Source organism: Pseudomonas sp. MWU12-3103b (assembly GCF_023100615.1).
Lineage (GTDB): Bacteria > Pseudomonadota > Gammaproteobacteria > Pseudomonadales > Pseudomonadaceae > Aquipseudomonas > Aquipseudomonas putida_A.
Genome location: NZ_JALMEY010000013.1, coordinates 1 through 115,343, shown reverse-complemented (window position 1 = coordinate 115,343; position 115,343 = coordinate 1). Strand labels below are relative to the sequence as shown.

The 115,343-nt window shown below is 60.6% G+C and carries 92 protein-coding genes, 3 tRNA genes, 3 pseudogenes and 2 riboswitches (1 of these 100 running past the window's edge); of the genes and pseudogenes, 50 read left to right on the top strand and 48 right to left on the bottom strand.

Going from position 1 to position 115,343, the window contains the following annotated elements; all coding sequences use genetic code 11:
- Nucleotides 1-61: the beginning of a hypothetical protein gene (locus M0808_RS19990; RefSeq protein ID WP_027612690.1), read on the bottom strand. The gene continues 296 nt to the left of window position 1, outside the view; only the first 61 of its 357 coding nucleotides appear in the window; the start codon lies at nucleotides 59-61; the stop codon falls past the left edge of the window.
- A gap of 212 nt (nucleotides 62-273) precedes the next feature.
- Here M0808_RS19990 and M0808_RS19985 point away from each other — a divergent pair, with 212 nt between their 5' ends.
- From M0808_RS19985 to ada, 5 genes are all read left to right on the top strand, one after another.
- Nucleotides 274-576 carry a DUF1883 domain-containing protein gene (locus tag M0808_RS19985; protein WP_024164475.1) on the top strand — a complete coding sequence of 101 codons (303 nt, stop codon included), beginning with the start codon at nucleotides 274-276 and terminating at the stop codon, nucleotides 574-576.
- Between the two features lie 30 nt (nucleotides 577-606).
- Nucleotides 607-777: a hypothetical protein gene (locus M0808_RS19980; RefSeq protein WP_096796544.1), complete on the top strand. Its 171-nt coding sequence runs from the start codon at nucleotides 607-609 to the stop codon at nucleotides 775-777.
- A gap of 94 nt (nucleotides 778-871) precedes the next feature.
- Nucleotides 872-1,582: a 2OG-Fe(II) oxygenase gene (locus tag M0808_RS19975; RefSeq protein WP_098964151.1), complete on the top strand. Its 711-nt coding sequence runs from the start codon at nucleotides 872-874 to the stop codon at nucleotides 1,580-1,582.
- A gap of 5 nt (nucleotides 1,583-1,587) precedes the next feature.
- Nucleotides 1,588-2,253 (top strand): DNA oxidative demethylase AlkB, encoded by a 666-nt coding sequence (alkB, locus tag M0808_RS19970; RefSeq protein WP_247842295.1) that lies wholly within the window; start codon nucleotides 1,588-1,590, stop codon nucleotides 2,251-2,253.
- Between the two features lie 86 nt (nucleotides 2,254-2,339).
- Nucleotides 2,340-3,407 carry a bifunctional DNA-binding transcriptional regulator/O6-methylguanine-DNA methyltransferase Ada gene (gene ada / locus M0808_RS19965; RefSeq protein ID WP_247842218.1) on the top strand — a complete coding sequence of 356 codons (1,068 nt, stop codon included), beginning with the start codon at nucleotides 2,340-2,342 and terminating at the stop codon, nucleotides 3,405-3,407.
- Here ada and M0808_RS19960 read toward each other — a convergent pair.
- Nucleotides 3,404-3,862 carry a GyrI-like domain-containing protein gene (locus M0808_RS19960; protein WP_247842217.1) on the bottom strand — a complete coding sequence of 153 codons (459 nt, stop codon included), beginning with the start codon at nucleotides 3,860-3,862 and terminating at the stop codon, nucleotides 3,404-3,406. The genes ada and M0808_RS19960 overlap by 4 nt on opposite strands.
- A 61-nt stretch (nucleotides 3,863-3,923) precedes the next feature.
- Complete coding sequence (locus M0808_RS19955; RefSeq protein ID WP_247842216.1) at nucleotides 3,924-4,907, bottom strand: MDR family oxidoreductase; 984 nt, start codon at nucleotides 4,905-4,907, stop codon at nucleotides 3,924-3,926.
- A 188-nt stretch (nucleotides 4,908-5,095) separates the two neighbouring features.
- On the opposite strand from M0808_RS19955, the gene M0808_RS19950 reads away from it, so the two are divergent.
- The 14 genes from M0808_RS19950 (at nucleotide 5,096) to M0808_RS19885 (ending at nucleotide 17,738) form a co-directional block, all read left to right on the top strand.
- The gene (locus M0808_RS19950; RefSeq protein ID WP_247842215.1) at nucleotides 5,096-7,558 is read left to right on the top strand and encodes an autotransporter; all 2,463 of its coding nucleotides are present in this window, start codon (nucleotides 5,096-5,098) and stop codon (nucleotides 7,556-7,558) included.
- Nucleotides 7,559-7,659: 101 nt separating this feature from the next.
- On the top strand, nucleotides 7,660-8,724 hold the full coding sequence (locus M0808_RS19945; RefSeq protein WP_247842214.1) for a nitronate monooxygenase: 1,065 nt from the start codon (nucleotides 7,660-7,662) through the stop codon (nucleotides 8,722-8,724).
- 168 nt (nucleotides 8,725-8,892) lie between these two features.
- A complete protein-coding gene (gene modA, locus M0808_RS19940) occupies nucleotides 8,893-9,660 on the top strand; it encodes a molybdate ABC transporter substrate-binding protein (RefSeq protein WP_027612682.1) in 768 nt (255 codons plus the stop codon).
- Nucleotides 9,661-10,341 carry a molybdate ABC transporter permease subunit gene (gene modB, locus M0808_RS19935; protein ID WP_003225407.1) on the top strand — a complete coding sequence of 227 codons (681 nt, stop codon included), beginning with the start codon at nucleotides 9,661-9,663 and terminating at the stop codon, nucleotides 10,339-10,341.
- A 3-nt stretch (nucleotides 10,342-10,344) separates the two neighbouring features.
- Complete coding sequence (gene modC, locus M0808_RS19930; RefSeq protein ID WP_247842213.1) at nucleotides 10,345-11,424, top strand: molybdenum ABC transporter ATP-binding protein; 1,080 nt, start codon at nucleotides 10,345-10,347, stop codon at nucleotides 11,422-11,424.
- Nucleotides 11,425-11,493: 69 nt separating this feature from the next.
- Nucleotides 11,494-12,522 (top strand): DNA topoisomerase IB, encoded by a 1,029-nt coding sequence (locus M0808_RS19925; protein ID WP_096796534.1) that lies wholly within the window; start codon nucleotides 11,494-11,496, stop codon nucleotides 12,520-12,522.
- 145 nt (nucleotides 12,523-12,667) lie between these two features.
- Nucleotides 12,668-14,293: an ABC-F family ATP-binding cassette domain-containing protein gene (locus M0808_RS19920; protein WP_247842212.1), complete on the top strand. Its 1,626-nt coding sequence runs from the start codon at nucleotides 12,668-12,670 to the stop codon at nucleotides 14,291-14,293.
- Between the two features lie 70 nt (nucleotides 14,294-14,363).
- Nucleotides 14,364-14,594: a hypothetical protein gene (locus M0808_RS19915; RefSeq protein ID WP_007964938.1), complete on the top strand. Its 231-nt coding sequence runs from the start codon at nucleotides 14,364-14,366 to the stop codon at nucleotides 14,592-14,594.
- Nucleotides 14,595-14,716: 122 nt separating this feature from the next.
- On the top strand, nucleotides 14,717-14,947 hold the full coding sequence (locus M0808_RS19910) for a hypothetical protein (protein ID WP_007964939.1): 231 nt from the start codon (nucleotides 14,717-14,719) through the stop codon (nucleotides 14,945-14,947).
- A 107-nt stretch (nucleotides 14,948-15,054) separates the two neighbouring features.
- A complete protein-coding gene (locus M0808_RS19905; protein ID WP_098964161.1) occupies nucleotides 15,055-15,339 on the top strand; it encodes a hypothetical protein in 285 nt (94 codons plus the stop codon).
- Between the two features lie 207 nt (nucleotides 15,340-15,546).
- Entirely contained in the window at nucleotides 15,547-16,053 is a 507-nt protein-coding gene (gene msrA / locus M0808_RS19900; RefSeq protein WP_247842211.1) for a peptide-methionine (S)-S-oxide reductase MsrA, read from the top strand.
- Between the two features lie 201 nt (nucleotides 16,054-16,254).
- Nucleotides 16,255-16,416, top strand: coding sequence for a hypothetical protein (locus M0808_RS19895; protein ID WP_247842210.1), 162 nt, complete (start codon nucleotides 16,255-16,257; stop codon nucleotides 16,414-16,416).
- Between the two features lie 286 nt (nucleotides 16,417-16,702).
- The gene (locus M0808_RS19890; protein WP_247842209.1) at nucleotides 16,703-17,053 is read left to right on the top strand and encodes a hypothetical protein; all 351 of its coding nucleotides are present in this window, start codon (nucleotides 16,703-16,705) and stop codon (nucleotides 17,051-17,053) included.
- 223 nt (nucleotides 17,054-17,276) lie between these two features.
- Nucleotides 17,277-17,738, top strand: a complete 462-nt coding sequence (locus M0808_RS19885; protein WP_316851778.1) for a YceK/YidQ family lipoprotein — start codon at nucleotides 17,277-17,279, stop codon at nucleotides 17,736-17,738.
- 38 nt (nucleotides 17,739-17,776) lie between these two features.
- Here the strand turns inward: M0808_RS19885 and M0808_RS19880 are convergent, their stop codons facing one another.
- Nucleotides 17,777-18,124, bottom strand: a complete 348-nt coding sequence (locus M0808_RS19880) for a hypothetical protein (RefSeq protein WP_247842208.1) — start codon at nucleotides 18,122-18,124, stop codon at nucleotides 17,777-17,779.
- Nucleotides 18,121-18,456 (bottom strand): annotated as a pseudogene (locus tag M0808_RS19875) (MFS transporter). The gene M0808_RS19880 and the pseudogene M0808_RS19875 overlap by 4 nt, the downstream one beginning before the upstream one ends.
- A 28-nt stretch (nucleotides 18,457-18,484) precedes the next feature.
- On the opposite strand from M0808_RS19875, the pseudogene M0808_RS19870 reads away from it, so the two are divergent.
- A pseudogene (locus M0808_RS19870) lies at nucleotides 18,485-18,670 on the top strand (IS4 family transposase); the annotation flags it as partial.
- Between the two features lie 43 nt (nucleotides 18,671-18,713).
- On the opposite strand, the gene M0808_RS19865 reads toward M0808_RS19870, so the two are convergent.
- Nucleotides 18,714-19,127, bottom strand: a complete 414-nt coding sequence (locus M0808_RS19865; protein WP_247842207.1) for a hypothetical protein — start codon at nucleotides 19,125-19,127, stop codon at nucleotides 18,714-18,716.
- 246 nt (nucleotides 19,128-19,373) lie between these two features.
- Nucleotides 19,374-19,721 (bottom strand): hypothetical protein, encoded by a 348-nt coding sequence (locus M0808_RS19860; protein ID WP_247842206.1) that lies wholly within the window; start codon nucleotides 19,719-19,721, stop codon nucleotides 19,374-19,376.
- 218 nt (nucleotides 19,722-19,939) lie between these two features.
- On the opposite strand from M0808_RS19860, the pseudogene M0808_RS19855 reads away from it, so the two are divergent.
- Nucleotides 19,940-20,415, top strand: a pseudogene (locus tag M0808_RS19855) (tyrosine-type recombinase/integrase); the annotation flags it as partial.
- Between the two features lie 82 nt (nucleotides 20,416-20,497).
- On the opposite strand, the gene M0808_RS19850 reads toward M0808_RS19855, so the two are convergent.
- The 8 genes from M0808_RS19850 to M0808_RS19815 all read right to left on the bottom strand — a co-directional run bounded on the left by M0808_RS19850 (nucleotide 20,498) and on the right by M0808_RS19815 (nucleotide 25,424).
- Nucleotides 20,498-20,584, bottom strand: a tRNA-Leu gene (locus M0808_RS19850).
- A gap of 194 nt (nucleotides 20,585-20,778) precedes the next feature.
- Nucleotides 20,779-20,852, bottom strand: a tRNA-Cys gene (locus tag M0808_RS19845).
- 46 nt (nucleotides 20,853-20,898) lie between these two features.
- Nucleotides 20,899-20,974: transfer RNA gene (locus M0808_RS19840), tRNA-Gly, on the bottom strand.
- Between the two features lie 60 nt (nucleotides 20,975-21,034).
- Nucleotides 21,035-21,595, bottom strand: a complete 561-nt coding sequence (gene pgsA / locus M0808_RS19835) for a CDP-diacylglycerol--glycerol-3-phosphate 3-phosphatidyltransferase (RefSeq protein ID WP_003225417.1) — start codon at nucleotides 21,593-21,595, stop codon at nucleotides 21,035-21,037.
- Nucleotides 21,596-21,627: 32 nt separating this feature from the next.
- Entirely contained in the window at nucleotides 21,628-23,451 is a 1,824-nt protein-coding gene (gene uvrC, locus M0808_RS19830; RefSeq protein ID WP_027612674.1) for an excinuclease ABC subunit UvrC, read from the bottom strand.
- 2 nt (nucleotides 23,452-23,453) lie between these two features.
- On the bottom strand, nucleotides 23,454-24,095 hold the full coding sequence (uvrY, locus tag M0808_RS19825) for a UvrY/SirA/GacA family response regulator transcription factor (RefSeq protein WP_024012761.1): 642 nt from the start codon (nucleotides 24,093-24,095) through the stop codon (nucleotides 23,454-23,456).
- A gap of 127 nt (nucleotides 24,096-24,222) precedes the next feature.
- Complete coding sequence (locus M0808_RS19820) at nucleotides 24,223-24,666, bottom strand: GNAT family N-acetyltransferase (RefSeq protein WP_027612673.1); 444 nt, start codon at nucleotides 24,664-24,666, stop codon at nucleotides 24,223-24,225.
- A complete protein-coding gene (locus tag M0808_RS19815; RefSeq protein WP_247842205.1) occupies nucleotides 24,663-25,424 on the bottom strand; it encodes a carbon-nitrogen hydrolase family protein in 762 nt (253 codons plus the stop codon). The genes M0808_RS19820 and M0808_RS19815 overlap by 4 nt, the downstream gene beginning before the upstream one ends.
- A gap of 615 nt (nucleotides 25,425-26,039) precedes the next feature.
- Between M0808_RS19815 and M0808_RS19810 the strand changes: the two genes are divergently transcribed.
- Nucleotides 26,040-27,104 (top strand): 3-deoxy-7-phosphoheptulonate synthase, encoded by a 1,065-nt coding sequence (locus tag M0808_RS19810; protein ID WP_247842204.1) that lies wholly within the window; start codon nucleotides 26,040-26,042, stop codon nucleotides 27,102-27,104.
- A 73-nt stretch (nucleotides 27,105-27,177) separates the two neighbouring features.
- Here the strand turns inward: M0808_RS19810 and M0808_RS19805 are convergent, their stop codons facing one another.
- Nucleotides 27,178-28,356 (bottom strand): hypothetical protein, encoded by a 1,179-nt coding sequence (locus tag M0808_RS19805; protein ID WP_247842203.1) that lies wholly within the window; start codon nucleotides 28,354-28,356, stop codon nucleotides 27,178-27,180.
- Between the two features lie 337 nt (nucleotides 28,357-28,693).
- On the opposite strand from M0808_RS19805, the gene M0808_RS19800 reads away from it, so the two are divergent.
- The 10 genes from M0808_RS19800 (at nucleotide 28,694) to M0808_RS19755 (ending at nucleotide 41,769) form a co-directional block, all read left to right on the top strand.
- On the top strand, nucleotides 28,694-29,563 hold the full coding sequence (locus tag M0808_RS19800) for a triacylglycerol lipase (RefSeq protein WP_247842202.1): 870 nt from the start codon (nucleotides 28,694-28,696) through the stop codon (nucleotides 29,561-29,563).
- Nucleotides 29,564-29,659: 96 nt separating this feature from the next.
- Nucleotides 29,660-29,941, top strand: a complete 282-nt coding sequence (locus M0808_RS19795) for a peptidylprolyl isomerase (protein WP_016774509.1) — start codon at nucleotides 29,660-29,662, stop codon at nucleotides 29,939-29,941.
- 135 nt (nucleotides 29,942-30,076) lie between these two features.
- The gene (locus M0808_RS19790; protein WP_247842201.1) at nucleotides 30,077-31,945 is read left to right on the top strand and encodes an extracellular solute-binding protein; all 1,869 of its coding nucleotides are present in this window, start codon (nucleotides 30,077-30,079) and stop codon (nucleotides 31,943-31,945) included.
- Nucleotides 31,945-33,006 (top strand): microcin C ABC transporter permease YejB, encoded by a 1,062-nt coding sequence (locus M0808_RS19785; RefSeq protein WP_027612667.1) that lies wholly within the window; start codon nucleotides 31,945-31,947, stop codon nucleotides 33,004-33,006. Before M0808_RS19790 ends, M0808_RS19785 begins: the two co-directional genes overlap by 1 nt.
- Nucleotides 33,006-34,028, top strand: coding sequence for an ABC transporter permease (locus tag M0808_RS19780; RefSeq protein WP_247842200.1), 1,023 nt, complete (start codon nucleotides 33,006-33,008; stop codon nucleotides 34,026-34,028). The genes M0808_RS19785 and M0808_RS19780 overlap by 1 nt, the downstream gene beginning before the upstream one ends.
- Nucleotides 34,029-34,037: 9 nt before the next feature.
- Complete coding sequence (locus tag M0808_RS19775) at nucleotides 34,038-35,612, top strand: ABC transporter ATP-binding protein (RefSeq protein ID WP_247842199.1); 1,575 nt, start codon at nucleotides 34,038-34,040, stop codon at nucleotides 35,610-35,612.
- Between the two features lie 169 nt (nucleotides 35,613-35,781).
- Nucleotides 35,782-37,197, top strand: coding sequence for a sigma 54-interacting transcriptional regulator (locus tag M0808_RS19770; protein ID WP_247842198.1), 1,416 nt, complete (start codon nucleotides 35,782-35,784; stop codon nucleotides 37,195-37,197).
- Nucleotides 37,198-37,474: 277 nt separating this feature from the next.
- Nucleotides 37,475-38,866, top strand: a complete 1,392-nt coding sequence (locus M0808_RS19765; protein ID WP_027612663.1) for a GntP family permease — start codon at nucleotides 37,475-37,477, stop codon at nucleotides 38,864-38,866.
- Between the two features lie 7 nt (nucleotides 38,867-38,873).
- Nucleotides 38,874-39,647 (top strand): 3-hydroxybutyrate dehydrogenase, encoded by a 774-nt coding sequence (hbdH, locus tag M0808_RS19760; protein ID WP_247842197.1) that lies wholly within the window; start codon nucleotides 38,874-38,876, stop codon nucleotides 39,645-39,647.
- Nucleotides 39,648-39,813: 166 nt separating this feature from the next.
- A complete protein-coding gene (locus M0808_RS19755) occupies nucleotides 39,814-41,769 on the top strand; it encodes an acetoacetate--CoA ligase (protein WP_247842196.1) in 1,956 nt (651 codons plus the stop codon).
- Between the two features lie 495 nt (nucleotides 41,770-42,264).
- On the opposite strand, the gene M0808_RS19750 is transcribed toward M0808_RS19755, so the two are convergent.
- Nucleotides 42,265-43,377, bottom strand: coding sequence for a PilT/PilU family type 4a pilus ATPase (locus M0808_RS19750; protein WP_247842294.1), 1,113 nt, complete (start codon nucleotides 43,375-43,377; stop codon nucleotides 42,265-42,267).
- A 133-nt stretch (nucleotides 43,378-43,510) separates the two neighbouring features.
- Between M0808_RS19750 and M0808_RS19745 the strand changes: the two genes are divergently transcribed.
- On the top strand, nucleotides 43,511-46,060 hold the full coding sequence (locus M0808_RS19745; protein ID WP_247842195.1) for a PAS domain-containing sensor histidine kinase: 2,550 nt from the start codon (nucleotides 43,511-43,513) through the stop codon (nucleotides 46,058-46,060).
- 39 nt (nucleotides 46,061-46,099) lie between these two features.
- A complete protein-coding gene (locus M0808_RS19740) occupies nucleotides 46,100-46,375 on the top strand; it encodes a peptidylprolyl isomerase (RefSeq protein WP_003225447.1) in 276 nt (91 codons plus the stop codon).
- Between the two features lie 116 nt (nucleotides 46,376-46,491).
- On the opposite strand, the gene M0808_RS19735 is transcribed toward M0808_RS19740, so the two are convergent.
- The 8 genes from M0808_RS19735 to M0808_RS19700 all read right to left on the bottom strand — a co-directional run bounded on the left by M0808_RS19735 (nucleotide 46,492) and on the right by M0808_RS19700 (nucleotide 53,234).
- Nucleotides 46,492-47,424, bottom strand: coding sequence for a sugar kinase (locus M0808_RS19735; RefSeq protein WP_247842194.1), 933 nt, complete (start codon nucleotides 47,422-47,424; stop codon nucleotides 46,492-46,494).
- Between the two features lie 130 nt (nucleotides 47,425-47,554).
- Entirely contained in the window at nucleotides 47,555-48,769 is a 1,215-nt protein-coding gene (locus tag M0808_RS19730) for an amino acid deaminase (protein WP_247842193.1), read from the bottom strand.
- A 39-nt stretch (nucleotides 48,770-48,808) separates the two neighbouring features.
- The gene (locus M0808_RS19725; RefSeq protein WP_027612656.1) at nucleotides 48,809-49,573 is read right to left on the bottom strand and encodes an IclR family transcriptional regulator; all 765 of its coding nucleotides are present in this window, start codon (nucleotides 49,571-49,573) and stop codon (nucleotides 48,809-48,811) included.
- A 212-nt stretch (nucleotides 49,574-49,785) separates the two neighbouring features.
- On the bottom strand, nucleotides 49,786-50,175 hold the full coding sequence (locus M0808_RS19720) for a RidA family protein (RefSeq protein ID WP_016984340.1): 390 nt from the start codon (nucleotides 50,173-50,175) through the stop codon (nucleotides 49,786-49,788).
- A gap of 30 nt (nucleotides 50,176-50,205) precedes the next feature.
- Nucleotides 50,206-51,003 (bottom strand): amino acid ABC transporter ATP-binding protein, encoded by a 798-nt coding sequence (locus tag M0808_RS19715; RefSeq protein ID WP_097087296.1) that lies wholly within the window; start codon nucleotides 51,001-51,003, stop codon nucleotides 50,206-50,208.
- The gene (locus tag M0808_RS19710) at nucleotides 51,000-51,662 is read right to left on the bottom strand and encodes an amino acid ABC transporter permease (RefSeq protein ID WP_007965124.1); all 663 of its coding nucleotides are present in this window, start codon (nucleotides 51,660-51,662) and stop codon (nucleotides 51,000-51,002) included. The genes M0808_RS19715 and M0808_RS19710 overlap by 4 nt, the downstream gene beginning before the upstream one ends.
- A 9-nt stretch (nucleotides 51,663-51,671) precedes the next feature.
- Nucleotides 51,672-52,334: an amino acid ABC transporter permease gene (locus M0808_RS19705; RefSeq protein WP_003225455.1), complete on the bottom strand. Its 663-nt coding sequence runs from the start codon at nucleotides 52,332-52,334 to the stop codon at nucleotides 51,672-51,674.
- Nucleotides 52,335-52,385: 51 nt separating this feature from the next.
- Entirely contained in the window at nucleotides 52,386-53,234 is an 849-nt protein-coding gene (locus M0808_RS19700) for a transporter substrate-binding domain-containing protein (RefSeq protein WP_098964184.1), read from the bottom strand.
- Between the two features lie 337 nt (nucleotides 53,235-53,571).
- On the opposite strand from M0808_RS19700, the gene M0808_RS19695 reads away from it, so the two are divergent.
- Nucleotides 53,572-54,000 carry a thioredoxin family protein gene (locus tag M0808_RS19695; RefSeq protein WP_247842192.1) on the top strand — a complete coding sequence of 143 codons (429 nt, stop codon included), beginning with the start codon at nucleotides 53,572-53,574 and terminating at the stop codon, nucleotides 53,998-54,000.
- A 166-nt stretch (nucleotides 54,001-54,166) separates the two neighbouring features.
- Here the strand turns inward: M0808_RS19695 and M0808_RS19690 are convergent, their stop codons facing one another.
- From M0808_RS19690 to cobW, 6 genes are all read right to left on the bottom strand, one after another.
- Nucleotides 54,167-55,726 carry a TerC family protein gene (locus M0808_RS19690; RefSeq protein WP_247842191.1) on the bottom strand — a complete coding sequence of 520 codons (1,560 nt, stop codon included), beginning with the start codon at nucleotides 55,724-55,726 and terminating at the stop codon, nucleotides 54,167-54,169.
- A 414-nt stretch (nucleotides 55,727-56,140) separates the two neighbouring features.
- Complete coding sequence (locus M0808_RS19685) at nucleotides 56,141-57,787, bottom strand: phospholipase D-like domain-containing protein (RefSeq protein ID WP_247842190.1); 1,647 nt, start codon at nucleotides 57,785-57,787, stop codon at nucleotides 56,141-56,143.
- A 172-nt stretch (nucleotides 57,788-57,959) separates the two neighbouring features.
- Nucleotides 57,960-58,691 carry a VWA domain-containing protein gene (locus M0808_RS19680; protein WP_247842189.1) on the bottom strand — a complete coding sequence of 244 codons (732 nt, stop codon included), beginning with the start codon at nucleotides 58,689-58,691 and terminating at the stop codon, nucleotides 57,960-57,962.
- Nucleotides 58,619-59,617, bottom strand: coding sequence for an AAA family ATPase (locus M0808_RS19675; protein ID WP_247842188.1), 999 nt, complete (start codon nucleotides 59,615-59,617; stop codon nucleotides 58,619-58,621). The genes M0808_RS19680 and M0808_RS19675 overlap by 73 nt, the downstream gene beginning before the upstream one ends.
- A gap of 143 nt (nucleotides 59,618-59,760) precedes the next feature.
- A complete protein-coding gene (cobN, locus tag M0808_RS19670) occupies nucleotides 59,761-63,609 on the bottom strand; it encodes a cobaltochelatase subunit CobN (protein WP_247842187.1) in 3,849 nt (1,282 codons plus the stop codon).
- Nucleotides 63,610-63,612: 3 nt separating this feature from the next.
- The gene (gene cobW / locus M0808_RS19665) at nucleotides 63,613-64,683 is read right to left on the bottom strand and encodes a cobalamin biosynthesis protein CobW (protein ID WP_123586526.1); all 1,071 of its coding nucleotides are present in this window, start codon (nucleotides 64,681-64,683) and stop codon (nucleotides 63,613-63,615) included.
- A 97-nt stretch (nucleotides 64,684-64,780) separates the two neighbouring features.
- A riboswitch (cobalamin riboswitch) is annotated at nucleotides 64,781-64,994 on the bottom strand.
- 934 nt (nucleotides 64,995-65,928) lie between these two features.
- Nucleotides 65,929-66,151, top strand: a riboswitch (cobalamin riboswitch).
- A 122-nt stretch (nucleotides 66,152-66,273) separates the two neighbouring features.
- Here cobW and M0808_RS19660 point away from each other — a divergent pair.
- From M0808_RS19660 to cobM, 4 genes are all read left to right on the top strand, one after another.
- Nucleotides 66,274-66,471 (top strand): CbtB domain-containing protein, encoded by a 198-nt coding sequence (locus M0808_RS19660; protein ID WP_003225486.1) that lies wholly within the window; start codon nucleotides 66,274-66,276, stop codon nucleotides 66,469-66,471.
- An 11-nt stretch (nucleotides 66,472-66,482) separates the two neighbouring features.
- Nucleotides 66,483-67,181, top strand: coding sequence for a CbtA family protein (locus tag M0808_RS19655; RefSeq protein ID WP_027613714.1), 699 nt, complete (start codon nucleotides 66,483-66,485; stop codon nucleotides 67,179-67,181).
- Complete coding sequence (locus M0808_RS19650) at nucleotides 67,178-67,591, top strand: cobalamin biosynthesis protein (RefSeq protein WP_047598597.1); 414 nt, start codon at nucleotides 67,178-67,180, stop codon at nucleotides 67,589-67,591. Before M0808_RS19655 ends, M0808_RS19650 begins: the two co-directional genes overlap by 4 nt.
- Before the next feature lie 81 nt (nucleotides 67,592-67,672).
- A complete protein-coding gene (gene cobM / locus M0808_RS19645) occupies nucleotides 67,673-68,419 on the top strand; it encodes a precorrin-4 C(11)-methyltransferase (RefSeq protein WP_247842186.1) in 747 nt (248 codons plus the stop codon).
- A 201-nt stretch (nucleotides 68,420-68,620) separates the two neighbouring features.
- Here cobM and nfuA read toward each other — a convergent pair whose 3' ends face one another.
- The 3 genes from nfuA to M0808_RS19630 all read right to left on the bottom strand — a co-directional run bounded on the left by nfuA (nucleotide 68,621) and on the right by M0808_RS19630 (nucleotide 72,769).
- On the bottom strand, nucleotides 68,621-69,205 hold the full coding sequence (gene nfuA, locus M0808_RS19640) for a Fe-S biogenesis protein NfuA (protein ID WP_003225494.1): 585 nt from the start codon (nucleotides 69,203-69,205) through the stop codon (nucleotides 68,621-68,623).
- 57 nt (nucleotides 69,206-69,262) lie between these two features.
- On the bottom strand, nucleotides 69,263-70,288 hold the full coding sequence (locus M0808_RS19635) for an acyltransferase (protein ID WP_097087279.1): 1,026 nt from the start codon (nucleotides 70,286-70,288) through the stop codon (nucleotides 69,263-69,265).
- Nucleotides 70,289-70,474: 186 nt separating this feature from the next.
- Nucleotides 70,475-72,769, bottom strand: a complete 2,295-nt coding sequence (locus tag M0808_RS19630) for a fatty acid cis/trans isomerase (protein ID WP_247842185.1) — start codon at nucleotides 72,767-72,769, stop codon at nucleotides 70,475-70,477.
- Between M0808_RS19630 and M0808_RS19625 the strand changes: the two genes are divergently transcribed.
- Nucleotides 72,669-72,920 carry a hypothetical protein gene (locus M0808_RS19625; RefSeq protein ID WP_177325655.1) on the top strand — a complete coding sequence of 84 codons (252 nt, stop codon included), beginning with the start codon at nucleotides 72,669-72,671 and terminating at the stop codon, nucleotides 72,918-72,920. The two genes, M0808_RS19630 and M0808_RS19625, sit on opposite strands and share 101 nt — an antisense overlap.
- A gap of 5 nt (nucleotides 72,921-72,925) precedes the next feature.
- Complete coding sequence (metH, locus tag M0808_RS19620; RefSeq protein WP_247842184.1) at nucleotides 72,926-76,636, top strand: methionine synthase; 3,711 nt, start codon at nucleotides 72,926-72,928, stop codon at nucleotides 76,634-76,636.
- Nucleotides 76,637-76,686: 50 nt separating this feature from the next.
- On the opposite strand, the gene M0808_RS19615 is transcribed toward metH, so the two are convergent.
- Nucleotides 76,687-83,703, bottom strand: coding sequence for an NEL-type E3 ubiquitin ligase domain-containing protein (locus tag M0808_RS19615; protein WP_247842183.1), 7,017 nt, complete (start codon nucleotides 83,701-83,703; stop codon nucleotides 76,687-76,689).
- Between the two features lie 177 nt (nucleotides 83,704-83,880).
- On the opposite strand from M0808_RS19615, the gene M0808_RS19610 reads away from it, so the two are divergent.
- Complete coding sequence (locus tag M0808_RS19610; protein ID WP_007967863.1) at nucleotides 83,881-84,099, top strand: DUF2970 domain-containing protein; 219 nt, start codon at nucleotides 83,881-83,883, stop codon at nucleotides 84,097-84,099.
- A gap of 6 nt (nucleotides 84,100-84,105) precedes the next feature.
- Here M0808_RS19610 and M0808_RS19605 read toward each other — a convergent pair whose 3' ends face one another.
- Entirely contained in the window at nucleotides 84,106-85,179 is a 1,074-nt protein-coding gene (locus tag M0808_RS19605) for an ABC transporter substrate-binding protein (protein WP_247842182.1), read from the bottom strand.
- A 524-nt stretch (nucleotides 85,180-85,703) separates the two neighbouring features.
- Between M0808_RS19605 and M0808_RS19600 the strand changes: the two genes are divergently transcribed.
- Both M0808_RS19600 and M0808_RS19595 read left to right on the top strand, forming a co-directional pair.
- On the top strand, nucleotides 85,704-87,362 hold the full coding sequence (locus M0808_RS19600) for a nitrite/sulfite reductase (protein WP_166495906.1): 1,659 nt from the start codon (nucleotides 85,704-85,706) through the stop codon (nucleotides 87,360-87,362).
- Nucleotides 87,346-87,840, top strand: a complete 495-nt coding sequence (locus tag M0808_RS19595) for a DUF934 domain-containing protein (RefSeq protein WP_098964198.1) — start codon at nucleotides 87,346-87,348, stop codon at nucleotides 87,838-87,840. Before M0808_RS19600 ends, M0808_RS19595 begins: the two co-directional genes overlap by 17 nt.
- Before the next feature lie 24 nt (nucleotides 87,841-87,864).
- On the opposite strand, the gene M0808_RS19590 is transcribed toward M0808_RS19595, so the two are convergent.
- Nucleotides 87,865-92,688, bottom strand: a complete 4,824-nt coding sequence (locus M0808_RS19590) for a DUF6543 domain-containing protein (protein WP_247842181.1) — start codon at nucleotides 92,686-92,688, stop codon at nucleotides 87,865-87,867.
- 187 nt (nucleotides 92,689-92,875) lie between these two features.
- The gene (gene sohB, locus M0808_RS19585) at nucleotides 92,876-93,907 is read right to left on the bottom strand and encodes a protease SohB (protein ID WP_247842180.1); all 1,032 of its coding nucleotides are present in this window, start codon (nucleotides 93,905-93,907) and stop codon (nucleotides 92,876-92,878) included.
- Between the two features lie 204 nt (nucleotides 93,908-94,111).
- Here sohB and M0808_RS19580 point away from each other — a divergent pair, with 204 nt between their 5' ends.
- Both M0808_RS19580 and M0808_RS19575 read left to right on the top strand, forming a co-directional pair.
- Nucleotides 94,112-94,822: a histidine phosphatase family protein gene (locus M0808_RS19580; RefSeq protein ID WP_027613702.1), complete on the top strand. Its 711-nt coding sequence runs from the start codon at nucleotides 94,112-94,114 to the stop codon at nucleotides 94,820-94,822.
- Between the two features lie 62 nt (nucleotides 94,823-94,884).
- Complete coding sequence (locus M0808_RS19575; protein ID WP_027613701.1) at nucleotides 94,885-95,202, top strand: SCP2 sterol-binding domain-containing protein; 318 nt, start codon at nucleotides 94,885-94,887, stop codon at nucleotides 95,200-95,202.
- A gap of 231 nt (nucleotides 95,203-95,433) precedes the next feature.
- On the opposite strand, the gene M0808_RS19570 is transcribed toward M0808_RS19575, so the two are convergent.
- The 10 genes from M0808_RS19570 to M0808_RS19525 all read right to left on the bottom strand — a co-directional run bounded on the left by M0808_RS19570 (nucleotide 95,434) and on the right by M0808_RS19525 (nucleotide 109,630).
- Nucleotides 95,434-97,008, bottom strand: coding sequence for an ABC transporter ATP-binding protein (locus M0808_RS19570; protein ID WP_247842179.1), 1,575 nt, complete (start codon nucleotides 97,006-97,008; stop codon nucleotides 95,434-95,436).
- Nucleotide 97,009: 1 nt separating this feature from the next.
- Nucleotides 97,010-98,032, bottom strand: coding sequence for an ABC transporter permease (locus tag M0808_RS19565; protein ID WP_247842178.1), 1,023 nt, complete (start codon nucleotides 98,030-98,032; stop codon nucleotides 97,010-97,012).
- Nucleotides 98,032-99,096, bottom strand: coding sequence for a microcin C ABC transporter permease YejB (gene yejB, locus M0808_RS19560; RefSeq protein WP_027613698.1), 1,065 nt, complete (start codon nucleotides 99,094-99,096; stop codon nucleotides 98,032-98,034). The genes M0808_RS19565 and yejB overlap by 1 nt, the downstream gene beginning before the upstream one ends.
- Nucleotides 99,083-100,933 (bottom strand): extracellular solute-binding protein, encoded by a 1,851-nt coding sequence (locus M0808_RS19555; protein WP_247842177.1) that lies wholly within the window; start codon nucleotides 100,931-100,933, stop codon nucleotides 99,083-99,085. The genes yejB and M0808_RS19555 overlap by 14 nt, the downstream gene beginning before the upstream one ends.
- 226 nt (nucleotides 100,934-101,159) lie before the next feature.
- A complete protein-coding gene (locus tag M0808_RS19550) occupies nucleotides 101,160-103,802 on the bottom strand; it encodes a TonB-dependent receptor (RefSeq protein WP_247842176.1) in 2,643 nt (880 codons plus the stop codon).
- A 116-nt stretch (nucleotides 103,803-103,918) separates the two neighbouring features.
- Complete coding sequence (locus M0808_RS19545) at nucleotides 103,919-104,422, bottom strand: RES family NAD+ phosphorylase (protein WP_027613695.1); 504 nt, start codon at nucleotides 104,420-104,422, stop codon at nucleotides 103,919-103,921.
- Entirely contained in the window at nucleotides 104,419-104,895 is a 477-nt protein-coding gene (locus tag M0808_RS19540; protein WP_178083210.1) for an MbcA/ParS/Xre antitoxin family protein, read from the bottom strand. Before M0808_RS19540 ends, M0808_RS19545 begins: the two co-directional genes overlap by 4 nt.
- Nucleotides 104,896-105,164: 269 nt before the next feature.
- Entirely contained in the window at nucleotides 105,165-108,086 is a 2,922-nt protein-coding gene (locus M0808_RS19535; protein ID WP_247842175.1) for a TonB-dependent receptor, read from the bottom strand.
- Nucleotides 108,087-108,176: 90 nt separating this feature from the next.
- Entirely contained in the window at nucleotides 108,177-109,124 is a 948-nt protein-coding gene (locus M0808_RS19530; RefSeq protein ID WP_247842174.1) for a FecR family protein, read from the bottom strand.
- Entirely contained in the window at nucleotides 109,121-109,630 is a 510-nt protein-coding gene (locus tag M0808_RS19525; protein ID WP_027613691.1) for a sigma-70 family RNA polymerase sigma factor, read from the bottom strand. Before M0808_RS19525 ends, M0808_RS19530 begins: the two co-directional genes overlap by 4 nt.
- A 295-nt stretch (nucleotides 109,631-109,925) precedes the next feature.
- Here M0808_RS19525 and M0808_RS19520 point away from each other — a divergent pair, with 295 nt between their 5' ends.
- The 4 genes from M0808_RS19520 (at nucleotide 109,926) to M0808_RS19505 (ending at nucleotide 115,073) form a co-directional block, all read left to right on the top strand.
- Complete coding sequence (locus M0808_RS19520) at nucleotides 109,926-111,644, top strand: hydrogenase maturation protein (protein WP_247842173.1); 1,719 nt, start codon at nucleotides 109,926-109,928, stop codon at nucleotides 111,642-111,644.
- 240 nt (nucleotides 111,645-111,884) lie between these two features.
- Complete coding sequence (locus M0808_RS19515; RefSeq protein ID WP_045122483.1) at nucleotides 111,885-112,748, top strand: LysR family transcriptional regulator; 864 nt, start codon at nucleotides 111,885-111,887, stop codon at nucleotides 112,746-112,748.
- A 112-nt stretch (nucleotides 112,749-112,860) separates the two neighbouring features.
- Nucleotides 112,861-114,006, top strand: a complete 1,146-nt coding sequence (locus M0808_RS19510) for an SRPBCC family protein (protein WP_247842172.1) — start codon at nucleotides 112,861-112,863, stop codon at nucleotides 114,004-114,006.
- Entirely contained in the window at nucleotides 114,003-115,073 is a 1,071-nt protein-coding gene (locus M0808_RS19505; protein WP_247842171.1) for an SMP-30/gluconolactonase/LRE family protein, read from the top strand. Before M0808_RS19510 ends, M0808_RS19505 begins: the two co-directional genes overlap by 4 nt.
- The last annotated feature ends 270 nt before the right edge of the window (nucleotides 115,074-115,343 follow it).

Genomic DNA, 115,343 nt, shown 5'->3' with positions numbered 1-115,343 from the left:
AAACACTCGCGCAACCACCCACGACCAACATCAACGGCAGACACACCACACCCCACTTCATACAAATACCTCCCATAAAGACCCTCGGACAGCAGTAATGCCATTTTTCTCCGAGGCTTACTCCATTAAACCCGCATGGAATCGCGAATAACTGTTTTTAATTGTCAAAGCAGCGCTCGACGGCGGGATAATAACCCGTTCGGGCTGATAAACTGCGCCAATCGCACATGCTATCGTTTTGATTTTGTAGAAAAAGCCCTTCTGGAGGCGCCCATGAAATTCATTCACCAGCGCGAGCACCTCAACGAAGACGACATCGTCGTCATCCAATGCTCGCAAACCTGCAACATCCGCTTGATGAACGACGCCAACTTCCGCGCGTTCAAGAACGGCGGCCGCCACACCTACCACGGCGGCGCTTTCGACACGTTTCCTGCGCGCATCACCGCGCCGAGCACCGGTTTCTGGAACATCACCATCGACACCGTCAACCGTCGCGCCATCAGCGTCACGCGCAAGCCGACCCTGACCCACTCGATCAAGATCATCCGCCGCTCCAGCTCCAAACTGAGCTGAGTCGCCCCTAACGCAAAGGTAAGCACGACCGTGGCCCAAACGACCAAATACGTCATCAAATACAAGCTCAACGGTGAACGCCGTTTCGAGTTCGCGCAACTGGAAAACGGCACCGTCGAAGAGGCCAAGGCCGCACTGGACGCCATCCATGGCACCACCGAAGACGTGATCAGCGACATCGCCGTGAGCAAAGCCCTGTAACGCAACACTCGGGATTCGACCGCAAGCGGCGGAGTGTTCTGCCGCCGGTATTTGCCCAGACTGACAGCCTCGACCAAAGGGTTCAGGAGTCAGAATGTCAATGTCCCCGTCTCGGCTGGATGCGCTCGATTGGGCAAGCCTCGAACAGCATCTGGATCAATATGGCTATGCCATCGTCCGCTCGTTGCTGTCGGCGCAAACCTGTGAACGCTTGAGCGCCCTGTATTCGCAGACCGAACCGTTTCGTTCGCAGGTCATCATGGCCCGCCACGGTTTCGGTCGCGGGGAATACAAGTACTTCAGCTATCCCCTGCCGACAGCCATCGAACGTCTGCGCACTGCGTTTTACCCGCGCCTGGTGCCACTGGCCAACCGCTGGTACGAACGCATGAATGTGCCTGTACGCTTTCCCGCAACCCATTCCGAGTTTGTGCAGCGCTGTCAGGCTGCCGGCCAGCTGCGGCCGACACCCTTGCTGTTGCAATACGGCCCGCAGGACTACAACTGCCTGCATCAGGATCTGTACGGAGAACTGGTTTTCCCACTGCAAGTGGCGATTCTTCTGTCGCAGCCCGGAGAGGATTTTGCCGGTGGTGAGTTCGTCCTGACCGAGCAGCGTCCACGCATGCAGTCGCGCCCGCACGTTGTGGCTCTGCACAAGGGTGACGCGGTTATATTCGCGGTCAACCAGCGCCCGGTCAGCGGCACACGCGGCGATTATCGAGTGACCATGCGTCACGGCGTCAGTCGCCTGCACAGCGGAAATCGGCATACTCTGGGCATCATCTTCCACGACGCATCATGAACGCCATGCACCCGACCACCTTCGACCTGTTCGCCGACCACGAACCCGAGCAACAACCCCGCGCCGAGCAGATCGGCGAACAATCGTGGGTGTTGCGCGGCTTCGCCCTGCCGGTGATCGATCAACTGTTGCCAGCGCTGGAAGCCATTCTCGCCGTAGCACCGTTGCGCCACATGATGACCCCGGGCGGTTTCAGCATGTCGGTGGGCACCAGCAGTTGCGGAACCCTGGGCTGGATCACCGACCGTAGCGGTTATCGCTACAGCACCGTCGACCCGCTGAGTGGCCAGCCCTGGCCGGCGATGCCAGAAGTGTTGTCGGAACTGGCGCGCAAAGCAGCACAGCGCGCTGGATTTGCCGACTTTCATCCAGACTCCTGCCTGATCAACCAATATGTCCCCGGCGCGAAAATGTCTTTGCATCAGGACAAAGACGAAAAAGCCTACGCGGCGCCGATCGTTTCGCTGTCATTGGGGTTGCCGGCGATGTTCCTGTTCGGTGGTTTTGCCCGTAGCGACAAAAGCCAGCGCATCCCTCTGCTACATGGCGACATGGTGGTCTGGGGCGGGGTTGATCGCTTGCGCTTTCACGGCGTGCTGCCGATCAAACCCGGGCGGCATCCGCAGTTGGGCGAACGCCGGATCAACCTGACCTTGCGTGTCGCCGGGTGAACTGAAAAGTTTGACCGCAAGGCCCGGAGTGTTACCAACATCGCCGCTGGTTAACCTGAATCAAACAGGTCAACGGACTACTCGCCATGAAAAAGCTTTCACCCCTCATCGACGTTGAAACCGATCCACGCTGGGCCGCCGTCGTTGCACGGGACCCGCGGGCCGACGGACAGTTTGTCTATGCGGTGAAAACCACCGGCATCTATTGCCGCCCCAGCAGCCTTTCGCGTTTGCCCAAGCCGCAGAACGTCGAGTTCTTCGAAAGTGCTCAAGCTGCCGAGGCGGCGGGTTACCGCCCAAGCAAGCGCACCCGCAAGGATCAGACTGAAGTCGCCAGCCAGCACACCGCGACCGTGGCGATGGCCTGTCGGCAGATCGAGTCGAGTGAAACAGTGCCCGCACTCAATGAACTCGCCGAAACCGCCGGCCTCAGCCCTTTCCATTTTCATCGGGTGTTCAAGGCCGCAACCGGCCTGACACCAAAGGGTTACGCGGCGGCGCATCGTTCGCGCCGGGTGCGTGAACGGCTCGCGGATGGCGGCACGGTGACCGATGCGCTGTACGACGCGGGTTTCAATTCCAACAGCCGCTTTTATGAGTCAGCCGACAAGGTGCTGGGGATGAAACCCGGTGACTACCGCGCTGCAGGTCGCAACAACGACATTCATTTTGCCGTTGGCCAATGTTCGCTCGGGGCGATTCTGGTGGCACAGAGTGAGCGCGGCGTGTGCGCGATTCTGTTGGGCGACGATCCGCACCAACTGGTGTGCGATCTGCAGGATCAGTTCCGCAACGCAAACCTGATTGGCGCCGACGCCGGATTCGAGCAATTGATCGCCAAAGTGGTGGGTTTCATCGAAGCGCCAGCGCTGGGCCTCGACTTGCCACTGGATGTGCGTGGCACAGCGTTCCAGGAACGGGTGTGGCAGGCGTTGCGGGAGATTCCAGTGGGTCGCACCGCCAGTTACGCCGAAATCGCCCAACGCATTGGCGCGCCAACCTCCATGCGCGCCGTGGCGCAAGCCTGCGGCGCCAACCGTCTGGCCGTGGCAATCCCCTGCCATCGCGTGGTGCGTAGCGATGGCAATCTGTCGGGGTATCGCTGGGGCGTAGAGCGTAAGCGCCAGTTGCTGGAACGCGAAACCCAGTCTTAGCGCACGCCGATGTAGACCGACACGGACTCGGGGCCGGTGTAGGCCTCGAAGTCGGTAGCGTAACGGCGCTGAATCTGCGGATTGGCTGCAAAGAAGTCCCAGATCTTTCCCCAGGTCGAGATGACCGCGTCTGGCAACGGCCCCTGCGCTTCGAACACCAGATACTCGCCCGCTTCGATCCGCACGGACTCAAAGTCTTTGACTGAAGCATTCATGGCAACGCCAGCGGTAACGTCAAACGCACCCGAAGCATCCGACTCGTAAGCCGAATACACGCCATAAATCGGCGAATGGGCTGACTTGCCGGGAATGGATTCGGCCAACTCCTCGCCGAAAAACCGGCCCCACATCGGGCCGATTTTCGCGGTTTCGGGTTGGTGCTCTGCGGCGTTGGTGGTGCGAACCTGCAGGCCAGCAACGGTGAAGGCGTCGATTTGCTGTCGTTTCAAATCCATCGAAATTGCGGCTCCCTGTATAGAAGTGCGGCCACACAGGGCCGCAATGACGCCTACTCTGTCAGCGATTGACGTCGACCACAACCCTGCCGCGAAGCTGTCCGGCTAGCAACTTCGGCGCCGCGTCGATGGCTTCGCCGAGGGCGATTTCATGGCTGATCAAAGGCAACAGAGCGAAATCCAGATCCTTGGCCAGACGCTCCCAGGCCTCGATCCGCCGCGCCTTGGGCTGAGTCACGCTGTTTATTCCGGCCAGGGTCACACCGCGCAGAATGAACGGTGCCACCGACGCCGGAAAATCCATGCCTTGAGCCAAGCCGCAGGCCGCCACCGTACCTTCGGCGCGGGTGCTGGCACAGGCGTTGGCCAAGGTGTGACTGCCGACCGAATCGATCACTGCGGCCCAGCGTTCCTTAGCCAAGGGCTTGCCCGGCTCAGACAAAGTTGCGCGATCGATGATCTCGCTGGCACCCAGTTGCTTCAGGTACTCATGCTCGGAAACCCGGCCGGTGGACGCCACCACGCGATAACCGAGCTTGCTGAGCAAGGCGATGGCGAAACTGCCCACCCCGCCATTGGCGCCGGTCACCAGCACTTCGCCCTGATCCGGGGACACGCCGTTACGCTCCAGCGCCAGAATGCACAGCATCGCCGTGTAGCCGGCGGTACCAATGGCCATGGCTTGCGCGGCGGTAAAGGCTTTGGGCAACGGAATCAGCCAGTCGCCATTGAGCCGCGCCTTTTGCGCCAGCCCGCCCCAGTGACTCTCGCCCACGCCCCAGCCGTTGAGCAGCACCTGATCACCGACCTGGTAATCGGGATGCGAACTGACCTCGACCGTGCCCGCCAAGTCGATCCCCGGCACCATCGGAAACTTGCGCACCACAGGGCTGCTGCCAGTAATCGCCAGTCCGTCCTTGAAGTTCAGCGTGCTGTACGCGACCTTCACCGTCACGTCGCCTTCAGGCAACTGCGCTTCGCTGATCTGCTGCAGGCTGGCGCGGTAACCGCTGTCGTCTTTGTCGATCAAAATGCCGTTGAACATGGCTGCCTCTCAATCAATGGGTTCAGATCCTCGTGCCCTGAAATAACACAAAGCAACACATTGCCCCACCCGACTTTGCGCCAATTCGCGAATCCGCCCGGTAATTGTGAAGCGGGCGGCTATGCTTTTTCGACGGTCGTGCTTTCGCTGCCATCCTGCTGAAAGCGGCCCTGTCGATGGAGCTGACAATGTCTTACCCGCGCTCGTTGCTTGCGATACTGATGCTGTGCCTGCTGACGGTTGGCAACACTTGGGCTACCCCGGCTACCGCCAGCAAACCTGTCGCTGCCGACACTGCCCCGAGCGCGCCGACGTGGCCGCAAGTGATCAGCAGCGGCAAGGCCAAACTGACTGTTTACCAGCCGCAACTCGACAGTTGGGATGGCTACACCCTCAATGCCCGGGCTGCCGTCGAAGCCACCGGCGCCGACGGCAAACCCACCTTCGGCATCGTCCAGTTCAGCGCGCACACGCTGGTCGACAAGGCCACGCGCTGGGTCGCACTGGATCAGTACAAGATCATCAAGGCCGACTTCCCTGCCGACGCCAGTCAGGCCGACGTCTGGCTCGGCGCGCTGCAGAAAGATGCCGAAAGTCGCAAGAAAACCATCTCCCTCGATCAACTTGAAGCCGCCGTCGGCGTGCTGTCGGCCGAGCAGAAAGCCGACAGCGCGCCGCTGGAAAACACCCCGCCGACGATCATCAGTTCAGACGTCCCGGCGCTGCTCGTCTACATCGATGGCGACGCCGTGTACCGGTCGATCGATGGCACCGCGCTGCAACGGGTGATCAACACCCGCCCGCTATTGCTCAAGGACGCCGAGGGCAAGCACTACCTGCATGTGTTCGATGGCTGGATGGTCGCTGACAGCCTCAGCGGCGAATACACTCGTCTGACCTCGCCGCCAGCCGATCTGGAGAAGGCCAAACAGGCGGCGATCCAGAGCCGTCAGGTCGATCTGCTGACCGGGCAGAGTGATCCGAAAGACAAGGTGCCAAATCTGGCCAGACCGCCGCAGCCGAAAATCTTCATCGCCACCACGCCCACAGAGCTGATCGTCACCGACGGCGCAGCGCAGTGGCTACCGATTCAGGGCACCAGCCTGCTCTACGTGAGCAACACCACCGGGCACATCTTCAAGGAAATCGGCGACCAGAACAGTTACGTGCTGATCTCCGGGCGCTGGTTTCGCGCTGCCGACATGCGCGGCCCATGGACGTTTACCCCGGCGGACAAACTGCCGGCAGATTTCGCCAACATCCCGGACGACAGCCCGAAAGAGAACGTCAAGGCCTCGGTCGCCGGCACGCCACAGGCCAAGGAAGCCGCGATCGCGGCGACCATCCCGCAAACCTCGGCGATCAAGAAAAGCGCAGTGAAAATGACCGCACCGCAGTTCGATGGCGAGCCACAGTTGAAGGCAATCAACAGCACATCCCTGCAGTACGTGGTCAACAGCGCGACGCCGATTATTCGTGTCGACAACGACAACTGGTATGCGGTGGAAAACGGTATCTGGTTCAGCGCCACTTCGGTGAACGGGCCATGGAGCGTCGCCAGTTCGGTGCCGGCGGTGATCTATTCGATCCCGCCGAGTTCGCCGATGCATTACCTCACCTACGTCAAAGTCTATGAGTCCAGCGGCGACACCGTGGTGGTCGGCTATACCCCGGGTTATCAAGGGTCGAATCTGGATCCGGCCACCGGCGTGGTGGTCTACGGCACCGGTTATCCGTACACGCCGTGGGTCGGCAGCGTCTGGTATGGGCCACCGGTGACCTACGGTTTCGGCGTCGCCATGCGCTATACGCCGTGGACAGGCTGGACCTTCGGTTTCGGCTTCGGCTGGAGCTGGGGCGGCAACACCGTGGCGATGGGTTGGGGCTGGGGCGCTTATCCATGGTGGGGCAATTATGGCTGGGGTTACGCCTGGGGCCCGCGCCTGTACCCCGCGCCACTGGCCTGGGGCGGCGCCGCTTATGGCTATCGTGGCGGTGCTGTGGCCTGGGGGCCCGGTGGCTGGGCAGGCACCACCGGCAACATTTATCGTCAGTGGGGGGATCGCGCGACGGTGAGTCGCTATGGCGCAGGCTACAACGCCTGGACCGGCAATCGCTGGGCCGGTCAGGTTGGCTCGTCCTATAACTCGCGCACCGGCATTGCGGCGGCAGGCCAACGCGGCGCGGTGCACAACGCCTACACCGGCAACTACGCGGCTGGACGCAGCGGTGAAGTGGTCGGGCCGAATGGTGGCGCCATCGCCGCTGGCCGGGTCACCGCAGGTAATGCTCGCACCGGCACCCAGGTCACCGCCAATCGTGGCGCGGTGTACAACCCCAACACCGACAAGACCACGCAGTATGCCGGCGTGAAAGGCCGCAACGGCGGCGCCGCACGGGTTGGCGACAACGTCTATGCCGGGCGCGACGGCAACGTCTACAAGAAAACCGACAACGGCTGGCAATCGATGGTCAAGGGCAGCCCGGCCCGCACGGCGCCGGTCAACAACAATGCGCAACTGCAGAACCTCAATCGCGAGTCTGCTGCGCGCAACTTCGGCAACCAGCGCACCAACAACTTTCACAACTCCTCGCAAGTCATGAACCGCTCATTTGGGGGCGGCGGGGGCGGCGGTTTTCATCGCCGCTGATGGCTGCATTGAAAATTCAGACTGGCCCCGAGTCCGGTTTTGCTGTTAAAAAACCGGCTCTGCCGTCCCTGCCCCGTTTCATCGTTCGGAGAACCGCTTTCATGAGCCAATGGCCTGACACTCGCATTCTTGACCTGCTCGGCATCGAGCTGCCGATCATTCAGGCCCCGATGGCCGGCGCCACGACTTCGGCAATGGTGATCGCCGTGTGCAACGCCGGCGGCTTGGGTTCGATGCCTGCCGCAATGCTGAGCATCGAGCAGTTGCGCGAAGAGCTGAAGACCATTCGCGAGCACACCCGCAAACCGTTCAACGTCAATTTCTTCTGCCACCAGCCACCGGCCGCCGATGAACAGCGCGCGCAAGACTGGAAAAACCTGCTGGAGCCTTACTACCGCGAATTGGACGTCGATTTCGACGCACCGACACCGGTTTCCAACCGCGCGCCATTCGATGCGGCAGCGTGCGCCGTGCTCGAAGAGTTTCGTCCTGAGGTGGTGAGCTTTCACTTTGGTCTGCCGGAAAAATCCCTGCTGGATCGGGTCAAGGCCACTGGCGCGAAAATCTTCTCGTCCGCCACCACTGTCGATGAAGCGATATGGCTTGAGCAAAACGGTTGCGACGCGATCATCGCCATGGGTTACGAGGCTGGCGGGCATCGCGGGATATTTCTCAGCGATGACTTGAGCAGTCAGGTCGGCACCTTTGCGCTGGTGCCGCAGATCGTCGATGCGGTCAAGGTGCCGGTGATCGCTGCCGGCGCCATTGCCGATGCACGCGGTGTCGCCGCAGCATTGGTACTCGGTGCGTCAGCGGTGCAGGTCGGCACCGCGTATCTGTTCACCCCGGAAGCGAAAGTCAGCGCCTCGCATCACCAGGCGCTGCGCAGCGCCAAGGAAAGCGAAACCGCGATTACCAACCTGTTCACCGGCCGCCCGGCTCGCGGCATTCTCAATCGGGTGATGCGCGAAATCGGCCCGATGTCACCGAAAGCTCCGGCCTTCCCGCTGGCCGGCGGGGCGCTGATACCGTTGCGTGCCAAAAGTGAAGCGCAGTTCAGCAACCTCTGGGCCGGTCAGGCATTCCCGCTGGGCCGAGAGCTGAGCAGCGCCGTACTGACCAAGGAACTGGCGCAAGGCGCGCTGGCAAAACTGGGCTATCACTGATCCGATTGAGGATGAGGCGTGACACAGCCTCATCCTGTATACAACAGCACTTCCTGTTTAGCGGCATTTCGCTATATATTTCTCTATATAGCGTTCCACCCTTCGCATCGGTGCAGTCCACCTCCAACAATAACTGCCCTCTGCACTCGCCCATAACGGAGCTGTTACATGACCATTCGTGCCCCACGTTTTGCCCCAACCTGCCTGGCCACCCTGCTTTCGGTATTCGCCTTCGGTACCGCTCAGGCTGATGAAGTGCAGGTGGCCGTTGCCGCCAACTTCACCGCGCCGATCCAGGCAATTGCTGCCGATTTCGAAAAAGACACCGGGCACAAACTGGTCGCCGCGTACGGTGCCACCGGTCAGTTCTATACCCAGATCAAAAACGGCGCGCCGTTCGAAGTGTTCCTCTCGGCGGACGACACCACGCCGGAAAAACTGGAAAAAGAAGGCGACACCGTCAAGGGTTCGCGCTTCACCTACGCCATCGGCACCCTGGCCCTGTGGTCGGCGAAAGATGGTTATGTCGACGCCAAAGGTGAAGTCCTGAAGAAGAATGAATACCAGCACCTGTCCATCGCCAATCCGAAAGCCGCGCCATACGGTCTGGCCGCTACTCAGGTGCTGGAAAAACTCAATCTGACTGAGGCGACCAAGGCGAAGATCGTCGAAGGCCAGAACATCACCCAGGCCTACCAGTTCGTGTCCACCGGCAACGCCGAACTGGGTTTTGTCGCACTGTCGCAGATCTACAAGGACGGCAAGGTCACCAGCGGTTCGGCGTGGATCGTTCCAGCGAGCATGCACGACCCGATCAAACAGGACGCGGTGATTCTCAACAAAGGCAAGGACAGCGCCGCCGCCAAAGCGCTGGTTGAATACCTCAAGGGTCCGAAAGCCGCTGCGGTGATCAAGTCCTACGGTTACCAGCTCTAAATGTCGCTGACGAGTGCCGACTTCGCGGCGATCTGGCTGACCCTGAAACTGGCGTCCCTGACCACCGCTATCCTGCTGGTCGTCGGCACGCCGATTGCCCTGTGGTTGTCGCGCAGCCGTTCCTGGCTGCGTGGCCCCATCGGCGCAATCGTCGCCCTGCCCCTCGTACTGCCACCGACCGTGATCGGCTTTTATCTGTTGCTGGCGATGGGACCTAACGGCTTTCTCGGCCACTTCACGCAATGGCTGGGCCTGGGCACTCTGACCTTCAGCTTTACCGGGCTGGTAATCGGTTCGGTGATCTATTCCATGCCGTTTGTGGTGCAACCGTTGCAGAACGCGTTCTCCGCCATCGGCACCCGCCCACTGGAAGTGGCCGCAACCTTGCGCGCCAATCCCTGGGACACTTTTTTCAGCGTGATCCTGCCGTTGGCCCGCCCCGGTTTCGTGACGGCGGCGATCCTCGGTTTCGCGCATACCGTTGGTGAATTCGGCGTGGTGCTGATGATCGGCGGCAACATTCCCGACAAGACCCGCGTGGTCTCGGTGCAGATCTACGACCATGTCGAGGCGATGGAATATGCCCAGGCCCATTGGCTGGCCGGGGCGATGCTGGTGTTTTCGTTTCTGGTGTTGCTGGCGCTCTACTCCAGCCGCAAGACCCGCGCGGGCTGGAGCTGATCGATGATTGATGCACGTCTGAAAATCACTTATCCGGGTTTCAGCCTTGATGTCGATCTGCATTTGCCGGGGCGTGGCGTGACTGCGCTGTATGGTCATTCCGGGTCGGGCAAAACCACTTGCCTGCGCTGTATCGCCGGGCTTGAGCGAGCCGAGCAGGGTTTCATCCAGATCAACGACGAAATCTGGCAGGACAGCGAACGGCGGATTTTCGTCCCGCCGCACAAACGTGCGCTGGGTTACGTGTTCCAGGAAGCCAGTTTGTTTCCGCACCTGTCAGTGCTGGCCAACCTGCAATTTGGCCTTAAACGCATTGCCAAGGCCCAGCGCCGGGTCGACATGGCGCAAGCCACCGAGCTGCTAGGCATCGGCCATCTGCTGGAGCGCCATCCGCAACACCTGTCCGGGGGTGAACGTCAGCGTGTCGGCATCGCCCGCGCGCTGTTGACCAGCCCGAAACTGTTGCTGATGGATGAGCCATTGGCCGCCCTCGACAGTCAGCGTAAAAACGAAATCCTGCCGTACCTGCAACGTCTGCACGACGAGCTGGACATCCCGGTGCTTTACGTCAGCCATGCGCAGGATGAGGTCGCTCGCCTGGCCGATCATCTGGTGCTGCTCAGCGACGGCAAGGCCCTGGCCAGCGGCCCGATTGGCGAAACCCTCGCGCGCCTTGACCTGCCAATGGCGTTGGGCGATGACGCTGGTGTAATCATCGAAGGCCAGGTCAGCGCCTACGATGCCGAGTACCAGTTGCTGAGTCTGCAATTGCCGGCGACTGCCATGAACATCCGGGTGACTCACGCGCCGATGGCGGTCGGTCAGGCCCTGCGCTGCAAGGTGCACGCCCGCGACATCAGTCTGGCCCTGCACAACAGCGAGGCCAGCAGCATCCTCAATCGCTTGCCGGTGACCGTGGTCAGCGAGCTGGCGGCGGACAATGCCGCGCATGTGCTGATTCGTCTGGATGCCGGCGGCACACCGCTGTTGGCGCGGATCACGCGGTTTTCCCGGGATCAGCTCGGCATCCACCCGGGCCAGCATTTATGGGCGCAGATCAAGGCCGTCGCCGTGCTGGCCTGAATTGGTTGGCACGACGGCCACGGCGCGCGGTCAATCGCTGTAACAGAGCGATTCGCCAAGGACACCGCCATGCCCGACACCGCACTAGCCGACGTCTTACCGCCCGACCTGCATTACGTCGACGATACCCAACCCGGCCTCACCCGTAAAAAGCTGCGTGGCAAGTTCGCCTATTTCGATCCGGCCGGGCAGCGCATCACCGACCCTGATGAGATCAAACGGATCAATTCGCTGGCAGTGCCGCCGGCCTACACCGACGTGTGGATCTGCGCCGATCCGCGTGGCCATTTGCAGGCCACCGGACGCGATGCCCGGGGCCGCAAGCAATATCGCTATCACCCGCGCTGGCGCGAGGTGCGCGATGCCGACAAGTACTCGCGCTTGCGTGAGTTCGGCATGGCATTGCCGAAGTTGCGCAAACAGCTTGAAACCCTGCTGGACGCCCCCGGTTTCAGCCGCGACAAAGTCATGGCCACGGTCATCACGCTGCTCGACGCCACGCTGATTCGTGTCGGCAATACCCAATACGCGCGGGACAACCGCTCCTATGGCCTGACCACCCTGCGCAGCCGACATGTCGAGGTCAACGGCAGCGCGATCCTGTTCCAGTTTCGCGGCAAAAGCGGCATCGAACACCAGATCACCGTCAAGGATCGTCGCCTGGCGCGCATCATCAAACGCTGCCTGGAAATCCCCGGACAAAATCTGTTTCAGTATCTGGACGAAAACGGCGAGCGGCACACCGTCAGTTCCCACGACGTCAACAGCTACCTGCAAACCCTCACCGGTGCCGACTTCACCGCCAAGGATTACCGCACCTGGGCCGGCAGCGCACTGGCTCTGGCGGTATTACGCGAACTGCAATGGGAGTCGGAAGCCGAGGCGAAACGGCATGTGGTGGAGATGGTCAAGAGCGTGTCCAAACAGCTGGGCAACACCCCGGCGGTGTGCCGCAAGTGCTACATCCATCCAGCCGTGGTCGAGCGCTTCCTGCTCGGTGCGCTGGCCGAACTGCCACGCCCGAGGGTGCGCAAGGGCTTGCGCTCCGAGGAAGTGGCGCTGGCGATGTTTCTCGAGCAAATGATGGACGCGTCTTGATCGCGGCGGATGGGTGATCTAGGCTAGCCACCTTTCCCCCGTCCGGACGACCGCAGACAGTGAACAATCAAGCCTTCTGAAAATGTAATCGCGATAAGCGCTGAATGGCGCCTGTCAGTCTTCACGACATTTTTCGGAGGTGCCGATGACTCACGTCTCGCGTACGCCTGCCCTCGTCTCCCTGAATCAAATCAGTTTTCAGTTCGCTAATGGCGAGACGATTTTCAACGACCTGAATCTGCAATTCGATCACACCCACACCGCGATCGTCGGGCGCAACGGCGTCGGTAAGAGCGTGCTGGCCAAGCTGATTGCCGGACATTTGCAACCGACTGCCGGTAGCCTGACGTGCTCGGTTCCATTGGCCTATGTAGCGCAAACATTCACCACCGAAGCGGGACAGACCGTGGCCGATGCCACCGGCACCGCCGCCGCCCTTCGCGCATTGCAACGGCTGCAGTCTGGCGAGGCGGCAGCAGAAGATTTCGACATTCTCGGCGAGCGCTGGGATCTGCCCGAACGTCTGCGCCAATCGCTGGATAACGCCGGTCTGCCGGACATTGCTCCCACGGAGCTGACCCAACCGCTGAGCGGCGGCCAGCAAGCGCGGCTGGCGTTGATCGGGGCGTTTCTGAGTCCGGCGCGCCTGTTGGTGCTGGATGAGCCGACCAATCATCTCGACGGCCCGGGCCGCGACTGGTTGATGAGCGAACTGGAACGCTGGCGCGGCGGATTGATCGTCATCAGCCACGACCGGCAATTGCTTGAACGCATGCAGCGTATCGTCGAGCTGACGCCGCTGGGTGTTACGGTGTACGGCGGCAATTTTTCCGTTTACAAGCAGCAACGACAGATCCATCAGGCGGCGGCGCAAGCGACGCTGGATCAAAGCCGAACCGAGCGCCGGCGCGAGCAGCAGCGCTTGCAAAACGAGCACGACACCATCCAGCGGCATGCCGCCCGCTCACTGCGCAATGCCAAAACCGCCAACGTCTCGGGCTTCGAACGCGCCGGCCTCAAAGGTGCGGCGAGGCAGATCATGGGCCAGGTGCGTCATGGTCATCAGCAGCGCAAATCGGAGCTTGATGCACGGGTGCGCGATGCCTATGCCAAAGTGCTCGCGGATGATGCGGTGCTGATGAACCTGCCCGGCAGCGCAGTGCCTGCTGCGCGCAGAGTCTGCTCGTTGATTGATACGTGCCTGCCATGGCTGCCGGCGCAACCGTTCAATCTCACGCTGAGCGGTCCTGTGCGCGTCGCCGTCATTGGTCCGAATGGCTGCGGCAAATCGACGTTGCTCAGAGTGCTCGCAGGTCAACTGCATCCCGCCAGCGGCGAATGCATCACCCATGTTCCCGTGGCTTATCTGGACCAGCATCTGAAGCTGCTGGATGACCGTCTCAGCGTCATCGAGCAACTGCTCGCGCTGCAGAGTCCGTTGAGTGAGAGCGAATTGCGCAGCCATCTGGCGCATCTGCAACTGGACGCGCAACGGGTCACTCGAGCGAGCGCTTCACTGAGCGGTGGAGAACGTTTGAAAGCCGCGCTGGCGGTGGCCTTGTGGGGCAAGACACCTGCGCAATTGTTGCTGCTCGATGAGCCGAGCAATCATCTGGATCTGGCATCGGTTCAGGCTTTCGAGCAGGCATTGCAGACGTTTCCCGGCGCAATTGTTGCGGTTTCCCACGACACTGAGTTTCTACAGGCGTTAAAACCGACGCACCACCTGGCTTGGCATGCCACAGAGTGGCGGCTGCAACCGACGAACTGACTGGCTATTTTTTGCACGATTGGCCAAGGCTTCTATAGTTGATCTGACACCTATTTGCTGTGGTGACGCCATGGAAGACATCTTTGTCGTAAAACGCTGCAACAAGATCATCATTCACGGCCGCCGCGCCGGGGAAAGCCAACATGAACCCGCTGAGGCCAGCAGCTGGTTTCGGATCAACGACACCCGCACCGGCGGCTTCATCGGCGACGGCTACGATCTTGAGGAAGATGCCCGACGCGAATGCCGACGGCTCAATGCGGCCAGCTCGCCGCTGCCGGCGCGACAATCGGCCGGCTGATGCAATTGACAGGCGGCGTCTATACTCAAAGCAGCTGACGGACCAGCGCCCCAACGGCAGAGAGCTCGCAGCCCGCGGGCTTTTTGCTGCCTCTCAACGGTTTGTCTGAACGGAGGTGTTCCATGTCCGAAAAAGAGTCCATCACCACCCTCCTCACCTTGCTCGACTCTCGTCAGGCGCGACTTGCCGCGGCCTGCAAGGAAATCGCCGACTGGGTCGATCATCAAGGCGGCCATCCGACTGCCCTGCGCATCCGCGATCGACTGAACGACATCGAAAAAGACACACCGCTGATCCGCAGCACCCTGTCGTCGCTACAACCGGTCGAACGGCCACTGCCACGTTTCAGATGACTGCACAGCGATAATCGACAGCTAACCGGCGTACCGTCTGGCCGATGTACCGAACACCCCGAGGTGTGGGCGGTCAAAACCTGTACACGTCATCCAGGAGACGGTTCATGGTTATCCATTTCAAAACAGAAGGACATCTGGCTTGTGGTCACAAGGGCGACAACCTTGCCTCAAGCCTGGAACTCAATCGCGTCAAATGCCGCAGCTGCCGCAACACAGACGCCTACAAAGAAGCACGCAAGACCCAACGCAATGCCGCACGCCGCGCAGCGCGCCACACCAAAGCTGATCATGGTGCGTCGAACTGGCGTTCGGAGTGGATCGAACGCCTGACCGCGCTGGCCGGGCCGCAGCGCCTGCCAAGGGGCTTTTTCGGGCAAGCGTTCGTATAACCGATTGATGTCGTGTTTTTAGTCCATCACTCGACGTGAATTGTCCCGAATTCACCGCTCGAACCCATCAATGCCCTGGCCTTATCGTCAGGGCTTTTTGTTGAAAACACCGGTTCGAGCAGCCCGTAGCCCTGAGGCAAGCTTGCAAATAGCCAACGCGCCCTCATAACCAGAACCATATCCACCGTCACCTATAGGCAAAAAATCATGACCGGACAAACCGAAACCGCGATTCTCGCCGGGGGCTGCTTCTGGGGCATGCAGGACCTGCTGCGGCGTTATCCCGGTGTGCTGGAAACCCGCGTCGGTTACAGCGGCGGCGATGTACCGAACGCCACCTACCGCAACCACGGCAACCACGCTGAAGCCATCGAAATCATCTTCGACCCGGCGGTGATCAGCTACCGGCAGATCCTCGAGTTCTTCTTCCAGATCCACGATCCGAGTACGCCCAACCGCCAAGGCAACGATCTCGGCCCCAGCTATCGTTCGGCGATTTATTATCTCAACGAACAACAGCGTGACATCGCCGAAGACACTGCTGCGGATGTCGACGCTTCCGGGCTGTGGCCGGGAAGCGTGGTCACCGAAATCGCACCGGCGGGTCCCTTCTGGGAAGCTGAACCTGAGCACCAGGACTACTTGGAGCGGATCCCGAACGGTTACACCTGCCATTTCATCCGCCCAAACTGGAAGCTGCCGAAACGCAGCTGAAAACACACCTGCGTAATCACTCAACGCACGGCGCTGGCCTCAACTGAAGGCCGGCACTTGCGCACCTCTGGAATTGATCATTTTGGTGAGCCCTCCGTAGCACAGTTCAAGCGCCCAAGGATGAACATACGTTCATCGCAAGCATGGCTCAAAGCGTCTAGCCTGCGGGTTCCAACATAGTGCCTACAGGAGTGCCCCACCATGTTTTCGCACGAAAGCCTCCCGCTGATTGCCATTTTCACCATCATGCTACTGTGCGTACTGGCTGCGTTTTTACACCCGGTACATGCATTCTTCAGCTGGCTGCGCAGGCGCAAGGAACAATCAAACGCCCAGGCTGCAAAAGAGGTTGATTCGCGCTGAATGTGTTCCCTCAACTGGCCCGGGTATGCCTGGGCTTTTTGTTTTCTGGCCGAACAGCAGGTACAAAAAAGCCCAGCGCGGGGCTGGGCCTGATTTTTCGTCAAGGTTAAAAACATCGCCGCCATCTTGCCGACGTTGAAGTCCATGCCGATAAACAGCGGCTCACCGGGCAGCACAGTGTCGAAGCAATGGTTGAGCTTGCGGTCGTAAGCGTGGTAGATCGACCCGGACTGCTGCCGCAACTCTCTTCGGATGCGTCGCGATTCCAGAAGAGACCTGGACCAACTTGGGTCCGTCTAATCTCGTCACCGAGGCTGGAAAAATTGTTTGCTACACAGATGCCAACATTATTGATGGCAAGCGGATTGTAGGGACTCTGTGCGCCACTCCGCGCTCGGGCTTTCTGAGCGATGGCGAGCCACAAGTTCTCGCAGGCGTGAACTACCGTCAACCGTTCCGAATAGACCTCAGTAAAGCCACAAAGGGCGAACAACTGCCATTCGGTGACGAGACGGGCCTTCTTGAATGCGAGCCAGATGAGGCCGACGGGGCAAAATCCACCCCCGTGAAATTCTGCAAGGTAACAATCAACGGACAGGCTCTAGTCAGCGCTAAGATTACCTTCGCATACAAGTAACCAAGTCAAAGCCGCAGTATCCCTGCGGCACGCCTACCGCACCATCACCATTCCGAACCACTCTTCAATGATCCGGCGCATGACTGGCTCTGTCAGGATTGCGGATGGTTTTTCGCCGGCGATCACTGAACGCACAAGGTCACAGGGCAGCACGTGGACACCGTCTTCAGCCGTTACCGTCAGGTGTGATCGCTGATCCGCAATGTCATGAATTTATGCGGTCATGCGCTGCTCCCGTGTCGCGACACAATTTGCTGATTCGCGAAACGTGTCGCGACCTGGAAAATTGGAATTCTTCACTCCAGATAAACAGCTACCATTCATTTCTTTCGAACGGAATCGACCAATGACCTTCAGATACATTGTTTTGATGCTCGCGGCCGCTTCAGTGACCGGGTGCGGAACGATAAACACGACCTTCAGGGACGATGCCGTGGCTAGCAATAAACTGGCTCGTTGGCATTCCCATTGTGACTCGGTTCCGCGAATCTACAGCGGTACAGTCTTTAATTACTGCACGCTAGACGCGGAACCACGGCGAAGCACTGGTTTCGATGGATATCCTGCGCCCGCACTTATTGTTCTCGACATGGGGCTCTCAGCGGTTACAGACACTGTCGTGCTGCCCTATTCCATCTACCTGCAGAACAAGCACGGCGATATCAAGAAGGCTCGTTTCGAGTAGCAACTGTACTGACCACTTCGATGAGATGGTGGCGCGACCTACTTGCCGCGCCGCTCGATCCCGCCCGGCGTCTTTTCACAACGCATGCAGTGCTCACAGTTCAGCGTTCGGCACAGGCAGGCCTTCACCCGCCGCCACCAGATGACCATGAAGATGTGACGCATACCGGCAAGGGCCAGCGAGACGTGAAGCGTGATCCCGGCGGTGGTCGGGCCGATGATGAAGATGTTCTGGTTGCGGCTCATCACCACAAACCCGCTGATGGCGATCGCTGAATAGATCAGCTTGCCGAGGATTCCGTCCCGCACTCGACCGCTCAGAACACACCAAGTCGCCCACAAGGCAATAAAGCCGCAGGCGATAGAGTTGATCAGTTCAAAACTCATGGTGGATTGCCTCCCCCGAACCGCTGGCGAATGAGCACCCGGAGGTCAGCGGCTCTGATGGCTCGGTTGATGGCCGCAAGAGCGATCCGCCGAAGGTGCCCAGCAGGAAGCCAATGCCGCGACAATCTTCGGCTCAGTCACACCCAGATAGGTGCTGACATGCTCGTCAGGTACAGCGAGCAAGCGATGCCGGTGATCAGGAAGATCAGCCAGGCGCGCCATTCGGCCAGATCGTCTTTGTACCACCAGCTTGCGACGACAGCGCCGACCAGCCCTGCGATCAGCAATTCAAACCTGTCGATCTTGTCGAGCAGGCGCTGCAATAACTCCATGCACTCGACTCCTTAAATGCGAATGGCTATCCCTGCGGAAAAACTGGCTCAGCGCTTGTTGGAACTAGCCAGAAACATCCAGCCAAAACAAGTTGTGAAAAGCCCCCGAGGCTCCAAGGTGCCAAAGCCTAAGACGTGGGTCCAAGGCACAGCGGTGCATGCTCATGTTTCAACGGACAGGGTAATCAAGGCCGCCAAAACGAGAAGACCTTGAAAGGGATGGTTCTAAGAGCGGGCTTTGGGATGTAGACCAGGTGCTACCAACTTTTCCGAGAGCTGATTATCTGTTGGCATCTATCAGCCATCTCCGGGAGTGATACAGCCACATCAGACAGCACTCGATCCATCTCGCGCTCATCCAGAAACGGATAGACGTCGAGATTGAGAGCGATCTGAACCTTGCGCAAATTGGTGCCTTCTACCAGCCAACGCTCAATAGCGCGAGTCATCGCTGACCCGTTGTCCTCCGTCTGCCAGGCAAGAAAATCGAAGAGCCGGGCCACCAGCATGAAAGAGATTGAATCGGGAATATCGGCAAAAAGCCGGTCAGCCAGATTTTCCTCCCCAAACTCAAGGACGACTGCCCGCGCAGCGCTGAACGCTTCAGTGTATTCGGGCTCGCTGCTCTCTGCTGCGATCACGTTCAACGCCCTTTCAACAACCTGATGCATAGTAATTGCGCGCTCCGAAAAGGAGTTCGATGCTACCAGCCTTCAGCGCTACGGGCTAAACAACCAGCGCCACGACAGCCTGTCGTTAACTACCCGATCCTCTCTATGAGAGCGCATCGGGGTGTGATCTGAGGCCAAGCCTCAGGCGGCGGATGTGCCAACAGGAAGTCTTCAGGACTGCCCCATCCGCTTAATGCCGGTTGAGCCCCGGCCAGATCACACCCCGATGCGAAAGAAAACTGTGGCCTACTCCCGCCCCTTTGCATCTCGGTAATAGCTATCACATATCACTTCAAGTAATTCTTGGGTGGCCTCGGCCCGCATGCGTACAACCATTTGCTCAAGCTCCGCTTTGTGTTTTGGCTGCGAGGAGAATTCCCGAATGTCGTTTGCTAATTGAGTCGACATGTGTGGATGTAGCGATATGAATTGCTCTAAAGAAAGCTCCTTTTCTGGATGCTTCTCTCCGCAGACTTGGTAGAGAGCTGCACCACCGACGGCCATCTCATGTTCGCTGGCAGCATGTGCGGTCGATGCAAGAGTGCAGCCAATAAGTGCGGCGAACACGCCAATACGCGATCTTTCCAACGGCATTTCATACTCCAGCGTTCATGTTTGGCATCAATGCCGACGCAAGCCTATCGGCTTAGCCCCTTCATTTCTTTAACCCCTCCCCGCTGCCGACACCACTCGAATGCACTCCCCCTCGCCTGCACTATGTATGTACCGGAGACATGGTGGACACTTTTTAATAGACACATTGCTCATCGCCAAGGAGATGACCTGTGCCTTGGGAAGAGGCGCACGACAAGGCTGACGCCGGACTGCGCGATGCCATGGACTTGGCCTATTTGACTGGCCAGCGAGTAACAGACACGCGGCTTATGGATGAACGAGACGTGCGCGACGGCCAAATCTGGGTGCTCCAGGGAAAACGAAGGCCAAACGACGGATTGAGGTAACCGGTGAGCTGAAAGTTTTGATTGATCGAATCATGGCTCGGAAGTCCGGACACAAAGTCCGCTCGACGCGGCTGATCGTGGCAGAAAACGGCACTCCGATGACGGAGGCAATGTTGCGCAGGAGATTTGATGTGGCCAGGGAGGCAGCTGGTGTTGAAAAGGCCGAGTTTCAAATGCGTGATTTACGCGCCAAGGCTGGTACTGATAAGGCTGAATCGAGCGGCGACATCATGCGGGCCAAGGATCAACTTGGGCATACCACCGTAGGGATGACAGAGCAGTACATTCGCAATCGAAAGGGTAAAAAGGTCATGCCCACAAAGTGAATTGCGAACCAATGTCAGAATTGCGACCCGGAAACAAACAAGGGTTTGCCTCAGCTTTCGCCCGCAAACCCTTGATTTAAGATGGTGCCCGAAGCCGGAATCGAACCGGCACGCCCTTACGAGCGGGGGATTTTAAGTCCCATGCGTCTACCAGTTTCGCCATTCGGGCGGTAGCGCTGTTGTAGTGCTCAAATCAGTCGGCCAGAGAATCTGACTTTGTTGAGCCTTTGAAGCAGAGCGGGAAATATATACATCACGTCCCGGTGAAGCAAGTTCACAGTGGCTGATTTCAAGACTAAATCTTGCAGTGCACTGAAAATAAAAAAGCTCCGTAAATCATGGATCTACGGAGCTTGTTTATAGTGGAGGCCGAGGTCGGAATCGAACCGGCGTAGGCGGATTTGCAATCCGCTGCATAACCATTTTGCTACTCGGCCTCAAACGATCGCTGTTTAGTAGCACAACAACAACCGCGTACAAACTTGGAGCGGGAAACGAGACTCGAACTCGCGACCCCGACCTTGGCAAGGTCGTGCTCTACCAACTGAGCTATTCCCGCTTGGTGTGGCGCATTCTATAGATTTCAGATGCCCCGTCAACCCTTTGATTCAAAAAAGTTTTATTTCTTTTCAACGTCGGTTTTCAGATGCGGCCAGGCGGCCCGCAGGTATTGAACCATCGACCACAACGTCAGGCCCGCCGAGATCATCAGCAAGGCGTAACCCAGCAGCACCCAGAAGCTGAAATCGCGGGGATTGGCCAGCAGGATCACCAGCGCCAGCATCTGCGCCGCGGTTTTCCACTTGCCGAGATTGGACACTGCTACATGAGCGCGGGCACCGAGTTCGGCCATCCATTCACGCAAGGCCGATACGACAATCTCGCGGCCGATGATGACGGCTGCGGGAAGTGTCAGCCACAAATTGCCGTGTTCCTGAACCAGCAGTACCAAAGCGACTGCCACCATCAGTTTGTCGGCAACCGGATCGAGAAACGCGCCGAACGGCGTGCTTTGTTCAAGGCGGCGGGCCAGATAGCCATCCAGCCAATCAGTTGCCGCCGCAAAGGCGAATACCGAAGCGGAGGCCATATAGCTCCACTGGTAAGGCAGGTAAAACAGCAAAATGAAGATCGGGATGAGCAGGACGCGGAGAACGGTAATCAGATTAGGGATATTCATCGGCACAACTGGCTACGAGGTGAGTTGGCATTCTACTCGCTATGCAGGTTTGCATAAATCGACTCTGCGAGCTTTTTACTGATCCCCGGTGCTTTGGCGATCTCTTCGATGCTTGCACGAGACAGCTCCTGCAATCCACCAAAATGTTTCAACAAGTCCCGACGTCGGGTCGGCCCGACACCTGCAACGCCTTCCAGCGTCGAGGTGCGGCGGGTCTTGCCGCGCCGCGCACGGTGGCCGGTGATTGCGAAGCGATGCGCCTCGTCACGAATCTGCTGGATCAGGTGCAACGCCGGGGAATCGCCACGCAGCGTGAACTCATGCGCGGCATCATTGAGATACAAAGTTTCGAAGCCTGCCTTGCGTGTTGCGCCCTTGGCCACACCCAGCAGGATCAGATCCGGCACCGCCAATTCATTGAGCACGTCACGGGCCATCGACAACTGACCTTTGCCGCCGTCCACCAACAGAATGTCCGGCAGCTTGCCCTCGCCATCCTTCAGTTTGCTGAAGCGCCGGGTCAACGCCTGGTGCATGGCTGCATAGTCATCACCCGCCGTGACGCCTTCAATGTTGTAACGACGATAGTCGGATTTGATCGCGCCTTCCGGGCCGAACACGACACAGGAAGCGACGGTGGCCTCACCACTGGAGTGACTGATGTCATAGCACTCAAGACGCTGCGGCGGCTCATCCAGGTTCAGCACTTCTGCCAGCGCATCGAAGCGCGCAGCCGTGTGTTGCCGGTTGGCCAGGCGTGCACCCAGCGCTTGCTCGGCATTGGTGACCGCCAACTGCTGCCATCGAGCCCGCGTGCCGCGTACCCGGTGGCTGATGCTCAGCTCCCGGCCGCGCAGCTCGTGGATGGCGTCGATCAGAGCCGTGGCGTCTTCGGGAACCACGTTGACGATCAGTTCGCCTGGCAGGTCGCGCTCTGGACTGCTGATGTAGTACTGACCGAGGAACGCCGCCATGACTTCGGCGACCTCCTCCTCGATACCCACCTGCGGAAAGAAGTTCTTGCTGCCCAACACCCGACCGCCGCGCACACTGATCAAGTGAACGCAAGCGCCGCCCGGGTTGACGAAAGCTGCGATAACATCGATGTCGCCCGTGCCACCTTCCATGCTTTGCTGATCCTGAACACGGCGCAGCAAGGCAATCTGGTCACGCAACTCGGCGGCGCGCTCGAATTCGAGATTGATTGCCGCCTCTTCCATTGCCGTGGACAGCTCATTGGTCAGGGCATGACTGCGCCCCTCGAGAAACATCACCGAATGGCGTACATCCTCGGCGTAGACCTCAGGTTCGACCAGACCGACACAAGGCGCCTTGCAACGCTTGATCTGATATTGAAGACACGGGCGCGTGCGATTTTTGTAATAGCTGTCTTCGCACTGACGGACGAAAAAGGTCTTTTGCAAGAGGCTGAGGCTTTCGCGAATGGCCCCGGCGCTCGGGTACGGGCCGAAATACTTGCCCTTGGCCTTCTTCGCGCCACGGTGGATGCTCAGACGTGGGAATTGGCCGTCAGACAGAAAGACATAGGGATAGGACTTATCGTCGCGCAGCAGAATGTTGTACGGCGGCCGCCACTCTTTGATCAGCGTCTGCTCAAGCAGCAACGCCTCGGTTTCGTTGGCGGTGATGGTCGTTTCGACCTGCGCGATACGCCCGACCAGCGCAGCGGTTTTTGGCGCCAGCCCGGTCTTGCGAAAATAGCTGGCAAGGCGCTTCTTGAGGTTCTTGGCCTTGCCGACATACAGCAGGCGCGCATCGCTGTCGAACATGCGATAGACGCCGGGGCGCCCACTGACAGTCGCCAGGAAGGCGCCGGAATCGAATACTTCAGTCATGATCAGGCGCTGGCATCCACCATGCCGTGGCGCACAGCCAGCAACGTCAGCTCGACGTCACTGCTGATCGACAGCTTTTCGAAAATCCGGTAGCGATATGTGTTCACCGTTTTCGGCGACAAGCAGAGTTTGTCGGAGATGATCTGCACCTTCTGGCAGCCGACAATCATCAAAGCGATCTGGATTTCCCGCTCGGACAAGGCGTCGAAAGGTGAATCGTTGGTTGGCTGGAACGATTTGATCGCCAGTTGCTGAGCAATCTGCGGGCTGATGTATCGCTGCCCGGCAAACACCAGACGGATCGCCTGAACCATTTCCGGCAAACCAGCGCCCTTGGTCAGGTAGCCGGCGGCACCAGCCTGTAACAAGCGCGTAGGAAATGGATCTTCCTCGCACACGGTCACCGCGACGACCTTGATGTCCGGGTGGCTGCGCAACAGCTTGCGCGTGGCCTCGAGGCCACCAATACCGGGCATCTTTACGTCCATCAGGACCACATCGGGTTTCAACTCACGGGCCTTGATCAGGGATTCTTCCCCGGACTCGGCCTGTCCAACCACCTGCAAGCCATCGATATCGGCCAGCATACGTGTAATGCCTGTACGAACGAGATCATGGTCGTCGACCACTAGCACCCTAATCAAGCAGACACCTCGCGATATGGTCTTATTGGGATGCCGGACACCTTAGCAAAAAGTGCCAGACAGACCTAGCGGCAAGCATCATTTAAAAAGTTTCAATTCATCATCGAAGGCTTGCCGGCCGTGGGTTTCAGAGCACAAGTGTACCGAAATCGAGCTCCATCCTCAGGAAACACTCGTCCTCACCGCACACCTTGAAGCCTTTTCTCTTATACAGACTTTGCGCCGGATTATTTTTGAATACTGTCAAACGCAGTGCTGACAGTTTTTCGCCGCGAGCCAAAGCGACAACCTGATCAATCGCCCAGGATCCTGCACCTTGCCTGCGAGAGACCTCGGCTATTTGCAGCTCGCGGATGTACAAGGCCCGGCGATCATGACTGAGACTGAAAAATCCCACAGGAACTTCACCAAGAAGGACCAGCCAGTTGTCCCGCCCATCCCAGGCAACGTCGAACGCTTCGTCCTGCCACAGCAGATCGTGGTCAATGTAATAGCGCAGCATGTTCTGGCACGTCAGCTCTCGGGCAAACGCCCGATCTGCCGATTCGGCACGACGCAATGCCCAGGTCACAGGTCTACCGCCACGGGTACTACCCGCCCCTGCCATGCGCCGGCATCACGCCGGGCAATAACCAACACTTCACCCGGCCCTCGCGCCGCCACCACCAGCGTCCCGCTTTCAGACCAGAACGCGCTGCGACCCGCCGATTGCCATCCACCCGTGAGCCCGGCGTGATTGGCCATCAGCACCGCCATTGAGTGGTTTTGGGCATAGCCCTGCAATATCGCGCTATCCACGTCATAGCCGTTCTCCCCGATCAGCACGCCTGCTGCGTACAGGTCGGCACCAAGATTGGCGGCCGCTGCCGTGTGACTGGCGTGGGAAAAGTCAGCGCAGACCGCCAGCGCTACGGTATCGCCGCCTATGCTCAAGGACGAACCACCAGCACCTGGGGCATAGAAAAGCTCTTCTCCACTGTGCAGATGTTGTTTGCTGTAAACCTCAAGAGAACCATCCCCTCCTAATGTCAGCGCGCCGATCAATACCTTCGAACTGTCCCTATCGCGAATCGGCATACCGACGACAGCGGTGAGGCCCAGCTCGCGAGCGCAATCGCGCAAGGGTTGCAGCACAGCATCCTGCGGATCGATTGCCAGGTCTGCGGCGATCTGGCCTTCGTAGCCTGTCAGCGACAGCTCCGGGAACACCAGCAGCTCGACGCCCTGCTCCGCCGCCACGGCCATGAAGCGCAAATGACGGGCGAGGTTCGCCGCCAGATCACCGGCAATGGAGATCGACTGGGCTGCAGCGACCGTGAACATCGACATGAATCATCCTTGGTGTTTGTGCAAAGCAACCAGTGTGTCACAACGCCTGCAGCACTCAAGCGATAGGTAACCTCCGCAATGGCGATAGCAATTTCTGATTGCTCAGCCGTACGGGCCTCTAGTAAGCTCGGCGCATTCATCGGAGACAAACCATGTTCAACGCCCTCTCACAGCTTCGTTCCGCCAGCGCCCTGCGCTCGGTTGCGGCTGCCCGGGCGAATGACGTTTGCGCTCCTGTCAGCTTTTATTTTGGGTATTGGTTTAGCCACTGGCGCGCCTGATACCCACCGGCGCCCATAAAAACGGGTCGCCTACCAGAGAATTCTCAACCCCCGGTCGGCCTCCCGACCGGGGGTTTTGTTTTTTCAGGCCCCAAATTTTTCAGCAACACACCAGAACTTTGAGGAATCACGACATGAACTACGCCACTTATTACCGTTACGACACTTTTACCGCCTGGCGATTTAGCAACCTCCGCTCGGGACAGCCTGCCGCCTCCGATCGGTCACCCACAGGTGGCAAGCACACACACGCAGCCAATCCGGCCAATTGTCGAACACCCCAGTAGGGCCGAGTGAGCGGGAAACACCCGCCGCCAGCCCAGGAATCCCGAATATGAACTCGTCTGTTTCTGCTCTGCCACTGACCACCCCTGATTCTGCCAACGAAGCACTGACCCTGCGTCTGCCCAGCGCATTGCAGCTCAAACAGCAATTGCCCCTAAGCAATGCCCTCGCCCAGCAAGTCGCAGCCCACCGCCAGGCGGTCCGCGCGATCCTCAATGGCGAAGACCATCGCCTGCTGGTCGTCGTCGGCCCTTGCTCGATTCATGACCCGCGATCCGCACTCGAATACGCCGAAAAACTTTCCCGCCTGGCCCATGAAGTCAGAGACGAGATGCTGTTGGTGATGCGCGCCTACATCGAAAAACCCCGCACCACCGTCGGCTGGAAAGGTCTGGCTTACGACCCGCACCTGGATGGCAGCGACGACATGGCTGGCGGCCTGACCCTGTCGCGTGAATTAATGCTTGAGATGATCCGCCTGGGCCTGCCCATCGCTACCGAGTTGCTGCAACCAATGGCGGCCGGCTACTTCGACGACCTGCTCAGTTGGGTTGCTATCGGTGCACGCACCACCGAATCGCAGATTCACCGGGAAATGGCCAGCGGCCTGAACATGCCCGTAGGTTTCAAGAACGGCACCGACGGTGGCGTAGGTGCAGCCGTCGACGCCATGCGCTCAGCAGCACATCCGCACCGACACTTCGGCGTCGACAGCCAAGGACACCCGGCGATCATCCAGACCCCGGGCAACCCCGACACTCATATAGTGCTGCGCGGCGGTCATCACGGTCCTAACTACGATCGCGAAAGCGTCGCCCGGGTACATGCCGACCTGAGCCGACTGAAAATTCCGAGCCGGATCATGGTCGACTGCAGCCACGCCAACAGCGGCAAGGACCCATTGCGCCAGCCCGACGTGTTCAAGGCGGTTCTCGAACAACGCCTGCTGGGCGATCGTTCCTTGATCGGCATGATGATTGAATCCCACCTGTTCGAAGGCTGCCAGCCCTTGAGCCCCACACTGCGTTACGGGGTGTCGGTTACCGATGGTTGCCTTGGGTTCAGTGCGACGGAACAGTTGCTGTCGAGCGCTGCCGAACGTCTTCGAGACTGATGATCCGAGCAGCCTTTGCGGGCTTATCAAAATCCCGCAAAGGCTGAGTCATCGCTCCGACTTCACCACCGGGTTATGCCCGCACCCGGATGCGTGTTATCTCGGAAGCCTGGCTGACATCATCCAGCCGCTCCACTGAATACGACACCTGCACCACAGTTTCCCGATGCTCTCGCCAGAAACGATAAGGCACGATGAATACCAAGGGCTCGCCTGCAGTTTCCCGGGTGATGTCCCGATCATCGCGGTGACTGAAATACTCACCATCGCATTTCAAGTAAACCAGCTCCCCCTCCTCGGCCTGGGCATTGCCGATCACCACGGTAATGCCATCCTCGGCATCTACTGCCTCCAGTTCGCCATCTTGCGCTTCCAGTACCTGCGGAGCTGCGAGCTCGCCTCGCATCAATGGCGCGATCAGAATTCGCGAGGTTGCAGAGTTCCTCACCTGCGCCGACCTTGATTCCACCCGGTAGCTGACGCTCACCTCCTGCATACGATGAGGGGCGATGCGATCTGCGGGTATCCAGAAAAACAGCGCTTCGCCGACAGCAAACGGCTCCACGAGCAACACATCACTGATCACCGGCAGTCCTTCGACACCTTGCCACGACAGGGTGACCCGGTCCCCGACAGCCATGCGGGCGTAAGGTCGCACGATAACGCTAGTGCCCTGCGGGACACGGGCCGGATCGAGCGTCCCGCCCACCGTTTCTTCAAGGATCGGAGCCAGCAAATCGGGTTCCGGATCACCCACATTCAGCTGCAAACGCCTGGATGACACGGGCTTCTGAAGCGCAACGCTGTACAGCGTCCAGTAAACCTCCAGCGAGCCGCGCTCCAGCGCTGCGATGTGCAAACCCTTTATGACAAAGACGAGTTCCTGACCCACCTGGTTTTCACTGACCGCACGAGTGGTTTCGTGAATATAGGGCAATCCTTCGTCATCCAGTCCTTGCCAGCTCAGCACAAGTTTGTCGCCGCACAACATGTTCGGGTAAGGCGCCACCCTGACGAATGCATGGTCCAGTGAAGGATCAAGCATTCCGCCCTCCATAACCTCAAGCATCGGTGCAGGCAGCCACGAGTCTGGAGAGTCTGCCGCTGCAGACGCGTGTCGATAGCAGAATTCGAAGTGGTCGCCGTCCACCTTCAAACTCAGAAGACGGTGTTCACCGGATTCATCCGCTACAGGGGACATATTTGACGCTGGTACCACAGAAGAATCGCCGGTGGCTTCGTATATAGACATTCGTAGCTCCATTCCTTGGATAAAACGCCGCCGTTAAGGCCGCGTCGAACGAAATCCATTGAACACCATCCAGCGACCGGCGGAAGTCAGCACAAAGCCTTCCGTCGGCAGGGTAAATACACCGCATGACGTAGGCTTACGAAGCAGAATCCAGCGATACCGGGCAAAAGATTGCCAAATGTTCCGACTACCCTCTCAAGCAGAAGCGAAAATTCGTACCGCTTTTAGTCCAATTTCCTTTCAGTACAGAGGATTTTTCAGACATCGCCGACCCGCAGGCCTGTTTTACAGTGGCACGCACCAACCACTGACAAGCATCTGCAAAAGAGGCAGGAACATGCAACGGAATGCGACAACCCGCTACCCCATCCTTTTGGTCCATGGCCTGTTCGGGTTTGACCGTATCGGCCATTTCGAGCTTTTTCATGATGTCAAGCAAGCGCTGAGGGAGGCAGGCGGGCAAGTGTTTGTGCCGCAGCTGTCCGCAACCCATGACAACGAAGTTCGCGGCCAGCAATTGATGTTCCAGATCGAACGCGTTCTGCGAGGCACCGGCGCCGTTAAAGTCAACCTGATCGGACATAGCCAGGGCGCGCTGGCATGCCGTTATGCCGCTGCGCTCGCGCCGGAGAAAGTCGCCTCGGTGACATCGGTCAGCGGCCCCAATCACGGCTCGGAACTGGCTGACGCCTTACGCCTGGCGCTGGTTCCGGGAGGCCTGCCGGAGCAGGTGGCGGAGCACGCTGCGACACAGTTTGCGCGATTCCTCTCGCTGCTCAGCGGTCAACCAGGTCTGCCGCAGAACGCCGTAGCCGCACTCAATGCCCTGACGACTGCGGACGTCGGTCAATTCAACAAAAAATACCCTCAAGGCCTGCCTTCGACGTGGGGCGGCCAGGGGGCGGAACGGGTCAATGACGTCCACTACTACTCCTGGAGCGGCACGCTGCAGGACAATTTGTTGCAGGCTCTGGATCCAGTGCATTCCGTCTGCCACGCATTATCCAGCCATTTCGTCACGGAGGCCGGACAGAACGATGGTTTCGTGGGCCGTTACAGTTCTCACCTGGGCCGGGTCATCCGCTCCGACTATCCCCTCAATCACCTTGGCAGCTTGCGCCATCCGGGCGGGTCGCGAATACCCGGCGCGGATCCCGTCGACCTCTATGTCGAACACGCGATGCGCCTGAAAGCCGCGCAACTGTAGATGTACGTCAATGTACCGAGTGGAACTTTGCAGAGAAATCGCTTACTGAATCCGGTAGGCTCCACACTTTACTGAAATAGATTGGAGAATTTCCCCATGGCTAAAGCCACTGCCCGCCACATCCTGGTTTCCAGCGAAGACAAGTGCAACGAACTCAAGGCCCAGATCGAAGCCGGTGCTGATTTCGCCGAGGTCGCCAAGGCCAACTCCAGCTGCCCCTCCAGCCGTCAGGGCGGCGATCTGGGTTCATTCGGTCCTGGCCAGATGGTCAAGGAATTCGACACCGTAGTCTTCAGCGCGCCAATCAACGTCGTGCAAGGCCCGGTGAAGACCCAGTTCGGTTATCACCTGCTCGAAGTCACCAGCCGCCAGGACTAATCCGTCGCCTGACTGCTGTCCCAACGGCCCGCCTTTTGGTGGGCCGTTGTGTTTTGGTTACAGGATACGGCTGGCGACTGACGCGCCGCTCGCGTACAAATTGCGCTTATCGATCACCCGGCTTTAAGGCTGACAATGCGACTGGCTTTCCCGACTTTACTGTTCACTGCCGTGGCCCTGCTATTGGGCGCCGTCGGTGTGAACGCCACCCCGCAACATGCGTTGACCGTCTATGGCGAACCTGCCAAATACCCGGCCGGTTTCAGCCATTTCGACTACACCAATCCGCGGGCGCCCAAGGGCGGCACCATGCGCCGCTCGGCGATAGAGATCGGGCATTTCGATCACATCCTGCCCTATATAGATAAAGGCATCGGCGTCACCCAGATCGACGGCATGCTCTATTCGCCGCTGGCCCAACGCTCGATGGACGAGCCCTACACGGTCTATGGCCTGGTGGCGCAAAAGATGGAGCGCTCCGAGGATGGTCTGTCGCTGCGCTTCTTCATCGATCCCAAGGCGCGTTTTGCCGACGGCAAGCCGATCACTGCCGAGGATGTGCGCTACACCTATGACCTGTTGATGACCCAGGGCAGCCTGCGCTATCGCACGCAGTTCGCCGACGTCAAAGGCGTGGAAGTGGAAGCGCCGCTGACCGTGCGCTTCGATTTCAAGAGTAACGAGAACCGCACCCTGCCGCTGGACATTGCCACCCTGCCGGTGTTTCCCGAGCACTGGTGGAAAACCCGCGACTTCGCCGGTGGCGGTGGCTATGAACCACCACTGGGCAGCGGCCCGTATCGGGTCGGCAAGGTCGACTCCGGGCGCAGCATCACCTTTGAACGCAACCCCGACTGGTGGGGCAAGGACCTGCCGGTCAGTCGCGGCCTGTATAACTTCGATCACTTCAGCATCGAATATTTCGGCGACACCGATGTCGCCCGCCAGGTATTGCGCGGCGGTGCCTATGACTACAACCGCGAGTTTTCCGCCACCGGCTATTCGATCGGTTACGACAGCCCTGCGCTGAGTGACGGACGTTTGCAGAAAGCCCACCTGGCCACCGAGGCCCCGCAATCTGCGCAGGGCTTCGTGTTCAACCTGCAGAAAACGATGTTCCAGGATCGTCGGGTGCGCCAGGCGCTGGCGATGCTCTGGGATTTCGAGTGGAGCAACCGGCAGATGATGCGCAACATGTACATCCGCCAGCAGAGCTATTTCTCCAATACCGCACTGGCAGCCCGCGAGTTGCCGGACGCCGCCGAGCTGAAAATCCTCGAGCCGTTGCGCGGGCAGGTTCCCGACGAAGTGTTCACCCAGGTCTTCGAGGCGCCGAAAACCGATGGCAGCGGGCTGATCCGCGACAAGCAACTGCAAGCCCTGGAACTGCTCGAACAGGCTGGCTGGAAACCCGAGGGCGACCAACTGGTCAACGCCGAAGGCAAACCTTTGAGTTTCACCTTTCTGGTCAGCCAGAACGGTATGGATCGCCTGCTTCTGCCATACAAGCGCACGCTGAAGCAGATCGGCATTGAGCTGAATATCCGTCGCATCGACTCCTCGCAATACGTCAATCGCCTGATGAGCCGTGATTACGACATGATCGTCACCGGCTACCCGGTCAGCACATCTCCGGGGGGCGAGTTGCTCAACTACTTCGGTTCGATATCGGCCAACGACCCCGGCGCCAACAACTACATGGTGCTGAAGAATCCGGCGGTCGACACCCTGATCAACGGCCTGATCCGCGCCTCGACCCAAAGCGACATGTTGCACTACGCCCACGCTCTGGACCGGGTGCTGCAATGGAACTACTACTGGATTCCCAACTATTACCCGCCGGGCACCTCCACCGTCTGGTGGAACCGCTTCGGCATGCCGGCGATCCAGGCCAGCAATGACGAAGCGATCGAGAGCTGGTGGGAAATCAGCAGTACGCCGCTGACCAACCAGCAGATGACCGCCGAAAAAATCGGCCGTGGCAGACCCGGAGGACCGCACTGATGTGGGCATACATTCTGCGGCGCCTGCTGCTGATCATTCCGACGCTGGTGATCATCCTGCTGGTCAATTTCGTGATCATTCAGGCGGCACCCGGCGGCCCGGTCGAACAGGCCATCGCCCATCTGCAAGGGATCGGCGGTGCGAGTGTCGGCGGCAGTTCCAGCGAAACCATGAGCAACACTTCGCGCGCCAGCCGTGGCCTCGATCCGCAACTGATCAAGGACATCGAAAAGCAGTACGGTTTTGACAAACCGGCGCATGAGCGGCTGTGGCTGATGCTCAAGAACTACGCGCAGCTGGACTTCGGCAAAAGCTTTTTCCGCGGTGCGACGGTCACCGATCTGATTCTGGAAAAAATGCCGGTGACCATTTCCCTCGGCTTGTGGGCGACGCTGATCACCTATCTGGTGTCGATCCCGCTGGGCATCCGCAAAGCGGTGCATCACGGCAGCCATTTCGACATCTGGAGCAGCACCGCGATCATCATCGGCTACGCGATGCCGGCGTTTCTGTTCGCAATGTTTCTGATCGTGGTGTTTGCCGGTGGCACCTCATTGAACTGGTTTCCAGTGCGCGGTCTGGTCTCGGACAACTTCGAATCGCTGTCGACCCTGGGCAAGATTGCCGATTACTTCTGGCACCTGGTGTTGCCGGTGACGGCGCTGGTGATTGGCGGCTTCGCCACGCTGACGATTCTCACCAAGAATTCGTTCCTCAATGAGATCACCCGCCAGTACGTAGTCACCGCCCGCGCCAAAGGCTTGAGCGAGCGCCGCGTGCTTTACGGCCATGTGTTCCGCAATGCGATGCTGCTGGTGGTCTCGGGGATTCCGCAGGCGTTCATCAGTGTGTTCTTTGCCGGTTCGCTGTTGATCGAAGTGATCTTCTCTCTCGACGGCCTCGGCCGCATGAGTTACGAAGCGGCGGTTTCTCGCGACTATCCGGTGGTGTTCGGCTCGCTGTTCATCTTCACCCTGTTCGGCCTCCTGATAAAACTGATCGGCGACTTGTGCTACACCCTGGTCGACCCACGTATCGACTTCGCCGCGAGGAACGCCTGATGTTCAAGTTCTCGCCTCTGGGCCGTCGCCGTTTCGCGCGATTCAAGAAAAACCGCCGTGGCTGGTGGTCGTTGTGGCTGTTTATTGGACTGTTTGTGGTGACGCTAGGCGGTGAACTGATCGCCAATGACAAACCACTGGTGGTCAGCTATCAGAACCAGCTCTACTTCCCGGTCTTCAAGCGCTACACCGAACAGGAGTTTGGCGGGCAATTGCCGTTCCAGGCCGATTATCGCAGTGACTATGTGCAGAACCTGATCCGCAAGGACGGTGGCTGGCTGCTGTTCCCGCCGATCCCGTTCAGCGACGACACGCCCAACTACGACCTCAATCAACCTGCGCCAAGCCCGCCATCAAAGGTCAACTGGCTCGGCACCGACGATCAGGCGCGCGATGTGTTGGCGCGGGTGATTTTCGGTGCCCGGGTATCGATCCTGTTTGCCCTGATGCTGACCGCCGTCAGCGCGCTGATCGGCATCGCGGCCGGCGCCCTGCAAGGCTATTACGGCGGCTGGGTCGATCTGCTCGGGCAGCGTTTGCTGGAGGTCTGGAGCGGATTGCCGGTGCTGTACCTGCTGATCATTTTGTCCGGTTTCGTCGAGCCGAATTTCTGGTGGCTGCTGGGGATCATGGCGCTGTTTTCATGGCTGGCACTGGTGGATGTGGTGCGCGCCGAGTTCCTGCGCGGGCGTAATCTGGAATACGTCAAAGCGGCGCGCGCGTTGGGCCTGAGCGACCGCAAGGTGATTTTCCGGCACATCCTGCCCAATGCGATGAACGCGACGCTGAGTTACTTGCCGTTCATTCTCACCGGCGCAATTTCCACCCTTACCGCTCTCGACTTCCTCGGTTTCGGCATGCCCGCCGGCAGCGCTTCGCTGGGCGAACTGATTGGCCAGGGCAAACAGAATCTGCAAGCGCCTTGGCTCGGACTGACGGCGTTCTTCACCCTGGCGCTGATTCTTTCTTTACTGGTGTTCATCGGCGAAGCGTTACGTGACGCGTTCGACCCTCGATCCTGAAGTGTGACCATGACTGATAACCTGATCGAAATCCGTGACCTGAACGTCGCCTTCCATGGCCAGCCGGCAGTGCGCAACCTGTGCCTGGACATCCGCCCCGGCGAGTGCCTGGCGCTGGTCGGCGAGTCGGGCTCGGGCAAATCGGTAACCGCGCATTCGATCCTGCAGTTACTCCCCGAAGGCGATGCGCAAACCAGCGGCAGCATTCGCTATCGCGGTCAGGAGCTGCTCGGCGCCGATCCGAAGGTCCTGCGTGAACTGCGCGGCAACCGGATCGCGATGATCTTTCAGGAGCCGATGACCTCGCTCAATCCGCTGCACACCATCGAAAAGCAAATCGGTGAAACGCTGCTGGTGCATCGCGGTCTGGGCGGTAAAGCGGCGCAACAGCGCATCCTTGAACTGCTGGAACTGGTGGGTATTCAAAAGCCCAAAGAGCGCCTCAAGGCCTATCCGCATCAACTGTCCGGCGGCCAGCGGCAACGAGTAATGATCGCCATGGCGCTGGCTTGTGAGCCGGAACTGCTGATCGCTGACGAGCCGACCACCGCGCTGGATGTGACAGTGCAACGCAAGATCCTGCTGCTGCTCAAATCCCTGCAACAACGCCTGGGCATGTCGCTGCTGCTGATCAGTCACGACCTCAATCTGGTGCGCAGCATTGCGCAACGGGTGTGCGTGATGAAGGCTGGCGAAATCGTCGAGCAAGCCCCGTGCGAAACCCTGTTTACCGAGCCAAAGCATCCTTACAGCTGCGTGCTGCTCAACGCCGAGCCGGAAGGCGAAGCCCTGCCCCGGGACGAACGCGAGAACGTGCTGGAAGTGGATGATCTGCGGGTCGAGTTCGTCGTCGGTGGCGGGCTGTTCCAGCGCAAACAATATTTACGCGCGGTGGACGGCATCAGCCTGAATATCCAGCGCGGCAAAACCCTGGGCATTGTCGGTGAGTCCGGTTCGGGCAAGTCGACCCTGGGTCAGGCGATTCTGCGGTTGCTCGATTCCGAGGGCAGTATCCGTTTTCAGGGCACCGCCCTCGATGGCCTCGATCAGAAGCAATTGCGGCCGTGGCGTCGGCAGATGCAGGTGGTGTTTCAGGACCCGTTCGGCAGCCTCAGTCCACGTATGTCCGTGGCGCAGATCATCAGTGAAGGGCTGGAGGTGCATTGTCAGTCCAGCGCCGATGAGTGCGATGCACAGGTGATCCGTGTACTCAAGGAAGTCGGCCTGGACCCGGAAAGCCGTCATCGCTACCCGCACGAATTTTCCGGTGGTCAGCGCCAGCGTATCGCCATCGCCCGGGCGCTGGTGCTGAAACCGGCACTGATCCTGCTCGACGAACCGACGTCAGCCCTCGATCGTACCGTGCAGAAACAAGTGGTCGCCCTGCTCCGCGACCTTCAGGAAAAACACGGTTTGACCTACCTGTTCATCAGCCACGACCTGGCGGTGGTGCGGGCGCTGGCGCATGACATGATCGTGATCAAGGACGGCAAAGTGGTTGAGCGCGGTGCCAGCCATGATGTGTTCGACTCACCGCAGCATCCTTACACCAAAGAGCTGTTGGCAGCGGCGCATCCGGGGTAGGCATAATCGGCGCTTGCCTTGATACCGAGTCGCGGCCTTCGCGAGCAAGCCCGCTCCCACAGGGATTCGGGTTGTACCCAAATATGGGGTACCCCAGAGAAACCTGTGGGAGCTGGCTTGCCAGCGAAGAGGCCCGAACAGACAACTCAAACTCCGGATCCGCCAACCCATGAACACCACCGAAAGCCTCAAGGACTGCCAACGCGTGCGCACGCTGGCGATCCGCTCGCTGTTCGAGATCATCGAGCAGTCCAGCGAAGGCACGGTGATTGTCGATCGTGATGCAAACATCGTCTGGATGAACGAGCGCTATGCGCGGCGTTTTGGTCTTGAGTCGGCGAAAAAAGCCATCGGCAAACCCTGCGAAAGCGTGATCCCCGGCAGCCTGCTGCGTGAAGTGGTGCGCACCGGCCGGCCGATCCTGCTGGACATGCAGGACACACCGAAAGAGCCGCTGGTGGTGATGCGTCTGCCGATCCACGACGATGCCGGGGCGGTGATCGGCGCCATCGGGTTTGCTCTGTTCGATGAATTACGCAGCCTGTCGCCGATGCTCAAGCGCTACCTGAGCATGCAGGAAGAACTGGCCTCGACCCGCTCGTTGCTGCGGGCGCGGCAGACCAAATATAACTTTGTCCATTTCATCGGTACCAGCAGCGCCAGCCTCGAAGTCAAACGCCGTGCCCGCCGCAGCGCCAGCGCCGAATCCCCGGTATTGCTGCTCGGCGAAACCGGCACCGGCAAGGAGTTGCTGGCCCAGGCGATTCACAGCGCTTCGCCCCGGGCGCACAAAGCCTTCGTCAGCATCAACAGTGCGGCGATTCCCGAAGCGCTGCTGGAAGCGGAATTCTTCGGCACCGCGCCTGGCGCGTTTACCGGCGCTGACCGCAAGGGTCGAACCGGCAAGTTGCAGATCGCGCAGGGCGGCACGCTGTTTCTCGATGAGATCGGTGACATGCCGTTGCCGCTGCAGAGCAAACTGCTGCGGGTGCTGCAGGAAAAGGAGTTCGAACCGGTTGGCTCCAACGACGTGATTCAGAGCGATGTGCGAGTGATCGCGGCGACTTCGACCGATCTGCAAGGCGCGATCAAGCGCGGTGAGTTCCGCGCCGACCTGTATTACCGACTTAACGTGCTGCCGATCCAGGTTCCGCCGCTGCGCGAACGTCTCGACGATCTGCCGGCACTCAGCGAGGCGATTCTTGAAGAACTGCGCAGTCAGCATGAGCTGAGTCGCGCAGCGCTGGATCTGCTCGGGCAACATGCGTGGCCGGGCAACATCCGCGAATTGCGCAACGTGCTGGAGCGCGCGGCGCTGCTCAGCGATGACCTGATCCTCACCGAAGAGGATATTCGCGCGGCCATCGGCACCTTTACCCCGGTTGAACGTCCGTCGGTGTCGACGCTGGCACCGTTGGCGGAAGAGACTTTTGCCCAGGCGCGCCAGCGGTTTGACCGACAACTGATCCAGTCTGCCCTCGCGCAATGTGCGGGCAAAGTGCCGGAGGCGGCGGCTCGACTGGGACTGGGACGCTCGACGCTGTACAAGAAGATGCTGGCCTTGGGCATCACCGAGTCTCAATAAAGAGACTTAAGTCTCCACAAAAAGACAACAACAAAAGCTTCGCGAGCAAGCCCGCTCCCACAGTGGATACGCGTTCCAAATGTGGGAGCGGGCTTGCTCGCGAAGGCGTCAGCCCTCTCAACAAAAATCTCCAGAAGGAGACAACCCTTCAACTCTCAACACGCTTAAACCTATAAAACCCTTACATTTCAATGATTTGAATATCTGGCACAGATCTCGCTAAAGCCTCTCCTGCACCCGCTTCACCCACAAAAATAACAATCTTTGGAGACACTCCATGAGTGTGATCATCGCCTTGGCAGCCCTCGCGCTGCTGATGCTCGCCGCCTACCGTGGCTACAGCGTCATCCTCTTCGCCCCGATTGCCGCCCTCGGCGCTGTCCTGCTCACTGACCCCTCTGCCGTCGCCCCTGCCTTCACCGGGGTGTTCATGGAGAAAATGGTCGGTTTCATCAAACTGTATTTCCCGGTGTTCCTGCTCGGTGCCGTGTTCGGCAAGTTGATCGAATTGTCGGGGTTCTCCCGTTCGATCGTGGCCGCAGCGATTCGCTTGCTCGGCACCCGTCAGGCGATGCTGGTGATCGTGCTGGTCTGCGCCTTGCTCACTTACGGCGGCGTGTCGTTGTTCGTGGTGGTGTTTGCGGTGTATCCATTTGCCGCGGAAATGTTCCGCCAGAGCAATATCCCCAAGCGGCTGATTCCGGCGACCATCGCCCTCGGCGCGTTCTCCTTCACCATGGACGCCCTGCCCGGCACGCCGCAGATTCAGAACATCATCCCCAGCACCTTTTTCAACACCACCGCGTGGGCCGCGCCGTGGCTGGGGGTGATCGGCACGATTTTCGTGTTCTGCGCCGGCATGTTGTTCCTGCAGCGCCAACGCAACAAGGCCCAGCGTGCTGGCGAAGGTTATGGCACCGAGCTGCGTAACGAGCCGGAAACCGCCGAAGACCTGAAACTGCCGAACCCATGGATCGCCCTGTCGCCGCTGCTGGCGGTGGGCATCATGAACCTGCTGTTCACCCAGTGGATTCCGCAGTGGTACGGCAAGACCCACAGCCTCGCGTTGCCGGGGATGGCCACTCCGGTGACCACGGAAATCGCCAAGCTCACCGCAATCTGGGCGGTGCAGGCGGCATTGCTGATCGGCATCCTGATGGTGTTGGTGTTCGGCTTCAAGGCGATCCGCAGCAAACTCGCCGAAGGCAGCAAAAGCGCGGTCAGCGGCGCACTGCTGGCGGCGATGAACACCGCCTCGGAATACGGTTTCGGTGCGGTAATCGCTTCGTTGCCGGGCTTTCTGGTACTGGCCGACTGGCTCAAGCAAATCCCCAATCCGCTGGTCAACGAAGCGATCACCGTGACCCTGCTGGCGGGTATCACCGGTTCGGCGTCGGGCGGCATGAGCATCGCGCTGGCGGCGATGTCCGAGCAATTCATCGCGGCGGCGCACGCGGCGAACATTCCGCTGGAAGTGCTGCACCGCGTGGCCGCGATGGCCAGCGGCGGCATGGACACCCTGCCGCACAACGGCGCGGTGATCACCCTGCTGGCGGTCACTGGTCTGACCCACCGCGAAGCCTATAAAGACATTTTCTGTATTACGCTGATCAAGACCCTGGCGGTCTTCGTAGTGATTGGCACTTTCTACGCCACTGGCATTGTGTGAGGTATTCATGAGGACTCTTTCGGGCAAGACCGCACTGGTTACCGGCTCCACCAGCGGCATCGGTTTGGGCATCGCGCTGAGCCTGGCCAAGGCCGGCGCCAACCTGATTCTCAATGGTTTCGGTGATGCGTCGAGCGTGATCGCCGAAGTCGGCCAGTTCGGCGGCAAGGTCGGTCACCACCCCGCAGATGTCAGCGATCCGGCGCAGATTGCCGACATGATCGCTTACGCCGAACGCGAATTCGGCGGCGTCGACATTCTGGTCAACAACGCCGGGATTCAGCACGTGGCGGCCGTGGAGGAGTTTCCGGTGGAGCGCTGGAATTCGATCATCGCGATCAATCTGTCATCGGTGTTCCACAGCACCCGCCTGAGCCTGCCGGGCATGCGCGCCAAGGGTTGGGGACGAATCGTCAACATTGCCTCGGTGCATGGTCAGGTGGGATCGACCGGTAAAGCCGCGTATGTCGCGGCCAAGCATGGAGTGATCGGTTTGACCAAAGTGGTCGGGCTCGAAACGGCTACCAGTAATGTGACCTGCAACGCGATCTGCCCGGGCTGGGTGCTGACGCCGCTGGTGCAGAAACAGATCGATGATCGTGCCGCCAAAGGCGTCGATCCGCAGCAGGCGCAGCATGATTTGCTGGCGGAGAAGCAGCCGTCGCTGGAGTTCGTCACACCGCAGCATCTTGGGGAATTGGTGTTGTTTCTGTGCAGCGAGGCTGGCAGCCAGGTGCGCGGGGCGGCGTGGAATATTGATGGAGGCTGGTTGGCGCAGTAAACAGCGCAAGCCCCCTGTGGCGAGGGAGCTTGCTCCCGCTGGGTGGCGAAGCCGCCCCGGCAATTTACGACTGCTGCGCAGCCGATCGGGAGCAAGCTCCCTCGCCACAGAACTAAGTGCTGCACCCTGGCCTGCGTGCTCGAACAACAAAACAAGAGGCAAACCAATGTCCGACCTCCTCTGGCAACCCGACGCCGAGCGTATCGCCCAATCGCGCATGGATCAGTTCCGCCGCGACATCAATCAGCGCCATGGCCTGGCGCTGAACAGCTACACCGACCTGCACCGCTGGAGCGTGGAACAGCGCGAAGCGTTCTGGCAGGCGATCGTCGATTTCTTCGACATCCGCTTTCACACCCAGCCCGACGCCGTCCTGCGTGAAGGCGCGCAGATGCCCAGTGCCGAATGGTTTCCCGGCGCGACCCTGAACTTTGCCGAACACCTGCTGCGCCGTCGTGACGATGCCGTTGCAGTGATCGCCGTGGCGGAAAACGGCCAGCGCGAACAGCTGACCTGGGCCGAACTGGCCGAGCACGTCGCCGGTTTTCAGGCCAGCCTGCAAGCCGCCGGTGTCGGCCTCGGCGACCGGGTGGCCGCGTGCATGCCCAACACCTGGCAGACCCTGGTGGCGATGCTCGCGACCACCAGCCTTGGCGCGATCTGGTCATGCTCGTCGCCAGACTTCGGCACACACGGCGTGATCGACCGTTTCGGCCAGATCGAACCCAAAGTGTTGATCACCTGCGCCGGCTACCGTTACGCCGGCAAAGACATCAACCAGACCACCAAGATCAACGAAATCCTCGCGCAACTGCCATCGCTGCAGCAGTTGATCATCGTGCCCTACGCTCGCGCGCAGACCCGTACCGAGGATTACCAAACCCACGCCAACGTGACGTTGTGGGACGAGTTCTACCAACCCGGCGGCGAACCGCGGTTTGTCCCGGTGCCGTTCAATCACCCGTTGTACGTGTTGTATTCCAGTGGCACCACCGGCGTGCCGAAATGCATCGTGCACAGCACCGGCGGCGTGCTGCTGCAGCATGCCAAGGAGCATGGGCTGCACGTCGATCTCGGCCCCGGTGACCGGTTGTTCTACTACACCACTTGCGGCTGGATGATGTGGAACTGGCTGGTCTCGGCCCTCGCGGTCGGCAGCGCGGTGGTGCTGTATGACGGCTCGCCGTTTCACCCGGGCCATGAGCGCTTGCTCGACCTGATCGACGACGAGCGCATCAGTGTTTTCGGCACTAGCCCCAAGTTTCTCGCGACACTGGAAAGCAGCGGTTTAAAGCCTGCGCACAGCCATGATCTGAGTACCCTGAAGACCCTGCTCTGCACCGGCTCCGCGCTGTCGCCGCAGAGTTATGACTTCGTCTACCGCGACTTCAAGCGCGATGTGTGCCTGGCGTCGATGTCCGGCGGCACCGATGTGGTGTCGTGCTTCGTCAACGGTAATCCGCTGTCGGCGGTGCGCCGCGGCGAAATCATGGGTAAGAGCCTGGGCATGGCGGTTGAAGTGTGGAACGACGCCGGCGTTGCCGTGATCGGCGAAAAAGGCGAGCTGGTCTGCACCCGGCACTTCCCGGCGATGCCCGTCGGTCTATGGCACGACCCTGACGGCGAAAAGCTGCGCAAATCCTATTTCAGCCTGTTCCCCGGTGTCTGGGCCCAGGGCGATTACGCCGAGCAACTGCCCCACGGCGGGATGCTGATCCACGGCCGCTCCGACGCCGTGCTCAACCCCGGCGGCGTGCGCATCGGCACGGCGGAAATCTATCGTCAGGTCGAGAAAGTCCCGCAGGTGCTGGACAGCGTGGCGATCGGGCAGCAATGGCAGGACGATGTGCGCGTGGTGCTGTTTGTCCGTCTGCAGGATGGCGTGACGCTGGATGACCACCTGCAACAACAGATCCGCCAGGTGATCCGCGCCAACACCACACCGCGCCACGTGCCGGCGAAGATCGTCGCGGTGACCGATATTCCGCGCACCATCAGCGGCAAGGTGGTGGAACTCGCGGTGCGCAATGTGGTGCACGGTGAGCCGGTGAAAAATACCGATGCGCTGGCCAATCCCGAGGCCTTGGAGCAGTTCCGCAATCGCCCGGAGCTGTCGGATTAGCACGCCATGCCCTTGTGGGAGCGGGCTTGCTCGCGAAAGCGGTGTGTCAGTCCCGCTGATATCGACTGATAGATTGCATTCGCGAGCAAGCCCGCTCCCACAGGGGTGAGGTGTTAATCCATCAAGCCCCAATCGCCTGATGTGGTGGGCGCAGGCAGCGGCCGCGCAATCGCCTGGAGCTGTCGGACTGATCCCTCATGCCCTTGTGGGAGCGGGCTTGCTCGCGAAAGCGGTGTGTCAGTCCCGCTGATATCGACTGATGGATTGCATTCGCGAGCAAGCCCGCTCCCACAGGGGTGGGGTGTTAATCCATCAAGCCCCAATCGCCTGATGTGGTGGGCGCAGGCAGCGGCCGCGCAATCGCCTGGAGCTGTCGGACTGATCCCTCATGCCCTTGTGGGAGCGGGCTTGCTCGCGAAAGCGGTGTGCCAGTCCCGCTGATATCGACTGATGGATTGCATTCGCGAGCAAGCCCGCTCCCACAGGGGTGGGGTGTTAATCCATCAGGCCCCAATCGCCTGATGTTGTGGGTGCGGGCGCCGGGCCCGCCTCGGTGTGCAGTTTCAAACGCAGGCGCAGGTTGTTCTGCGAATCGGCATGCTTGAGCGCTTCGTCCTCACTGATCACGCCCTCTACCACCAGCCCGTACAGCGCCGAGTCGAAGGTCTGCATGCCGACCTCGCCGGACTTCTCCATGATGCCTTTGAGTTCGCCCAACTCGTTGCGGCGGATCAGGTCGGCGATGGTCGGGGTGCCAAGCATCACCTCGACCGCCGCCCGGCGCTGACCGTCCAGCGTACGCACCAGCCGTTGCGAGACGAACGCCTTGAGATTGTTGCCCAGCGCATGCAGCAACTGCGGGCGGCGTTCTTCGGGGAACAGATTGACGATACGGTCCAGCGCCTGATTGGCGTTGTGCGCATGCAGCGTCGACAGCACCAGGTGCCCGGTGTCGGCGAATGTCAGCGCATGCTCCATGGTTTCGCGGTCACGGATTTCGCCGATCAGCACCACATCCGGGGCCTGACGCAGGGTGTTTTTCAGCGCCGCATGGAAACTGCGGGTATCGACGCCGACTTCGCGTTGATTGATGATCGAGCGCTGGTGCCGATGGATATACTCCACCGGGTCTTCGATGGTGATGATGTGCCCGCTGCTGTGGCGGTTGCGGTGATCGATCAGCGCGGCCAGCGAAGTGGACTTGCCGGAGTCGGTGGCGCCAACGAACAGGATCAGCCCCTGTTTGAGCATCACCGTTTCCAGCAATACCGGCGGCAGTTTCAGGTCTTCGAAGCGCGGGATATCGAGTTTGACGTTGCGGATTACGATTGACACATCATTGCGTTGCTTGAAGACGTTCACCCGAAAACGCCCGATGCCCGTACGGGAAATCGCCAGGTTCATTTCCAGATCCCGATCGAACTCGCGCCGTTGCTCGGCGTCCATCATGGAGTTGGCGATAGTCTCGACCTCGCCGGGCTTGAACGGCCGCTCGCTGAACGGCGTCAGCACACCATCGATACGCGCACTGGGTGGCGCTCCCGTGGACAGAAACAGATCCGAGCCGTGCTGGCTCGACAGACGGAGCAACAGTGCATCGATTTCCATGGCAATAAGCACCCGCGAAGCATTCAATGAACAGAAATGACCCGCTGTCGTGACGTAACGGGTCATACAGCGTCTACCGCAAGTGCAAGAATAGTAGATGCCAACGCACTGACCGACGCTCAGGATACATGTGATGAACGCAGCACCCTCCCCCGATGACGCCCAAGCCCTGATCGCCCGTACCGACTGGAACCGCACGCCGTTGGGCGCTTCTGGCACCTGGCCGCAAAGCCTGCGCACCGCGGTGGACATCGTGATTCACTCACCGATGCCGATGCTGCTGTTGTGGGGGCCGCAGCTCACGCAGATCTACAACAATGGCTTTGCGATGCTCGCCGGCAGCAAGCATCCACACGCTTTCGGACAGCCGGCGCACCTTATATGGCCGGAACTTCAGGACTTTACCGACCCGATTTATCGAGCCGTCCTACAAGGCCAGGTGCGCACCTACAGCGAACGGCGATTTACCCTGCAACGCCAAGGCGTAGAGTCCGACTTCTGGCTGGACCTGACCTACAGCCCCATCCGCGATGAAAACACGCAAGTGGCCGGGATCCTGGTGACGGCCATTGAAACCAACGAACGCCGGCGCATCGCCCTCGAACTGCAACGCCGTTCCGAAGAAAGCCTCAAGGCCCAGCGCGACACTGAAGAACGCCTGCAACTGGCGCTGGCCGCCACCGATGCGGTCGGCACCTGGGACTGGGACATCGGCGAAGACCGTTTCATCGCCGACGCCCATTTCGCCCAACTACACGGCATCGATCCGGCCCACGCCAGCCAGTTACCGATCAGCGACTACCTGCAAGGCGTGCACCCCGAAGACCGCGCGCTGATCGCCCGCAGCATCAAGCATTGCATCACCCACGGCACCGAGTACGCCGAGGAATATCGCCTGCTGAAAGCCGACGGCGAGCTGCGTTGGGTGTTTGCCCGGGGCCGCTGTTACAAGGATCACCACGGGCGACCCGTGCGTTTCCTCGGCGCCGCGCTGGACCTGACCGAGCGCAAGCACACCGAGCAGGCGCTGCGCCAGAGCCAGACGGAATTGCAGCTGATCATCAATGCAATGCCGATCCTCATCAGTTACGTCGACCACGAAGAGCGCTTTCGCCTGAACAATGCGGCGTATCTGGACTGGTACGGCCTCACGCCGCAGGAACTGTATGGCCGTACCATTCGCGAAGTGATCGGCGAAGAAGCCTACTTCCTGCGCGCGCCGTATATTGCCGAAGCGCTGGCCGGGCGGCCCTGCTCGTTCAGCCTGTATACCCCGCATCGCGACGGCAGCAACCGCCATGCGCTGATGAATTACCTGCCGCGCCACGGCGCCGACGGCTCAGTCAACGGTTTTTATATTTTCGTGATCGACGAATCCGAACGGAAGAAGACCGAAGAAGCCCTGCGCAATCTCAATGAAACCCTCGAAGAGCGGGTCAGCGCCCGCACCGAACAACTGGCTCAGGCCAATCAGCGTCTGCAGAACGAGATGTTCGAACGTGAGCGCGCCGAAGATGCGTTGCGCCATGCGCAGAAAATGGAAGCGGTCGGCCAGCTCACCGGCGGTATCGCCCACGACTTCAACAACATGCTAACCGGAATTATCGGCAGCCTTGACCTGATGCAACGCTACATCGCCGACGGCCGCGCCGATGAAATCGGCCGTTTCACCGAAGCGGCGGTGTCGTCGGCAAACCGAGCGGCGGCGCTGACCCATCGGCTGCTGGCGTTCTCGCGCCGGCAGTCGCTGGACCGCAAGACCCTCAACGTCAATGAACTGATTCATTCGCTGGAAGATTTGATCCGCCGCACCAAGGGCGACCCGATCGAACTCACGCTGCGCCTGGCCGACGATGTCTGGCCGATCAGCACCGACGTCAGCCAACTGGAAAATGCCCTGCTCAACCTGGTGATCAACGCCCGCGACGCCATGCCCGATGGCGGCGAGTTGCTGATCGAAACCGCTAATGTCTACCTCGACGGCAACGACATCACCACCCTCGAACCGGTCAAGGCCGGCGACTACCTGATGCTGGCGGTCAGCGACAACGGCACCGGCATGACGCCGTCGGTACGCGCCAAGGCGTTCGATCCGTTCTTCACCACCAAACCGATCGGCCAGGGCACCGGATTGGGGCTGTCGATGATCTATGGTTTCGCCCAGCAGTCGGGCGGCCATGTCAGCCTCGACAGCCTGCCGAATCAGGGCACCTGCGTGCGCTTGTACTTGCCGCGCCTGAACCTGCTGGAGCCGGAACGGCCAGTCGTGGAAACCCTCAGTGCGGCGCCGACGGCCACTTGCGGGGAAACCGTGGTGGTGGTTGAAGATGACCCGGCGGTACGCATGCTGGTGCTCGATCTGCTCAAGGAGCTGGGTTACCTCGCCCACGAAGCCGCCGATGCCAGCGCCGCCCTGCCGCTGCTGGAATCGGAGCTGCGTGTGGATCTGCTGGTGACCGACGTTGGTCTACCGGGGATGAATGGCCGGCAACTGGCGGAAATCGCCCGCCAGCATCGTCCGGGGCTGAAGGTGCTGTTCATGACCGGTTATGCGCAGAAAGCCGCCGAGCGTCAGGGCTTTCTCGAGGATGGTATGGACATGGTGGCCAAGCCGTTTTCGATTGAAGTGCTGGCCAACAAGATCCGCGAGATGATCAACCAAACGCCGTCACTTGAGGCATAATCCCGCGCCCCGCCGTCACCCCGTTACAGGTATCGCACGATGAAAGCCCAAGCCCGCCACATTCTGGTGAAAACCGCCGAAGAGGCCGAACAGCTAAAACAACGCATTGCCAAGGGCGAAGCGTTCGATGTGCTGGCGAAGAAATATTCGACCTGCCCGTCCGGCAAACGTGGCGGTGATCTGGGTGAAGTACGGCCAGGGCAGATGGTTGGCGCGATTGATGCGGTGATCTTCAAAAAGCCACTGCGCACGGTGCATGGGCCGATCAAGAGCAAGTTCGGCTACCACCTGGTGCAGGTGTTTTTCCGCGATTGAGTGCTTTGCTTTCGGGCCTCTTCGCGAGCAAGCTCGCTCCCACAGTCTGGAATGCGGTCCCCTGTGGGAGCGGGCTTGCCCGCGAACCGATTGCGCAGCAAGCGGCCATCCACCGCTTACCTGGGAATCAATGCCCCCGGCACCTGAATCACCCGACTTGCCAGCCAATGCCCCGCCTGCGCGGCCTCGACCGGACTGCCACCCAGCAAACGCCTGGCCAGATACGCCGCGCTGAACGAGTCCCCCGCCGCCGTCGTATCCACCACCTTCTCGACCTGCTGCGCCGGCACTTCGAACGCCTCGCCATCACAACGAATCAGACACGCCTCGGCGCCGCGCTTGAGCACCACTTCCGGCGTGCCGATCTGCGCGTACGCCTCGAACACCGCGTCGCAATCGGCAAAATGGAACAGCGCCTGTTCGTCATCGACGGTCAGCAACGCCAGATCGACATGCGGCAACACGCTGCGATAGGCCGCCCGCGCCTCTTCCTGTGACGCCCATAAGCGCGGGCGATAGTTGTTGTCGAAGACGATCCGCGCATCGCGCTGGCGGGCTTCGATCAGGGTCTGGATCAAGCGTTCGCGGCCCTTCGCACCTAACACTGCGAGGGTGATGCCGCTGAAATACAGCACATCGTAGTCCGGCAGCGCCGCCAGAATCGGCTCCGCCGCCGGGGTGGTGAAGCAATCGCGCACCGCCGCTTCATTGCGCCAGTAGAGGAAACGCCGTTCACCGCTGGCGTCGGTCTGGATGCAGTACAGGCCGGGCAAGCGACCGGGCAGACGCTGCACCATGTCGAGGCCAATGCCTTCATCGGCCCAGCTCTGGCACATGGCGTCGCTGAAGCTGTCGTCGCCGAGCGCGGTGACGTAATCGACCCGGGCTTTGTCGCCGAGAGCGCGGGACAGGTACACCGCGGTGTTCAAGGTATCGCCGCCGAAGCTTTGCTGCAGGCTGCCATCGGCGCGGTGCTGGAGTTCGATCATGCATTCGCCGATCAGGGCAATGCGCGGGGTGTTCGGGCCCAGGGGGCTGAGGCTGGTCATTTTGTGCTGTCTCTGGATTCGCGGATGTCTGGACTGGCGCCTTCGCGAGCAAGCTCGCTCCCACAATTTGGAATGCATTCCCTTGTGGGAGCGAGCCTGCTCGCGAATGGCCGCAACGCGGTCTCAAGCCTTAGAAACAAGTCTCCATGCTTTCGACCACCGCCAACTGCTCATCCACCAGCAACCCCACCCGCCACTTGTCGAACGTCAGACACGGGTGCGAGGTGCCGAAGGAAATGATATCGCCCACCCGCAGCTCAATCCCCGGCGCCACGCTCATGAACGCATGCTGGTCCATCACCGCCGTCACTTTGCACGCACTAACGTCATCGCCGACCGCCGGCACCACACCGGCCTTGTACCGCAGCAACGGCACCGGCAGGCCGGCATCGAATGCCACATCGCGTTTGCCGAGGGCGATCACCGCAAAACCCGGCTCCGGCAGCGATTGCACGTGGGCCCAGACTTCCAGCGCCGGGCGCAATCCTTCGTGCAGATCACTGCGACGATCCAGCACGCAGCACTGCGCTTCCTTGTAGATGCCATGATCGTGGGCGACATAACTGCCCGGGCGCAGCACGCTGAGGAAGCGTCCGCTGGCGTTCTGCGCTTCGAACGACTCGGCGATCAGGTCGTACCACGCCGAACCCGAGGCGGTGATGATCGGCTTGGCAATGGCAAACGCGCCGCTGTCCTGCAACTGCACCGCCAGGCGCACCAGCGACGCGGCGAATTCACGAATGCCGCTAACCGCGTGATCACCGTGGATCACCCCTTCGTAACCCTCGATACCGGTCAGGGCCAGCGCCGGTTGCGCGTTGATCGCCTGGGCCAGCGCGATGACTTCTTGCTCGCTGCGGCAACCGCAGCGGCCACCGACCACGCCGTACTCGATCATCACATTCAACTTCACTCTGCGCGAGGCGAAGTAGGCGCCGAGATCGGCGACGTTGTCCGGGTGATCGACCATGCAGTAGAAATCGAAATCGACATCGGCCAGCAGATCGGCGATCAGCGCCATGTTCGGCGTGCCGACCAGTTGGTTGGCCATCAGCACCCGGCGTACACCGTGGGCGTATGCGGCGCGGGTCTGGGTGGCGCTGGCAAGGGTGATGCCCCACGCGCCAGCGTCGAGCTGACGCTGGAACAGCGCCGGGGTCATGCTGGTCTTGCCGTGGGGCGCGAGCTCGGCGCCGCTGTCGCTGACGAACTTCTGCATCCAGCGAATGTTGTGCTCCAGCGCCTCGCGGTGCAGCACCAGCGCCGGCAGGCTGACGTCGCGCACAAGGTGCGCACCGATGGCGGCGTCGCCCTTTTCCACAGCGGTATTGATAGCAGTCGTCATGCTTGAACTCCTCACTGTCGCGGCCGCAGGCAGCCGCAGTTATTCGTTGATGCGCCGGGCGAGGCTGTTGGCGCTCTCGATCAGCACCCGGCGATAGTCGTCGTAATTGTTCTTCGCATCGGCCCGTGGGGCGACGATGCACAGGGTGCAAATGGCCACGCCGCTGGGGTCTTTGACCGGCGCGGCGAAGCAATGGGTGAAGGTGTCGGCCACGCTGTCGAACGAGAAGAATCCGTCGATGCCGGCCTGGCGGATCTCCGCCAGAAAGCGTTCCAGCGGCAGGCGCTCGCCATCGGGCAGGATGTAGTCGTCTTCGTCGATCAGGTCGATGATCTGCTGATCACTCAGGTGCGCCAGCAGCAAGCGTCCGGACGCGGTCCACGGGATCGGCGCGTTTTCGCCGATGTCGGACGAAATGCGGAAATGCCGCTCGCCCTCCTTCATCAGCGCCACCGTGTATTTGCGTCCGTTGAGCAGGCACATTTGCGCGGTTTCCCGGGTCTGGCTGACGATTTCCTGCAAGGCGTGATCGGCCTCGCGACTGAGGTCGAAATGGCGCAGGTGCGCCTGCCCGAGGAAGTACAACTGGCGCCCCAGATAGACGTGACCGTCCTTGCCCACCGGCTCCAGAATCCGTCGTTCCAGCAGCGACGCCACCAGTTCGTAGACCGTGGATTTCGGGCTGCCGATGCCATTGGCGATGTCGTTCGGACGCAACGGCTGGCCGATCTCCTTGAGGAAATCGAGGATATCGAACGCCCGGTCCAGACCACGGGCCCGGCGTTTGATGGTGTCTTCGGTCATGTCAGTGGTTCCCATAAGAAGTGCCGGGATGGTAACTGGCCTGAGGTGTTGTGTCAGTTGGATCGAGGCCCTCACCCCCCGCCCTCTCCCGGAGGGAGAGGGAGCCTGACCGGATCGATGCAAAAAGAACTGATATACACCAGACTCAGTATCGATAGGGATCAGTCCCCTCTCCCTCCGGGAGAGGGTTAGGGTGAGGGAGAGCCTTTTACTCAAACCTTTTTCTTGTAAGCGATGCAGTCGATCTCGACCTTGCAATCGACCATCATGCTCGCCTGGACACAGGCCCGTGCCGGAGCGTGTTCAGGTTTGAAGTACTCGCCGAAAACCTTGTTGAAACTGCTGAAATCCCGTGGATCATCCAGCCATACGCCAGCGCGCACCACATCTTCCAGGCCGTAACCGGCCTCTTCGAGAATCGCGATCAGGTTCTTCATGGTCTGGTGGGTTTGCTCGACGATGCCGCCAACGATGATCTCGCCATCCACCGCCGGCACCTGGCCGGACACGTGCAGCCAGCCATCCGCCTCAACCGCGCGCGCGAAGGGACGTGGCTGACCGCCAGCGGCGGTGCTGCCGGTGCCGTATCGAGTAATGCTCATGGGTACTTCTCCTGATGACAAAACAAAAAATTAGAACCGCGTGCTCTTGAGAAACTCGGCCAGACGCGGCGATTGCGGGCGTTCGAACAGTTCTTTGGGAGGCCCCTGCTCTTCGATCCGCCCCTGATTCATGAACACGATCTTGTCCGAAACTTCGAAGGCGAAACGCATTTCGTGGGTCACCAGCAACATGGTCATGCCGTCTTCGGCCAGGCCCTTGATCACGTTCAGCACTTCACCGACCAGCTCCGGATCGAGGGCCGAGGTGACTTCGTCAAACAGCATCAGGCTCGGGTTCATCGCAATCGCCCGGGCAATCGCCACACGCTGTTGCTGACCGCCGGACAACTGCCCGGGGAAGTGATTGCGCCGCTCCAGCAGACCGACCCGCTCCAGCCATTTCTCGGCCAGCACCACGGCTTGGTCCTTGTGCATTTTCTTCACCTTGAGCAGACCGAGGGTGACGTTCTGCAACGCCGTCAGGTGCGGAAACAGGTTGAATTGCTGGAAGGCCATGCCGGTCATGGCACGATGACGGGCGATGACCTTTTCCGCGTGACGCACACGTTTACCGCCAACCTCGTCATAGCCGATGGACTCGCCGTCGAGCAGGATCTGCCCGCCCTGAAACTCTTCGAGCATGTTCACGCAGCGCAGCAACGTGGTCTTGCCCGAACCGCTGGAGCCGATCAGCGTTACGACGTTGCCGCGCTGCATGCTCAGGTCGACACCCTTGAGCACTTCGACCGCGCCGTACTGCTTGTGCAGGCCACGGATGTCCAGCAGCGGCTGAGCGTTCTGAACGTTGGAAACTTGAGCTTGAGTCATGGCAGGGCCACCCGCTTTTCAATATGCCGGCCGAGTAATTCGATGCCGTAGTTGATGACGAAGAACAGAAAACCGGCGAACAGGTAGAACTCCAGAGTCATGAAGGTCCGGGCGATGATCTGTTGGGTGCTGAGCAGTAGTTCGGCAACGCCGATCACCGAGAGCAAGGTCGAAGCCTTGACGATTTCGGTGGACGAGTTGACCCAGGTCGGCAGGATTTGCCGCAACGCCTGGGGCAACAGCACGTAACCGAGGGATTGATAAAACGTCAGGCCGATCGCCTTGCTCGCTTCCATCTGCCCGCGTGGCAAGGCCTGCAAGGCACCGCGCACGATCTCGGCGACGTGCGAGCCGCAGAACAGCGTCAGGCCCAGCGCACCGGCCTGAAACGCGCTGATCTGCCAGCCCAACGCCGGCGCCATGTAGAAGCAGGCCAGCACCAATACAAACACCGGCGTGCCGCGAATAATGTCGACATAAAAGCGGAATGGCGCGCGCATCCAGAACTTGCCGTAAGTCAGCACCAGACCGGTGACAACCCCGAGCAGTGTGCCGAACAGAATCGCCAGCGCCGACACCTGCACACTGGTCAGGAACCCTTGCAGCAACGTCTCGCGTGCTACCCACAATTCATGCAACCAACTGGGAGATTCGTACATCGCAGCCTCCTATCGGCGGATCGCCAGACGCTGCTCGAGGTAACGCAGCAGCATGGCAATGAGGTAACAGGCGGCGACATACAACGCCGTGGTCACCAGCCAGGTTTCGATCACCCGGTAGCTCTCGACGTTGATCTTGCGCGCGTAATAGGTCAGCTCCGGCACCGCAATCGCGGCGGCCAGCGAGGTGTCCTTGAACAGCGAGATGAAGTTGTTCGACAGCGCCGGCAACACGTTGCGCAGCATCACCGGCACGGTGACGTAGGCCTTGACCTGCCACTCACCGAGTCCGATCGCCAGCCCCGCTTCGCGCTGGCCCTTGGGAATGCTCAGCAAGCCGCCACGGAACACTTCGGTCAGATAGGCACCGGCATACAGCGACAGCGTGATGATGAACGACGGGATCTTGTCCAGCCGGATACCCAGGCTCGGCAAGGCAAAGTAGATCAACAGAATCAACACCAGAATCGGCGTGTTACGCACCACCGTGACGTACACCGAGGCCAGCACCCGCAAGGCGCGATGCTTCGAGAGCAAGGCAAACGCCATCAGCAGGCCGATCACGCAGCCGATGGCGATCGACACCAGCGCCAGTTCAAGACCCAGACCGAGCCCCGCGAGCAAGGTGTCGAAATCGCGCCACACGGCAGCAAAGTTCAACTGATAGTTCATGGTCAGCAGTACCTTGAGCGGGGCGCGTGCAGGCGCCCCACTCTCACGGGATCATTTGAATTCGACAGGGAAACCGATCGCCGGCGACGGCAGGTCGACACCGAACCATTGCTTGAAGGATGCCGCGTAAGTCGGGAACTCAACGCCGGTCATGGCTTCATGCAGAGTGGTGTTGACGAAGTTCAGCCAGTCCTGATCGCCGCGTTTGACCGCGCAGGCGTAGGTCTGCGGGCTCCACGCGTAGGTTGGGCTGCGGTAGCGGCCGGGGTTCTGCACCATCAGGTATTTGACCGACGACTGATCGGTAGCCGCGGCATCGGCACGGCCGGAGTTCACCGCCTGATACATCAGATCGACACTGTCGTACTGATCGACCTTGGCCTTGGGCAGCGCCTGATGCACCAATTCTTCGGCATAGACGTTTTGCAGCACGGCCACAGTAACGCTGTCACCGGCCGCCTGCAGGTCTTCGATTTCCTTGTACTTGCTGTTGGCCGGCAGCAGCAGGCCGACACCTTCGCGGTAGTACGGCAGGGTGAACGCCACTTGTTGCGCACGGCTGGCGGTAACGGTGATGAACTGGCAGCTCATGTCGACCTTGTCGGTCAGCAGATTGGGAATTCGCGCGTCGGACGACTGCACGACGAACTCGACTTTGCTTGGGTCATTGAACAGTCCTTTGGCCACCATCCTGGCGATGTCGATATCAAAGCCCTGCAACTTGCCGTCCGCCCCCTGAAAGTGCCACGGCGCATTGGTGCTGCCGGTGCCGACAATCAGCTTGCCCCGGGCCAGAACACTGTCGAGCTTGCTATCGGCTGCCTGGGCCATGCCCATCACAGCGGACGAAGCCGCAAGAACGAAAACACACGCTTTGAACAACGAAGGACGGCGATGCATGGCAAGCACTCCAGGATGATGTTTATTCCGCTATACCGGAACACGGTTTGTTACTACGGAATAGACAGCAGAAAGTGTGCCATAGGAATCGCGGGGAATCTGTAGTGGGTTGAATTGTTTTCGGAATCAAGGAGATGCGAAAAGCATCAGGGAGGTGTTACTCGCTGCGGATTTTCTCAGGCGCTACCGTGGGCCACATCGCTCGGGTACTCGGGCCACATTTGAGTGCGCACTCACCGAAAACGCGCACGGTCTACTGTCAACTCTGACAGTAGAAGAAAACCGCCCATGGGATTAGCGTCAGCAGCGGCTAGATCACTTCTCCAAGAAGGTTTCGATGAGCTCGTCAACTCGCTTTTCAGCCCTGCCTGCTACCTACCGCAAAGCCCTGAAAACCTGGCGACCGGTGATCCTGTACTTCGCCAACGAACACTGCCCCGCCTGCGAATGGGCCGGGCCGGTGTTTCGTGAGGTGGCCGAGCCGTACCGTCATCGCGCCAACATCTACATGCTTAACACCAGCGAGTCGCCACGCCATCCGCTGGTTACCGGAACGCCTACCGTGCTGTTCTACAAGAACGGCAGGTTGCTGAAGAAGCTCAAAGGGATTGGCACGGAGGAAACACTGGCGGCGGACTTTGCCCGGCATATCGGCAGGACCAGGGCACCGGTGGTGCAGCAGAAACCAAGGCATGACCTGCCGTGGTTGCGCCGCACATTGAGCAGGCTCTGCACAATCACGCGTGCGCATCGGCGGGTGATTTGAGGCAGTGCATTTCCCGTAATCGTTGCGGCGTCTGACACATCGCTTTCGCGGGCAAGCCCGCTCCCACAGGGGTCAACGTTGTTCACACATTTCGTGTACGACGCGTGCACTGTGGGAGCGGGCTTGCCCGCGAAGGGGCCGGCACCGTCAGCGCAAGGCTGCTGCCTTACGCAGAATCGCGCACCAGCAACACCTGCGTCACCCGTCGTTCCTCAACGGCTTTGACGGTCATTTGCCAGCCTGCGTACTGCAGCCGATCGCCGATCATCGGCAAGCGATCCAGCAGGCTCATCACCAGTCCGGCCAGGGTCTGATAGTCCTCGGTCGGTTCGGCGCCAAACCCGGTGCGCTGGCGAACACGCGTCAGATTCAATGCGCCGCTGACGACAAAACCGCCCTGCTCCTCGATCACGTCCGGGCCTTCGATTTCGCTGGCATCGGGCAGTTCGCCGGCAATCGATTCGAGGATGTCGGTCATGGTCAACACGCCGACGAAGTCACCGAACTCGTTGACCACGAAGGCGATGTGGGTCGACGCCGCGCGCATTTGCTCCAGCGCATTGAGGATCGAATAGCTGTCGAGCAGGTTGATGGTCTTGCGCGCCAGGTGCTCCAGGTTCGGCTCGGCACCGGCCAGGTATTCCTTGAGCAATTCCTTCTTGTGCACGAAGCCCAGCGGCTCATCCACCGCGCCGTCGCGAATCAGCGGCAGACGCGAATACGACGAGTGCATCAATTTTGTGCGAATCGTTTCGGCGTCGTCGGCCAGATCGATGGTGTCGACATCCGCACGTACGGTCATCAGGTTCCGAATCGGCCGCTCGGCCAGTTGCAGCACACCACTGATCATCACTCGCTCGCGGCGGTCGAACAGCTCCGCACTCGGGGCTTCGCCGTCATCCAGCAGGTCAGAGATTTCCTCGCCGACCTCCTCCGCCTCCAGCTTGCGCCCGCCGAGCAGACGCATTACCGCGTGGGCCGTGCGCTCACGTATGGGGCGCAGGCCTTGCATCGAACGTTTGCGCCGGGCCCGGGCGATCTGGTTGAACACCTCGATCAGGATCGAGAAACCAATCGCCGCGTACAGATAGCCTTTCGGGATGTGGAAGCCCAGGCCTTCGGCGGTCAGGGCAAAACCGATCATCATCAGGAAGCCCAGACACAGCATGATCACCGTCGGGTGCGCATTGACGAAGCGGGTCAGCGGCTTGCTGGCGACGATCATCAGGCCGATGGAAATGATCACCGCGATCATCATCACCGCCAGTTCATCAACCATGCCGACGGCGGTGATTACCGCGTCCAGCGAGAACACCGCGTCGAGCACCACGATCTGCGCGACGATTGGCCAGAACAGCGCGTAAGCGGCGTTGGTCGAGCGCTGGCCGACGTGGCCTTCGAGTCGTTCGTGCAGCTCCATCGTCGCCTTGAACAGCAGGAACACACCACCGAACAGCATGATCAGGTCACGGCCGGAGAAGCTCTTGTCGAATACCTCGAACAACGGCTGCGTGAGGGTGACCAGCCAGGAAATACTCGCCAACAGGCCCAGACGCATGATCAGCGCCAACGACAGGCCGATGATCCGCGCGCGATCGCGCTGATGCGGCGGCAGTTTGTCCGCCAGGATCGCGATGAACACCAGGTTGTCGATACCCAGCACCAGTTCCAGCACGATCAGAGTCAACAAGCCTAACCAGGCCGTGGGATCCGCTAACCATTCCATAAATGTCTCGATCTCTCTTCAGTGAATTCAGGCTGCCGGGCACGGCAAAGTGCAACGCGAAGGCTCTGAAGCCGCGTTGTCAACGATAGTCGGGAGTCGGAAAACCGGATGCTGCGAGTACGTCAAGACCGCGCCATGGCGCGAGGAGAAGGTACGACTGGGAGGCTCCAAGAGGGTGTTCATGCAAATCCTGAATGAAAAATGGCCTTGGAGCGTACAGGCTCAGGGCACATTTTCTACAGCGGCAAATCATTTCAAAATCTGTAAGAGCAAAATAAATGTGTTTTTCCTGTTGGCCCTTTCGCGAGCAAGCCCGCTCCCACAGGGGTTATTCGTCGGACGCAAGTTCTGAGTTCAAAGAGGGGCCAATGTGGGAGCGGGCTTGCTCGCGAAGGGGTCATCAAACACGCCACATCATCGTCCGGCAAAGCGTAACCGTGACAACTGGCGCAAATCCCCCTCTACGTAATAATCGTTGGTCCAGCTGTCATCCACCGCCAGCGGACTCACCTGCTTGAGCTCGAGTTTTTTCGCGAAATAGCGAAAGCGGTAATGCTCATAAAACCGCAGCAACTCCAGGCCATAGCGATCAGCCAGATCGGTGTCGCCATGAATGATCAGAAAGTTCTCGTCATTGCCGTTACTGGCTGACGTACTGAGGTTGTGACTGCCGCTGATGATGGTCGGCGCATCGGTGGTGAAGTCGGTGATCACGGCTTTGGTGTGCACCAGCAGGTTGCCCTTCTGGCCTTTCATGTTTTCCTTCAGCCAGCCTTCCAGCCCGGTGTTGAGCAAAGCTGTGGCAGCGAATTCGGCGGTGCGGTCGGCATGAAATCCGGTGATGCTGCTCGCGGTATTTTGCAGGCCGTAACGCAGGATGTCGTCATGCGGTTTGCCGAGCAGCGCGTTGAGGATCGCGTCCGGCAAGGTGAACGCGGTGACGAACAACACGTCCTTTTTCGCCGCCTCGATGATCTCGACAAACTCACGCAAATCGCCACCACCGCTGCGTGGCGAGAACCCGGCGAACAGCGCCTGTGTTGGGTCCATCGGGTTGTGCTCGGTGATCCAGCTGCGCGTCGCAGCGACGTCGGCGGGGTTGGCCCAGACCTCTTCGAACACTTGCAAATAACGCGTGGCAATCGTCACGTCGTCGAGCGTATGCACCACGTTGGCCTGGCGATACACGCCATTGGCGGTGAAATTGGTGCTGCCGCACAGCACCGCCTGCGGTTGCCGCTGACCCGCGCCATCGACACGGCTGAGAACAATGAATTTGTCGTGAAAGATGTTATGGGTGACCCGGCCGCGTTTGTTCGCCGCCGGCAATTTGGCAAGGTTCGTTTCGTTCAGGGTCGTATCGGGATCATCAGGCTGAGCGTGATACAGAACGCGCACCTGAACCCCACGGGCAAATGCCGCATTTACAGCGTCGATGATCGCCTGCAATTGATACTCGTAGATCGCGATGTCCAGCGCCCACTGCGCGTCCACCGCACGTTCGATAAAGCCCAGCAATCGCTCCAGCAGTCCGTTCTCCAGCCACAGGCGCGCCGCGTCGGGCCAGGCCTCGATGGGCAAGTTCTTGTTGGCGCTGATCTGCGCGTCAAGGTCGGGAAACTTGCGCTGGAAGGCCTGACTGGCGGCCACAGCACGGTTGAATATCACGCTCTGGTTGGCCGGATGACCATCGTCACTGGTGATGCTCAGCTCCAGTGATTCGCCCAGTTGCGGTGCATCCGCCGTGCCGTAGGCCAGATGCACGCGATAGTGCATCGTCGTGCCCGGATTAACCGCGTAATCGGCCCAGCGGAATTTCTGCAGCGGCGCTTTATCGCTGGGCGTGGCGTGATACTGGGGGAAGGTGTGCGCCTTGCCGGGAAATGTCAGGCTGTTGAACAGGAACAACCACGGCCTGTCACCTTGCTGCTTCTCGATGGCAAACCCAAGCAGGCCTTTGCGTCGGGGCTCGGCGAGGTCCATGGCGAGCAACACGCCGTTGGTGCCGGCGTAGGCTTTGACGCGAAAATCGTCCTGAGGATTGGCGACCAGTACCCGCATGATTCACTCCTTGTGATTGGGCTGGGGTGGAGCATAGAGCAGCGCTGCAAGTTTTGATGATATCCGTTTGAACCGAGGTGGCCTCTTCGCGAGCAAGCTCGCTCCCACAGGTAAAGCAGCGTTCACATTCCTTGTGGGAGCGAGCCTGCTCGCGAAGAGGCCCGCTCAGACTTCACACATCATCGATATGCCGATATTCCGCACTCAGCGCCGCCGCTAATTCCCGCGCCCGTGCCAATCGGATGGGCCCGCGCTCAATGTCGATCAACAATCCCGGACACTCCAGCGGCGGCATCGACGGTAAGGCTTTCAAACGCCCATCCGTGACCACCAGCAAGCGCTGCTGCTCGGCCGGGAAGCGCTTTTGTCGCTGGACCAGCCATTGCTGTGCCTGCGTCAATGCCGCCACCAACGGCGTCCCGCCGCCCGCCCCCAACGCCTCCAGCCAGGTGCGCAAGCCACTCGATGCTTTCAGACCTTGCACCTGCCATTTCGGCGCGCTGCCGCTGGCGGTCAGCAGGGCCAGCCGCGCACGCTGCCGATAAGCATCATCGAACAATTGCGCGAGCAACCCCTTGGCATCGCTCAGCGCCTGATGCCGACGCGTTGAAGCCGAGGCATCAACGATCACCAGCCACAGCTCATGGGGAGTTCGAGTACGCAACTGGAACTGCAGATCTTCACGAGTCTGCGGCCGACCATTGAGCAGCGTGCCCGGCCAGTTCACCAGGCCGCTGCGCGCAGCGTGGCGCTGGCCCTGGCGTCCGTGGTCGAGGCGTCCGGCGCGGGGTCTGGCATTCGTCCCCGCGGCGGATCGGGGACGAATGCCGGTTACTTTTTTGGCCAGCTCGGCACTTCGCGGCGAGCGCCAGTGGCCAGTGCCGGGGCGGGCATATCGCCCCACTGGCCCTGCCCTTCGCTCGGTTCGGCCTGGCTACTGGCCGGGTTCTGCGCGGGTGGCTGAGGGCTGGAAGAAGACGATTCACGACGGCGGTGCCGTAGGGCAAATTCCGCCACGGCATCGATGTCCTGCTCGGCAATCACTGCAGCGCCGCGCCAGGCCGCGTGCGCACGGGCGGCGCGCAGCCAGACAAGATCGGCACGCAAGCCATCGACACCCGCCGCAAAGCAACGCTCGGTGATGCTCGCCAACGCGTCGTCGTCCAGCGCAATGCTCGCCAAGGCGATGCGCGCCTGTTCGCAGCGCTCGCGCAGCGCTTGCTGCCGGGCTTCCCACTGCGCGCAGAACGCCTGTGGATCGCTGTCGAAATCCAGTCGGCGGCGGATGATCTGCCCGCGTTCGGTTGGCGCGGTGTGGCCGCTGAGGGCGACGTTCAGGCCGAAACGGTCAAGCAGCTGTGGCCGCAATTCGCCCTCTTCCGGGTTCATCGTGCCGATCAATACAAATCGCGCCGAATGCCGATGGGAAATACCGTCGCGCTCGATCAGGTTGGTGCCACTGGCTGCCACATCGAGCAGCAGATCCACCAGATGATCGGGCAGCAGGTTCACTTCATCGACGTACAGCACACCGCCGTCAGCCTTGGCCAAAACACCGGGAGAAAACTGCGCACGACCCGCGCTCAGCGCCGCGTCGAGATCGAGGGTGCCGACCAGACGCTCTTCGGTAGCGCCCAGCGGCAGCGTGACGAACTGCCCGCTCGCCAACAGATCAGCGAGGCCACGGGCCAGGGTCGATTTGGCCATGCCGCGCGGGCCTTCGATCAGCACGCCACCGATTTTCGGGTCGATGGCAGTAAGGCACAGCGCGAGTTTCAGGTCATCGGCGCCGACCACGGCGGAGAGCGGGAAATGCGGGGTGTCGGTCATCTTCAATACTCGGTCATGGTCGGTGTGAATTCATTTCAATGTAGGAGTGAGCCTGCTCGCGATAGCGGTGGGTCAGCGACAAATAGGTTGGCTGATACACCGCTATCGCGAGCAGGCTCACTCCTACAAAATGTTGTGGTGTGTCAGGTGTCTTCTTCTATATCCAGCAGCAGGTTTTCCAGTGCTTCTTTATACACGCCGGGTTCCTGCCACATTCCACGTTGCTGCGCTTCCAACATGCGCTCGGTCATGTCGCGCAGCGCATGCGGATTGTGTTCACGAACAAAATCGCGGGTCGCCGGGTCGAGCAAGTAGGCGTCCGCCAGCAACGCATACTGATGATCATCGATCAGTTGTGTGGTGGCGTCGAAAGCGAACAGGTTATCGACTGTCGCCGCCAGTTCGAAGGCGCCTTTATAGCCATGACGCTTGACCCCGTCGATCCATTTCGGATTGGCCGCCCGCGAGCGGATCACCCGGTTCAGCTCTTCTTTCAGGGTACGGATTCTCGGCAGATCCGGCTGGCTGTGATCGCCGTGATAACTCGCCGCCGCTTCGCCGCGCAGGGTTTCCACCGCCGCGAGCATGCCGCCCTGAAACTGGTAATAGTCGTTGGAATCGAGCAAGTCGTGCTCGCGATTGTCCTGGTTCTGTAGCACCGCTTGCACCTGACTCAGACGCTGGACGAACTGCTCGCGGGCGGCGGTGCCTTCGTCCGCCCCGCCGTAAGCGTAGGCGCCCCAGTTCAGGTAGACCTCGGCCAGATCCTCGCGGGTCTGCCACAGGCGACCGTCGATGGCGCCCTGTACGCCCGCGCCATAGGCTCCGGGTTTGGCGCCGAAGATCCGCCAGCCGGCCTGGCGCCGTGCCGCGTCGGCATCCAGCCCGGATTGCAGCAGCGCTTCACGCTCGGCGCGGACTTTGGCGGCCAGCGGATTGAGGTCATCCGGTTCGTCCAGCGCCGCCACCGCTTGCACGGCCGCGTCGAACAGCCGAATCAGGTTGGCAAAGGCATCGCGGAAGAAGCCCGAGACCCGCAGCGTGACATCGACTCGTGGCCGGTCGAGCAGGCTCAGCGGCAGAATTTCGAAGTCATCAACGCGCTGACTGCCGGTGGCCCAGACCGGACGCACGCCCATCAACGCCATGGCCTGGGCGATGTCGTCACCGCCGGTGCGCATGGTCGCAGTGCCCCACACCGACAGCCCGAGCTGGCGCAGGTGATCACCGTGATCCTGCAAGTGGCGCTCAAGGATCAAGGTGGCGGACTGGAAACCAATGCGCCACGCGGTAGTGGTCGGCAGGTTGCGCACATCCACCGAGTAGAAGTTGCGCCCGGTGGGCAACACGTCGAGACGGCCACGACTGGGCGCGCCGCTTGGGCCGGCGGGGACGAAGCGCCCGTTGAGGGCGTCGAGCAGGCCGCGCATTTCAGCAGGGCCGCAGGCATCGAGACGTGGGGCGACGACTTCGCGCAGGCTGTTCAGGATCGACGTTACATCAGACCACACCGGTCCCTGTGGGAGCGAGCTTGCTCGCGAAAGCGGTGAGTCAGATAAATTTATATCCATTGACACGACGCTTTCGCGAGCAAGCTCGCTCCCACAGGGGATTTGTAGTGCTTGGGAGATAAGTTGGGTGGCGAACAGTTCGAGGCGTTCGCGGGTGTCACCGGCGCTGCGCCAGACTTCGTCGCTGACGCGTTGCAACTCCTGCGGGCGCGGGCCGCTCCACGGATCGGCAAGCGCACAATCCAGCGGATCAAAGCCCAACTCAAACGCCTTGGCCAACGCCCGCAGCAGACTCGATTGCGCGCCCTTGCCATCGCCACGCGGAATGCGCAGCAGAGCCAGCAGCGTGTCGATGCGCAAACGTCCGGTCGGCGATTCGCCGAAAATGTGCAGGCCATCGCGGATCTGCGATTCCTTCAGGTCACACAGATAGGTGTCCAGACGCGGCAGCCAGATCGCTGCGTCGGCGTCGCTGTCCAGACCGGCGTCGAGTTGCAGTTCGCGGTCGAGCTGCGTCTCGCGCACCAGTTGCAGGATGTCGCGCTGCAGCTCCCGCGCACGACGCGGATCGAGCAACTGAGCTTCGTAATATTCGTCGGCCAACAGTTCCAGATTGCGCAGCGGGCCGTAGGTTTCGGCGCGGGTCAGCGGCGGCATCAGGTGGTCGATGATCACCGCTTGCGTACGCCGTTTGGCCTGGGCGCCCTCGCCCGGGTCGTTGACGATAAACGGATAGATGTTCGGTAGCGGCCCGAGCAACGCGTCCGGCCAGCAATTTTCCGAAAGGCCGACGCCCTTGCCGGGCAACCATTCGAGGTTGCCGTGCTTGCCGACGTGAATCACCGCGTGCGCGCCGTAGGTGTTGCGCAGCCAGAAATAGAACGCCAGATAGCCGTGCGGCGGCACCAGATCCGGGTCGTGGTACACCGCACTCGGGTCGACCTGATAACCGCGCGCCGGTTGAATGCCGACGAAGGTCAGGCCAAAACGCAGCCCGGCGATCATCATCCGCCCGTCGCGGCACATCGGATCGTTTTGCGGCGCGCCCCAGCGTTCCAGCACCGCCGCGCGATTGGCTTCCGGCAGCGCATTGAACATCGCCAGATAGGCGTCCATCGCCAGGCTTTGCTGGCACGGACGCAGGTCGATGCTGTCGAGGTCGTTGCTGACGCCGCCGAGCAATTGCTGGATCAGCTCGGTGCCGCTGTCCGGCAACTCCGCCGTCAACGGGAAGCCTTCCGCCTGCAACGCGCGCAGGATATTCAATGCCGCGGCCGGCGTATCGAGACCGACGCCATTGCCGATGCGACCGTCGCGGGTCGGGTAGTTGGCGAGAATCAGCGCGATGCGTTTTTCCGCGTTCGGCAGCTGCGCCAGATCGCTCCAGCGCCGCGCCAGTTCAGCGACGAAATCCATGCGTTCGGGTTGCGCCCGGTAGCAGACCACGTCGGACTGGCTGCGCTCGCTGCGCCAGGCCAGATCCTTGAAGCTGATCGGCCGGCTGATGATGCGCCCGTCGAGTTCCGGCAAGGCGATGTGCATTGCCAGATCTCGCGGGCCAAGGCCCTGCTCGCTGTCGCGCCAACCGGGCTCGTTGTCCTGAGCGCAGATCGCCTGAATCACCGGAATATTGCGCCGGAACGGCCGCAGGTGCGGGGCTTCTGGACTGGACTGCGCGAAACCGGTGGTGTTGAGAATCACCGCCGCCTCGACCTCGTCCAGCCAGTCCTCGACCACGCTCAGACAGCCGGGTTCTTTCAGGCTGGCGACGGCGATCGGCAACGGATTGAGCCCCGCCGCCTGCAAGCGCTGGCAGAACACATCGATGAACGCGGTGTTCGCCGCTTGCAAATGCGATCGATAAAACAACACCGCCGCGACCGGTTGACCGGGCAGCCATTCGGCTTGCCAGTCGCTCAGTGCGGCGGTGTTTTTCTGTGGCTGGTAAATCGCCGTGCGCGGCAGCGCTTGCGGCTCGCCCCAAGCGTAGTCACGCGCCAGCCAGCGGTTGGCCAGGCAATGGAAGAAGTCCAGCGCATTGCCCATGCCACCCTGACGCAAGAACTGCCAGAGGCGGTCGCGATCTTCGGCGGGCACCGTGCTCAGGTCGCTGAGTTCCGGGTCGGGACGATCATCGCCCGGCACCAGAATCACCTGCACCCCGCGCTCGGACAACTCCACCAGTCGCTCGACGCCATAACGCCAATAAGCGATGCCGCCGTGCAGCGAAATCAGAATGACCTTGGCGTGCCGCAGCACCTCATCGACATACAGATCGACCGAGGCGTGATTCTGCACCTGCATCGGATTGGCCAGGCGCAGGCTCGGGTAGTCCTCAGGCAGTTGCTGCGCCGCTTCGGCGAGCAACGCCAGGCTGGAGTCGCCGCTGCACAGGATCACCAGCTCGGCGGGGGTTTGTCCAAGGTCGGCAATGTTGTCATCCGACACGAAACCGCCGGGCTGGGTCCTGAGCAGGTGCATGGCTTAAACGCTGAGCGCGGCGCGCAGTTGCGCTTCGAGTTGCGCGGCGTCGAGTGCCTGACCGATCAGCACCAGACGGGTGACGCGCGCTTCATCAGCGCCCCACTGGCGGTCGAAGTGCTTGTCGAAACGCGTGCCCACGCCCTGAATCAACAGGCGCATCGGCTTGTTCGGAATCGCCGCGAAGCCCTTCACGCGCAGGATGCCGTGCTGCACAACCAGTTGCGTCAGCGCGTCGAGCAGCAGGCTTTCGTCGGCTTGCGGCAGTTCGATGGAGATCGAATCGAAGGCGTCGTGATCGTGGTCATCGTGATCGTCATCACCGTCGTGATGGTGATCGTGATGGCTGTGGCGGCTGTCGATATGTTCTTCGGATCCGGCACCGAGACCGATCAGCACGTCCAGCGGCAGGCGACCGTTGCTGGCTTCGATGATTTTCACCGCTGGCGGCAGTTCTTCAGCGACTTCGGCGCGAACGCGAGCCAGATCTTCGGCGCTGGTCTGGTCGGCCTTGTTGAGGATCACCAGATCGGCGCTGGCCAGTTGGTCGGCGAACAGCTCATGAAGTGGCGATTCGTGATCCAGGTTCGGATCGAGTTTGCGCTGGGCATCGACCTGATCGGGGAACGCGGCGAAGGTGCCAGCGGCCACGGCCGGGCTGTCGACCACGGTGATCACCGCATCCACGGTGCAGGCGCTGCGGATTTCCGGCCACTGGAAGGCTTGTACCAGCGGTTTTGGCAGGGCCAGACCGGAAGTCTCGATCAGGATGTGATCGAGGTCACCGCGCCGGGCGACCAGTTCACGCATCACCGGGAAGAACTCTTCCTGCACCGTGCAGCACAGGCAACCGTTGGCCAGTTCGTAGACGCGGCCAGTGGCTTCTTCTTCGGTGCAGCCGATGGTGCATTGCTTGAGGATCTCACCGTCGATGCCCAGTTCGCCGAATTCGTTGACGATCACGGCGATGCGACGGCCCTGAGCGTTGTCGAGCATGTGTCGCAGCAAGGTGGTTTTGCCCGAGCCGAGGAAACCGGTGACGATGGTGACAGGGAGTTTGGCCAGTGTTTTCATCGGATGCCCTTTGGCAAGGTGGCGGGCATACGGGACGAGATCCGCTGCGAGCGTGCGCGCGGAAGAATTCGCCACCGGATCACCCCGCCCGGTTGTAGTGAGAAATCTGTGACGAGGCAGGTCTCCTGGCTGACGGTGTTCGGGCCTTGGGCCCGGCGTTCGCTGCGCCTTCCCGCGGGCTCAGTGGATTGAGCTGGCAGTGGCGTGGCAACGAACTTCACCGTTCACAGTTGCGGGGGCAGCCGCGGCTTTGACCGCGTTCCCTTCTTAGCTTCGGCGTGGGCCGAAGAACCTCGAAAGCGCAAGGCTACGCATCGGGTGGTGACCGGTCAATGGTTGGATTGGGGGCATATCCGTTGCTGCGGTAACGGCCTCCTATGGTTTCGCTCTTACAGCGGTCACTTTTTCCAAACGCCGGGTTTGAGGTTTGGGGTTTGGGGGGCATATCCGTTTCTTCGGGTGTTGCCTCTGGCGGTTTCGCTCTTACAGCGAGTCACCTTTTCCAAACGCCGAAAAGGTAACCCAAAAGGCTTTGCCCCGGCGTACGGCACTTCGCTGAGGCTCAGTGTTCCCTCGCTACGGTGTCCATCCGGGGGCATCGCCTCCGGTTTGCTTCGCTGCACCTCCTCTCGATGTATGCGGCTTCGCCGCATGGCGCTGCGCGCCTAACCCCCGGATGAACACCTACGCTCGGCCTGCCGAAGGGGCTGAAGATCAAAAGCCACATCAAAAGCCAGAGCCAGAGCCAGAGCCAAAGCAGATCAAAAGATCACAGCCTTCGGCAGCTCACGGGAGTGGTTGTATTCAGTCAGAGATTGGTCGGCTGTCAGGCCGCCTTCGCGAGCAAGCCCGCTCCCACAGTTTAGATTGTGTACAGCCCCATGCGGCGAAGCCGCCCCACTCAACACAATGAGCGTTAGCTCGAGTACCGCTTTTGATCTGCGGGCCCGTCGGCAGGCTGAGTGGAGGGATTTATCCGGGGGTGGGAGCGCAGCGACCGTTTGGCGCAGCCAAACACAGCGAGAGGAGGTGCAGCGAAGCAAACCGTAGGCGCTGCCCCCCGGATAAATCCCGCAGCGAAGGAACCCGAGCCTAGGCGAGGGCCGAACGTCAGGGCACAGACCTTTTGGTTACTTTTGGGGCGTTTGCCAAAAGTGACCCGCCGTAAGGGCGGAACCGTAATCAGCAACACCCGCAGCAACGGATCCACCCCCAAAATTGACTAAATCCCCCACCCCATGCTCTCCTACACAACTTGTTACGGGTGCCCTTCACAGGGTGAAACGGGAAACCGGTGAATCATGTGCTTTACTCAAAGCCATGTCAGTCCGGTGCTGCCCCCGCAACGGTAAGCGAGCGAAGCGTCAGATCCACTGTGCCAACGCGGCATGGGAAGGTGACGCTTGCAGGTCGGCCAGACGCCAACCCCTCGTGAGCCCGGAGACCGGCCCGCAACACACAGTGCGCATTGTGCGTCGCTGAACATAACAAACCCGCGGTGGGCGGGCGCTGTTCGAACCTTTGCGTGCCCGACTCGCAGGGGTTTTCATGCGCTCTATATCACCCGCTGACACTCCAGAGGGAAGCGCCATGTCGATCATCAGCAGCACCGGCAGCAACACCGACAAAATCTCCAGCACCGCCACCTTGAGCCAACGCCTGACCGCCGCGATCTTCGCGTCGATTCTGGGTGCCAGCCTTGTGTACTTCGCCGGTTTCTCGCACATCGAAGCGGTGCATAACGCCGCCCACGATACCCGCCACAGCGCCGCGTTCCCGTGCCACTGAGACCTGCCGACATGATCAAGCGTATCGCGCAAACCGCAGGCTTCACCGGCCTGCTGGCCGCCCTGCTGCTGACGTTGCTGCAAAGCTTCTGGGTCTCGCCGCTGATTCTGCAGGCCGAAACCTTCGAGAAGTCCGAACCGGTGGCCGTTCACGAACACGCCGCCGGTACGGCTGCTCACACCCATGACGCCGAAGCCTGGGAGCCGGAAGACGGCTGGCAACGCGTGGTCTCGACCACCGGCGGCAATCTGGTGGTGGCGGTCGGGTTCGCCCTGATGCTCGCTGGCCTGTACACCCTGCGTGCACCGACCAAAACCTCGCAAGGCCTGCTCTGGGGCCTGGCCGGTTACGCGACCTTCGTGCTCGCACCGACCTTGGGCCTGCCGCCTGAACTACCGGGCACCGCTGCAGCCGATCTGGCGTCGCGGCAAACCTGGTGGATCGGCACCGCCGCTTCCACCGCTGTTGGCCTGGCGTTGATTGTGTTCAGCCGCCACTGGTTGATGAAGCTGCTGGGCGTGGCGATCCTCGCCGTGCCGCACGTGATCGGCGCACCGCAACCGGAAGTGCATTCGATGCTCGCCCCGGAGGCGCTGGAAGCCCAGTTCAAAATCGCTTCGCAGTTGACCAATGTGGCGTTCTGGCTGGCCCTGGGTCTGATCAGCGCCTGGTTGTTCCGCCGCAAAAGCGATGGTCAATACCACGCATGACCGATGACCGCGCAGCGCCGACCTTTGTGGTCGGCCTGGGCTGCCAGCGCGGCTGCCCGGCCAGCACGCTGCGCGCGTTACTCGATCAGGCGTTGCAGGCGCATCGTATAGAACTTGAAGCGGTCAAGGCCTTGGCCAGCATCGATCTTAAACGCGATGAACCCGGCCTGCAGGAACTGGCCAGCCAACTGGCGTTGCCGTTGTTGTATTTCAGCAGCGACGAACTGGCCAGTTACCAGCAGCGACTCAGTCACCATTCGCAGATCGCCTATGAGCGCACCGGTTGCTACGGGGTGGCGGAAAGTGCCGCCCTGGCCCTTGCCGAGCAGTTGATTCAGGCACCGGCAAAACTGCTGATTTCCCGGCAAAAATACGCTCAGGCAACCTTGGCATTGGCCGGCGCTGCGTAAATTCCCGATAATCCCCCTGTTTGATCATGAGCAATCTTCATCTGAAGCGTTGCCCTGCCCCGTTTTTCACAGGATTTCTTCATGACCGTCTACTTCATCGGCGCCGGCCCCGGCGACCCGGAATTGATCACCGTCAAAGGCCAGCGGCTGATCCGCAGTTGCCCGGTGATCATCTACGCAGGCTCGCTGGTACCGGCTGCGGTGCTGGAGGGGCATCAGGCCGACACCGTGGTCAACAGCGCCGAATTGCATCTGGAGCAGATCATTGAACTGATCAAATCCGCCCATGCCAATGGCCAGAACGTAGCGCGGGTGCATTCGGGTGATCCGAGTCTGTATGGCGCGATTGGCGAGCAGATTCGATATCTGCGCGAGCTGAATATTCCGTTCGAGATCATTCCCGGCGTCACCGCGACCGCAGCGTGTGCAGCCTTGCTAGGCGCGGAACTGACACTGCCGGACGTGTCGCAGAGCGTGATTCTGACCCGCTACGCGGACAAGACCGCAATGCCGGCGGGTGAGGAGTTGAGCAGTCTGGCGCAGCATGGCGCGACCATGGCGATTCATCTGGGGGTCAATCATCTGCAGAAAATCATCGCCGAACTGCTGCCGCATTACGGCGCGGATTGCCCGATTGCGGTGATTCACCGGGCGACGTGGCCGGATCAGGACTGGGTGGTGGGGACGCTGGCGGATATTGCCGCGAAGGTGGAGGCCAAGGGGTTTCGGCGTACGGCGTTGATTCTGGTGGGACGGGTGTTGGGGAGTGAGGTGTTTAGCGAATCGTCGCTGTATCGTGCGGGGCATGCACACCTCTACAGACCCTGAATCATATGGGATTGGGTGCCAACCTGTGGCGAGGGGATTTATCCCCGATGAACTGCGCAGCAGTTCCTTTTCTGGGGCTGCTTCGCAACCCATCGGGGATAAATCCCCTCGCCACACAACAAACAGGCACTCATTAATCAAGTGCATAAAAAAACGGCGCTCACGGGGCGCCGTTTTTCGTGTTCGCAGTGAACACCTTACTCAGTAGTAGGCGTTTTCTTTCTGCGTGTGGTCGGTCACGTCGCGCACACCTTTGAGCTCTGGAATACGCTCGAGCAAGGTGCGTTCGATGCCTTCCTTCAGGGTCACGTCGGCCTGGCCGCAGCCTTGGCAGCCGCCGCCGAACTGCAGCACGGCAATGCCGTCCTCGACCACATCGATCAGGCTGACCTGACCGCCGTGGCTGGCCAGCCCCGGGTTGATTTCGGTTTGCAGGTAGTAGTTGATGCGCTCGTTGACCGGGCTGTCGGCATTGACCATCGGAACTTTGGCGTTTGGCGCCTTGATGGTCAGTTGGCCGCCCATGCGGTCGGTGGCGTAATCGACGACGGCGTCGTCAAGGAACGCTTCGCTGAACGAATCGATATAGGCGGTGAAGCTTTTCAGCCCCAGCGCGGTATCTTCAGGTTTTTCTTCGCCCGGCTTGCAGTAGGCAATGCAGGTTTCGGCGTACTGGGTGCCAGGCTGGGTGATGAAGACGCGGATGCCGATGCCTGGAGTGTTCTGCTTGGAGAGCAGATCGGCCAGGTAATCGTGGGCGGCGTCAGTAATGGTAATAGCGGTCATGGAAACTCCTCGCAGGCTTGGGCGCAGTTTACGCCAATCATTGCGCCGGACAAAGTCCTAGTATTTTTGTCGGGAAAGATTCTCGACAGGTGCGCGCATCGGTTCGCCCTCGATCCGCGCTTTAAGCCACTGATAGCTGCGTTTTTCCACCCATTCGTAGCTCAACCATGACCCCACACCAATCGCCAGAGCGCAGACGATGAACATCAGATACGGGTTGATTCCGTAGCGTCGCGCGATAAAACCACCAACCGACAACACCAACACGTGCATCAGATATACCGAATAGGAACAGTCACCGAGCCATTTCATCACCCGATTGCGCTCGACGTAGCGCTCCAGCGCCATGCAAGCCATCACCAGCACCGCGCTCGGCACGCCCCAGTTCAATAACCTTGGCGCCGGTGCCAGGTGATAGATCGCCATCATCGCAGCGCCCATCGCCAACAGCGGCAGCCACAGGCCGGCGCCAATCCAGCCCCGGCGATAGAGCACGCCAATGCCGATCCCCAGCAGAAACTCGTAGACGATGTCGGAACGGTAAAACTCGTTGAGCCAGCCGAACGCCTGACACACCGAAAACAGCAACGCGGCGACCACCAGCAAGCGCACCTGCCAGCGGAACACCAGCGCGCATGCAAACAACACATAGAAGAGCATTTCGTAGTTGAGCGTCCAGCCGACATTCAGCGTCGGATAAATCCCGTAGCCGCCGGGGTTTTGCGCAGGAATGAATAACAGCGACGCGAGGAAATGCGCCCAGTCAACCGTCTGATCCGGCAACATTGGCCGGGCGAACAGCACCAGCAACGCCATCAACAGCGTGTACAGCCAGTACGCCGGGACAATGCGAAACAACCGATACAGCAGAAACCGCGCCGGAGGAAGTGCTTTGCTTTCGGTGGAGAGGAAAATCACCAGACCACTGATGACGAAGAAAACATCGACGCCGACTGCGCCTTTGTCGATGAAGAACTGCCCGACCGGGCCGCGGGCCTTGAAGTCGAAGAAAATCTGCATGAAGTGGTGACAGACCACCGTCCACGCGGCAAGCGCTCGCAGGGCCTGCACTGAAATCAACATCGGAGGGGCTCCCGTACACAACTCTTAAAATCACCAGAATTCCCCGGTGGGAGCGGGCTTGCTCGCGAAAGCGGTATGTCAGTCGAAGTAATTTTCGAATCTACCTACGCCTTCGCGAGCAAGCTCGCTCCCACAGGGTATTTGCGGTGTTACCTGAAGCTGTGACAGTCGGCCTGTATTAAACGATCAAAGATTCTGGTAGCGATTCATGTCCAGCACGCCCTCTTCCACCGGATCGGTTTCGTGGATGTATTGGCTCAGGTCGTGGAAATAGAACCAGAATTGCGGATGACTGCGACGAATCCCCCAGCGTTCGACGATTTTCTCGAAACGATCGGCATCCTTGGCATTCTCCATGGCATCGACAAACTCCGGCACTTGTTCGGCCGGAATGTTGAAGATGAAATTCGGATAGCTGCTCAGTACGCCCGGGTAGATGGTCAAGGTGTCCAGCCCTGGCTGATAGCGCAGCGACTCGCCCAACAGGAACGCCACGTTACTGTGCGCACGGTTGCGCAGCAGGCTGTACATCTCGCGTTTGCCGCTGCGGGTTTCGATGCGCAGCATGGTTGCTTCCGGCAATTGGTCGATAACCTTCAGACCGGCGGCCGGACGTGACGTCAGGCGACTCAGCGCCTGCTCGGCATTCTGCAGCGCCGGGTCGATATTCGGCCGCGAGCAGTAGGCGCCGTCACAGCGGTTGATCGGATCCGGCCGCGCATTGAGGTCGCCGTAACGCGCCAGCAACTGCGTGGCGAAATCGTATTTAGGGTCCTTCGGATCGAGTTTCAGCGCGGTCGGTTTGTCGTCGTCGATCGCCTCATAGTCGAGCCACATCTTGAACTGGCCGCTGCTTTGGTACCAATCGTCGAGGTAGTCCTCGCGGGAATCGGCCGGCATCAGGCGCAGGAAGTTCTGCTCGGCGCCGTTGCGGATCAGGTCGAAATACAGACGAGTCTGCGCCTGATGGGAGACGTTGCCGAACACATCGAAGTTGACCGCCAACTGATAATAGGTGCGCTCCAGCAGTGGATAGTCGAACAGCCACATGGTCTGTGGCACTTCGCCGATCAGGCCTTTGGTCACCGACGCACTGTCGAAGTGGCGGAAAATGCTCAGCAGCGCGTTGTCGTTGCCGGCCCACAGGGTTGACCAGCTCGGAGCCGGCAGTTCGGCGTAACTGTCGCGGCGCAGGGCTTCGTATTCGTTGCGCTTGTTGCGGTAGTTGTGCCACAGGCTCAGCACACTGCCGACGTCGTCGTTCTGCCCGGGCATTGCCAGCAACGGCGTGGCCTGGCCGCGATAGTTGGGGTCGGTGATGTAAAGATCGTGTTCCGGCGCCTGGAACAGCGCCCAGAAGTTATCGCGGATCACATCCGTCGCAATCTGCCCACGGCACACCGGCCCGCGAATGAAGGTGCGGACGAAGTATTCAGCGTTATCGAGCATGAACTGGTAACGCGCCTGTGCCGGAATCGCCTCGAAGGTGGCGAACGGGTTGGCCCGGCTCTGCGGGCCGTAACCCGGCAACGCATTGACCTGCCAGTTGCCGCTGTAGAACAGACTCTTGACCCGCGCCATCTTCGCCGCACTCAGCGGATAGGTGATGTGGGTCTTGTGCACGATCACCCCTTGCACCGGCCACAAGCGGTAATACACCTGAGTGCCCGGATCGTCATTCGGGCGGCGGGTGGCGATCAGGTCGATCGGCTGCCCTGTCGGCGTGCGCGAACGCACCCACTGGAAGTAGTGCCCCGGCTCACCGTCCTTGAAATAGATATGCGCGAGGAACCAGTGTTCGAACAGCCAGCGCCCGACCAGACTCTGCCGCGCCCCCGGCGCATTGAGCAGGTTTTCCCACTGGACGATTTGCAGGGCTTCCTTGGCGCTCGGCGCCAGCCCCTGCTCGTCGATCGGCGCACCGGACGCCAGCCAGCGTTGCAGGGTCTGGTATTGCTGATCGGTCAGCCCGGTCACCGCCAGCGGCATGCCTTCTTTCGGGTGGGCGCCGGCATAGCCGTCAAACTCGGCGGGCATCGCGCACATGTTTTCCCGTTGCAGGCCGAGCACGATGTCTTCCGGCAGCTTGGCATTCGGGGTCAGCGGGGTTTTGTGGCCCAGTTCCAGCATCCGCGCCATCAGCGCCGCCTGGCTACCCTGGGCATCGAGTACCGAATAAAAGCCCTTCTGCTGCCAGGCACGTTTACCGAAGGCGTCGTAGAACAGCCGCGTGGTCGGCGCCGCCTGAGTGCGTTCGCCGTCGTAGACCGGCATCTTGCTCGCGCCACGCCCTGCGCCTTCGCCGCTGCCCAGATTGAGCTGGCACGCCGAGTCGTAGCAGGCATGGCAGGCCACACACTTCTCGGTGAAGATTGGCTGGATGTCACGCGTATATGAAATAGAAGGTGAGATCGCGGGTTCCTGCGCAATGGCGCCCCAGCTTAAAAACAGCAAGAAAATGCTGATGACGCGGTACGACATGCCCATGATCCCGATCGTGAAAAAAACGCCCGCGATTCTACAGTATGACGCTCGTACCAACATGAACGATATTCATGCAAAAGCAGCACGTGCTCCAAAAGCGCACAGGTTTGTTATGATCCCGGCCCTTCGTCATGGTCTTTTCGAGTAGTCCCAATGTCCGATCGCAGCGTCCGCCTTCAAGCTCTCAAGCAAGCCCTCAAAGAGCGCATCCTGATTCTCGACGGCGGCATGGGCACGATGATCCAGAGCTACAAGCTCGAAGAACAGGATTATCGCGGCAAACGCTTCGCTGACTGGCCGAGTGACGTCAAGGGCAACAACGACCTGCTGGTGATTACCCGTCCGGACGTGATCGGCGGCATCGAAAAGGCCTATCTGGATGCCGGCGCCGACATTCTGGAAACCAACACCTTCAACGCCACGCGCATTTCCATGGCCGACTACGGCATGGAAGAGCTGGCGTACGAATTAAACGTAGAAGGCGCACGACTGGCGCGCAAGGTGGCCGACGCCAAGACCGCCGAGAACCCGGACAAGCCGCGCTTCGTCGCCGGCGTGCTCGGCCCGACCAGCCGCACCTGCTCGCTGTCGCCAGACGTGAACAACCCCGGCTACCGCAATGTCACCTTCGATGAACTAGTGGAGAACTACACCGAGGCCACCAAGGGCCTGATCGAGGGCGGCGTCGACCTGATCCTGATCGAAACCATCTTCGACACCCTCAACGCCAAAGCCGCGATCTTCGCCGTGCAAGGCGTGTTCGAAGAGCTGCACATCGAACTGCCGATCATGATTTCCGGGACCATCACCGATGCGTCCGGTCGCACCCTCTCGGGCCAGACCACCGAAGCGTTCTGGAACTCGGTGGCCCACGCCAAGCCGATCTCGGTCGGCCTCAACTGCGCCCTCGGCGCCAGTGAGCTGCGCCCCTACCTGGAAGAGCTGTCGAACAAGGCCAGCACCCACGTTTCCGCGCACCCGAACGCCGGTTTGCCGAACGAGTTCGGCGAGTACGACGAGTTGCCGGTGGACACCGCCAAAGTCATCGAAGAATTCGCCCAGAGCGGCTTCCTCAATATCGTCGGCGGTTGCTGCGGCACCACCCCGGGCCACATCGAAGCCATCGCCAAGGCCGTGGCCGGTTACGCACCGCGGCAGATTCCGGACATCCCCAAGGCCTGCCGCCTCTCGGGCCTGGAACCGTTCACCATCGATCGCAGCTCGTTGTTCGTCAACGTCGGCGAGCGCACCAACATCACCGGTTCCGCCAAGTTCGCCCGTCTGATCCGTGAAGACAACTACACCGAAGCCCTGGAAGTCGCCCTGCAGCAGGTCGAGGCCGGCGCGCAGGTGATCGACATCAACATGGACGAAGGCATGCTCGATTCGAAGAAGGCCATGGTGACCTTCCTCAATCTGATCGCCGGTGAGCCGGACATCTCCCGCGTGCCGATCATGATCGACTCCTCGAAATGGGAAGTGATCGAAGCCGGCCTGAAGTGCATTCAGGGCAAGGGCATCGTCAACTCAATCAGCATGAAAGAAGGCGTCGAGCAATTCATCCATCACGCCAAGCTGTGCAAACGCTACGGCGCTGCGGTGGTGGTGATGGCGTTCGATGAAGCCGGCCAGGCCGACACCGAAGCGCGCAAGAAAGAAATCTGCAAACGCTCCTACGACATTCTGGTCAACGAAGTCGGCTTCCCGCCGGAAGACATCATCTTCGACCCGAACATCTTCGCCGTGGCCACCGGCATCGAAGAACACAACAACTACGCTGTGGACTTCATCAACGCCTGTGCCTACATCCGCGACGAGCTGCCGTATGCGCTGAGTTCCGGCGGCGTGTCCAACGTGTCGTTCTCGTTCCGTGGCAACAACCCGGTGCGTGAAGCGATTCACTCGGTGTTCCTGCTGTACGCGATCCGCGCCGGCCTGACCATGGGTATCGTCAACGCCGGTCAGCTGGAAATCTACGACCAGATCCCGCAGGAGCTGCGCGACGCCGTCGAAGACGTGATCCTCAACCGCACGCCGGAAGGCACCGACGCCCTCCTCGCCATCGCCGACAAGTACAAGGGCGACGGCAGCGTCAAGGAAGCCGAGACCGAAGAGTGGCGCAGTTGGGACGTCAACAAGCGTCTGGAGCATGCGCTGGTCAAGGGCATCACCACCCACATCGTCGAAGACACCGAAGAGTCGCGCCAGTCGTTCGCGCGGCCGATCGAAGTCATCGAAGGCCCGCTGATGTCCGGCATGAACATCGTCGGCGACCTGTTCGGCGCCGGCAAAATGTTCCTGCCGCAGGTGGTGAAATCCGCGCGCGTAATGAAGCAGGCCGTGGCGCATCTGATCCCGTTCATCGAACTGGAAAAAGGCGACAAGCCGGAAGCCAAGGGCAAGATCCTGATGGCCACGGTAAAAGGCGACGTGCACGACATCGGCAAGAACATCGTCGGCGTGGTTCTGGGTTGCAACGGCTACGACATCGTCGACCTCGGCGTGATGGTCCCGGCGGAGAAAATCCTCCAGGTGGCCAAGGAAGAAAAGTGCGACATCATCGGCCTGTCCGGGCTGATCACTCCGTCGCTGGACGAGATGGTTCACGTTGCCCGTGAAATGCAGCGTCAGGATTTCCATCTGCCGCTGATGATCGGTGGTGCGACCACGTCCAAGGCGCACACCGCCGTGAAGATCGAGCCGAAGTACAGCAACGATGCGGTGGTCTACGTCACCGACGCCTCGCGTGCGGTCGGTGTGGCGACGCAGTTGCTGTCCAAGGAGCTCAAGGCCGGTTTCGTCGAGAAGACCCGTCTGGAATACGTCGATGTGCGTGAGCGCACCGCCAACCGCAGCGCCCGTACCGAGCGCCTGAGCTACGCGGCGGCGATTGCCAAGAAGCCACAGTTCGACTGGGCCAACTACACGCCGGTCAAACCGACCTTCACCGGCACCCGCGTGCTGGACAACATCGACCTCAACGTTCTGGCCGAGTACATCGACTGGACGCCGTTCTTCATTTCCTGGGACCTGGCCGGCAAATTCCCGCGCATCCTCGAAGACGAAGTGGTCGGTGAAGCGGCCACCGCGCTGTACAAGGACGCGCGCGAGATGCTCACCAAGCTGATCGACGAGCAGCTGATCAGCGCCCGGGCGGTGTTCGGTTTCTGGCCGGCCAATCAGGTGCATGACGACGACATCGAACTGTACGGCGATGACGGCAAGCCGATGGCGCGCCTGCATCACCTGCGCCAGCAGACCATCAAGACCGACGGCAAGCCGAATTTCTCGCTGGCCGACTTCGTTGCACCGAAAGACAGCGAAGTGACCGACTACGTCGGTGGTTTCATCACCACCGCCGGCATCGGCGCCGAAGAAGTCGCCAAGGCCTATCAGGACGCTGGCGACGACTACAACTCGATCATGGTCAAGGCACTGGCCGACCGTCTGGCCGAGGCCTGCGCCGAATGGCTGCACCAGCAAGTGCGCAAAGAGCACTGGGGTTACGCCAAGGATGAGGTGCTGGACAACGACGCACTGATCAAAGAGCAGTATTCCGGTATCCGTCCGGCACCAGGATACCCGGCCTGCCCGGATCACACCGAGAAAGCCACGCTGTTCACCCTGCTCGATCCTGAAGCCAGCGAAATGCGCGCGGGCCGCAGCGGCGTGTTCCTCACTGAACACTACGCGATGTTCCCGGCAGCGGCGGTCAGCGGCTGGTACTTCGCCCATCCGCAGGCGCAATACTTCGCAGTCGGCAAGGTCGACAAGGATCAGGTGCAGAGCTACACCTCGCGCAAAGGTCAGGAACTGAGCGTGACCGAGCGCTGGCTGGCGCCGAACCTCGGTTACGACGAATAAGCGCAACGGTCAGTCCCCGAACCTCCCGGGGACTGACCGTTCAGCGGGTTTTACCCGCCTGACATTTGCCCGGACGTACCGGGCATTTGTGCGTTGCCGGCAGACAAACCGATCCGTTCGATCTCCTCTCGCGACAATTCGATGAGCCTGGCATTTCGCGCGGCCGCCTGGTCGAACAACCTGCTCAGATACAGCGGATCGTCAGCACTCAGACCTTCGTCCTCACCCTCCTCCATCAACTGCAGTTCATCCATTTGCCTGAACGCTTCGGGCTGCTGCTCCTTGAGATAGTCCAGCCAGTAATCGCGCTGGATCAGGTCCTCCAGAAATCTCTCGGAGCGTTCCGCGCTGACCACCTCGGCCCGCGCATTGACCAACTGCTGCGGGGTGACACCGGAGGCAAATTTCATGTTTTTCGGCTGCCCGGGCAATTCCAGTCCATCGTCCCAGCCCCCGGTCAGACCGATCCGATAACCGAGGCGGACTTCGGCTTCGTCGAAACCACTGCGCGCCGCCGCCGCTTTTGCCAGTTCATCGACCTTGTCCAGCCGAAACAGCTGCCGCGACAGCGACAACAAGGCCTCGCCGCGGATTCCCGGACGGCCGGCCGGCAAATCGAGCAAGGCGTTGTAAGTGAAGACCTTGCCCTCCAGACCACTGAACGTAAGGATGCGCCCGTCCACGCAAGTCCCGTGTGTGGCCGAACCGGCGAAAATCACCTCGCGCAGCTCACTGTTGGCCGCCGCCGCTTCCATGACCATCCACACCCGTCGGGTCAGATCGGCGTTGGCCACGCGAAACTCCTGGGTGTCCTGCAATCGATCAAGCAAATGGAAGAATGCCGCGCTATCCGGTTCGGCAGCGAGTTGATCCCAGAGCCTGTCGCGTGCCAACGCCTGCTCCGCCGGCAGATTCGCCAGCCACGGCGCTTTCTGTTGCGCATGGGCCTGTTCGCCCGGGAGGGTTTCGTCGGACTCGATGCTGTCGGTGGTTTCACTCAGCCCGCCGGCAACGTCGTCAGCCATTTCCTCCAGATCGGAACTGGAAAAACCGAGCACTCGCGGGCGGTTACCCGCAGCCTGATAGGTTCTGAGCCTTTCGAGGGATTCCTCCGAGAGGTTGTAGTTGTCAGTCAGGTCGGTGCCGTCCATCAGCTCATCGTGCTCACCGTCCAGCGCCTGTTCGGGGATGGCGGTGATGTCGTTGCGACTGAGGTTGAGTGTCCGCAGGTGCTGGGCATCCAGCGTCCCGGCCGGCCATTCGGCCAGGTTGTTGTTGCGCAGATCCAGACTTTGCAAATGCTCGAAGTAACTGACGTCGAACGCATCGAGAGGGTTGTAGCCCAGGTCCAGTGCCTGCAGATGCTGCAGACCGGACAGCGCGGCATACAGATGCTCGGTGTCACTGAAGTTGTTGCTGGCAAGCTCGAGTCGCTCAAGCTCCGGCATTTGCCGGACGGCATCAGGCAGCGCGGTGAGCTCATTGCCATTGAGGGTCAGACTGCGCAGGCGGGTGAAAGCCTTGAGAAAGCCGTTGCTGCCCTCGGCCGTCACTCGTGTGCCTGTCAGGTTCAAACTGCCGACATGCCCAAAGTCTTCAGGCAGCGGCGGCAGATCGCCCAATTGCAGGCCGTTGAGATCCAGAACCGCATCGCCCCCGGCAACCGATAACCGTGCGCGCCAGCAGGTGAGGATGCGCCACGCCGCCAGGCTGCGTGATTGCGAGGAGATAACCCAATCGACGCCACGGGTTTCCCGGGTATACAGCCAGCCATTGAGTTGGCGAACGAGGGTTTCAAAGGTCTGACTCCAACCGGTGATCCGCTCGCTGATCTGCACTTCGGTCGCACCCTCATTGCGCAGCGCCTCGATCATTTGCGTGGCTTGTTCATCGCTAAGGGCCGGCTGCACTCGCTGCAAGTCCTGGCGCATCCGTGTCAGCCCGGTACTGACCGGTGCCTGCGTCAGCGGCAGCAACTGGCGGGCCACTGATACACCGTTCTCTGCCGGCGGAAAGGTCGCCGGCACCGGCTGCCGGGCAAACGCATCCAGTGCGCCAGCAGGCAGGCCGAGGGTGTCTTCGAGCCGCCGTTGGGCCAGACGCAGTTCAGCCGACGCCGCGGCGGTCAGCGGCGTACCGGTCAGGTTGGTATTGAGCAGTGCGGTGCTTTCGAGCACGGCAGGCGGCAGCGTGCTGATACGGGTGTCGCGCAGATCCACCCACGCCAGTTGCGGCAGACCTTCGGCCCCTGTCGGCCACTGTTGCAGGTGCGTTGCCTGCAGGTCGAGGGCCTTCAAACGCTGCTGGCTGCCAACGTTCAGTTCGCTTAGCGGATTGTTCCGCAGATTCAACTGTTCGAGCGCAGGCAATTCACTCAATCCGCGCTCCAGGCCTGAAGCGTCGGTCAACTGGTTGTCGGCCAGATCCAGGTGCACCAGGCGCGAAAGGCTTTGCGACTCGATCGGCCATTCGTGCAAGGCATTGTCACTCAGATCAAGGGTTCGTACTTCGCTGAACGCACTGAGGAAACCGCGCATCTGCACGGCTGCAACGCGCTGGCCACTGAGCAGCAGCGTGCGTACATGCGCAAATGCGTCAGCGGGTAATGCCGGCAGTTCGCTGAGCATCAGCCCCGACAAGTCCAGGGTCGAAGCACTGATGGTCGCGCCGTAGCGTTTGAACATGCCCTTGCGCCAACTGGTTTTGAGGACATGGGCCAGGTTTGATCGCGCGACGAGTTCGCGCAGCGATTCTTCCGACACTACCACGCGCTGCTGCCACTGATTGAGCTGGCTATCCAGGGCAGCATATTGATCGCTCAAGGCATTGATCGCGGTGAAACGCTGCTGCTCGTCCGGCCATTGCTCGAAGAAACGATTGAACACCCCCTCGGGTGATTGATTCACGCCCTCGCCCAGGCGCCGCAACTCGCCACGGCAATAATCCCTGACCATCGTTTCTCGATCGATCAGGTGTTCTGGATGAGTCTTGACGTATTCGTACACGCCCGTGAAGTTTTCCCGGGAGAATCTTGACCAGTCCAGCGACAGCCCCGACCAGAGTTTTCCATGCCCCTGCAACAGTGTTGCCGGCACGGTGCTGATTCCGGTGTCCCTGAGGTTCAGACGCTCCAGGGCCGGTAACTCCAGCGCACCCGCAGGCCAGTCGAACAATGAATAGGCGACGATTTCCAGTGTGCGCAGATTACGCATGCCGCTGACGTCGAAGGCCAGCGGCTGATAGCTCGAGGTGCTGACACTCAAAGCTTCCAGCCGGGTCAATTGAGCCAGGCGTGCCGGCATATCGGCGGCATAGGGCATTGCGCTGTAAAGCGTCAGGTCAGTGAATTCCGGCAGGTTCTGCAACACCACCGGCACGTTGGTGAACGCTTCTGCGGTGGCGTTGATGCGCAGCGACTTGAGCCTGGGGAAACTGCCCAACAGTTCATCGACGTTGGCATCGGTGATGCACCGCCCCCTGACTCGCAGATCGCGCACATGCGAGAAGTCCGCCGTCAACACCGGCAGCGGATCATCGCAGGTCAGATCGAGGCGTGCGGCACTCGCGTGACTATCGGCCAGCGGCGAATTGCGCCAGCTCTGCTTGAGGCTGCGCACCACGCTGGATCGGCCGCCGATCATCGACTCCAGCGTCGGCTCCGGGGCCGGCACACCTTCCCATTGCGCCAGCGACGATTCAAGTTCCTGCCATTCACGCAGGCGCCTTTGCAACAGCTCGTAGATCTGCGCGTCAGTCCGCCCGGCGGCCAGTTGTTTGAGAATGAACCCGCCCGCCTGCTGATCCGTTAGCGCCGGATACACATCCTGCACGCGCGTCACCAGCAACGGATTGACGCCTTCGCCGCGACCGCTGGCGTAATAACCCAGCCCGTGCTGGCGTACCCGCACCGGCGCTTTGAAGCGTTGCTTGTGGCCATGGCGTCTGCTCGCCAGTCGAGCCAGTTCGGCACGGTGTCGGGCCACATACACGATCAGTGCCCGACGCAGTCCGGCGCTACGCGCAACCTGAGTAAAACCCAGGGCCTGCCGCGACTGATCGGGCAAGGCATGGAGGATTGAGGCAAGGAAGTTGTCGCCGTGACGCGGAACACTGTTGAGCGCTTCGCCGCGCTCGTTGTACGCCTGATAGACCGGCCCGCGCTTGACCAGATACTTGGTTTGGCCGGCACTTTCGTTGCCGACACTGTCAATCAACGGCCCGTCGAGGCTACCTTCGCGCACCTCGAGACGCACTTCGTCCGACCAGCCCGGCAGTCGTTCCAGGGCGCGCAAGGCCAGCCATTGGCTTTCGCTGCCACCCGAATTCTCCATGTGCAGGCCGGCGACCGCGTGGTTGAAGCGGCGTCGCCGGGCAAATTCACGGGAGATCTCCAGCAGCCGCAACGGCACCCGCTTGCCGCTTTGCAGGCGCGCCAGCTCCTCGGCGTTCGCCTCCAGCAGCACGCGGATTGCCGCCGAACTGCCCAACCCCGGTGTCGCGGCTTGCAGCCTGGCGATTCGCCGGTCGTTCAACGCGGGCTCGTCATAGAGCCTGTCGAACATCGCCGGTTGCCGGGTGCGCAGGTAATCGGCGATCTGTTTGCGCAGTTCCAGCGGCCGCGATTCGACCACACGCGCCGGCTCGGCGCCCAGCAGCCAACGTATTTGCGGCTCATCCAGCGCGGCCAGAATACGCTCAGGCAATTGGCCGTCGAGCACTTCGGCGCGGGTCACCTGGATCGGCGTGCGTATTTGGCCCTCGACTGAGCCTGACTCCGCGCCGAACAGCCGGCTGGGGCCGGACAGCTGCGCTCCGTCGAAGACTTGCAGAATCTTTCCGCTCGGCCAGCGCGGCATTTGCGTGAGCATTGGCAGCGTCAGCAGATACGAATCATCCAGGGGGGTTCCTCGTTCGACCTGATCGATCAGCCGCCCGACCTGCTGATCCGCTTCATACAGGCGCAAAGTGTCGGCCAGGGCCAGTGGCGCTGGCTGATGATCGAGGTGCATCTGACGCAGGGCTTCATCACTGACACCACTGACATCGGCGATTTCGAGCAGTTGCGCATCCGAAAACGCCTCAGTCGAGTGACCGATGCGCCGCAGCAGGGACAGTCGATCCCAGCTCAGCGGTCGCTCCAGGTTGTGGCGCCAGGCCCCCAGTCGATTGTGCTCAAGGATCGGTTGATACGCCGCAGGATCATGCGGGTGGCGGATGCGCCAGCTTTTCAGGGTCTCGTCGTAGTGCGTCTGGTAGACCTTGCCTTGCTGGCGAATGAAGGTCTTGCCGTCGAATCGATACACGCCCTGCGCATCGGGAACGGCAGTCGCCGGCAGGACACTGTCGCTGACGTAAGCATCAAGGTCAGGCTTCCACAGGCGGACCGAACCGTCAGGTCGCTCGACCGGTTGCAAGTGCTCGATCACCGACTCGGCGGAGGCCGCCTGAAGTCGGCCTGCGCCCTTGCCCACCGCGCCCATCACGCCAATCAGCGCCAGGTTCTGCGCGACATCGACCAGATGCGCCTTGGCAGCCTGGCGATCACCTTCCGACCATTCGATAGCACCTTCGAATGACTCATAGAGCAACTGCCCGGCCATCACGGTCATCATGATTTCGCCCAGTACCGGGACGAACATCGACACCAGGTTCAACGCCATCATGCCGAGTTCGAGCAGATGACTGAGTTTTTCTGCGCGTACCCGGGCGTCGACATCCGCCGTGGGCACGGCATGCGCACGCGCATCGGCGATGAATTTGGCCCGGTGCTGTTCGTAGAGGTATTGCCACAGATCGGTGTTGTCGGCCCAGATCCCGGCCACGCCTTTGCGCGTGGTTGGCAACGGGTCGAGAAACGGGTCAGGCTGCGGCTCGCGCTTGCCGGGGGCTTCGGGTGGCAGCTCCTTGATCCGCGCGATGGTCGACAATGGCGGTATCAGCTGCGCGACCTTGACCCAGATCGAATGCAACGGGTCACTCGGGGAGTCCGCAGCCTTTTGGGTGAACTGACTGAAATAGTAAGGACGGTCGGCATAAGCCACGAACTGACTGAAAAACTGCTGGTAAGCGGTGGGTCCCTGCGCGGGAGTCGTAGGATCAGTCGCGGTGAACTTGCGTTTGAACACCTCGCGCATCTGCGCCATGGTGTAGCGCTTGAGCGGGTGTTGCGGGTCATGGGGAATGTAGACGATGAACTGGTTGGTGTAGCGGTAGCGCTCGCTGATGCTGAACACCACGCAACCGGTCATCCGCCGCTTCATCAGGCTCAGATCACGAAACCACACGGCCTTGCCGCCGAGTTGCGGATAGATCTGGCCGTCCACCACCGACAGAATCATCCGGTAGTCGGCGGGCTCGATGTCCTGTTTCAGCAGCGCCCATTCAGCGGCGGCACGCAACGCGGTTTTCTGGCTGGCAATGAAGTGCCGGCGCAAGGTGTCGGTTTTCTCGAAAAACGCTTTGATCCTTGCCTGATAACGGGCACCGACGTCCAGCGAACGACACAGCGTCAGAAACTGCCTGACCGTGATGCCGATGTCTACTGCCTCAAACTCGCCCGGGGTTGCCGTCTCGACCACGAAACCGGATCTGGCGTGATAGGCACCTGCTTCACATTCCGAAGCCTCGAAGTTGTGCAATGCCGCTTGCAGCAAGGGCAGCTTCAACACTTCGAACGTGGAAACTTCAACTTCCAGCACCCCGAGTTCGAGGGGCCTTCTGAGACACAGCAAGGTCTTGTCGAGATCGACCGTCACGTTGAACTGGTTCTTGAGTGCCTTGCCAAGCAGCGCCTGGGCAAATGCATCGATGCTTTCAAGGCCGGCCATGGTCTTGTCGAGCCGGGTCTGGGCGACAAAGGCCGCCGTGACCCGCTCTTTCAAGGCTTGTTGCTGATCATTCGAGAAATGGTGATAGCCGTGCGCTGGCCGGGTACTGGCCACTTTCATCGCGGCTCGCCGCTCGGGTGAAGCGGCGATCAGCCAATCGGGGATCATCTGCTCCAGCAGCTTGCCGTGAAGGCTGGCGCTGACCGGTGCGCGGGGCAATGTCGGGGGATGAGTGGACATCCTGTCTCTCCTGAAAAATGGGAGGACAGGACACCATGTCCGCCACGGTGATCTGCGGTACATAGTTATCGTTTTGGCGTGGACGTGTTACCGGACAAGTCTGGAACCCGCGTGCGACCACGGCACAACCCGCTGGATTGACTATGCTGTCGGGACAGCCTTTCGGACGGGGGATTTATGGACGATCCAGTCGACAACAAGCCACCGAGCTTCTGGCAGATGCTGCACAGCGTGATGGCTGCGGCATTCGGCGTGCAAAGCGGGAAGAACCGGGCAAGGGACTTCACCCATGGCAAGCCCAGCCATTTCGTGATCCTGGGGATCGGCTTCACCGCCGTGTTCGCTTTGACGCTGTTTGTCATCGTCAAGCTGGTACTGCATTTCGCCGGGGTCTGACGGGGTTCAGTGCATCAGGATCTGCAGGCTGAACGGGTAGCGATACGACGTGGGGTGGCCCTTGGCCGACAACTTGCGAAAACTCACGCCGTAATCCGGCGACGCGCCCATGGCCAGCATTTGCTGTGCCTTATGCTTGTCGATCAGTTGCAGCAGCGACAATTGCCGGTCACGACCGCCATATCGATCCAGATCGACGCCCTGATCGTAATCATGCAATTCCACCAGCGCCCAGCCACCCAGCGTGAAGTGTCCGCCCACCAGCGCGCTCAAGCGCCCGTCGACCACCGCCTGCAACGCCTCGGGCGAGGTGTTGACTGCGCTGAACAGCGCATCTTTGCCGGGGACTTTGCCGGCTTCGGCAAACGCATGCATGGCGCCGAAGGCCATTTCATCATTGGCTGCCCACACCAGCGACACCTTCGGATAACGGCTGACCAGTTGCCGCGCCTGCTCGTAGGCACGCTGCCGGGTCCAGCCGCTGTACACCAGTTGCCGCAGTCTCACCTGCGGATGCTCGGCCAGAGCGCGTTGCATGCCCTGCTCGCGCAATTGCGCTGACGGGGTGATCTTCAGGCCGGAAAACGCCAGCACCTCAATCTGTTCGCCCCGCGCCACCGGCGGATGCAGGCGAATCAGCTCCTTCATCATCAGGTAGCCGCCCTCCTCGTCATTCGGCACCAGGCTGCCGATGCGATCGGCACGCTCGCCGATCAGCGCCTGCTGATCGGGGGTGAGCACCGCGTTGACCATGAACAGCTTGACCCCGCTGCCCTCCGCCATACGCAGGATCTGCGGCGCCACGTACTGCTCGTTGACGAATACCAGATAGTCGGGACGATTCGGTCCCTGCAGGGCAACTCTGGCCTGAGCCAGGGTGAATTCCGGCTGGCGCTGGGAATAGAGAATCTGCAAATCGACACCCAGGTCGCGGGCGGCCGCCTGCATGAATTGCGAATAGCTGACCCAGAAGGCTTCCTGAGTTGACCCAGGATTGAGGAACAGCACCGACTCGGCCCGGGCCGCAGAGCCGAAAACCGCACCGAACAGCAGAAGGCTGAGGTGGAAAAACTTCAACATGAATGATCCGGGCCCAAGGAAAAATGGCCGCGCATTATAGCCCCCTAATCAGCGGCTATTGACGCCTGATCCCGTTTTTTGTCCGACAATCGTCGGAAGCGGACCCGGATCGGTCGTTTACTGATGACTGACCCAGAATACCGCCGTCCCTACTACCAGAATAATCAGGAACAGAATGGCCCATGCATCGACACTGCTATCGCTTTTTCTTGCCTTGGTCGGATTGCTCATTGCATCGCCTCTTGTCGGTTTTATCGGTGATTGCAGAAAGACTCGATCACAGTTAAGACGATGATTGTCCCCGCGACAAATGTGGGTTAATCAACAACCATTCCCGTTAGGCGATTTGGTTCTTTACATATACTCAAACATCACTTTTGCGCATAACTGCAAACGGGTATATTGCCCCGGCTCCGTTAGGGAGTGCGCGGCCGTGCGCGCGTAATTGCCGAGGCACCATCGGACTCCAGCAAGCGAAAACGCAGCGTTTTCCGAGTAGCCCAAAGCCTGAGAACAGGACTTATATGTACGTATACGACGAGTACGATCAGCGGATCATCGAGGACCGCGTCAAGCAGTTCCGTGATCAGACCCGACGCTATCTGGCAGGCGAGCTGAGCGAAGAAGAATTCCGCCCCCTGCGCCTGCAAAATGGCCTCTACATCCAGCGTTTTGCGCCGATGTTGCGCGTGGCGGTGCCTTACGGCCAACTGACTTCCCGTCAGGTGCGCATGATGGCCAAGATTGCCCGTGACTACGACAAGGGCTACGCCCACATCAGTACCCGGCAGAACGTGCAGTTCAACTGGCCGGCGGTGGAAGACATCCCGGATATCCTCGCGGAACTGGCCACCGTGCAGATGCACGCGATCCAGACCAGCGGCAACTGCCTGCGCAACGTCACCACCGACCAGTTCGCCGGTGTCGCCGCCGATGAACTGATCGACCCACGTCCATGGTGCGAAATCGTCCGTCAGTGGACTACATTCCACCCGGAATTCGCCTACCTGCCGCGCAAATTCAAGATCGCTGTCAACGGTTCGACCGCTGACCGTGCGGCCATCGAAGTCCACGACATCGGCCTGGAGCCGGTCCACAACGCCGCCGGCGAGCTGGGCTTCCGTGTGCTGGTCGGCGGTGGCCTGGGCCGTACCCCGGTGGTCGGCGCCTTCATCAACGAATTCCTGCCATGGCAGGACCTGTTGAGCTACCTCGACGCCATCCTGCGGGTGTACAACCGCTATGGCCGTCGCGACAACAAATACAAGGCGCGGATCAAGATCCTCGTCAAGGCGCTGACCCCTGAAGTGTTCGCGCAGAAAGTCGATGCCGAGATGGAACACCTGCGCGGTGGCCAGACCACACTGACCGAAGCCGAACTGCATCGCGTCGCCAAACACTTCGTTGATCCGGACTACAAGGCGCTGGAGAACCAGACTGCCGCCCTGGCCGAACTCGACAAAGAGCATCCGGGTTTCGCCCGCTGGCGTTCGCGCAACACCCTGGCGCACAAAAAGCCGGGCTATGTGGCCGTGACCCTGTCGCTGAAGCCGACCGGCGTTGCGCCGGGCGACATCACCGACAAGCAGCTCGATGCCGTCGCCGACCTGGCCGAGCGCTACAGCTTCGGTCAACTGCGCACGTCCCACGAGCAGAACATCATTCTCGCCGACGTCGAGCAGAGCCAGTTGTTCACCCTGTGGGGCGAGCTGCGTGAAAGCGGTTTCGCCACGCCGAATATCGGCCTGCTGACCGACATCATCTGCTGCCCGGGCGGTGATTTCTGCTCGCTGGCCAACGCCAAGTCGATCCCGATCGCCGAATCGATCCAGCGCCGTTTCGACGACCTGGACTACCTGTTCGACATCGGTGAGCTGGACCTGAACATCTCCGGTTGCATGAACGCCTGTGGTCACCACCACGTCGGCCACATCGGCATCCTCGGGGTGGACAAGAAAGGTGAAGAGTTCTACCAGGTCTCCCTCGGCGGCAGCGCCAGCCGTGACGCCAGCCTGGGCAAGATCCTCGGCCCGTCCTTCGCCCAGGACGACATGCCGGACGTGATCTCGAAGCTGATCGACGTGTACGTTGAACAACGTACCGAAGACGAGCGCTTCATCGACACCTACCAGCGTATTGGCATCGACCTCTTCAAGGAACGCGTCTATGCAGCGAATCATTAAGAACAACGAGGTGGTCGACGAAACCTGGCACTTGCTGCCCAAGGACGCGACCCTCGACGGTATCTCCAACTGCGACGACCTGATCGTGCCGCTGGCCCTGTGGCGCGATCATGCTCACGCGCTCAAGGCCCGCGACGGCGGGCTGGGTGTGTGGCTGGACGCCGATGAAGAAGCCGAGGAAATCGGTGACGACGTCGCGCAGTTCCAGGTGATCGCGCTGAACTTCCCGGCCTTCACCGATGGCCGCAACTACTCCAACGCACGCCTGCTGCGCGACCGCTATGGTTTCAAAGGTGAACTGCGGGCGATAGGCGATGTGCTGCGCGATCAGCTGTTCTACATGCACCGTTGCGGTTTCGATGCGTTCGCCCTGCGCGCCGACAAGGACCCGTACGAGGCACTGGAAAGCCTGAAAGACTTCTCGGTGACCTACCAGGCCGCCACTGACGAACCGCTGCCGCTGTTCCGTCGCCGCTGACTCGAATACGCCTTGAGCACCTGCTCAAGGCGTACTTCCCTCCTCTTCTGTATCCGAACTGGCCAGCTCATTGGCCGGATGGCGCGCGAGTGCCTGATCGGTGAGCTGACGAATCAGCGCCTGACGTTCATTTCTGAAATTGTCGTGAATCGCGTTCATCTGCACCGCTGCCTGGTCGCGCGTCAGCTCCGCCTGCTCCTCCAGGCGCGCCAATGCCTGCGAGGTTCGAACATAGACAAGGGCGAAAGCGTCGGGGTAGGCCGATTCGAGAAACTCGACCCAGAATCGCTGGCCGATACACCAGTCGGGAAACGCCGAAGAGCCTTCAATACGCATCACGGCCTGATTGGCCTGATCCAGTTCTACCTGCGAGACCTCGACATTCAACGGGCTGCTCATCGCCCTTGGCTGCCCAGGCAAATTCAAACGCTCCGCCAGCCCCACCCGATAGGCCAGACTGAATTCGAGCGCATGCTCGTAGACACTCGGTTGGGCGCGGGCGTTGATCTCTGCCAAGGTGCGCTCTTCCAGCGTTTGCAGGCGAAACAAGCCTCTGAGCAAATGCGTCAATTGCCGCTCCAGCGGCGCGCCATCGATCCCGGCCGCGACCGTGGCTCGGTAACACAGAACCTGGACTTCCATCTCACTGAACACCGCGGAATAACCATCGACACTGGTGGCGACGCGCGCCGTGCGGAACAATTCGCTGCGCAACCGCGTGTCTTCAGCGGCCGCCTCGACCACATTCCACACACGCTGGCTGAAATACGGGTACAACCGGGTGTAATCAGCCGTGTGGATCAATTGTGAAAGTACATTGAAGAAATCCCGCGAGCCGGGCGCTGCCCTTACCGCCTCCCAGGTAACGCTGCGCGGTATCGCTTCGACGGCAGGCCTGCCGGTCAGCCAGCGCGCACTCTGACCTTCATACGACACGCTGGGTAGCGGCTGGTGTTGATAGACCCGGGCCATTACACCGAAACTGACGCTGTTCGCCCGTTGATACGCCGCAATCTGTCGCAAGGCGTCAGGCGACAAGGGGTTACCCATCAGGCGAACGGCGCGGCTGACCATCAGCGGAGCCCTGAGAACCGCCTCCGGTACCGTGCTTATCTGGTTATCGCGCAGATCGATCAGTTGCGGTCGTTTCAAACCGATGGTTCCCTCGGGCCAATGATCGATTGCGCAACCGCGCAAGCGCAGTATTTCCAGATCCGGCAGCGAGCTGACATCCGGGGCATGCGCAAGGTCTGCATTGAAGTCCAGAGTCAGCACCCGCAGCTTTTTCAATCGCGCCAGTGACGGCACCGATGCAGAAGATAGACGAATATGGTTCTCGCTCAGATCCAGATGCGTCAGCCAGGGCATGCGCTCCAATGCCATCGGTAACTGGGTCAATTGGTTCCCCCTCAGGGAAAGGCTGCGCAAATTTCTGAAATGACGCAAAAACGCCGTCAGTCCCTGCGGCGTAATGCCGTCCATGACCAGATGCGTGACATGGCTGAAGTCCCCGACCAGCAGTGGCAACTCTCCCAAAGGCTCCGGAGCGAAGCTCAAGGTGCCGGGTGGCGCGTCGCCCGAGGCCCCTGGCTCTCTGCGCCAGCAGCGGATGATCGCGCGCATGGCACGGGCCTTCGCTGACTGTGGAACGTCAACCAATGAGCCATCGATCCCCTTGTACTGTGTTTGCCGCGTCACCCAACGATTCAAGACTTCGCGAATACCGAGAAACTCCAGCCGCAGCAATTCCAGCTTCATCAGCACCAGAATCTCATTGCGGCCCAAAACGTTGAGTAGCGCATGGATCTGCGCAGGGGAATGGGCCGGGTAGAGTTCCTGAATACGGCGCACCATCACTGAAACGCTCACACCTGAGTTCGCCCAGGGCCCTGCCGGTGGCCGTTCAGCCAAGGCCATGGGCGAATAATCGCCGGGACGGCCGCCCATGGTTCTGGCAAACGTTGTTCGCCGTTTCATGGCAAGTTCGGTGATTTTCTCCCGCAGCCCGCTCGCCCCGGTCTCGAGCGACAGGCCCAACGCGACCTTGCGTTGCGCCGACAAGCCATGCCAAAGGGCCTGGAAATAATGCTCGCGGGTGCGCCCGGAAAATGACTTCAGCGCAGCATCATTACCCTGCTGAACGCTGATGCGGTCCGCCAACACATTGATGACCACCCGCTCACTGGATGAGCTTGACGCCGTCGTCGCAACACTGCCATGGCTGCCCGACCACTCCTGTATCTCGATCGCTGAAGCCCCTGACCAGCCCGGCAAATGCTCAAGGGCATCGAGCACCAGACGATTGGTACTGTGGCCACCGCCACTATCCAGGTACAGGCCTTCATAGGCTCGACACACAGCAATTGCCTGTTGATAGCGGCGTACCTCCTGCGCCAGCCGCAATGGTACGCGGGCAGCATCCAGCTCCTGCGCTTCGCCATCCAGGGCACTGCCCGCCAACTCTTCGGCAACACTGGCAGGCAGATCGGCAAAGGTCTTCACCAGCAACGCCACCCGACCATTGCTCGGCGCTTCGTGGCGTCGATAGATTCGCTGGAACAACGGCTGCCGTCGACCTTGTGCCTGCTCGCCGATGATTTGCACCAGCTTGCGTGTCTGAACCGCCGAATCCTGGCTCGTCAAGCCGAGCAAGTTCTTGCGCCGCTGGCTGCCGAGTGCAGCCAGCAGAGAACGGTACAGTTTCCCCCGATGCACATCCTGCTGAGTTATCTTCAGGATCGTAGTGGCGGTGGGTGCGCCATAACGATTGATTGGCGTGCCCGCTGCATCGACGACACTGATGACGCAGTCTGCCGGCCAACTGGCCGATGTCGTCAGCAGGTGCAATTGCAGGTCAGCATCCGCCATGGGGGCCGACAACGGGATCTGCAGTTGCTCGATAAACTCCGTCACCGCTGCATCGGCGCGAAATCTCCACACCGTGTCGAGCAGCAAGGCCGGCGGATGACCGCGATCTACATGGATCTGACGCAACACGCTGTCTTCGATACCGCAGACAGCCAGAGCCTGCAGCGCACTGGCATCCGACAGCTCCTCGCGGGGATGGCCGAAGCGGCGCAGCAGCTTCAATCGATCCCAGTCCTGAACCAGCTCGCTGTCATGACGCCAGGCACCCCGATCATTGGTTTCGAGCAGCGGTGCATAGCGGCTCGCCGATTCCGGCGGCGCCTGCACTTCCCACAGCCCGGTCTGAGGCTCGGGGCGCACTGCATAGTGCAGATCATCGAGCGTCAGGTACGCCTGGCCATCGACCCAACGCAAGCCGCGGCCATCGCGACGCACTCCGGCAGGCAAGGCCCGACGCTGTTGATACACGTGCAGGTCAGGCTTCCAAAGGCGAGGCTGCCCTGAAGCCAGATTGACCATGCGCAAGCGCTCGATAAAAGCCGATGACCTGACGACTTTGAACGCTGTGCCTACCGCCCTGGTACTCGCAGCGAAAGCCGCCATCAGGATCAGGTTTTCGACGACATCGAAAAAGTAATCCGTCGCCTGCTCCTGCTCGCCTCTGGACCAACTGGCAATCCCTTCATAGACCTGTGAGAGCAACTGCACCGCAGTGACCGCCAATAACGCCTCTCCTACTACAGGTATGAACGATACGGCGACCAACAGCAGGTCGACCCCGATTGCCTTATAGGTGTCCAGTCGGGCCAGCCGGGTTTTCTCGTCTTCATCGTCCGTTGGCACCACTACGAGCCGAGCGTCTGCCATGGTCTGTTCGGCGTGCTGGCGATACATCAGGGTGAACGGGTCGCCCGCAAAATCGATGCCGGACAACGTCACGTAGAACGAGGCACGAGGCAGGATTGAATGACTGTGCGGATACAAACGCCCATCGAGTTCGGTCACCCACGCTGCGCGCTCACTGATCTTGATGAAGCGCATGAAGAATTGGCGAAACGCTGCGCCTTTCAACCGCTGGCTCAACTGTTTCTCGAAATCGCTGAAGGATGAATACTCCTTGAGCGGGTGCAACGGATCACCTGGCAGGTAAACAACGCATCGATAGTCGTCATCGGCGTGCTCACTCACCGGGCCGATAAACAGCACACCGTTAAGTGAGACACCAAGCATCCGCAAGGCCTGATAACCCAGGGTGTTGTTGCCCAGTTTGATCGTGTCCCGGTTATCCTTGACTGCCTGCAACATCTCATGCACTTCGACACTGATGTGTTTCTTCAGCAATGCGACGTGCCGATCCACCTCGAAGCGACACCGCAAGTTCGCAGTAAACTTGCTGCGCAACGGATTGGCCTCGGCATCCACATTGAAGACCGCACGAAGATGAGTCTGATATTGCTGGCCCAAGTCCAGGGTTCGACACAACAGCGCAAATTCATGGGGCTGGATCGATAATATATGCGCCTCTAGACCGGTTACTTTCTCGGGAATATAGATCAAGGAGGTATCGTTATAATTTGTGGCCTGAGTCTCACGGAGTTCGAAGTTTTCGCAGGCAGCCGTGAGTAGATCCCGATCGACTGGCAACACCAGTTTCCTGCGCAAGCCCAACAGACTGGAGGTAGAGCGCACATGCTGAAAAATCACCCCGCTGATATCCAGCGAGTTGCCGAGCTTTTGCGACATGGCGCTGGTCAGTAACGGCGCGCAAAATGCTTCGGGCGACTTGAGCGTCTTCAGAAACGGGTCCATTTCACTCTGGGCGCGATGGCTGGCCATCATGCTTTGATAAAGTGTTTGACGCAGTTCATCCGATGCCGACAGCAGCCAGCCGGGAGCATTGTTCTTGATTAACTCAAAGAACATGCCTTTTTGTTCGGGTGTTAATACAGGCGCGACAGCCTGGACAGGTAAGGAAGACATACTGAATATCTCGAAAACTGAAAGTAGCAACAGCTTATCGAGCAGGCCTTTTTATAAAAGCGCGAATTGCCGATGAAAAACTTCAAGTTCGAATCAACTATTCAAACTCAAACTATACATATATACCGCCACCCTAAAAAAACCCCTCTCACCGTTACAGTGAAAGGGGTTTTTTGTTGGCCTTTTCTTACCAGAAGCGTTGCTGGGTCAAGCGGCTCCACCAGCTCAGCAGCACACGATCCACTGAACCGCTGGCAGCCATGCCGATGCGCTCCTGCAGGCTTTTGCGCTCGGCGTAATGCAGGTGATAAACCTCGGCTTTCTTCGCCCGGTCTGCCAGGTATTCATCGCTGGTCTTGAGTTCGTCGACCAGTTGTTTGTCCAGCGCTGCAACACCAAGCCAGACCTCACCGGTGGCCACTTCGTCGATGGCCAGTTGCGGGCGATAACGGGAAACGAAGTTCTTGAACAGCTGATGGGTGATGTCCAGGTCTTCCTGGAACTTCTCCCGGCCCTTTTCGGTGTTTTCGCCGAACACGGTCAGGGTGCGCTTGTACTCACCGGCGGTCAGCACTTCGAAATCGATGTCGTGCTTTTTCAGCAGACGGTTGACGTTGGGCAACTGCGCCACCACACCAATCGAGCCGAGAATCGCGAACGGCGCGCTGATGATCTTCTCGCCAATGCACGCCATCATGTAACCGCCGCTGGCCGCGACCTTGTCGATACACACGGTCAACGGCACGCCGGCCTCGCGAATACGTGCCAGTTGCGAAGACGCCAGACCGTAGCTGTGCACCATGCCGCCGCCGCTTTCCAGACGCAGTACCACTTCGTCCTTGGACGTGGCGAGGGTCAGCAGTGCGGTGATTTCGTGACGCAGGCTCTCGGTGGCCGAGGCCTTGATGTCACCGTCGAAATCGAGCACGAACACCCGGGATTTGCTCTCGGGTTTGTTCTTCTGCTTCTTCTCGGATTTTTCCGATTTGGCCTGGCCCTTGCGCAGAGCCTTGAGCTGATCCTTGTCGAGCAGGGTCTGCTCCAGACGTTCACGCAAGCCTTTATAGAAATCGTTGAGCTTGCTGACCTGCAACTGCCCCGCCGACTTGCGCCGGCCCTTGCTGCGCAATGCAGCAAAACTGGCGAGCACCACCAGGATGGCGACCACCAGCGTTACGGTCTTGGCCAGGAAGCTGGCGTATTCGGTGAAAAACTCCACAGAGACTCCTTAAAACAATGCGCGGATGCAAAACACGCGCGGGATGGTTCCAGCATACCCATGCGCCGCCTCGTCGGCCAGCCGTGAAACCTCTGGCAACAGGCCTGTAACGAGCATTTCAAACAAGCGTATGTTTTTTCATTGACAGCACTCTTTCATCCTCATAACCTCGCCAAACCTTCAACGTACCGGGATGACGCGGACGTGGGCAGCATCTATCTGATTCGACATGGCCAGGCCTCCTTTGGTGCAGACGACTATGACGTCCTGTCGCCCATCGGTGTGCGCCAGGCAGAAGTCCTCGGCCAGCACCTCGCCGAGCTGGGAATCCGCTTTGATCGCTGCCTGGCCGGCGACCTGCGTCGTCAGCAACACACGGCCAGCAGTGCGCTGGAGCAATTCAGCGCCAAGGGCCTGTCGGTACCGACGCTGGAGACCGACTCCGCGTTCAACGAGTTCGATGCCGACGCGATCATCCGCGCCCTGATCCCGGCCATGCTCGAGGACGAGCCGGAAGCCATCGACATCCTGCGCAACGCGGCGCAGAACCGCGCCGAATTCCAGCGTATCTTCGCCCTGGTCATCGAGCGCTGGCTGGCAGGCACCTACGACACCCCCGGGCTGGAAAGCTGGCTGGGTTTCGTCGAGCGGGTACAGGCCGGACTGCACCGGATCCTCGAACAGGCCGACGGCAACCAGAAAATCGCCGTGTTCACCTCCGGCGGCACCATCACCGCCCTGCTCCACCTGATTACCCAAATGCCTGCCCGGCAGGCCTTTGAACTGAATTGGCAAATCGTCAACACCTCGCTCAACCAGCTGAAGTTCCGCGGTCGCGAGGTGGCTTTGGCCTCCTTCAACAGTCACGCACACCTGCAACTGCTGAAGGCTCCGGAACTCATCACTTTCCGCTGAGTCCGGATAATTGTGACCCTTGCTGTAATCAACCAGCGCCTAACCCAAGAAAGGATCGAACCATGACCTCCGTAGCTGATGCCGTAAAAGCGATGCAAGCCAAGTTCAACCCAGCCGCTGCTGCCGGTCTGGATCTGGTTTTCGGTTTCAACATCACCGACGAAGACAAGCACTACGCGCTGATCGTCAAAGACGGTACTTGCGACATCCAGGAAGGTGAAAACCCGGACGCCAACTGCACCCTGGTACTGGACAGCGCAACTCTGAAAGACATCGTCAGCGGTGAAACCGACGGCATGCAAGCGTTCATGGGCGGCAAGCTGCGCGTTGAAGGCGACATGATGCTGTCGATGAAACTGTCCGAGCTGTTCCCGTCGTAAGATTTGAGTTCGGTTTGAAGAAAATCCCGCCCCTGTGGCGGGATTTTTGCGTCTGGCTCCCGGGTTTCGTCATAAACAGGTCATAGGTGGGAGGGGGCTTGCTCCCGAAGGCGTCGGATCAGCCACAATTTTTGCCGCCTGTCACACCGCTTTCGGGAGCAAGCCCCCTCCCACATTGGTCACGTGGCGCACCATAAACCGTGGCATGCACCTTCTACGTTGGAGCTGTCATCAACCAACAAATGATGCCGCCAACAGCTCCTGCGTATACGGATGCTGCGCATCGCTAAATAGCGCACTGGTCTCGCCACGCTCCAACACTTCGCCATCCTTCATCACAATCAGGTCATGAGCCAACGCCCGCACCACCGCCAGGTCATGGCTGATGAACAGGTAAGTCAGCCCGTGCTCTTCCTGCAGCCGCCGCAATAAAGCAACGATCTGCTTCTGCACCGTTCGATCCAGCGCCGAGGTCGGCTCATCGAGCAGAATCAAATCAGGCTTGAGCACCAGCGCCCGAGCGATGGCAATCCGTTGCCGCTGGCCACCGGAAAACTCGTGCGGATAGCGATGTCGGGTGGCCGGATCGAGACCGACTTCGCGCAGCACATCGATCACCGCCTGCTCACGCTCGGCAGCATTCAAGTCGCTGTGTACCTGCAAGCCCTCGGCAATGATCTGCTCCACACACAAGCGCGGGCTGAGGCTGCCGAACGGATCCTGAAACACCACTTGCAGGCGTTTGCGTAGCGGCCGCAGCTGCTTGCCGCTCAATTGCTCCAGCGCCTCACCGGCAAAGCGAATGCTGCCCTCGGCGTCGATCAGGCGCAAAATCGCCTGACCTAAGGTCGACTTGCCCGAGCCCGACTCGCCGACAATCCCCAGCGTTTTGCCGCGCTGCAGGTTCAGATCAATGCCCTTGACCGCCTGCAGCCAAGTCTTCGGTCGCAGCCAACCGCCGCCCAGGCGAAAACGCACATGCAGATCGCGCACCTGCAACAAGTCCTGCGCCACATCTCGACGCAGCGCTTCGCCCCCCGGCTCGGCGTTGAGCAATTCGATACTGTAGGGATGCTGCGGCGCACGGAACAGTTGCTCGCACGACGCCTGCTCGACGATCCGCCCACCGCGCATCACCGCCACCCGTTGCGCAATGGTGCGCACCAGATTCAGGTCATGACTGATGATCAGCAGCGCCATGCCCAGGCGCTGTTGCAGCTCTTTAAGCAGCAACAGAATCCTGCGCTGCACCGTCACGTCCAGCGCAGTGGTTGGTTCGTCTGCGATCAACAATTGCGGCTCGCAGGCCAGCGCCATGGCAATCATCACCCGCTGGCGTTGACCTCCGGAGAGTTGATGCGGATAGGCCTTGAGCCGTTCGCGCGGTTTCTGAATCCCCACCAGTTCGAGCAGTTCAAGAATCCGTTCACGGGCTTGCGCGCCCGCCAGGCCTTTGTGCAGCGCCAGGCTCTCGCCGAGTTGCCGTTCGATGGTGTGCAGCGGATTCAGCGAGCTCATCGGCTCCTGAAAAATCATCGCGATACGGTTGCCCCGTAACTGACGCAGATAGCGCTCATGCACGCCGAGCAGCTCCTCCCCGGCATAACGAATGCTGCCGTCGATCCGCGTGATGTTCGGGTCAAGCAATTGCAGGATGCTGTGAGCGGTCACCGATTTGCCGGAGCCAGACTCCCCGACCAGGGCCAGGCATTCGCCCGGACGAATATCGAGGTCGATGCCATGCACCACAGGCTGGCCGTTGAATGCCACACGCAGGTCGCGGATTTCAATCAGGTTATCGCTCATCTCAAGCCCTCGGATCATAAGCATCTCGGCAGGCCTCACCGATGAACACCAATAGAGAAAGAATCAGCGCCAGGGCAAAAAACGCCGTCAGCCCCAACCACGGCGCTTGCAGATTGCTCTTGCCCTGACCGATCAATTCGCCCAATGAAGCGCTGCCGGCGGGCATGCCGAAACCGAGAAAATCCAGCGCCGACAAGGTCGCGATCGCCCCGGTGAGAATGAACGGCAGATAGGTCAGGGTCGCGCTCATGGCGTTGGGCAGGATGTGCCGGCAGATCACCTGCACATCGCCAACCCCCAGCGCCCGCGCGGCTTTCACGTATTCCAGACCGCGGCTGCGCAGGAACTCGGCGCGCACTACATCGACCAGACTCAGCCAGGAAAACAGCGCCATGATCCCCAGCAACCACCAGAAATTCGGCTCGACGAACCCGGACAGAATAATCAGCAGATACAACACCGGCAGCCCCGACCACACTTCCAGCAACCGCTGCCCGAGCAGATCGACCCAGCCACCGTAATAGCCTTGCAAGGCACCGGCCGCAATGCCGATCAGCGCACTGGCGGCGGTCAGCGCCAGGGCAAACAGCAGCGACACCCGCGTACCGAAGATCACCCGCGCCAGCACATCCCGCGCCTGATCGTCGGTGCCCAGCCAGTTCTCGCCGCTCGGTGGACTCGGTGCCGGTTCAGTCAGGTCGTAATTCACCGTATCGAAACCGAACGGGATCGGCGCAAACCATATCCGCCCGCCCTGCCCCTCGATCAGTTGCCGCACCTGCGCGCTGCGATAGTCCGGCTGGAACGGCAATTCGCCGCCGAAATCCTGCTCGGTGTAGCGCTTGAACGCCGGGAAATACCACTGGCCCTGATACTCGACCAGCAGCGGTTTGTCATTGGCGATCAACTCGCCGCCCAGGCTCAGGCCGAACAACAGCAGAAACAGCCACAGCGACCACCAGCCACGTCGATGTGCCTTGAATCGCGTCCAACGGCGCTGTCCTATGGGAGATAAGGTCAACATCAGGCAGTCCTCGCGGTGAAGTCGATGCGCGGGTCGACCAGCGTGTAGCACAGGTCGCCGAGGAGTTTTATCAGCAGGCCGAACAGGGTGAAGATGAACAGCGAACCGAACACCACCGGGTAATCGCGGGACACCGCCGCTTCGTAACTCAGGCGACCGAGGCCATCCAGCGAGAAGATCACTTCGATCAGCAGCGAGCCGCCGAAAAATACCGTCACCAGTGCCTGAGGCAGGCCGGCCACCACCAGCAGCATCGCGTTGCGAAACACATGGCCGTACAGCACCTGACGTTCACTCAGGCCCTTGGCCCGCGCCGTCACCACATACAGCCGCGAGATCTCGTTGAGAAAGCTGTTTTTGGTGAGGATGGTCAGCGTGGCGAATCCACCGATGACCAGCGCGGTGACCGGCAACACCAGATGCCAGAAGTAGTCCGCGACCTTGGCCCACGGCGACAGCTCGGCGAAGTTGTCGGAGACCAGTCCGCGTACCGGAAACCAGTCCAGCGCGCTGCCGCCGGCAAACACGATGATCAGCAGCAGTGCGAACAGAAAACCCGGCATCGCGTAGCCGATGATGATCGCCACGCTGCTCCAGACATCGAACGCCGAACCGTTGTGCACGGCCTTGCGGATGCCCAGCGGAATCGACACCAGATAAGTGATCAACGTGGCCCACAAGCCCAGCGACAAGGTCACCGGCAGCTTCTGCCAGATCAGTTCGGTCACGCTGGCACCACGGAAAAAGCTCTGGCCGAAATCCAGCTGCGCGTAGCTTTTGAGCATCAACCACAGGCGCTCACCGGCCGGTTTATCGAAGCCGTACTGACGCTCGATGTCGGCCACCAGTTTCGGGTCGAGCCCCCGGGTGGCGCGGGATTCGCCACCGATGGTTTCAACATGACCACCGCCCACCGCCGCGCCGACACCAATGCCCTGCAACCGGGCAATCGCCTGTTCCACCGGGCCACCCGGCGCGGCCTGCACGATGACGAAGTTGACCAGCAGAATGGCGAGCAACGTCGGCACGATCAGCAGCAGACGCCGCAGGCTATAACCCAACATGGGCGTACTCCTTTTGCTGTTGCTGCATCTGCGTGGCGGTCAGCGCGGTCGGGCTGATTTCCCACCAGGTATCGAGTCCGGCGTCATACAACGGCGCCGTCGCCGGGCGGCCGAAACGGTTCCACCACACCGTGGAAATCCCCGGTGGGTAGTAATTGGGGATCCAGTAATAGCCCCACTGCAACACCCGATCCAGGGCATGGGCATGGCGCAGCAGGCTTTCGCGGTTGTCGGCCTGCACCAGCCCCTCGAGCAGGGCATCGACGGCCGGATCGCGCAGCACCATGTAGTTGTTCGAGCCGGGATCGTCGGCGCCGTCGGAGCCGAAGTAATTGAACATCTCGCGCCCCGGCGCCTGGCTCACCGGGTAGCCGACCACGATCATGTCGTAGTCGCGATTGCGCACGCGGTTGGTGTACTGCGCGGTGTCGACCTGGCGGATATCGAAGCCGATGCCGATCTGCGCCAGGTTGCGCTTGAACGGCAGCAGCAGCCGTTCAAAGCCCTTCTGGCCGTTGAGAAAAGTGAACTGCAGCGGCTCGCCATTGGCATTCACCAACTGATCACCACGGGGTTTCCAGCCGGCGGCTTCCAGCAGCTTCAAGGCCTGCAACTGCTCGGCGCGGATGTTGCCGCTGCCGTCGGTTTTCGGCGCTTCGAAGACCTCGGTGAACACCTCGTCGGGGATTTTGCCGCGCCACGGTTCGAGGATTTTCAGTTCCTCGGCGTCCGGCAACTCGGTGGCGGCCAATGCGCTGTGCGAGAAGTAACTGCGCTGGCGCAGGTACATGCTGCGCATCATTTGCCGATTGCTCCATTCGAAATCCCAGAGCAAGGCGATCGCCTGCCGCACCCGACGATCCTGAAACATCGGTTTTTGCAGGTTGAACACGAAACCCTGCGAACCTTGCGCAGCACCCGGCGCCAGATGTTCGCGAAGCAATTTGCCCTGCTCCAGCGCCGCGCCGGCATAGCCGATGGTGTAACTGGTCGCGGAAAACTCGCGGTTGTAATCGAAGCCACCGGCCTTGAGCACTTGCCGGGAAACATCGGTGTCGGCGAAGAACTCCACGCTCAAGTGATCGAAGTTATAGAGGCCGCGAGTGATCGGCAGGTCCTTGGCCCACCAGTCGGCAACGCGCTGAAATTTCACGCTGCGCCCGGCATCCACCGCGCTGATCCGGTACGGGCCGCTGCCCGGCGGGATCTCGAAACCGGCGCCCTCGGCGAAGTTGCGCGTACGCCACCAATGTTCGGGCAGCACCGGCAGCGTCGCCAGATCCAGCGGCAAGGTGCGGCTGTCGTTGTTCTTGAAATTGAAGCGCACTTGCGTTGGCGACTCCACCACTACGTCGGCGACGTCACGAAACTGCTGGCGATATTTGAGGCTGCCCTGAGTGGTGAACAGCTCGAAGGTGTAACGCACGTCTTCGGCAGTGATTGGCGTGCCGTCGTCGAACCGGGCCTTGGGATTGAGGTAGAAGCGCAGCCAGCGACGATCCGCATCCAGTTCCATCTGCTGCGCCACCAGGCCGTAGACGCTATAGGGTTCATCCTTGCTGCGATAGGCCAGCGGCGCGTAGAGCCAGCCGTCGATGTCGGCGACGCCGGTGCCTTTGTCGATGTACGGAATCAGGTGATCGAACGGGCCGCTTTCCAGTGAGGAGCGGCGCAGTGCCCCGCCCTTGGGGGCGTTGGGGTTGGCGTAGGCCAGGTGTTGAAAGTCCGGGGCGTATTTGGGGGCTTCGCCGTAGACCGTTAACGCGGGTTGCGGGGCGGCCCAACTGAATGGGCTTGAGAGCGCAAAAGCGCTGAGCAGAATGAGCCTGGATAGCATTGGCAGATCCTTTCACAAGGTGTTGCTACTGGCCTCTTCGCGAGCAAGCCCGCTCCCACAAGGAAGTTGTGCTCACCGCTGTTCCCCTGTGGGAGCGGGCTTGCTCGCGAAGGCGCCAGTACAGTCACCAAACATCCTGCCTACCTGTGATGTGCAACAGGCCGGCGATTTTTATAGGGCAGGCTTAGATCAATAAGTGACTAAAACCCGCCGCCTCTGGGCATTCTCAGAACTTGTAATTGACCCGCGTGTACAACGTCCGCCCGAACGGGTCGCCGTATTTCGGGTCGTAGCCGCTCTGGAAGGTGTAGGTCTGGTTGCTGAACGGTGGCTCGCGGTCGAACAGGTTCTTCGCGCCGAGGGTCACGCTCAGGGTTTTGCGCCAGGTGTAGGTGCCGGCCAGATCCCAGACGTTGTACGAGCCGACGTAATCGTGGGTCTCGCGGTCGGAGTCGTGGTAACCGCTGGTGTAGCGGTTGGTCAGGGCGATACCGTAGGGGCCGTAGTTCCAGCTGCCGGTCAGGCTGTGGCGCCAACGGGCCACGGCGCCGGCCGAGGAAAAGTCGCCACCACGGAAATCGCCGAGCTTGTCGATGTAGTCGCCCTTGAGCTGCTGCTGGTACTCGTAACGGCTGACATAGGTGCCTTGCAGGCCAATGCCGAAGTTGCCGTACGGGGTGCTCGGCAAGCGGTAGTCGAAACTGACGTCGACGCCATTGGTCTTGATCTTGCCGAGGTTGGCCAGGCCGGTAACGATGTGATCAATGGAGCCGTCCGGCTTGCGCACCAGACGATCCGGATACAGCTCCGGGTTTTCGAACACCGCCGATTCGGGGAATTCGGCGATCTGGTTGGCGATGTTGATCCACCAGAAATCCAGCCCGGTGGTCAGACGTTCGAACGGCTGATAGACGAAACCGAGGGTGACGTTGCGCGCGGTTTCCGGACTGAGGTCGGTGTTGCCACCGGTTCTGCTGTAGAACTGCTGGGCGCAATCACGGTTGGCGATCCCGCCGTTGCTCGGATTGCCACCGGCGCACAGCCGTGGGTCGTTGTAGTTGGCGACAGTGAAGGTGGTGAAATTGGGGTTGTACAACTCGTACAACGACGGCGCGCGAAAACCTTCACTGTAGGCGCCGCGCACCACCAGTTCCTTGAACGGCTGGAAGCGGAACGAGTACTTCGGGTTGGTGGTGCTGCCGAAGTCGCTGTACTTGTCGTGGCGCACGGCGGCGGACAATTCGAGGCTGTCGAGCACTGGCACGTTGACCTCGGCGTACTGCGCCGAGACGCTGCGATCCCCGGCGACGCTGGCATTCGGGTCGACACCCAGGCTCTGCACATCGGCGGCGAACTGGGCGAAGTCCTGATGGAAATCTTCCTTGCGGTATTCGCCACCCAGCGCCAGTGCCGAAGGGCCGGCGCCGAACCAGTCACCGATCTCGCGACTGACACGTCCATCAATCGCCTTCACCCGCCCCACTGCCGTCGAGTAATCGCCGTCCACCGCATTGGCCGCTAGCAGCGCCTGCCCGGCAGCGGTCTGCGCGCCAAACGGGTTGATGATGCCGTTGGCAATACCGGCGCTGACGGCGCGGTCATTGACGTAGCCGGCCTCGATGCTATTGACCACTTTGTTCTGGTTGTACGACGCACCGACGTTGTAGTCCCAACCCACCACGCTGCCGTCGAAACTCAACAGCAAACGCTGGCCGGTGTTGTCGTCTTCGTGCTGGCGCGCGCCTACGGCGGTTTCGCGCCAGTTCACATCCACCGGTTGCGTCGGGTCGAGGGCGAAACCGTTGGGGCCGGGGGTAATGCCGTTACCGGGATAGAACGTCGTGCCGGGATTGACCTGATTGCCCATCAGCGTACCGGGGCCGATCTGCGTGCGGTTTTCGTTACGTGCCCAGAAGTATTCGAGGCTGACGTTGTGATCATCCGTGAGCTTGCCGGTGGCTTTGGCGAAAGCCGAGGTCTTCTCGGTTTCCGGCACCAGATCGAGGTAGTTCCACAGGCTCTGGCGGCAGATGCCATTGCGCGCCAGCAACCCCGGCGCATTGCAACCGGAACTGGCCAGTGGATTGGTGGCATTGCTGCCCTGACTCCAGTTGGCCGGTGATGCGGTACCCGAGGTGTAATCGAGGCCACGTCCCGGCTGATAGTTGTAGGTGTAGCCACGATCCTCGGCAGCCAGTCGTTGCTGCTTGTCATGACTGACCACGCCAAACACGTTGAAACGGTCATCCTGCAAATCACCGAAGCCCCAGCTACCGCTGAAGTTACGACTTTCACCACCGCCGGCATGGGTCGGCGTGTCGTAGTTGGTGCTCAGTTGGCCTTCGGTGAGACTGGTCTTGGTGATGAAGTTGATCACCCCGCCGATCGCATCGGTGCCGTACAACGCCGAAGCGCCGTCACGCAGGACTTCGACGCGATCAATGGCGGCGAACGGAATGGTGTTCAGGTCAACCCCGGAGCCATTGATCGCATTGGTCGCGTTGTTACTCAGCCGCCGGCCATTGAGCAGTACCAGCGTCTTGTTCGGGCCGATGCCGCGCAAATCGGCATACGACGCCCCGCCGCTGCTCGAACCCACCGAACGACCGGAGCCGACCGAGGACTGGTTGGCGGAAATCCGGCTGACCAGTTCTTCGGTGGTGCTCACCCCCTGCTCGCGCAGTTCTTCAACTCGCAGAATGGTGACCGGCACCGCGGTTTCCGCATCGACCCGGCGAATCGCCGTGCCGGTGACTTCTACCCGTTGCAACTGGGTCGTGGGTTCGTCGCTAGCGACTGCCTGCAAAGTATTGATCGCCAGCAGCAAGGCCAGGCTCAAACGGGATCTAACGGGTGAAAAATGGATCATGAACAGCCATCCCTGCGTTTTGGTTTATGCAGGGATGTGCAATGGACAGCAGGGTTTTATAGAGCCCGATTTAGACCGTTGGGTGATGAGGTTATGCAAAAAATGGCAGGTGTGGATCAAGCCAGCTCCATCTCCCTCAGCAACCGTGTATCCAGCCCGAATCGCTCCTGGGAAACCATCCTGAACTGCCCCTCCGCCAACTCGCAGCTCACCAGCAGATTCCACGAGTGCCGGGTTGCCGCCGAGGGGATCAGTACAAACGGATGCTCTGCCAATAACGCATCGGCGAACAATTGTTGATTGGGGGAAGGCTTGGCGGGGCTCAACCAATATGGATTCGGCACATCCTCCGGCTGGACGATTTTCACTTTTGCTTCGCTGACGACCTCAAAACACGTGAGCACATAAGGTTCACTGTCCAGCGCATCAAAGCTGTGATTGGCTGCCACCTCCAGAATGGCCGACGACGGATCGACTGATGCATAAACGACTCGCCGCCCAGGTATGTTCCATCGGCCACCATTGAGATTCGAACCCATCCCGCTGTCCCACGTCCCGCCATAAACCTCGGGGTCCAGCCGCCAGGCATACCAGTGCTCGTCCCAGGGCAAGGGATTCATGTGTAAACCCCGTATATCAGTTGCCCCAGATACTGCTCCACCATCTGAAACCCCAGTGAATGCCGAATAAACTCCACCGGTACGCGACCGTTCAGGTAGGTGCTGGGCTTGCGCAGCCACTCCTCGGCCCGTGACTGCCTCCCGAAGGCGCGAGTGGCCTTTTCCAGCACCAACGCATATTGGTAGGCGACGACGCTCTGATGCGGGTCAAGCCGTACCGTTTTACCTTCCTTCAGTAACCGGCGTACGGTGCCGACCGACTTGCCGGTGATGCGTTTGACCATGTCGCCTTGCAGATAAAGCTCAGAGGTTGAAAGCATGTTGACGACATCGTTCAGCTCAAAACCTTCGTCGGTCAGGTCAACGATCAGAAAGGCATCGTCACCTATGTTCCGGCCATTCACGAGCAAGTCGACAGGTCTGCCCTCGGCCCTCTTCACCCCCGTCAGCCGGGGTACCTTGACGCTGGGCATCGTGACCTCCTCCATGGGGCATCTGGCACGATCGGTGCGCCAGTGAAGGCGATGGGAATAAGCAGGCGTTTCGTATTCGAGGTGGGGAGTTCGCATAATCCATCCGTTATCAGAGGCCTGAGCGTCCAAGCCGTTTACGACTTCAATGTCATGTCCGATGCTATAGATCGCGCTTCCGACGACCAACCTGAGAATGTCGTCGGAAATATCCCCGTTTCTGCGAAATCCAGACCTGTTTCCGTAGGACATTACCCACGAATACCGCGCACTCAACTGCCGAAGTGATAACTCACATCCAGCCACCACTGCCGCCCGTACGGGTCATAGTTACCGGTCGGGTAATACGGCCAGCCAGCCGAGTCATCGTGTTTGATCTGGTTGAGCACGTTGTTCACGGTCAGGCCGACGCTGGCGCGGTCATTGAGTTTGTATCGCGCACTGGCGTTGAACACCGTCCACGGCGACAGGCGCCCGTCACCCGCGCCGTTGGTCACCGACCCATAGCGAATGCCCATCAGCGTCGCCGTGGCCTTCTGGTAATCCCAGGTCAGGCTGGCGTTGACCTTGCTGCGCCAGTCGTAGTTGGTGCGTGAGGTGCGCCAGTCCTGAGTCGGCGCTTCGTCGGATTCCTTGTAGAAATGCGAAAGCACCAGGGTATAGCCCAGCGCCGAACTGAACGCGCCGTACTGCCCGGCGCCCCAGCGGATGTTGCTCTTGAAGTCCAGACCGCTGACCCGCTCGCTGGCGGCGTTAATCGCATTGACCCGCACTCGTTGCAACTGATTCGGATCGATGGCGGCATTCCCCGGATTGCGGTCGATGCGCGCCAGGGTCGACTGGCAGTTGGCCGAGTTGATGTCCTGGGTGCCGTTGCGGCATTCGTTCTCTTGCTGCAACAGGCGATTTTCGTCGACGGTGGTCAGCAGGTCGTCGATCTCGACCCGCCAGAAATCGGTGGAGAAATCGAAATTGCGCGACGGCGACCAGACAAACCCATAGGTCCAGGATTTGCCGCGCTCGGACTCAAGATCCGGGGTGCCGCTCTGGGTGTAGTCGACCCGCCCACGATCACACGCGCCCTGCACGCCCTGGCTGCAACCGTAGTAGTCGATCTGCGCCGGGTAGTAACCGTTGCTGTCGGACTGGTAGATGTAGTTCAGGTCCGGCGCGCGGAAACTGGTGCCGTAACTGCCGCGCAGCAAAAGACTGGTGATCGGGCGCCATTCGAGGCCGAGGTTATAGGTTTTCTGCTGCTCGCTGCGGCCGCTGAATTTGTATTGGTCCCAACGCCCGGCGGCGGTGGCCAGCACGGTGTCGGTGACCGGAATACTGAACTCGCCGCCCGCCGCGTAGCGCTTGCGCGAACCGCCGGAGCTTTGCGCCGGGCTCACGCCATAAAAGGTGCCGTTATTCAGAGCGTCATCCGGGTCGACGCGATATTCCTGCTTGCCCGCTTCCAGCACGCCGGCGAATCCGACCGGGCCGGCCGGCAGGTCAAACAAGTCGCCATTGATCGAGGCGTTGTAGCTGGTGGAAACCGACTTGCTGCGCTGGGTCAGGTTGCTGCGAAACTGCTCCCACTCTTGTGGCGTCAGCGGGCGATCGAGGCGCGAGGCGTCCGGGGCGAACACCGGATAACCGCCACTCACGCCCAATTGCGGGCCGAGGTAGAAATCCTGAATCGATGACAGCGGCGTGTAGCGCGTGGTTCTGACGCTGCGATATTCCGAACGGTTGGCCGCCAGATCGTAGCTCCAGCCGGTGTCGGCGATCTTGTCCGAGAGGCCGAGGGTGCCGGTCCATGAAGTGTCGGTCCACTTGCTGTTGTTGCTGGTGCGACCACCGATTTCCTCTTCACCGTAACGGCGATACCAGCGCTCGAGATTGCCGCTGTTCTGGTTGATGAAGTCCGGCGAAGTAAAAGTCGGGCCACGGGTGTTGTTCTGGATGTGATCGAGGCCATACATCAAGTCGGCAAACACCTGACCGCTGTCGCTGAAGTGCCAGGTGCCGCGGGTGTAGCCGTCGTAGTTTTCCTTTTGCGTCTGGATCGTCCAGTAATCGTTGTACATCTGATCGGTGCGGCAACGACCCGCGTTGTTCAGCAGCTTGTTATCGAAAGTGCCTTGATAGGCGCCGCAACCGGGGCCGAGGTAGCGGTTGTTGCTCAGGTCGCGACGGTAACCGACATCCGCCAGCGGGCCGCTCTGCATGAAGCCGCGATCGTCGGCCCAGATCGGATCGCGGTTGGTCAGCTCCAGGCCGAACAAGCCGTCGAAGTCACCCCAACTGCCACCGCCGCTGATTTGCAGGCGCTGATTGTTGCCACCGTCGCGCTCGCTGGTGCCGCCCTTGAGATTGACGTCGATGCCATTGATCTGCTTCTTGAGGATGATGTTGACCACGCCGGCAATTGCGTCCGAACCGTAGATCGCCGAGGCGCCGCTGCTGAGAATTTCGATACGGTCGATGACTGCCGAGGGAATGTTCGCCAGGTTGGTGAAGTTGACCTTGCCATCGTATGGCGTCGGGTAATCGGCGACGCGCCGGCCGTTGATCAGCACCAGCGTGTGATTGGGGCCGAGGCCACGCAGGTTGATCGCGCTGGCTGCCGGCTGCCAGGTGTTGCCGTAGTCCTCGCCCTGGGTCATGCCGGTGTTTTGCGTCTGCGTTGCCAAGGCGTCGTAGACGTTCTTGTAGCCGCGCGCTTCCATCTCTTCATGGGTGATGACGTTGACCGGGGTCGCGCCATCGCTCTGCGCACGGGCGATTCGCGAGCCGGTGACGGTGACTTTTTCCATGCGGTAATCGGCGCTTGTGGCCGGGGCCACGGCACTGACTTTGGCCGCCACTGGCGTGCTCGCTGCGCCTTCGCGCACGCTCAGGCCCTGGGCACTTTGCTCGACTTGCAGGCCGCTGCCGAGCAAGGCCTTCTCGACGGCCTGACGCCCGCCCAACGCTCCGCGCACCGCACTGCTGCGTTTGCCTTGCACCAGATTCTGGCTGAAGGAAATCGGTACGCCGGTCTGGCGTGAGATGTCCAGCAAGACCTCATCCAACGGGCCGCTGGCGATGTCGAAGGTGTAGACCTGGGCCGCAGAATCCTGCGCATACACCGCGATCGGCCCTAGCCCCATCGCCAGTGCGGCGGCGAGGGTCAGGCGCGGTAATTGTTGTTTGAATGAAATCATCAAGGGCTTCCCTGTTGAAGGCGTCTGCAGGGAATGAGCAGCGGGCCGGCGCTTTTTATAGGGCGGCGATTAGGCCAAGAAGTTATGACGCTATAACCGCGCGCCGATGCTGACCCAATAGGGGTTGTGCCAAGTGACGCGGATCGGCAGCGAGCGCTCCAGCAGTTGCAGGGTGCGGTCACTGTCATCGAGCGGATAGAGGCCGCTCAGGCGCAGATCGGCCACTTCGGGACTCAGGTGCAAAATGCCCCGGCGGTAGCGGCGCAGGCTGTCGATCACTTCACTCAGCGGCCGGTCGCGCACTTCCAGGCGACCTTGCACCCATGCGCTTTCCTGACCGTTGCTGCGTTCGAGGGCGAGAATGTCCTGGGCGTTGAACAGCAGACTTTCCCCCGCCTCCACCACTTGCCGCGCACCGCCGGCGGTGACCACTTCGACCTGCGAATGCAGCATCACCAGCCGCGTAGAATCGTCGCCCTGTTGCACCAGAAATTTCGTCCCTAGCGCCCGCATCCGCCCATGTTCGGTCTCTACCACGAACGGCCGCGCGGGATCCTTGGCGACGTCCACCAGCAACTCACCCGAGCGCAACGCCAGCAAGCGTTGAGTCGCATCGAATCGCGCCACCACCCGCGTCCGCGCATTCAGGCTCAGCGCACTGCCATCCTCCAGGGTGAAATCGCGTCGCTCGCCGGTGCCGGTCGCCAACTCCCCCGCTTCCGGCAGCCAGCCATAGCGGCGCCCGAGCAACCCGGCCAGCACCGCGACACCGAGCACGCTCAAGCTGCCACTGACAAAGCGCCGCCGGCTCGACGGCGCATTCAGGCTGTGCAGCAAACTGTTGCGTGGCAGCCCGCGCAAGTTCGGGTTGCGCAGCAGGTTAAGGCCGCCGCCCATTTGTTCGATGATCCGCTGGTGCCTCGGGTCAGCCGCGCGCCACGCTTCGAACGCCGCACGCTCGCCAGCGCTGGCCTCGCCGGACTGCAACAGCGCCATCCACTGCGCCGCCTCGTCGATCACCGCTTCGTCCGGCCTCATGCCTGCATCGCCTGATAGCAACGCTTGAAGGCCTCGACCATGTACTGCTGCACCCGGCTGGTGGAAACCCCCAGCCGTTCGCCGATTTCGCTGTAGGTCAAACCGTCGAGCTGATGGTAGAGAAACGCGGCTTTGGCCTTGGCCGACAAGCCATTGAGCAAGCGATCGACCGCCAGTAACGCCTCGATCACCAGTGCGCGTTCTTCCGGTGATGGATGCACCGGTTCCGGCGCCAGCGCCAGGCTTTCCAGATAGGCGCGTTCCAGGTCCTGGCGGCGCCAGCCTTCATAGACCAGCCGCCGGGCGATGGTGGTCAGCAACGCCCGGGGTTCACGAATGGCGCTCGGGTCCGGCAGGGCCAGCACCCGTAAAAAGGTTTCCGAGGCGATGTCCTGTGCGCTGTGCGGGCAACCCAGCGTGCGGCCAACGGCAGCGCACAGCCAGCGATAGTCCTTTTGGAACATGTGCCCAATCATCCGGTAATGCGGGTTTTGAACATCCCCCATGCCTTGCTCCCTGAAACGGGTCCCACCCGCTGCGAAAAACCATCGTTCTGCCGGGATCGTCCGGCTCTTGATCAGGCGCGACTGTGCAATAGCGTTGCGGACATTTGAAGTAATTAAAAATCAGGATAAGCAAACCTTTGAGAATAAGGCGCTCCGTCGCCGCAGAAATATTGACTGACACAACGTTGACCCCGATCAGTTGCCAGCGCTGAAGCACTGACTAATCTGCGCGCTCCATCGAACGCCAAGGACGGCTCACCGGGAGCCCGCGGCTATCCCTTCAAGGAAGAAAACCATGCGATCACTGAAGATTATTCTGCTGTCATCGGCCTTCAACGGCCTGACCCAACGTGCCTGGCTGGAACTGCGTCAGGCCGGGCACTCGCCCAGCGTCGTGGTGTTCACCGACGAGGCGTCGGTGTGCGAACAGATCGAACACAGCGGCGCCGATCTGGTGATCTGCCCGTTCCTCAAGGACCGCGTACCGCAGGCGCTGTGGAGCAATGCACGGCGCCCGGTGGTGATCATCCACCCGGGCATCGTCGGCGATCGTGGCGCCAGCGCGCTGGACTGGGCGATCACCAACGAACTCACACGCTGGGGCGTGACCGCGCTGCAAGCGGTGGAAGAAATGGACGCCGGCCCGGTCTGGGCCACCTGCGAATTCAATCTGCCGTCGGGCTTGCGCAAGTCCGAGCTGTACAACGGTCGGGTCAGCGATGCGGCGATTCGCTGCATTCGCGAAGTGGTCGACAAATTCATCGACGGCGTGCAACCGGTGGCGCTGGATTACACCGACCCCAAAGTACGCGGCCGCTTGCAGCCGAACATGAAGCAGGATGACCGCACCTTCAGCTGGCACGACTGCTCGCGCTTCATCAAACGCTGCATCGACGCCGCGGACGGCCAGCCCGGGGTCCTGGCGAGTCTGGCCGGCGGGCAGTATTACGTGTACGACGCGCACCTTGATCAGCGCACTGGCATTCCCGGCAAAATCCTCGCGGTGCATGACGACGCGGTGCTGGTGGCGACCGGCGATCACAGCCTGTGGATCGGCTCGCTGCGGCGCAAACCACTGCCCGGCGAAGAGACCTTCAAGCAACCGGCGCGGCATGTGCTGGCCGGGCAACTGGAGGGTGTGCCGACCCTCGACTGGTCGATCGCCAGCGAGCCGTTCAACAACGAGCCGTATCAGCCGATCCGCTACCGCGAATCCGGGCATGTCGGGGAGCTGACGTTCGAGTTCTACAACGGTGCGATGAGCACCGAACAGTGCCAGCGCATGGTTGAAGCGCTGCGCTGGGCCAAGTCCCGTGACACCCGCGTGCTGTTGATCAAGGGCGGGCGCGGCAGCTTCTCCAACGGCGTGCACCTGAACGTGATCCAGGCGGCGCAGGACCCCGGCGCTGAAGCCTGGGCGAATATTCAGGCGATCGACGATGTCTGCGCCGAACTGCTCAGCGCGCGGCAACTGGTGGTCAGCGGCGTGACCGGCAATGCCGGAGCAGGCGGCGTGATGCTGGCACTGGCCGCCGATATCGTGTTCGCCCGCGCCGACATCGTGCTCAATCCGCATTACAAGAGCATGGGCCTGTATGGCTCGGAATACTGGACCTACAGCCTGCCGCGCGCCGTCGGCCCGGCGATGGCCGAGCAACTGACCCAGGCCTGCCTCCCGGTCAGTGCCACGCAGGCGCTGCAACTGGGCATGGTCCAGGAAATCGGCCCGCGCTGCCCGGATGAGTTTTCCTTGTGGTTGCTGCAACGGGCCAACGCGGCACTGACCGACCCGACCTACGCTGCCGTGCGCGAGCGCAAGTTGCGGGTTGATCAGGTGCTGATCCAGCAATGTCGGGAAAGCGAACTGCAAGAGATGCAGGAAGACATGCTCTACAACCGCAACCAGTTTGCCGAGAAGTGCAGCCACTTCGTCTACAAGCGCAAAGCCTGCGGCACGCCGGCGCGATTGGTCGAGGAATGGGCGCGGGTGCGTTCGATCGAGTTGGCCAGTTGATTTTGCGGTGACTGCCTTTCCCCTCACCCTAGCCCTCTCCCAAGGGAGAGGGAACTGACCAAAGTGTCTGGCGCCCCGCATCGACCTGAAATATCTCGGTCGATTATGGATTCAACGCTGATCGTTCAAGTCGGTGTATTTCTTCAATATTCCCCAATCAGTCCCCTCTCCCTCCGGGAGAGGGTTAGGGTGAGGGGCTTTTGCCTTTACAATGCCCGCACCTCAGACATCGGCCCGCCCATGGACATCGACCTCGCCCGCACCTTTCTGGAAATCGTCCGTCACGGCAGCCTCGCGGCGGCGGCGCAGAAGTTGTTCGTCACGCAGACGGCGATCACCGCCCGGGTGCAGAAACTCGAAAGTCAGCTGGGCAGTACGCTGTTCGTGCGCAACCGCGCCGGGGCGAAACTGACCGCCAATGGCGAAGCCTTCGTGGTCTACGCCAATCAACTGGTGCAGACCTGGGAAGCCGCGCGGCGCGACCTGCCGTTGCTGGACGGCTATCACAACGTGCTGCACATCGGCGGCGAAGTCAGCCTGTGCAACCCGTTGATGCTCAGCTGGGCCGCCGAACTGCGCGAAAAGATCCCCGGCCACGCCCTGCGCATGGAAATCCGCGACGGTGAAAACCTGTTGCGCCAACTCGAACTCGGCGTGCTCGATGCTGCGCTCGTCTATCAGCCGGAATACTGGCCGGGCCTGCAGGTCGAGCAGGTGCTGGAAGAAAAACTGATTCTGGTGCGTGCACCGAACCGTCCGGATCCCTACGTCTACATCGACTGGGGGCCGGATTTCCGTCGTCAGCACGACGCCGCCCTGCCGGACAAGGCCAAAGCTGCGCTGAGTTTCAACCTCGGCCCGCTGGCCCTGCAATACATCCTCGAACATGGCGGTAGCGGCTACTTCCGTACCCGTGTGGTGCGCAGCTATCTGGAAACCGGCGCACTGGAAGCGGTCACCAAAGCCCCGGAATTCGGCTATCCAACCTATCTGGTGTATGCCCGCGAGCGCGACTCGGCGACGCTGCAACAGGCGTTCGATCTGCTGCGCCAGGTAATTGCCACCGATGACGACTGGTCGCAACGCTGGAACCCGCTGAGCTGAGTCGGCCGCTTTACACCGGAGCATGGCGCAACTGACCTCAAGGTCCGGCCTGCACAAACGGCCGGATCGGCTAATCTGCCGGGTATAACAACAATACCCACAGGTGAACGCAGTGAGGCAGACCACCGAGGCATTCCGCAGCCGCTATCGCGCGGCCATTCATCCGTTGTACAACCCGTGGCTGCACGGCGCCTTCGTGCTGCTGTTCGGCGTACTCGCGATCGGCGCCTTCTGGAGCAGCGCGCATCAGGTGCAGCCGCTGGAATGGCTGAGCGTGCCGCTGACCCTGCTGCTGTTCAACTTTGGCGTGTACATGGTTCATCGCCATCTCGGTCACCACAAAAAGACTTTTGCCAAGCTGTTCTATGCCCGACATGCCGGCGACCATCACAGCTTTTTCACCCCCGGCCACATGACGTATGACGGCGCCCGCGACTGGCGGGTGATTCTGTTTCCAGCCTGGCTGATCGTCGTGCATACACTGGTTTTCACCCTGCCGCTGTGGTGGCTGCTCGCGCAGCTCAACACCAATGTCGCCGGGCTGTTCGGCGGCTGCATGGTCTTGGGTTATCTGACCTACGAGGTGTTTCACGCCTGCGAGCATTTGCCACCGCACAACCTGCTGACCCGCCTGCCGTGGATCCGCCAGATGCGTCATCTGCACGAATTGCATCACCGCCGCGAGCGCATGCAGGAGCGCAATTTCAATATCGTTTTCCCGCTGATGGATTACCTGTTCGGCACCCTCTACTGGGAGCCGCAACCCGCCCCGTTGCGCTATTCGAGATCGCCCATGACCCGCATGCAGCACCAGATCGATATCGCCGGCGAACCGATCGCCGTGCTTCGCTACGCCGCCAGCGTCAACCACTGGCCCGAGTGGCACCCCTCGTCGCTGAAAATCGACGGTCCGCAAGGCCCGCTGCATGCCGGCGCGCGTTTCGAAGAAGACATTCATGCCGGCGGGCGCGCCGGCCATTTGCGCTGGGAGGTCACCGAATACCTGCCCGGTCGCCGTTGGTGCGCTCAGGCGCGGGGCGATCATGGCTTGTCGCTGTTGCTGACCTACGAGTGCGCGGCGCAAGACGACGGCACGCGGTTCGTGCGCACTCTGGATTATCAGTTCGAAGGGTTGGGCATGCGCCTGGCCAATCTGCTGCTGCTCAAGCGCCGCATCGAACGTGAATCGGCGACCTCGATGCAGGCCCTGCGCGACATGGCGCTCAGGCACCTGACGCTGACGGGGCACCTTTCATGAAGCGTCTGCTGTTATTGCTGGTGATCCTCGTCATCGCGTTTCTGCTGCTGATGCCGACCAAGGTGCAGCCGGTGGCGTGGAAACCGCCAGTGGCGCCGTCACTGAACGAAGGGGTCTACGCGGAAAACCAGCGGCTCAAGGCCGTCGAACAGGTTGGCCCGAGCGACATCGACGGCCCCGAAGCACTGCTGCTGGAGGGCGATTACCTGATCACTGGCCTGCATGACGGGCGACTGATCCGCACCAGCCTCGATGGCAAGGAGCGCAAGGTGCTGAGCGACACTGGCGGCCGGCCGCTGGGCCTGGCGCGGCATCCCAACGGTTTGCTGGTGATCGCCGACGCGGTCAAGGGCCTGCTCTCGCTCGATGCCCAGGGTCAGTTGATTCCGCTGACCACCGAGGCCAATGGCCTGCCTTTCGGTTTTACCGACGACGTGGCGATCGACAAGTCCGGGCACTACGCCTATTTCAGCGATGCCAGCAGCCGCTGGGGCTACGGCCATGACGGTGAGGCGATCATTGAACATGACGGTGACGGGCGCCTGCTGCGCTATGACTTTCAGACCGGCAAGACCAGTGTGCTGCTGGACAAACTGCAGTTTGCCAACGGCGTGACCCTCGGCCCGGATGACGCTTATGTGCTGGTCAACGAAACCGGCGCCTACCGCATCAGTCGTTACTGGCTGACGGGACCCAAGGCCGGTACCCATGACCTGTTCATCGACAACCTGCCCGGCCTGCCGGACAACCTCGCGTTCAATGGCAGCAACCGCTTCTGGGTCGCGCTGTACGCACCGCGCAGTGCCTTGCTCGATGGGACCGCCGGGCATCCGCTGGTGCGCAAGATGATCGTGCGCGCGCTGACGGTGCTGCCAAAACCGGTGGAGAAACGCGGGTTCGTCCTGGGGCTGGATCTTGAGGGCAAGGTGATCGCCAATCTGCAGGACGCCAGCAGCGGCAATTACTCGCCGATCACCACAGCGCGCGAGTATGGGGACTGGTTGTATTTGGGGTCGCTGAAGGCTACGCACATGGCGCGGCTGCCGTTGGCGGATGCATTGAAATGATGCATGGCAAATGTGGGAGCTGTAATTCCAATGTGGGAGCGAGCTTGCTCGCGAAAGCGGAGTGTCAGGCAACGATGATGTTGAATGGGCTGGCCTCTTCGCGAGCAAGCTCGCTCCCACAGGGGAACCGCATTCCAATGTGGGAGCGAGCTTGCTCGCGAAAGCGGAGTGTCAGGCAACGATAATGTTGAATGGGCTGGCCTCTTCGCGAGCAAGCCCGCTCCCACAGGGGAACCGCATTCCAATGTGGGAGCAAGCTTGCTCGCGAAA

Coding starts and splice junctions, on each gene's coding strand:
- M0808_RS19985 (WP_024164475.1), top strand. CDS start 274: ATGAAATTCATTCACCAGCGCGAGCACCTCAACGAAGACGACATCGTC.
- M0808_RS19975 (WP_098964151.1), top strand. CDS start 872: ATGTCAATGTCCCCGTCTCGGCTGGATGCGCTCGATTGGGCAAGCCTC.
- alkB (WP_247842295.1), top strand. CDS start 1,588: ATGCACCCGACCACCTTCGACCTGTTCGCCGACCACGAACCCGAGCAA.
- ada (WP_247842218.1), top strand. CDS start 2,340: ATGAAAAAGCTTTCACCCCTCATCGACGTTGAAACCGATCCACGCTGG.
- M0808_RS19960 (WP_247842217.1), bottom strand. CDS start 3,862: ATGGATTTGAAACGACAGCAAATCGACGCCTTCACCGTTGCTGGCCTG.
- M0808_RS19955 (WP_247842216.1), bottom strand. CDS start 4,907: ATGTTCAACGGCATTTTGATCGACAAAGACGACAGCGGTTACCGCGCC.
- M0808_RS19950 (WP_247842215.1), top strand. CDS start 5,096: ATGTCTTACCCGCGCTCGTTGCTTGCGATACTGATGCTGTGCCTGCTG.
- M0808_RS19945 (WP_247842214.1), top strand. CDS start 7,660: ATGAGCCAATGGCCTGACACTCGCATTCTTGACCTGCTCGGCATCGAG.
- modA (WP_027612682.1), top strand. CDS start 8,893: ATGACCATTCGTGCCCCACGTTTTGCCCCAACCTGCCTGGCCACCCTG.
- modB (WP_003225407.1), top strand. CDS start 9,661: ATGTCGCTGACGAGTGCCGACTTCGCGGCGATCTGGCTGACCCTGAAA.
- modC (WP_247842213.1), top strand. CDS start 10,345: ATGATTGATGCACGTCTGAAAATCACTTATCCGGGTTTCAGCCTTGAT.
- M0808_RS19925 (WP_096796534.1), top strand. CDS start 11,494: ATGCCCGACACCGCACTAGCCGACGTCTTACCGCCCGACCTGCATTAC.
- M0808_RS19920 (WP_247842212.1), top strand. CDS start 12,668: ATGACTCACGTCTCGCGTACGCCTGCCCTCGTCTCCCTGAATCAAATC.
- M0808_RS19915 (WP_007964938.1), top strand. CDS start 14,364: ATGGAAGACATCTTTGTCGTAAAACGCTGCAACAAGATCATCATTCAC.
- M0808_RS19910 (WP_007964939.1), top strand. CDS start 14,717: ATGTCCGAAAAAGAGTCCATCACCACCCTCCTCACCTTGCTCGACTCT.
- M0808_RS19905 (WP_098964161.1), top strand. CDS start 15,055: ATGGTTATCCATTTCAAAACAGAAGGACATCTGGCTTGTGGTCACAAG.
- msrA (WP_247842211.1), top strand. CDS start 15,547: ATGACCGGACAAACCGAAACCGCGATTCTCGCCGGGGGCTGCTTCTGG.
- M0808_RS19895 (WP_247842210.1), top strand. CDS start 16,255: ATGTTTTCGCACGAAAGCCTCCCGCTGATTGCCATTTTCACCATCATG.
- M0808_RS19885 (WP_316851778.1), top strand. CDS start 17,277: ATGCGCTGCTCCCGTGTCGCGACACAATTTGCTGATTCGCGAAACGTG.
- M0808_RS19880 (WP_247842208.1), bottom strand. CDS start 18,124: ATGAGTTTTGAACTGATCAACTCTATCGCCTGCGGCTTTATTGCCTTG.
- M0808_RS19865 (WP_247842207.1), bottom strand. CDS start 19,127: ATGCATCAGGTTGTTGAAAGGGCGTTGAACGTGATCGCAGCAGAGAGC.
- M0808_RS19860 (WP_247842206.1), bottom strand. CDS start 19,721: ATGCCGTTGGAAAGATCGCGTATTGGCGTGTTCGCCGCACTTATTGGC.
- pgsA (WP_003225417.1), bottom strand. CDS start 21,595: ATGAATATCCCTAATCTGATTACCGTTCTCCGCGTCCTGCTCATCCCG.
- uvrC (WP_027612674.1), bottom strand. CDS start 23,451: ATGACTGAAGTATTCGATTCCGGCGCCTTCCTGGCGACTGTCAGTGGG.
- M0808_RS19815 (WP_247842205.1), bottom strand. CDS start 25,424: ATGTCGATGTTCACGGTCGCTGCAGCCCAGTCGATCTCCATTGCCGGT.
- M0808_RS19810 (WP_247842204.1), top strand. CDS start 26,040: ATGAACTCGTCTGTTTCTGCTCTGCCACTGACCACCCCTGATTCTGCC.
- M0808_RS19805 (WP_247842203.1), bottom strand. CDS start 28,356: ATGTCTATATACGAAGCCACCGGCGATTCTTCTGTGGTACCAGCGTCA.
- M0808_RS19800 (WP_247842202.1), top strand. CDS start 28,694: ATGCAACGGAATGCGACAACCCGCTACCCCATCCTTTTGGTCCATGGC.
- M0808_RS19795 (WP_016774509.1), top strand. CDS start 29,660: ATGGCTAAAGCCACTGCCCGCCACATCCTGGTTTCCAGCGAAGACAAG.
- M0808_RS19790 (WP_247842201.1), top strand. CDS start 30,077: ATGCGACTGGCTTTCCCGACTTTACTGTTCACTGCCGTGGCCCTGCTA.
- M0808_RS19785 (WP_027612667.1), top strand. CDS start 31,945: ATGTGGGCATACATTCTGCGGCGCCTGCTGCTGATCATTCCGACGCTG.
- M0808_RS19780 (WP_247842200.1), top strand. CDS start 33,006: ATGTTCAAGTTCTCGCCTCTGGGCCGTCGCCGTTTCGCGCGATTCAAG.
- M0808_RS19775 (WP_247842199.1), top strand. CDS start 34,038: ATGACTGATAACCTGATCGAAATCCGTGACCTGAACGTCGCCTTCCAT.
- M0808_RS19770 (WP_247842198.1), top strand. CDS start 35,782: ATGAACACCACCGAAAGCCTCAAGGACTGCCAACGCGTGCGCACGCTG.
- M0808_RS19765 (WP_027612663.1), top strand. CDS start 37,475: ATGAGTGTGATCATCGCCTTGGCAGCCCTCGCGCTGCTGATGCTCGCC.
- hbdH (WP_247842197.1), top strand. CDS start 38,874: ATGAGGACTCTTTCGGGCAAGACCGCACTGGTTACCGGCTCCACCAGC.
- M0808_RS19755 (WP_247842196.1), top strand. CDS start 39,814: ATGTCCGACCTCCTCTGGCAACCCGACGCCGAGCGTATCGCCCAATCG.
- M0808_RS19750 (WP_247842294.1), bottom strand. CDS start 43,377: ATGGAAATCGATGCACTGTTGCTCCGTCTGTCGAGCCAGCACGGCTCG.
- M0808_RS19745 (WP_247842195.1), top strand. CDS start 43,511: ATGAACGCAGCACCCTCCCCCGATGACGCCCAAGCCCTGATCGCCCGT.
- M0808_RS19740 (WP_003225447.1), top strand. CDS start 46,100: ATGAAAGCCCAAGCCCGCCACATTCTGGTGAAAACCGCCGAAGAGGCC.
- M0808_RS19735 (WP_247842194.1), bottom strand. CDS start 47,424: ATGACCAGCCTCAGCCCCCTGGGCCCGAACACCCCGCGCATTGCCCTG.
- M0808_RS19730 (WP_247842193.1), bottom strand. CDS start 48,769: ATGACGACTGCTATCAATACCGCTGTGGAAAAGGGCGACGCCGCCATC.
- M0808_RS19725 (WP_027612656.1), bottom strand. CDS start 49,573: ATGACCGAAGACACCATCAAACGCCGGGCCCGTGGTCTGGACCGGGCG.
- M0808_RS19720 (WP_016984340.1), bottom strand. CDS start 50,175: ATGAGCATTACTCGATACGGCACCGGCAGCACCGCCGCTGGCGGTCAG.
- M0808_RS19715 (WP_097087296.1), bottom strand. CDS start 51,003: ATGACTCAAGCTCAAGTTTCCAACGTTCAGAACGCTCAGCCGCTGCTG.
- M0808_RS19710 (WP_007965124.1), bottom strand. CDS start 51,662: ATGTACGAATCTCCCAGTTGGTTGCATGAATTGTGGGTAGCACGCGAG.
- M0808_RS19705 (WP_003225455.1), bottom strand. CDS start 52,334: ATGAACTATCAGTTGAACTTTGCTGCCGTGTGGCGCGATTTCGACACC.
- M0808_RS19700 (WP_098964184.1), bottom strand. CDS start 53,234: ATGCATCGCCGTCCTTCGTTGTTCAAAGCGTGTGTTTTCGTTCTTGCG.
- M0808_RS19695 (WP_247842192.1), top strand. CDS start 53,572: ATGAGCTCGTCAACTCGCTTTTCAGCCCTGCCTGCTACCTACCGCAAA.
- M0808_RS19690 (WP_247842191.1), bottom strand. CDS start 55,726: ATGGAATGGTTAGCGGATCCCACGGCCTGGTTAGGCTTGTTGACTCTG.
- M0808_RS19685 (WP_247842190.1), bottom strand. CDS start 57,787: ATGCGGGTACTGGTCGCCAATCCTCAGGACGATTTTCGCGTCAAAGCC.
- M0808_RS19675 (WP_247842188.1), bottom strand. CDS start 59,617: ATGACCGACACCCCGCATTTCCCGCTCTCCGCCGTGGTCGGCGCCGAT.
- cobN (WP_247842187.1), bottom strand. CDS start 63,609: ATGCACCTGCTCAGGACCCAGCCCGGCGGTTTCGTGTCGGATGACAAC.
- cobW (WP_123586526.1), bottom strand. CDS start 64,683: ATGAAAACACTGGCCAAACTCCCTGTCACCATCGTCACCGGTTTCCTC.
- M0808_RS19660 (WP_003225486.1), top strand. CDS start 66,274: ATGTCGATCATCAGCAGCACCGGCAGCAACACCGACAAAATCTCCAGC.
- M0808_RS19655 (WP_027613714.1), top strand. CDS start 66,483: ATGATCAAGCGTATCGCGCAAACCGCAGGCTTCACCGGCCTGCTGGCC.
- M0808_RS19650 (WP_047598597.1), top strand. CDS start 67,178: ATGACCGATGACCGCGCAGCGCCGACCTTTGTGGTCGGCCTGGGCTGC.
- cobM (WP_247842186.1), top strand. CDS start 67,673: ATGACCGTCTACTTCATCGGCGCCGGCCCCGGCGACCCGGAATTGATC.
- nfuA (WP_003225494.1), bottom strand. CDS start 69,205: ATGACCGCTATTACCATTACTGACGCCGCCCACGATTACCTGGCCGAT.
- M0808_RS19635 (WP_097087279.1), bottom strand. CDS start 70,288: ATGTTGATTTCAGTGCAGGCCCTGCGAGCGCTTGCCGCGTGGACGGTG.
- M0808_RS19625 (WP_177325655.1), top strand. CDS start 72,669: ATGTCACGCGTATATGAAATAGAAGGTGAGATCGCGGGTTCCTGCGCA.
- M0808_RS19630 (WP_247842185.1), bottom strand. CDS start 72,769: ATGTCGTACCGCGTCATCAGCATTTTCTTGCTGTTTTTAAGCTGGGGC.
- metH (WP_247842184.1), top strand. CDS start 72,926: ATGTCCGATCGCAGCGTCCGCCTTCAAGCTCTCAAGCAAGCCCTCAAA.
- M0808_RS19615 (WP_247842183.1), bottom strand. CDS start 83,703: ATGTCCACTCATCCCCCGACATTGCCCCGCGCACCGGTCAGCGCCAGC.
- M0808_RS19610 (WP_007967863.1), top strand. CDS start 83,881: ATGGACGATCCAGTCGACAACAAGCCACCGAGCTTCTGGCAGATGCTG.
- M0808_RS19605 (WP_247842182.1), bottom strand. CDS start 85,179: ATGTTGAAGTTTTTCCACCTCAGCCTTCTGCTGTTCGGTGCGGTTTTC.
- M0808_RS19600 (WP_166495906.1), top strand. CDS start 85,704: ATGTACGTATACGACGAGTACGATCAGCGGATCATCGAGGACCGCGTC.
- M0808_RS19595 (WP_098964198.1), top strand. CDS start 87,346: ATGCAGCGAATCATTAAGAACAACGAGGTGGTCGACGAAACCTGGCAC.
- M0808_RS19590 (WP_247842181.1), bottom strand. CDS start 92,688: ATGTCTTCCTTACCTGTCCAGGCTGTCGCGCCTGTATTAACACCCGAA.
- M0808_RS19575 (WP_027613701.1), top strand. CDS start 94,885: ATGACCTCCGTAGCTGATGCCGTAAAAGCGATGCAAGCCAAGTTCAAC.
- M0808_RS19570 (WP_247842179.1), bottom strand. CDS start 97,008: ATGAGCGATAACCTGATTGAAATCCGCGACCTGCGTGTGGCATTCAAC.
- M0808_RS19565 (WP_247842178.1), bottom strand. CDS start 98,032: ATGTTGACCTTATCTCCCATAGGACAGCGCCGTTGGACGCGATTCAAG.
- yejB (WP_027613698.1), bottom strand. CDS start 99,096: ATGTTGGGTTATAGCCTGCGGCGTCTGCTGCTGATCGTGCCGACGTTG.
- M0808_RS19555 (WP_247842177.1), bottom strand. CDS start 100,933: ATGCTATCCAGGCTCATTCTGCTCAGCGCTTTTGCGCTCTCAAGCCCA.
- M0808_RS19550 (WP_247842176.1), bottom strand. CDS start 103,802: ATGATCCATTTTTCACCCGTTAGATCCCGTTTGAGCCTGGCCTTGCTG.
- M0808_RS19545 (WP_027613695.1), bottom strand. CDS start 104,422: ATGAATCCCTTGCCCTGGGACGAGCACTGGTATGCCTGGCGGCTGGAC.
- M0808_RS19540 (WP_178083210.1), bottom strand. CDS start 104,895: ATGCCCAGCGTCAAGGTACCCCGGCTGACGGGGGTGAAGAGGGCCGAG.
- M0808_RS19535 (WP_247842175.1), bottom strand. CDS start 108,086: ATGATTTCATTCAAACAACAATTACCGCGCCTGACCCTCGCCGCCGCA.
- M0808_RS19530 (WP_247842174.1), bottom strand. CDS start 109,124: ATGAGGCCGGACGAAGCGGTGATCGACGAGGCGGCGCAGTGGATGGCG.
- M0808_RS19525 (WP_027613691.1), bottom strand. CDS start 109,630: ATGGGGGATGTTCAAAACCCGCATTACCGGATGATTGGGCACATGTTC.
- M0808_RS19520 (WP_247842173.1), top strand. CDS start 109,926: ATGCGATCACTGAAGATTATTCTGCTGTCATCGGCCTTCAACGGCCTG.
- M0808_RS19515 (WP_045122483.1), top strand. CDS start 111,885: ATGGACATCGACCTCGCCCGCACCTTTCTGGAAATCGTCCGTCACGGC.
- M0808_RS19505 (WP_247842171.1), top strand. CDS start 114,003: ATGAAGCGTCTGCTGTTATTGCTGGTGATCCTCGTCATCGCGTTTCTG.